General features: G+C 44.5%; 89 protein-coding genes and 4 pseudogenes. 55 read left to right on the forward strand and 38 right to left on the reverse strand.

The window, feature by feature from the left end; all coding sequences use genetic code 11:
- The first annotated feature begins 312 nt into the window (after positions 1–312).
- On the forward strand, positions 313–792 hold the full coding sequence (gene msrA / locus H6F74_RS12575) for a peptide-methionine (S)-S-oxide reductase MsrA (RefSeq protein WP_190441430.1): 480 nt from the start codon (positions 313–315) through the stop codon (positions 790–792).
- Positions 793–1,013: 221 nt separating this feature from the next.
- On the opposite strand, the gene H6F74_RS12580 is transcribed toward msrA, so the two are convergent.
- On the reverse strand, positions 1,014–2,036 hold the full coding sequence (locus H6F74_RS12580; RefSeq protein WP_190441611.1) for a spore photoproduct lyase family protein: 1,023 nt from the start codon (positions 2,034–2,036) through the stop codon (positions 1,014–1,016).
- Positions 2,037–2,269: 233 nt separating this feature from the next.
- Here H6F74_RS12580 and H6F74_RS12585 point away from each other — a divergent pair, with 233 nt between their 5' ends.
- From H6F74_RS12585 to H6F74_RS12595, 3 genes are all read left to right on the forward strand, one after another.
- Entirely contained in the window at positions 2,270–2,425 is a 156-nt protein-coding gene (locus H6F74_RS12585; RefSeq protein WP_190441434.1) for a hypothetical protein, read from the forward strand.
- 34 nt (positions 2,426–2,459) lie between these two features.
- The gene (locus H6F74_RS12590; RefSeq protein ID WP_190441437.1) at positions 2,460–3,512 is read left to right on the forward strand and encodes a J domain-containing protein; all 1,053 of its coding nucleotides are present in this window, start codon (positions 2,460–2,462) and stop codon (positions 3,510–3,512) included.
- A 300-nt stretch (positions 3,513–3,812) separates the two neighbouring features.
- Positions 3,813–4,553: an SIMPL domain-containing protein gene (locus H6F74_RS12595; protein WP_190441439.1), complete on the forward strand. Its 741-nt coding sequence runs from the start codon at positions 3,813–3,815 to the stop codon at positions 4,551–4,553.
- A 68-nt stretch (positions 4,554–4,621) separates the two neighbouring features.
- On the opposite strand, the gene H6F74_RS12600 is transcribed toward H6F74_RS12595, so the two are convergent.
- The 3 genes from H6F74_RS12600 to H6F74_RS12610 form a co-directional block, all read right to left on the reverse strand.
- Complete coding sequence (locus H6F74_RS12600; protein WP_190441442.1) at positions 4,622–5,005, reverse strand: YkvA family protein; 384 nt, start codon at positions 5,003–5,005, stop codon at positions 4,622–4,624.
- A 142-nt stretch (positions 5,006–5,147) separates the two neighbouring features.
- Positions 5,148–6,407: a methionine adenosyltransferase gene (gene metK / locus H6F74_RS12605; protein ID WP_190441444.1), complete on the reverse strand. Its 1,260-nt coding sequence runs from the start codon at positions 6,405–6,407 to the stop codon at positions 5,148–5,150.
- A gap of 239 nt (positions 6,408–6,646) precedes the next feature.
- Positions 6,647–6,997, reverse strand: a complete 351-nt coding sequence (locus tag H6F74_RS12610) for a hypothetical protein (RefSeq protein ID WP_190441449.1) — start codon at positions 6,995–6,997, stop codon at positions 6,647–6,649.
- Positions 6,998–7,539: 542 nt separating this feature from the next.
- On the opposite strand from H6F74_RS12610, the gene H6F74_RS12615 reads away from it, so the two are divergent.
- Positions 7,540–8,244 (forward strand): Uma2 family endonuclease, encoded by a 705-nt coding sequence (locus H6F74_RS12615; RefSeq protein ID WP_190441613.1) that lies wholly within the window; start codon positions 7,540–7,542, stop codon positions 8,242–8,244.
- A 53-nt stretch (positions 8,245–8,297) separates the two neighbouring features.
- On the opposite strand, the gene H6F74_RS12620 is transcribed toward H6F74_RS12615, so the two are convergent.
- The 6 genes and pseudogenes from H6F74_RS12620 to psbB all read right to left on the reverse strand — a co-directional run bounded on the left by H6F74_RS12620 (position 8,298) and on the right by psbB (position 14,206).
- A complete protein-coding gene (locus H6F74_RS12620; RefSeq protein WP_190441451.1) occupies positions 8,298–9,041 on the reverse strand; it encodes an HAD family hydrolase in 744 nt (247 codons plus the stop codon).
- Between the two features lie 126 nt (positions 9,042–9,167).
- Positions 9,168–10,346, reverse strand: coding sequence for a 30S ribosomal protein S1 (locus H6F74_RS12625; RefSeq protein ID WP_190441454.1), 1,179 nt, complete (start codon positions 10,344–10,346; stop codon positions 9,168–9,170).
- A gap of 434 nt (positions 10,347–10,780) precedes the next feature.
- Positions 10,781–11,578: pseudogene (locus tag H6F74_RS12630) on the reverse strand (S1 RNA-binding domain-containing protein); the annotation flags it as partial.
- 118 nt (positions 11,579–11,696) lie between these two features.
- A complete protein-coding gene (gene nrdR, locus H6F74_RS12635) occupies positions 11,697–12,260 on the reverse strand; it encodes a transcriptional regulator NrdR (RefSeq protein ID WP_190441464.1) in 564 nt (187 codons plus the stop codon).
- A 205-nt stretch (positions 12,261–12,465) separates the two neighbouring features.
- A complete protein-coding gene (locus H6F74_RS12640; protein WP_190420256.1) occupies positions 12,466–12,561 on the reverse strand; it encodes a photosystem II reaction center protein T in 96 nt (31 codons plus the stop codon).
- A 115-nt stretch (positions 12,562–12,676) separates the two neighbouring features.
- Positions 12,677–14,206 carry a photosystem II chlorophyll-binding protein CP47 gene (psbB, locus tag H6F74_RS12645; RefSeq protein WP_190441466.1) on the reverse strand — a complete coding sequence of 510 codons (1,530 nt, stop codon included), beginning with the start codon at positions 14,204–14,206 and terminating at the stop codon, positions 12,677–12,679.
- 53 nt (positions 14,207–14,259) lie between these two features.
- On the opposite strand from psbB, the gene H6F74_RS12650 reads away from it, so the two are divergent.
- Positions 14,260–14,514: a hypothetical protein gene (locus tag H6F74_RS12650; protein ID WP_190441467.1), complete on the forward strand. Its 255-nt coding sequence runs from the start codon at positions 14,260–14,262 to the stop codon at positions 14,512–14,514.
- Positions 14,515–14,637: 123 nt separating this feature from the next.
- Here the strand turns inward: H6F74_RS12650 and H6F74_RS12655 are convergent, their stop codons facing one another.
- Both H6F74_RS12655 and H6F74_RS12660 read right to left on the reverse strand, forming a co-directional pair.
- Positions 14,638–14,943, reverse strand: coding sequence for a hypothetical protein (locus tag H6F74_RS12655; protein ID WP_190441469.1), 306 nt, complete (start codon positions 14,941–14,943; stop codon positions 14,638–14,640).
- A gap of 447 nt (positions 14,944–15,390) precedes the next feature.
- Positions 15,391–16,278: a hypothetical protein gene (locus tag H6F74_RS12660; protein WP_190441471.1), complete on the reverse strand. Its 888-nt coding sequence runs from the start codon at positions 16,276–16,278 to the stop codon at positions 15,391–15,393.
- Positions 16,279–16,554: 276 nt separating this feature from the next.
- Between H6F74_RS12660 and mnmG the strand changes: the two genes are divergently transcribed.
- From mnmG to H6F74_RS12690, 6 genes are all read left to right on the forward strand, one after another.
- Positions 16,555–18,471, forward strand: a complete 1,917-nt coding sequence (gene mnmG, locus H6F74_RS12665; RefSeq protein WP_190441474.1) for a tRNA uridine-5-carboxymethylaminomethyl(34) synthesis enzyme MnmG — start codon at positions 16,555–16,557, stop codon at positions 18,469–18,471.
- Positions 18,472–18,806: 335 nt separating this feature from the next.
- Positions 18,807–20,108 carry a hypothetical protein gene (locus H6F74_RS12670; RefSeq protein ID WP_190441476.1) on the forward strand — a complete coding sequence of 434 codons (1,302 nt, stop codon included), beginning with the start codon at positions 18,807–18,809 and terminating at the stop codon, positions 20,106–20,108.
- 118 nt (positions 20,109–20,226) lie between these two features.
- Positions 20,227–20,808, forward strand: coding sequence for a TIGR04376 family protein (locus H6F74_RS12675; RefSeq protein ID WP_190420306.1), 582 nt, complete (start codon positions 20,227–20,229; stop codon positions 20,806–20,808).
- Positions 20,809–20,855: 47 nt separating this feature from the next.
- Positions 20,856–21,611: a prolipoprotein diacylglyceryl transferase family protein gene (locus H6F74_RS12680; protein ID WP_190441478.1), complete on the forward strand. Its 756-nt coding sequence runs from the start codon at positions 20,856–20,858 to the stop codon at positions 21,609–21,611.
- A 75-nt stretch (positions 21,612–21,686) separates the two neighbouring features.
- Complete coding sequence (locus H6F74_RS12685) at positions 21,687–23,105, forward strand: radical SAM protein (protein ID WP_190441479.1); 1,419 nt, start codon at positions 21,687–21,689, stop codon at positions 23,103–23,105.
- Between the two features lie 75 nt (positions 23,106–23,180).
- Positions 23,181–23,498 carry a hypothetical protein gene (locus tag H6F74_RS12690; protein WP_190441481.1) on the forward strand — a complete coding sequence of 106 codons (318 nt, stop codon included), beginning with the start codon at positions 23,181–23,183 and terminating at the stop codon, positions 23,496–23,498.
- Positions 23,499–23,527: 29 nt separating this feature from the next.
- Here the strand turns inward: H6F74_RS12690 and H6F74_RS12695 are convergent, their stop codons facing one another.
- Positions 23,528–23,860, reverse strand: coding sequence for a hypothetical protein (locus tag H6F74_RS12695; protein ID WP_190441483.1), 333 nt, complete (start codon positions 23,858–23,860; stop codon positions 23,528–23,530).
- Positions 23,861–24,105: 245 nt separating this feature from the next.
- Positions 24,106–24,957: a hypothetical protein gene (locus H6F74_RS12700; protein ID WP_190441485.1), complete on the reverse strand. Its 852-nt coding sequence runs from the start codon at positions 24,955–24,957 to the stop codon at positions 24,106–24,108.
- A gap of 338 nt (positions 24,958–25,295) precedes the next feature.
- On the opposite strand from H6F74_RS12700, the gene H6F74_RS12705 reads away from it, so the two are divergent.
- The 9 genes from H6F74_RS12705 (at position 25,296) to H6F74_RS12740 (ending at position 33,020) form a co-directional block, all read left to right on the forward strand.
- A complete protein-coding gene (locus H6F74_RS12705; protein WP_190441487.1) occupies positions 25,296–28,181 on the forward strand; it encodes a zinc-dependent metalloprotease in 2,886 nt (961 codons plus the stop codon).
- Positions 28,182–28,542: 361 nt separating this feature from the next.
- On the forward strand, positions 28,543–29,355 hold the full coding sequence (locus tag H6F74_RS12710) for a hypothetical protein (protein WP_190441489.1): 813 nt from the start codon (positions 28,543–28,545) through the stop codon (positions 29,353–29,355).
- Positions 29,356–29,633: 278 nt separating this feature from the next.
- Complete coding sequence (locus H6F74_RS12715; RefSeq protein ID WP_190441491.1) at positions 29,634–30,503, forward strand: pentapeptide repeat-containing protein; 870 nt, start codon at positions 29,634–29,636, stop codon at positions 30,501–30,503.
- Positions 30,504–30,814: 311 nt separating this feature from the next.
- Positions 30,815–31,279 carry a DUF29 domain-containing protein gene (locus tag H6F74_RS12720; RefSeq protein ID WP_190441494.1) on the forward strand — a complete coding sequence of 155 codons (465 nt, stop codon included), beginning with the start codon at positions 30,815–30,817 and terminating at the stop codon, positions 31,277–31,279.
- Positions 31,280–31,394: 115 nt separating this feature from the next.
- A complete protein-coding gene (locus H6F74_RS12725; RefSeq protein WP_190441495.1) occupies positions 31,395–31,616 on the forward strand; it encodes a hypothetical protein in 222 nt (73 codons plus the stop codon).
- Positions 31,594–31,851, forward strand: coding sequence for a hypothetical protein (locus H6F74_RS12730; RefSeq protein ID WP_190441498.1), 258 nt, complete (start codon positions 31,594–31,596; stop codon positions 31,849–31,851). Before H6F74_RS12725 ends, H6F74_RS12730 begins: the two co-directional genes overlap by 23 nt.
- Before the next feature lie 202 nt (positions 31,852–32,053).
- On the forward strand, positions 32,054–32,236 hold the full coding sequence (locus tag H6F74_RS12735) for a hypothetical protein (RefSeq protein ID WP_190441500.1): 183 nt from the start codon (positions 32,054–32,056) through the stop codon (positions 32,234–32,236).
- 377 nt (positions 32,237–32,613) lie between these two features.
- Positions 32,614–32,805: a hypothetical protein gene (locus tag H6F74_RS31015; protein WP_347269511.1), complete on the forward strand. Its 192-nt coding sequence runs from the start codon at positions 32,614–32,616 to the stop codon at positions 32,803–32,805.
- Entirely contained in the window at positions 32,802–33,020 is a 219-nt protein-coding gene (locus H6F74_RS12740; protein WP_190441502.1) for a hypothetical protein, read from the forward strand. The genes H6F74_RS31015 and H6F74_RS12740 overlap by 4 nt, the downstream gene beginning before the upstream one ends.
- Positions 33,021–33,187: 167 nt before the next feature.
- On the opposite strand, the gene H6F74_RS12745 is transcribed toward H6F74_RS12740, so the two are convergent.
- Both H6F74_RS12745 and H6F74_RS12750 read right to left on the reverse strand, forming a co-directional pair.
- Complete coding sequence (locus H6F74_RS12745) at positions 33,188–34,681, reverse strand: pitrilysin family protein (RefSeq protein ID WP_190441504.1); 1,494 nt, start codon at positions 34,679–34,681, stop codon at positions 33,188–33,190.
- Positions 34,682–34,724: 43 nt separating this feature from the next.
- Positions 34,725–36,293 carry a pitrilysin family protein gene (locus H6F74_RS12750; protein WP_190441506.1) on the reverse strand — a complete coding sequence of 523 codons (1,569 nt, stop codon included), beginning with the start codon at positions 36,291–36,293 and terminating at the stop codon, positions 34,725–34,727.
- 224 nt (positions 36,294–36,517) lie between these two features.
- On the opposite strand from H6F74_RS12750, the gene H6F74_RS12755 reads away from it, so the two are divergent.
- The 8 genes and pseudogenes from H6F74_RS12755 (at position 36,518) to H6F74_RS12790 (ending at position 43,590) form a co-directional block, all read left to right on the forward strand.
- Positions 36,518–37,153 carry a TetR/AcrR family transcriptional regulator gene (locus H6F74_RS12755; RefSeq protein WP_190441615.1) on the forward strand — a complete coding sequence of 212 codons (636 nt, stop codon included), beginning with the start codon at positions 36,518–36,520 and terminating at the stop codon, positions 37,151–37,153.
- A 242-nt stretch (positions 37,154–37,395) separates the two neighbouring features.
- Positions 37,396–38,517 carry a Rid family detoxifying hydrolase gene (locus H6F74_RS31020; protein ID WP_190441507.1) on the forward strand — a complete coding sequence of 374 codons (1,122 nt, stop codon included), beginning with the start codon at positions 37,396–37,398 and terminating at the stop codon, positions 38,515–38,517.
- Positions 38,518–38,981: 464 nt separating this feature from the next.
- Complete coding sequence (locus H6F74_RS12765) at positions 38,982–39,959, forward strand: phosphate/phosphite/phosphonate ABC transporter substrate-binding protein (RefSeq protein ID WP_190441618.1); 978 nt, start codon at positions 38,982–38,984, stop codon at positions 39,957–39,959.
- 80 nt (positions 39,960–40,039) lie between these two features.
- Positions 40,040–40,756, forward strand: a complete 717-nt coding sequence (locus H6F74_RS12770; protein WP_190441509.1) for a phosphonate ABC transporter ATP-binding protein — start codon at positions 40,040–40,042, stop codon at positions 40,754–40,756.
- An 88-nt stretch (positions 40,757–40,844) separates the two neighbouring features.
- On the forward strand, positions 40,845–41,633 hold the full coding sequence (phnE, locus tag H6F74_RS12775; RefSeq protein ID WP_190441511.1) for a phosphonate ABC transporter, permease protein PhnE: 789 nt from the start codon (positions 40,845–40,847) through the stop codon (positions 41,631–41,633).
- A gap of 270 nt (positions 41,634–41,903) precedes the next feature.
- Positions 41,904–42,299: a DUF1636 domain-containing protein gene (locus H6F74_RS12780; protein WP_190441513.1), complete on the forward strand. Its 396-nt coding sequence runs from the start codon at positions 41,904–41,906 to the stop codon at positions 42,297–42,299.
- 33 nt (positions 42,300–42,332) lie between these two features.
- Positions 42,333–42,560, forward strand: a pseudogene (locus tag H6F74_RS31025) (hypothetical protein).
- A 13-nt stretch (positions 42,561–42,573) separates the two neighbouring features.
- Positions 42,574–43,590, forward strand: coding sequence for a GTP-binding protein (locus H6F74_RS12790; protein ID WP_190441515.1), 1,017 nt, complete (start codon positions 42,574–42,576; stop codon positions 43,588–43,590).
- A gap of 66 nt (positions 43,591–43,656) precedes the next feature.
- Here the strand turns inward: H6F74_RS12790 and H6F74_RS12795 are convergent, their stop codons facing one another.
- Positions 43,657–44,661: an Npun_R2479 family HD domain-containing metalloprotein gene (locus H6F74_RS12795; protein ID WP_242022053.1), complete on the reverse strand. Its 1,005-nt coding sequence runs from the start codon at positions 44,659–44,661 to the stop codon at positions 43,657–43,659.
- A gap of 513 nt (positions 44,662–45,174) precedes the next feature.
- On the opposite strand from H6F74_RS12795, the gene H6F74_RS12800 reads away from it, so the two are divergent.
- Together H6F74_RS12800 and H6F74_RS12805 are read left to right on the forward strand one after the other, a co-directional pair.
- Positions 45,175–45,312 (forward strand): hypothetical protein, encoded by a 138-nt coding sequence (locus H6F74_RS12800; protein ID WP_190441517.1) that lies wholly within the window; start codon positions 45,175–45,177, stop codon positions 45,310–45,312.
- On the forward strand, positions 45,309–45,974 hold the full coding sequence (locus H6F74_RS12805) for a type 1 glutamine amidotransferase domain-containing protein (protein ID WP_190441519.1): 666 nt from the start codon (positions 45,309–45,311) through the stop codon (positions 45,972–45,974). The genes H6F74_RS12800 and H6F74_RS12805 overlap by 4 nt, the downstream gene beginning before the upstream one ends.
- 43 nt (positions 45,975–46,017) lie before the next feature.
- Here the strand turns inward: H6F74_RS12805 and H6F74_RS12810 are convergent, their stop codons facing one another.
- The gene (locus H6F74_RS12810; RefSeq protein WP_190441521.1) at positions 46,018–48,141 is read right to left on the reverse strand and encodes a molybdopterin oxidoreductase family protein; all 2,124 of its coding nucleotides are present in this window, start codon (positions 48,139–48,141) and stop codon (positions 46,018–46,020) included.
- 647 nt (positions 48,142–48,788) lie between these two features.
- Positions 48,789–49,499 carry a cytochrome b/b6 domain-containing protein gene (locus H6F74_RS12815; RefSeq protein WP_190441524.1) on the reverse strand — a complete coding sequence of 237 codons (711 nt, stop codon included), beginning with the start codon at positions 49,497–49,499 and terminating at the stop codon, positions 48,789–48,791.
- A 220-nt stretch (positions 49,500–49,719) separates the two neighbouring features.
- On the opposite strand from H6F74_RS12815, the gene H6F74_RS12820 reads away from it, so the two are divergent.
- Positions 49,720–49,914, forward strand: a complete 195-nt coding sequence (locus tag H6F74_RS12820; protein ID WP_190441526.1) for a LuxR C-terminal-related transcriptional regulator — start codon at positions 49,720–49,722, stop codon at positions 49,912–49,914.
- Positions 49,915–49,999: 85 nt separating this feature from the next.
- Here the strand turns inward: H6F74_RS12820 and H6F74_RS12825 are convergent, their stop codons facing one another.
- Positions 50,000–50,851: a hypothetical protein gene (locus tag H6F74_RS12825; RefSeq protein WP_190441528.1), complete on the reverse strand. Its 852-nt coding sequence runs from the start codon at positions 50,849–50,851 to the stop codon at positions 50,000–50,002.
- A gap of 1,447 nt (positions 50,852–52,298) precedes the next feature.
- On the opposite strand from H6F74_RS12825, the gene H6F74_RS12830 reads away from it, so the two are divergent.
- Entirely contained in the window at positions 52,299–53,456 is a 1,158-nt protein-coding gene (locus H6F74_RS12830) for an alpha/beta fold hydrolase (protein WP_190441531.1), read from the forward strand.
- Positions 53,457–53,515: 59 nt separating this feature from the next.
- Here the strand turns inward: H6F74_RS12830 and H6F74_RS12835 are convergent, their stop codons facing one another.
- Positions 53,516–56,083 (reverse strand): right-handed parallel beta-helix repeat-containing protein, encoded by a 2,568-nt coding sequence (locus H6F74_RS12835; protein ID WP_190441533.1) that lies wholly within the window; start codon positions 56,081–56,083, stop codon positions 53,516–53,518.
- 11 nt (positions 56,084–56,094) lie between these two features.
- Positions 56,095–57,102, reverse strand: coding sequence for a sulfotransferase (locus H6F74_RS12840; RefSeq protein ID WP_199301163.1), 1,008 nt, complete (start codon positions 57,100–57,102; stop codon positions 56,095–56,097).
- 88 nt (positions 57,103–57,190) lie between these two features.
- Between H6F74_RS12840 and H6F74_RS12845 the strand changes: the two genes are divergently transcribed.
- The 4 genes from H6F74_RS12845 (at position 57,191) to H6F74_RS12860 (ending at position 61,275) form a co-directional block, all read left to right on the forward strand.
- Positions 57,191–57,931: a hypothetical protein gene (locus H6F74_RS12845; RefSeq protein WP_190441535.1), complete on the forward strand. Its 741-nt coding sequence runs from the start codon at positions 57,191–57,193 to the stop codon at positions 57,929–57,931.
- A gap of 240 nt (positions 57,932–58,171) precedes the next feature.
- Entirely contained in the window at positions 58,172–59,074 is a 903-nt protein-coding gene (locus tag H6F74_RS12850) for a sulfotransferase (protein WP_190441537.1), read from the forward strand.
- A gap of 27 nt (positions 59,075–59,101) precedes the next feature.
- Positions 59,102–60,319, forward strand: a complete 1,218-nt coding sequence (locus H6F74_RS12855; RefSeq protein ID WP_190441539.1) for a hypothetical protein — start codon at positions 59,102–59,104, stop codon at positions 60,317–60,319.
- Positions 60,320–60,363: 44 nt separating this feature from the next.
- A complete protein-coding gene (locus H6F74_RS12860; protein WP_199301164.1) occupies positions 60,364–61,275 on the forward strand; it encodes a TauD/TfdA family dioxygenase in 912 nt (303 codons plus the stop codon).
- Positions 61,276–61,440: 165 nt separating this feature from the next.
- Here the strand turns inward: H6F74_RS12860 and H6F74_RS12865 are convergent, their stop codons facing one another.
- The 9 genes from H6F74_RS12865 to H6F74_RS12905 all read right to left on the reverse strand — a co-directional run bounded on the left by H6F74_RS12865 (position 61,441) and on the right by H6F74_RS12905 (position 80,195).
- Positions 61,441–62,919 carry a hypothetical protein gene (locus tag H6F74_RS12865; RefSeq protein WP_199301165.1) on the reverse strand — a complete coding sequence of 493 codons (1,479 nt, stop codon included), beginning with the start codon at positions 62,917–62,919 and terminating at the stop codon, positions 61,441–61,443.
- Positions 62,909–63,865 (reverse strand): alpha/beta hydrolase, encoded by a 957-nt coding sequence (locus H6F74_RS12870; protein WP_190441541.1) that lies wholly within the window; start codon positions 63,863–63,865, stop codon positions 62,909–62,911. Before H6F74_RS12870 ends, H6F74_RS12865 begins: the two co-directional genes overlap by 11 nt.
- A gap of 3 nt (positions 63,866–63,868) precedes the next feature.
- Positions 63,869–65,473, reverse strand: coding sequence for an alkaline phosphatase family protein (locus H6F74_RS12875; protein WP_190441548.1), 1,605 nt, complete (start codon positions 65,471–65,473; stop codon positions 63,869–63,871).
- A gap of 5 nt (positions 65,474–65,478) precedes the next feature.
- Entirely contained in the window at positions 65,479–65,760 is a 282-nt protein-coding gene (locus tag H6F74_RS12880) for an acyl carrier protein (protein ID WP_190441550.1), read from the reverse strand.
- Between the two features lie 144 nt (positions 65,761–65,904).
- Complete coding sequence (locus tag H6F74_RS12885; RefSeq protein ID WP_206756312.1) at positions 65,905–66,645, reverse strand: 4'-phosphopantetheinyl transferase superfamily protein; 741 nt, start codon at positions 66,643–66,645, stop codon at positions 65,905–65,907.
- A gap of 98 nt (positions 66,646–66,743) precedes the next feature.
- Positions 66,744–70,109, reverse strand: coding sequence for a type I polyketide synthase (locus H6F74_RS12890; protein ID WP_190441560.1), 3,366 nt, complete (start codon positions 70,107–70,109; stop codon positions 66,744–66,746).
- Positions 70,106–72,562, reverse strand: coding sequence for an SDR family NAD(P)-dependent oxidoreductase (locus tag H6F74_RS12895; protein ID WP_190441562.1), 2,457 nt, complete (start codon positions 72,560–72,562; stop codon positions 70,106–70,108). The genes H6F74_RS12890 and H6F74_RS12895 overlap by 4 nt, the downstream gene beginning before the upstream one ends.
- Positions 72,563–72,582: 20 nt before the next feature.
- Complete coding sequence (locus H6F74_RS12900; RefSeq protein WP_190441564.1) at positions 72,583–78,774, reverse strand: type I polyketide synthase; 6,192 nt, start codon at positions 78,772–78,774, stop codon at positions 72,583–72,585.
- A 590-nt stretch (positions 78,775–79,364) separates the two neighbouring features.
- Positions 79,365–80,195 (reverse strand): sulfatase-like hydrolase/transferase, encoded by an 831-nt coding sequence (locus tag H6F74_RS12905; protein ID WP_190441566.1) that lies wholly within the window; start codon positions 80,193–80,195, stop codon positions 79,365–79,367.
- A 704-nt stretch (positions 80,196–80,899) separates the two neighbouring features.
- Between H6F74_RS12905 and H6F74_RS12910 the strand changes: the two genes are divergently transcribed.
- From H6F74_RS12910 to H6F74_RS12925, 4 genes are all read left to right on the forward strand, one after another.
- Positions 80,900–81,871, forward strand: a complete 972-nt coding sequence (locus H6F74_RS12910) for a polyphosphate kinase 2 family protein (protein ID WP_190441642.1) — start codon at positions 80,900–80,902, stop codon at positions 81,869–81,871.
- Between the two features lie 194 nt (positions 81,872–82,065).
- On the forward strand, positions 82,066–82,413 hold the full coding sequence (locus tag H6F74_RS12915; RefSeq protein ID WP_190441567.1) for a DUF4864 domain-containing protein: 348 nt from the start codon (positions 82,066–82,068) through the stop codon (positions 82,411–82,413).
- A 109-nt stretch (positions 82,414–82,522) separates the two neighbouring features.
- Positions 82,523–83,842 carry an IS4 family transposase gene (locus tag H6F74_RS12920; protein ID WP_190441570.1) on the forward strand — a complete coding sequence of 440 codons (1,320 nt, stop codon included), beginning with the start codon at positions 82,523–82,525 and terminating at the stop codon, positions 83,840–83,842.
- A 246-nt stretch (positions 83,843–84,088) separates the two neighbouring features.
- The gene (locus tag H6F74_RS12925; RefSeq protein ID WP_190441572.1) at positions 84,089–84,235 is read left to right on the forward strand and encodes a hypothetical protein; all 147 of its coding nucleotides are present in this window, start codon (positions 84,089–84,091) and stop codon (positions 84,233–84,235) included.
- Here the strand turns inward: H6F74_RS12925 and H6F74_RS12930 are convergent, their stop codons facing one another.
- Positions 84,236–84,505, reverse strand: a complete 270-nt coding sequence (locus H6F74_RS12930) for a GlsB/YeaQ/YmgE family stress response membrane protein (RefSeq protein WP_190441574.1) — start codon at positions 84,503–84,505, stop codon at positions 84,236–84,238. It lies immediately after the preceding gene.
- A gap of 342 nt (positions 84,506–84,847) precedes the next feature.
- Here H6F74_RS12930 and H6F74_RS12935 point away from each other — a divergent pair, with 342 nt between their 5' ends.
- The 3 genes from H6F74_RS12935 to H6F74_RS12945 all read left to right on the forward strand — a co-directional run bounded on the left by H6F74_RS12935 (position 84,848) and on the right by H6F74_RS12945 (position 86,640).
- Positions 84,848–85,705: a M48 family metallopeptidase gene (locus H6F74_RS12935; RefSeq protein WP_347269513.1), complete on the forward strand. Its 858-nt coding sequence runs from the start codon at positions 84,848–84,850 to the stop codon at positions 85,703–85,705.
- Between the two features lie 168 nt (positions 85,706–85,873).
- Positions 85,874–86,236 carry a hypothetical protein gene (locus H6F74_RS12940; protein ID WP_190441577.1) on the forward strand — a complete coding sequence of 121 codons (363 nt, stop codon included), beginning with the start codon at positions 85,874–85,876 and terminating at the stop codon, positions 86,234–86,236.
- A 263-nt stretch (positions 86,237–86,499) separates the two neighbouring features.
- Positions 86,500–86,640, forward strand: coding sequence for a hypothetical protein (locus tag H6F74_RS12945; RefSeq protein WP_206756313.1), 141 nt, complete (start codon positions 86,500–86,502; stop codon positions 86,638–86,640).
- A 92-nt stretch (positions 86,641–86,732) separates the two neighbouring features.
- Here the strand turns inward: H6F74_RS12945 and H6F74_RS12950 are convergent, their stop codons facing one another.
- The 3 genes from H6F74_RS12950 to purT all read right to left on the reverse strand — a co-directional run bounded on the left by H6F74_RS12950 (position 86,733) and on the right by purT (position 90,828).
- The gene (locus H6F74_RS12950) at positions 86,733–88,628 is read right to left on the reverse strand and encodes a WG repeat-containing protein (RefSeq protein ID WP_190441580.1); all 1,896 of its coding nucleotides are present in this window, start codon (positions 88,626–88,628) and stop codon (positions 86,733–86,735) included.
- Positions 88,628–89,407, reverse strand: a complete 780-nt coding sequence (locus tag H6F74_RS12955) for an S-layer homology domain-containing protein (protein ID WP_190441582.1) — start codon at positions 89,405–89,407, stop codon at positions 88,628–88,630. Before H6F74_RS12955 ends, H6F74_RS12950 begins: the two co-directional genes overlap by 1 nt.
- A gap of 230 nt (positions 89,408–89,637) precedes the next feature.
- Entirely contained in the window at positions 89,638–90,828 is a 1,191-nt protein-coding gene (purT, locus tag H6F74_RS12960; protein ID WP_190441584.1) for a formate-dependent phosphoribosylglycinamide formyltransferase, read from the reverse strand.
- Between the two features lie 641 nt (positions 90,829–91,469).
- Between purT and H6F74_RS12965 the strand changes: the two are divergent.
- A pseudogene (locus H6F74_RS12965) lies at positions 91,470–91,553 on the forward strand (winged helix-turn-helix domain-containing protein); the annotation flags it as partial.
- Positions 91,554–91,702: 149 nt separating this feature from the next.
- On the opposite strand, the gene H6F74_RS12970 reads toward H6F74_RS12965, so the two are convergent.
- Complete coding sequence (locus tag H6F74_RS12970) at positions 91,703–92,422, reverse strand: DUF2259 domain-containing protein (RefSeq protein WP_190441586.1); 720 nt, start codon at positions 92,420–92,422, stop codon at positions 91,703–91,705.
- Between the two features lie 284 nt (positions 92,423–92,706).
- Here H6F74_RS12970 and H6F74_RS12975 point away from each other — a divergent pair, with 284 nt between their 5' ends.
- The 9 genes and pseudogenes from H6F74_RS12975 to H6F74_RS13015 all read left to right on the forward strand — a co-directional run bounded on the left by H6F74_RS12975 (position 92,707) and on the right by H6F74_RS13015 (position 102,893).
- The gene (locus H6F74_RS12975; RefSeq protein WP_190441589.1) at positions 92,707–92,880 is read left to right on the forward strand and encodes a hypothetical protein; all 174 of its coding nucleotides are present in this window, start codon (positions 92,707–92,709) and stop codon (positions 92,878–92,880) included.
- Positions 92,881–93,060: 180 nt separating this feature from the next.
- A pseudogene (locus H6F74_RS30010) lies at positions 93,061–93,363 on the forward strand (DM13 domain-containing protein); the annotation flags it as partial.
- A 228-nt stretch (positions 93,364–93,591) separates the two neighbouring features.
- The gene (locus H6F74_RS12985; RefSeq protein WP_190441591.1) at positions 93,592–93,855 is read left to right on the forward strand and encodes a hypothetical protein; all 264 of its coding nucleotides are present in this window, start codon (positions 93,592–93,594) and stop codon (positions 93,853–93,855) included.
- 115 nt (positions 93,856–93,970) lie between these two features.
- The gene (locus H6F74_RS12990) at positions 93,971–94,330 is read left to right on the forward strand and encodes a response regulator (protein ID WP_190441593.1); all 360 of its coding nucleotides are present in this window, start codon (positions 93,971–93,973) and stop codon (positions 94,328–94,330) included.
- Positions 94,331–94,452: 122 nt separating this feature from the next.
- On the forward strand, positions 94,453–95,013 hold the full coding sequence (locus H6F74_RS12995) for a sugar O-acetyltransferase (protein WP_190441595.1): 561 nt from the start codon (positions 94,453–94,455) through the stop codon (positions 95,011–95,013).
- Between the two features lie 108 nt (positions 95,014–95,121).
- Positions 95,122–97,767: a glucosidase gene (locus H6F74_RS13000; protein ID WP_190441597.1), complete on the forward strand. Its 2,646-nt coding sequence runs from the start codon at positions 95,122–95,124 to the stop codon at positions 97,765–97,767.
- 194 nt (positions 97,768–97,961) lie between these two features.
- Positions 97,962–99,449, forward strand: coding sequence for an efflux RND transporter periplasmic adaptor subunit (locus H6F74_RS13005; RefSeq protein ID WP_190441599.1), 1,488 nt, complete (start codon positions 97,962–97,964; stop codon positions 99,447–99,449).
- A 230-nt stretch (positions 99,450–99,679) separates the two neighbouring features.
- Positions 99,680–100,840 (forward strand): ABC transporter permease, encoded by a 1,161-nt coding sequence (locus tag H6F74_RS13010; RefSeq protein WP_190441601.1) that lies wholly within the window; start codon positions 99,680–99,682, stop codon positions 100,838–100,840.
- Positions 100,841–100,976: 136 nt separating this feature from the next.
- Positions 100,977–102,893 (forward strand): TolC family protein, encoded by a 1,917-nt coding sequence (locus H6F74_RS13015; RefSeq protein WP_190441603.1) that lies wholly within the window; start codon positions 100,977–100,979, stop codon positions 102,891–102,893.
- Between the two features lie 154 nt (positions 102,894–103,047).
- Here the strand turns inward: H6F74_RS13015 and H6F74_RS13020 are convergent, their stop codons facing one another.
- Positions 103,048–105,231, reverse strand: a complete 2,184-nt coding sequence (locus H6F74_RS13020; protein WP_190441605.1) for a Tex family protein — start codon at positions 105,229–105,231, stop codon at positions 103,048–103,050.
- A 45-nt stretch (positions 105,232–105,276) separates the two neighbouring features.
- A complete protein-coding gene (locus H6F74_RS13025; protein ID WP_190441607.1) occupies positions 105,277–105,720 on the reverse strand; it encodes a DUF4079 family protein in 444 nt (147 codons plus the stop codon).
- 87 nt (positions 105,721–105,807) lie between these two features.
- Here H6F74_RS13025 and H6F74_RS13030 point away from each other — a divergent pair, with 87 nt between their 5' ends.
- Positions 105,808–106,224, forward strand: coding sequence for a Uma2 family endonuclease (locus tag H6F74_RS13030; protein WP_347269514.1), 417 nt, complete (start codon positions 105,808–105,810; stop codon positions 106,222–106,224).
- Positions 106,225–106,448 lie beyond the last annotated feature (224 nt).

Below are 106,448 nucleotides of genomic sequence, written 5' to 3' on the forward strand. Positions count from 1 at the left end.
CGCTCTGATTTTCCGGATAACTATTAAGTATAAATACTCAATAGTTTAGTTGGGGATTCTCTTCTACGCTTGGAGCCGCTGTCTATGTGCCAGTTGCGGGTGCGGAATGTGGGTTTTATCAAACAAAATTGATAGAAAATTTATTGATAACTAGATGGTTCTAGTTATTTGTAGGCAGCAATGTTGAATCTCGATACAAAGACTCAACCAACATTAGATATTTAGTTTAATTATTTCTGCCTGATTAATATTTCCATGCCTGCGGTAAAGTGAATCAGGCTACAACTATTTTGAACTAGAGAAAAAAGCAGTATGGAAAAAGCCACGTTTGCAGCAGGTTGTTTTTGGAAAATAGAAGACGCTTTTCGCGCCGTTAAAGGTGTTTCCTCTACATCTGTGGGATATACAGGGGGACATTGGGCTAACCCTTGCTATTTAGACGTGTGTGCCAGGGTTACGGGTCATGCTGAAGCTGTGCAGATTGAATATAACCCAATGCAAGTAAGTTATGAAGAACTGTTGGAGGTATTCTGGAATTGTCATGATCCCACTCAGTTCAACCGACAAGGGCCAGACCGAGGTGAACAGTACCGATCTGTGATTTTCTTCCATACGCCAGAGCAAGAGAAAGCTGCCACAGCTTCTAAGGAAAAGTTACAACAATCGGGCAGCTATGGCAAGCAGATTGTGACGTTTATTCAACCAGCTAACGAGTTCTACCTAGCAGAGGAATATCATCAGCAATATTTGTTGAAAAAACGGCAAAATTTGAAAGTTTCAGAAGCCTTTTAGCTGGGAAATTAGAATAGTTAATCCCTTTTTTGACCAACTATGTAGTAAATAGCGATCCTTTTCGCTTCCTAGCTATCCTCAATAGAAGTGAAGCCTCTATTGCAATCCTAATTCATTTATGAACTCTCTTTTTTCTCTTACGCTGAGTCCTCTTTTACCTCAGCGGTTCGTTGAAAAAAGTAGCTTTCACAAATCAAAGAGGATTGCTATACCTTAGCCGCTTATGTCCAGTAGAGAATCTTGGCAACAGGAAAACGCTCAGCAATCTGGCTCTCAAAAAAGCGGCGGAGTTTCTTCATCGTGTCAGCGTCATAAACGTACTTAATCCCACCAAATTTATTACGCTTAACACTGCGGTTTTCTTCATCCATATCCAGCTTGTTATGAGGATACCACTGCATCAGCACCTCCTTCGAGCCGGGAGTGAATCGGTGAGAAATTAGCTCAAACGTCAAGTCGCAGTCGAAATCTAAAGCAGCGCTGATATCATCAAACAAGCGAGTGTAATGTAACTCCCAATCTTCAATTGGCATAATTGGTGCAATCACCAAACCAACCGGATAACCTCCACCTCCTTGAGAGTGAGGCAAAGCTAATCGTCGCAATGCTTGCAACCGGGAAGTAACAGATGCGGTACCGCCCTCAAATTTACCGGAAATCAAAGCTGCATTCACGCTGATTCGACAACGAGTGCGGCCGTTATGAGGCAAAGAAAGTAACTCGGAAACACCGTCAAACTTGGATACCCAACGTAACTGAGCATTTTGGCGAGTACCGAAGTAGCGAATGCACTCAGCTAAACTACCTGTAAGATGTTCAATGCCAAGCGGGTCGGTGTAGCAACTTACCTCAAACGTTGTCACCTCAGAAGGACGTTCGTAACTAACTAAGTTATCTAAAATCTGCGGCAGGTTGGCAAATACTCGAATTACGGGTGGCCCGCTAAGGCTACCTGCTAGATAACAATATTGGCAATGGGCAGGACAACCCTCAGCAATGTGGAACTGCCAATCGGCAGAAGGTGGAATGGGGCTGAGTTTGAAGCTGCTTGGGGGTGCAGTTACAACTGCAAGGGTGCGCTTAGAAATGTCGTAAGTTTCGCGCTCATTTTCCCCCCGCAGTCCGGTGAGGCGGTTGCGAGGAAGTTCTTCTACAGGTAGATTGAGCGATCGCACTCGTGATAAAATTTGCTGTCCCCAAGGTTCATCTAGAGCAGTCGGGGTGAATATAACTCGCTCTGGCATCCACAAACGCGCCTTGTGGGTGCTTGGCTCGGATAAAATAACGTCATTGGAAATCGTGGAATTAGCGATCGCAGTTGGTAAGGACAAAATCGATTCTCCACATTCAATCTATCCTTATTGTCGCTCAGTACAAACGGAACCAACAATCATACACACAGCGGATTCCACGCCATTATAGGTAGAGGTTTCCCGATGGATAAGTGCCTGTCACAAGCTGCTGACGCTGATTGAAATTGGCAAGCGTACAAGCTCGCTACGAACCCATTCCGGAAGCATTAGCCAATCAACCTGAATCTGCTGTCAGCCAAGAATCACAACCATCGATTTTGTCAGCTTTTCTTAGCTTAAAAATTTCTCTGTCACCCTTTCCGACAGGCGTAGGCAGTTAAAATCTACAAAGTTGTGACTACTCCCTAGAGTCTAATGCCACGGAAGAAACAAGCACCGCAAACCCCCAACCCCTCATCAACCGCTATATTGGCGCTCTCGGAACTCCACTTTCGCACTGAGGCTTTGGAGAAAGAGCATCAATGGCTTTTGAAGCAAATTAAGCGAAAACGAACCGAACTGAACAACTTTGTCGAACAGATGCGCTCAGTGGCTACTGAGATTTTTCATCGCGGTACTCCTGCGTTCAAGAAGCTAACCTCTATTGAGCAAGAAATTCACGCCCTGTTCGATGAAATCCTCAGCACCAGGAAGTTTGGGGTGCAAACTCGGCAAGATATCCTGAAAGTTTATCTCAATCTCCAGATGGCGGGCATAATTAGCCCAAAATCTCTCGAATCTGAAGATGACCCTGAATTAGACGAACTATTTGAACCCGACGATTCCGAAGATAACTCCCGCGACGATACAGATAGCCACCACCAACATCAGACCTCTGTTCAACAGGAACCCACTAGAAGTGAGGATTCTAGAAAAATTCGGCAAACCTTTTTGAAATTAGCAGAAATCTTTCACCCCGATAAGGTCGCTGACAGTGAAACTCAGATGCGCCACACGGAAATTATGAAAGAAGTTAACAGAGCCTATCAAGATGGGGATTTGGCGAGATTGCTAGAGATTGAGCAGCAATATAAAGCGGGAGAGAGTCTTGATAATTTAAGTGAAGATGATTTGAGCCGAAAATGCCAAAGTCTGGAACAACATAACTTAATTTTAAAAAATCAATATGAAAACCTCAAAATGGAATTGAGATTAGTGAAAACTACCCCAGAAGGAGCGCTTGTTTCTGAATATCGGCAAGCGACACGGGCAGGAATTGACCCCTTAGCACAAATGTTGGCGCAGGTGGAGCAAGAAATGCAAATTATCGAAGAAATTCGAGATTTTGTCAAAAACTTTCGGGATAAAAAAATTACCATTAAAGACTTTCTGCGGGGGCCAGCTTGTTTTGTTAGTATGAGTCAAAGCATCCAAGAAAAAATTTTAGAGGAGATGTTCGGCATACCAATGACAAACATCCAATTCTAGTAAAAATGTCCGACGACTAAAGTCAGGGCTAAACAAACAAAGCCTGCCAACGCAACAGCTTTATATTAGCCGCTGCGTTGGCAGGCTTCGTTCTTCTAGCCTCTAGGCTTATATATGCACTTGACGGCATACTCTCGTTCCGACATAGTATGGCTACTGTTACTGATATCGTAACCGCTAGAAGGGGATGAACTGAAGCTTTCAACCCCAGCACTATTGAGTTTCCAAAAATGTAACCTAAACTACTGCTCTCCGATTCAATGCCAGATTAGGAACACGCTATCAATTGTGTTCTTAATTATGAAACTTTCTCTCTCCTCTAGTGCCTGGAATCGGTTAAAAATTGTCTTTTTAACTTTGGGTGTGCTTAGTCTAAGCGCGTGTCAAGCTGTTCCGACTGCGGATAAATTACCGAGAACCCTCACCGTCTCTGGAAAAGGAGATGTTAACATCCCCGCAACCATGACGAAAGTAAATCTTGGAGTTCAGGTTCAAGGTAAAACTACCCAGGAGGTGCAACAGCAGGTAGCTGAAAAATCATCTGCGGTGGTGGCGTTGCTGAAGTCGCGCAAAGAAGTGGAAAAGCTGGAAACGACTGGTATCAGCCTCAACCCAGTTTATAGTTATAAAGATGGTCAGCAGAAGATAGAGGGATATTCTGGAACTAATAACGTTAGCTTTCGGATTGAAACTCAGAAAGCTGGGACGCTGTTAGATGACGCTGTTAAAGTGGGTGCAACCCAAATTAATGGTATAAGTTTAGTAGCTTCAGAAAGCGCGATCGCTCAAGCACAAAAAGAAGCCATCAAGGAAGCTGCTGAAGATGCCAGAAAGCAAGCTGATGCCCTTCTCGCTGCCTTAAATCTCAACCAGCGGGAAATTGTGAGCATTCAAATTAATGATGCCAATCCGCCTCTGCCATTGCAACGAGCGATCGCAACTGAGAATGCACAAGCAAGTGCTGGTAAACTAGCAGATACCCCAATTGTAGGTGGCGAACAGGAAGTACAAGCAGCCGTCACTCTGCAAATTCGCTACTAAGCTTCAGCTAAAAAAAACATCTTAGCCCCTCCGCGTTGACCAGTCGGGGGTTGAGGGTGGGATTCTTCTTACCTTTTCAGGGTGCGTGCTACCCAAAGCGCGATCGCAATCCCCAGCAAAAACCAGATTGCCACAATAATAACAGCAACGCTCCAATTTGTGGGTTTATCGGATGCGATCGCAGCTGCTGCTTTTTCCCGACACTCAGCCATCACCGTCGGCGGAATCATTTTCAGTACCAGCCAAATTCCCACTGGCACGATAATAATATCGTCAAGATAGCCGATAATTGGGATAAAATCGGGAATCAAATCTATCGGGCTAAAGGCATAAGCAACAACAAAACCAGCCAACAACCTCGCATACCAAGGCACTCTTGTGTCTTTACAAGCTAAATAGATAGCGTAGGTTTCTTTTTTTAGTTTCTTTAGCTGTTGCTGCCATCCCTGCATTTGAGTAACTATAAATAGAGGAATTAAATAGTAATAAGGTAAAAGGTAAATTTGAATAAAAAATCTACCTTTTACCTTTTCTCAACTTGATAGATTTTAGATTTTGAGGAACCCTTCAAAATCTAAAATCCCAAATTTCCAACTATACAGAAGCCGAAAGCGGCTGACTGATTGCTTCCTTCAGCAGTGCAGCCTTATCGGTGCGCTCCCAAGGCAAGTCTAAATCACTGCGTCCAAAGTGACCGTAAGCAGCGACATCTTGGAAGAAGCGACCGCCGCGTTCACCAGGAAGGTGACACAAACTGAATTTTTGGATAATTCCCGCCGGACGCAGTTCAAAATGCTGTTTCACCAATTCCAGCAACACCTCATCGTCCACCTTCCCAGTGCCGAAGGTTTCCACCAGAATGCTCACGGGCCGAGCGACCCCGATAGCATAACTCAGCTGGACTTCACATTTTTCAGCTAACCCCGCCGCCACAATATTTTTAGCTGCATAGCGACAAGCATAAGCTGCACTACGGTCTACTTTTGTGGGATCTTTGCCGGAGAAAGCACCGCCGCCGTGACGGGAGTACCCACCGTAGGTGTCAACAATGATTTTACGACCAGTCAGACCAGAGTCTCCCTGAGGGCCACCGATGACGAATTTGCCAGTAGGATTGACCAAAAAGCGAGTTTCCTCGTCTGGCTGGATTTCCATATCGGCAAAAACGGGTAGCACCACCGTACTCCAAAGGTCTTCTTTGATTTTGGCTTGGACGGCATCTTGTTCTGTGATGTCGCCAATGGTGGCAGTGTGCTGGGTGGAAACCAGGATAGTATCAATGCCTACAGGTTTGCCATCTTCGTAGGTGACAGTGACTTGAGTTTTGCCATCGGGACGCAGGTAAGGCAACTGTCCGGTTTTTCGCACCGCAGCAAGGCGGCGAGAAATACGGTGAGAGAGACTGATGGGCAATGGCATCAGTTCTGGTGTTTCGTTGCAGGCGAAGCCAAACATTAAGCCTTGGTCACCAGCACCAATGGCATCTAATTCGTCATCACTTGCTTCTTCGCGGGTTTCTTGGGCGGTAGTAACGCCTTGGGCAATGTCTGGAGATTGTTCATCCAGAGCCACTAAAACTGCACAACTGTTGGCAGAGAAGCCGTTATCGGCATCGGTGTAGCCAATGTCGGCAATTTTTTTCCGGGCAATATCAACGTAATTGACTTGCGCTTTGGTGGTGATTTCACCAGTGATTAGCACTAAGCCAGTGTTAACGACGACTTCAGCGGCGACGCGACTCTTGGGGTCTTGGGCGAGTAGCGCATCTAAAATGGTGTCGGAAATCTGATCGCAGATTTTATCAGGATGGCCTTCGGTAACAGATTCAGAGGTAAACAGGTAGCGACGAGACAACGGCAATTCCTCCCTGGGATAGTGGCTGTTGCTGACGGAGTTGGCGAGATAAGTTCAGCTATTTTAACCTGCGATCATAACCTGATTTAGATGCGATCGCTCTAAGGGTGACTATTACTGTTTGAAGATTTGCCTCAATTATGATTTTTTCACAATTGCCAATTTAGCTGGATGTAAGGCTCAGCTTCAGATGGGCTAAGGGCGCGAGTGCTTTCTCTCTCCCAAATATAAAAAAAATCTTAGCTTTGTGAATTTTTGATGAAGACTGGAGTAGGAGATTTTTTTACCTCAACAATGCCTAAAGTTTTCCCGTCAACGGTTGTCACGCTCAATTTCAGCAGCGGGAGATATTCGTCGCCAATCCAAAAGCGAACCAAGGTAGTTAGCTGTTGCTGGAAGTCATCTTTATCAAACAACTGTGGGCTGTAATTGATTTGTCGGTCATTAGTCGCAGCGTTGTCTGACACAGGGATTTTCAGACTGTAATCACTAGAATTAATTAAAGCAGCGATCGCAATATCGCCCATCTGAATTAAAACTGTTGGCACTGCAAGGCTTACACAGATTACAAGATACATCTGTAGGGACATGGCAATGCCATGTCCTTACCAACGTGGGCTGAACGTTAGAACCGCGATTTATTCCACCCAACTGAGAAACGCTATATCTCCTACAGTAAATTAAGTTGTGCCGTCGTAGGTTGGCTATCTGATTTGGTGATAGTCCAAATGGCTGAAAGCTGGGAAATAAATTCGCTCCATCTTTTGAAAATTTGCCCCCAGTGATATCAAGACTGTTTCCATTTGGAGCGACAATTATCCCAGTGCCATCTGAGGCTGAGATTATAGATTGAGCTTGTAATGTATTAAATATTGCTACTAAGAAAAAAACTGTTAGTAACAAGATAATTATCTCACCTAATTTCATGTAGCTGCACTATATTGCAATTGTTCCACGTTTTTAGCACAACATGGAAAATTATTACTTTGGTAAATATTTGGTATTTTTGTTTGGCTTTGGCGAACGCGATCGCGTAATTTTTTCTGGGGCTTCTAGAAAAAATTATAGTATTACGGTAATCGTTTACGCTTTGGTAAATTAAAATAAATAAATCATGCCTCACGGTGCGACCATGACAGCTATCTTACCCAAAACCCAATCGGCAGAAATATTCTACCCTAGTTCAGACGGTGAACCATTGGCAGAAACCTACGATCATCTATACGCAATTTTGACAACGTTGGAAGTTTTGAAACAATATCTAGCTCTTCGTCAAGCGACTGTGCTAGCAGACCAGTTTCTTTACTATTCGCAAGGCTTTCCTAAACTACGAGTAGCTCCTGATGTGATGGTGATTTTCGATGTGGCACCAGGAGGACGAGATAACTATAAAATATGGGAAGAAGGTCAAGTTCCAGTTGTTATTTTCGAGATGACTTCCCCCGGAACAAGACAACAAGATGAAAGTTTGAAAAAAACTTTATACGAGCAGTTGGAAGTCAAAGAATACTGGCAATTTGACCCCAGAGGCGAATGGATAGAAGAAAAGTTGCGCGGCTATCGTTTGCGAGGCGAAATTTATGAGCCAATTACAGATAATCGCAGCGAACCCTTACAATTGCGTTTAGCAGTAGAAGGTAAAATTATCGGTTTTTATCGAGAAGATACTGGGGAAAAGTTGTTGATTCCCGATGAGCTAGCGCAGGCGTTACAGCAGGAAACTCAAAGACGACAAGAGGCGGAGGAACGCGCTGAACAAGCGCAACAACAGCTTGCTGAGATGGAAAACCTACTTGCTCGTTATCGCGATCGCTTTGGGGAATTGTCTGATAACTAATCAAATCATGGCTAATTGCTCACAGCAGTTCTTCCAAATTAGCCATGATTGGATTAGCTATTAGCTAAAATTTGAATTTCATCAAGTTGCGAAATTGCTACATCTGCTGTTTCTAGATGCGCCGCCTCTGGTTTTCCCCAACAAATACCAATACAACCCGCAGCACCCGCTTCTCGCGCCATCTGGATATCACCCGCAGAATCTCCCACCATCAAAGTCGCACCCGGTTCTACTCCCAGTCTCTGGCAAGCTTGCAAAAATAATGCTGGATCTGGTTTACTGTAATCTTCATCGCCTCCCATCTCTAGCTGGATGTAATCGCTCAGCTGATGTCGCTTGACAAATGCTTTAACTCGTGAAGTGGTGGCAGCTGAGAGAATGCCTAATTTTAAGCCAGCTAAGAAGAGAAATTGCAACACTTCGAGAGAACCGACAAATAGAGGGGAAGGCGCAGCATCTTTAAGAAATTGGTCGGATTCTTCAAAGGCGCGACGAGCGATCGCTCTTGACTCCAACCACCCCCGTCCAGTTTCAGCAATATACGCGGCGGCGGCTATTTCATTTTCCAGGGAACTGCCAACAGCCATTAACCCGGTAGGATCGAGTTTATCCCCATTGATACCAAATGCCATTAACAAGGGATCTCCAATACCGGGAATTTGGGCATCAATGATACGCGATCGCTTTTGTCCGAGATTTCTCAAAAATGACTCGGAATCTTCCAGGGTGCCGTCTTTGTCAAAAATCACAGCCTGGATATTCTCAAATGTGACATCCTTACAGCGAATTGTTACCATTTGCCCCTCCAAATTCACAAAAAACTCCCATAAAAAAAGAGGGAATTTCCCTCTTTGGTAATTGGTCATTAGTCAGGCGTCATTAGTCAGTTGTAACAAGCAACAAACTGTTGACTACTAACAAAATTAATCTTCTTGTGTAGCTGGTTGCAGCTCATCTTCAGGAACGGCGTCCTCAATAGCAGCAGGAACGTCGTCGTCAATTGCAGCAGGAGCGTCCTCAATAGCAGCAGGAACGTCGTCGTCAATTGCAGCAGGAACGTCGTCGTCGGTAGCAACAGGAGCGTCGTCTTCAATAGCAGGAGGAACTTCGGCGTCCTCCATAGCAGAAGGAACGTCGTCGTCGTCGATAGCAGCAGGAACGTCATCCTCCGCAGGACCAGCCACGGCAGTTGCACCTTGTTGCTTAGCTCGCATCTGCTCTCGATACTTAGCTGCCATTTCTTCAGCCATATCATAGACGCGATCGCGGTTCTTGATCATGTCCCCAGGCTCTGGCTCTAGCTGCTTGGTGGACAGCGAAATGCGTCCTCGTTCAGCATCCAAGTCAATGATCATCACTTTCACTTCATCATTGACATTGAAGACACTGTGTGGAGTGTCGATGTGGTCGTGGGAAATCTCCGAAATGTGCAATAGACCACTGACACCGCCAATATCGATGAATGCACCGTAAGGCTTGATGCCTCGGACTGCACCGATAACGACTTCGCCAACTTCCAAGCGGTTCATCTTACGCTCAACCAGCGCCCGTCGATGCGATAACACCAGACGGTTGCGGTCTTCGTCTACCTCTAAAAATTTTAGTGGTAGTTCTTCTCCTACCAAATCTTCTTTAGGTTTGCGAGTGCTGATGTGAGAACCAGGGATAAAACCGCGCAAGCCTTCAATCCGCACCAGCGCGCCACCTCTATTTGTCGCAAAGACAAGCGATCGCACTGTAGCATCTTCTGTCTGCAACTGCCTTACCCGCTCCCATGCACGCATATACTCAATGCGTCGGATGGAAAGAGTTAGCTGTCCATCTTCATTCTCGTCAGTCAGAATAAAGAATTCCCGCGTCTCGTTCGACTGCAACACCTCTTCGGGAGCGTCAACACGGTTGATTGACATTTCCTGAATCGGAATATAAGCAGCTGTTTTAGCGCCAATGTCAATCAGAGCGCCCCTTGGCTCCAAACTGAACACGGTTCCGGCGACTATATCACCGGGATTAAAGTGATAGTCATATTTATCGAGTAGGGCCGCAAAATCTTCGTGAGAAAAGCCAATATCTGCTGTAGCGGTTGTTTTCTGATTGACCATGCGAATGTTTCCTGGGGTTATCTCCGTATTAACTGTGCCTCCTGCGGATGTACGCGCACGGAAAGCTTCGTGCTGTTTACACCTACATTGCTCTCTCGCCAACCTTATTGTATGAGATTTTTAGATACGAGTGAGTGTCCAGACAGACCATTATAACCCAAAATGGACTCCCTCTAACGTTATTATTGATTAGTTATCAGCCGAATGACTAATAACCTTGAATCTGCTCCCGTTGGGTTGAGACAGGAAACCCAACACACATGACTAATAGACTTCTTGGATTTATGGCTCTTGAAATAAATTTTAGGGTTAAAGCTTAAACCTGTTAAAACAAGTTGAAACATTTAGCCAGAAATCGTGACGATGACTTTAGCTACGAATTCCTGAACTTTAGTTCGGGGCTTTTGCAAGAAGTTTAATAATTAATGACTAATTTGGTACTTTGCCGCCATTTCCTCAGCTTGTTCATAGACTTTTTGAGGATTTTTCAGCATATCACCTGGTTCGGGTTCTAGTGCTTTAGTTGAAAGTGAGACGCGATCTTTCTCAGCATCCATCGAAATTATCATTGCTTTTATTTCATCATCGACCTTAAAAATACTTTCAGGTTTGTCAAAGTCAGCGTGGGAAATTTCGGAAATGTGCAGCAGGGCATTAACTACTCCGATATTGATAAATGCACCATAAGGCTTAACTCCACATACCCTACCAACGACAACTTGACCAACTTCCAAATGCTTTATCCCGTCTGGGTACAGTGCTAATCGGTGGGAGAGAAACAAGCGATCACGGTATTCATCTACCTCAACGATCTTCAAGTGTAGTTGTTCTCCCACTAACTCTTCTTTTGGTTTACAGGTATCGAGCTGGGAATATAAAATCGAGCCGCGCAACCCCTCAATCCTAACTAATACGCTAGCCAGCCTAGTGTCAAAAACTCTCGCGTACACCGTGACGTTTTCGGCTTGCATTTGACGCACTCATTCCCAAGCCAGCTTTTTCTCTAGCTGTCGAAGGGAGAGGGAAAGCATCAAATTCCCCTCTATATCGTAGTCATTTATAATCAAGAATTCGCGGCTTTCATTTAGCTGCAAGACTTCTTCGGGAGAATCAATCTCATTGATTGACATCTCCCGAATTGGGAGAAAAATAGCTGTTGGAGTGCCAATGTCAATTAAAGCGCCTCCCGGCTCCAAACTGATGACTTTACCAATTACAATGTCGCCCGGACTCAAGCTAGATAAATTTGAGTTCAAAAATGTTTGGCTGTAACTACCGGATATTAAATTCATACCATAGCACTTTTGTCAATGGTCAGTCACGAAGTATTCAAAAGCTATTAGGCAATTACTAATGACCAATCACCAAAGAAGCTTGGTTTTCGGTTTCATCAAACTCAAGTAAGGAAAGTTGATTATTTTCGGCAGTATTTGCGACTTCGGCGGCTTCTGACTGGCGACTGCTGTAACTTTCGAGATGATTCAAAGTATCTACAAAATCGCGGATACCTTGAAATTTCCGATAGACAGATGCAAAGCGGACATAGGCGACTTCGCTGAGAGTTTGCAGACGCTGGAGAACCAATTCACCAATTTCTTGACTGGTGACTTCTCTGATGATGCGCTGTTGTAATTCAGCTTCAATCTCATCGACTAAAACTTCTAGCTGTCCTTGAGGAATACCTGTTTTTTCGCAAGCGCGAACAATTCCCCGCACTAACTTGGAACGGTCAAAAGAGTCCCGTTGACCTCCCCGCTTAATGACGGTAATCGGAACAAATTCAATGCGTTCGTAAGTGGTGAAACGATGATTGCACTTCAAACACTCGCGCCGTCGCCTGATACTTTGTCCGGCTTCTGTGGAACGGGACTCAAGGACGCGGCTATCGGTGTGCTGACATAAAGGACATTGCATTTTTAGGAGTCCTCGCTTGCTGGGTAGATGAGCGTGAGGAAGCAATAAACTTGGATTTGAAAGAGTTCAAATACCTAAAATGGGAGAAACCGAGCCGTTGTTTGTCTTCAACTGTCGTGAAATACGACGGTTGGAACAATTGCGGCTCAGTGGATCTCCCAAATTATATTAAGTTGTGACGATCGCACTCATCAAACGCGATCGCTTACTTTTGAATCCGAGGCGGTTCGCGAAATGCGATCGCAAAGAATAGCGTACCCAATGCCAGGGCTAACACCAAGATATAAGCAGCAGCTTCCATGTCACAATTTCCTGATTATCAGCTTTACTACCAGTCTACCAACTAAGTCAAAAGTAAAAAGGAAAAAGGCAAAAATAAAAAGAATCTTTATTTTTGCCTTTTTCCTTTTACCTTATTAGACTACTTCCTTCTTACGGGTACTCTTGTCACCCAGTTTCTGGAACAGACCCCACTCGACCTGCTCTTCCAAATCTGCCTCGACCCCGGCAAACACGTCGCGGAACAGAGTCCGAGAACCATGCCATAAGTGACCGAAGAAGAACAACAGAGCAAATACAGCGTGTCCGAAGGTGAACCAGCCACGAGGACTGGTGCGGAACACACCGTCAGAATTCAGGGTTTCGCGGTCAAATTCAAACGGCTCACCCAATTGAGCTTTCCGAGCAAACTGCTTAACTTTGGCTGGGTCATCAAAAGTTTTCCCTGCCAAAGCGCCACCGTAGAAGGTAGCAGTTACACCAACTTGCTCAAAGCTATTTTTCGATTCTGCCCGACGGAACGGAATATCGGCGCGAAGCACACCGTCTTTATCGGTCAAAATCACTGGGAATGTTTCAAAGAAGTTGGGCAAACGACGCACTGTCAATTCCCGACCTTCTGAATCTTTGAATAGCGGATGACCTAGCCAAGCTTGAGCGATGCCATCTCCCTTATTCATTTGACCTGTGCGGAACAAGCCACCCTTAGCGGGGCTGTTACCCACATAGTCGTAGAAAGCCAGCTTCTCAGGAATTTCTGACCAAGCTTGAGTAGCACTATTCCCTTCAGCCACAGATTCTTGAACCCGACGGTCAATTTCCTGGTAGAAATAACCGCTGTCCCACTGATAGCGGGTGGGGCCAAATAGTTCAATTGGAGTAGTGGCACTGCCGTACCACATCGTACCCGCCACCACGAAGGCGGCAAAAAATACGGCGGCAATACTGCTCGAAAGTACGGTTTCAATGTTCCCCATCCGCAGCGCTTTGTAAAGTCGCTCTGGTGGTCGAACACTTAGGTGGAACAAACCAGCGATGATGCCAACAACACCCGCCGCGATATGGTGCGCGACCACACCGCCAGCGTTGAACGGGTTAAACCCAGCAGGCCCCCATTCCGGTGCCACAGGTTGGACACTGCCAGTTAAACCGTAGGGGTCAGAAACCCACATACCAGGGCCAAATAGCCCCGAAAGGTGGAATGCACCGAAGCCAAAGCAGAGAAGACCAGACAAGAACAGGTGAATGCCAAACATTTTTGGCAAGTCGAGAGCTGGTTCGCCAGTGCGGGGATCTCTAAAGAGTTCCAAATCCCAGTAAACCCAGTGCCAGCAGGCAGCTAGGAACAGCAGACCGGAAAGAACGATATGAGCGGCAGCAACGCCTTCAAATGACCAGAAACCAGGGTTGTTTGCTGGGCCACCAGTGATGCTCCAACCACCCCAGGATTGTGTTACACCCAGGCGAGCCATGAAGGGCATCACGAACATACCTTGCCGCCACATGGGGTTAAGTATGGGGTCGCTGGGGTCAAAAATCGCTAGTTCGTACAAAGCCATCGAACCAGCCCAACCTGCCACGAGGGCAGTGTGCATTAGGTGTACTGCAATCAATCGTCCTGGATCATTCAGAACAACTGTATGTACTCGGTACCAGGGTAGTCCCATTGACTACGCTCCTCCTCAGATAGATTAAGTGTCTACGACGCTTCTTTTTTAATGTGCTGGATTTCGCCTTTTTTTGCCACAAGCCTTGCAAAGAAACTCTTGAGCAAGATTTTGAGGCGGCAGCGCCAGCTTTTGCTGAAAATGAAAGTTTATCTGGGCTACTCTTGGCGCTCTCGAAGAGCGATGTCGCTTTCCAAAAGAACCTGAGAGTTTTGCGTAATTTATGTTTTACCTCGGCAGATATGATTCAACAGTTTGTATCCTCACATCAGGTTCACGCCATCCCTAGCCCGGAAGACCGAGGTTAATTACCATTTAAAGAAGTGTAACTATTGTTAGAATCCAATGCAAGCAGGTTGGCAGTTAGAATCTCGCTGTTTATTGTACTTTTTCGGGTGCAGTGCTTCTCTGTGAAGGTCTTTTCAACCAAATTACTGCGGAGTCAATGCTGTACTCAATCGCTCAATGGCATCCTCGGCGCTGATGAGGCGTTTTAACACAACTTGACCAATATTCTTAGTGGCTGAGTCAGACGAGGCATCATCTAGGGGTCTGACTTCGACCATGAGAACAGCTTCCTCCACCCGGTACAGCCATAGTTTTTCCCCTTGCTCAAAGATGCAAAGGTTCGTTTGCTGAATTTCGGGTTTTCGTCGCCAGGAATTTTCGTTCCACAAGCCGCCGAACTCCCACACCCTACCTACAGTCCATCCATCAGAAAGGAAAAAATACTTCACAAATTTTCTTTTTTCTTTATATAGGCGTTCTCTTGAAAGAAACTTCTTATTTATCGTTATTTATACCATTTCGCTCTATTTTGGTGTCTGGCATGATATAGTTTCCAGCTTTGACGAAGTGAAAGCTAAGCATTGAAGCGATCGCCTTGAACCCCATCTAGAGATTGAAATTACCATGAAATACCACTTTTGGCACCCAGCAGCGATCGCGATCACCCGGCTAGCCCTAAAGCGCGATAAGTTTTAGTTATAGGTTATTGTCTATGGCTATGCTGGAAGTGAGGGTTTTGAGATAGCGATCGCTTTTCAGCTTGGCTTCCGTTGGGGAAACCATACAACAGCTAACTTAGACCAACTTCTTTAAAAGAATTGTCAAACAAGTTGGCGTTGGGCGACTTGGCAATATATTAAGAGGAGCAACAACTCACTCGGAGTGTTTCCACTCAATTAAATTCCAGATCCTGTAGAAACTCGCCAAGTGAACACCTCAACCAATATAGGAGTAATTCCAGGCACAATATCAATTACGTATGCCTTGTTTTCAGGGTAATCGAATGGACGAACTTTAATAACATATTTATCACCAATAGCCTGAAATTCAAGTTTGCCTCGAAAATCGCTCTTGTGTCGAAAGTTGAATGGGGCGCGGCAAATAAGCAGTTTCAAGGGGCTTCCCATTAAAAAATTCCTTAGTACAGGAAATTCTTCCGGGGAAACGTGAGTAATTAAAATATCTACTCCCCAAAGTTGATTAAGTCTTTTCTCGTATTCGGATTCAGCCATTTCGTAAGGTGAAATTTCAACAACCCCCTTGAAGGGATGAACAGTGTTAGGAACGCCGCCTATTCCACCTATACGAATACCGTCTTTTTCAAAAACGTCATTATCAATTTGATGAAGCCGGGGCGAATTGATTGTCAAATTTCCGCTGAGAGACGGGTAATCCATATTGCCAGGAATGAAGTATAGGTCGCTATTCTCTAGTGATGCCTCTAAGTTCGCAAAAAGTGTTTTGTATCGTTGCCAAGCTATATGTTTTGCTTCGTAAAAACGATTCCCTGTTAATAAAAACATATTTTTTAAGGGTTCAATAAACAGAGAATTATGAATATCACGAAAATGGCTGTTTACCAAGTTATTCATCCCTTCAAATATTAAATCACCGTACAACTGGTAAAAAATAGAGCCTTCTAAATTTTCACCTGGTTCGGGAAAAATATTTAGTAAATCGCCAGCCACCAAAAAATTGATATCAGGATAGGCAGCGATGGACGCACTGATAAAATCTGGGAATCCGGGGTGTTCTAAAATGTTAGAAGCTAAAACAAACTTCATTTGACTGCTCCAGTGAGGGTTCAATTTGTCTGTTAAAACTTACCTCAAATATACTGTCCAGAGGTCATGGCGAACAGTTCATTTTTAAACGCAATTTGCCAAAATGGTATGGTTAAGCTGATAACCCGATATTGTAAATCATCGAGTCTTGCCAGAAAACTTCTACGTTCAGACCTGTTTGGGAATGCGTTGCTGAAATGCCATGCAACCAAGACTATAACTTCGCTAGGATTGAATATAGGATTGAATATAAGTAATTACTGCTTAGGTTGAGGAATGGCCATCAATTCGACCGTTGAATTTCAAGATGCTTTTGATGTAATTGTTGTTGGTGCCGGACACGCTGGATGCGAAGCTGCGCTGGCTACCGCACGCCTCGGCTGTCGGACGCTGTTGCTGACACTCAACCTAGACAAAATTGCTTGGCAACCTTGTAACCCAGCAGTGGGAGGGCCAGCTAAGTCACAGCTAACCCATGAAGTCGATGCGCTGGGCGGGGAAATTGGCAAAATGGCAGACCGCACCTACTTACAAAAGCGGGTGCTGAACAACTCCAGAGGCCCTGCGGTTTGGGCATTGCGGGCGCAGACGGATAAGCGGGAATATGCGGCGGTGATGAAGGGGATTGTCGAGAACCAGGAAAACTTGACAATTCGCGAAAGTATGGTGACGGATTTGGTGCTTGGTGCCAATGATGAAGTTATTGGTGTCGAGACTTACTTTGGCGTTGGATTCCAGTGTAAGGCGGTGGTGCTGACAACTGGCACGTTTTTGGGCGGTAAAATTTGGGTTGGTAATAAGTCGATGTCAGCGGGACGGGCGGGGGAATTTGCCGCCGTTGGGTTGACGGAAACGTTGAATAAATTGGGTTTTGAAACTGGGCGATTGAAGACGGGAACCCCGGCACGAGTTGATAAGCGATCGCTAGATTATACTAATCTGGAACCTCAGCCTGGTGATGAGGAGGTGCGGTGGTTCAGCTTTGACCCGTCAGTTTGGGTGGAACGGGAGCAAATGCCTTGTTATCTGACCCGGACGACACCGGAAACTCATCGGATAATTCGGGAAAATCTGCACTTGTCGCCAGTATACGGCGGTTGGGTGGATGCCAAGGGGCCGCGTTATTGTCCAAGTATTGAAGATAAGATTGTCCGCTTCGCCGATAAGGAAAGCCACCAGATTTTTATTGAACCGGAAGGGCGGGATATTCCAGAACTGTATATCCAAGGGTTTTCTACGGGTTTGCCGGAAAACTTGCAGTTACAAATGTTGCGAAGTCTCCCCGGTTTGGAAAATTGCGTGATGCTGCGTCCAGCCTATGCTGTGGAGTATGATTATTTACCTGCAACTCAGTGTTATCCCACACTAATGACAAAGAAGATTGAGGGGTTGTTCTCGGCTGGGCAAATCAACGGAACAACAGGTTATGAAGAAGCTGCTGCTCAGGGAATTGTGGCGGGAGTTAATGCGGCGCGGTATGTGCAGCATCAGGAAATGATAGTTTTCCCCCGCGAACAAAGTTACATCGGTACGTTGGTTGATGACTTGTGTACGAAAGATTTACGGGAACCTTACCGGGTGCTGACTTCGCGGTCGGAGTATAGATTATTACTGCGCTCGGATAATGCGGATCAGCGTCTCACGCCGTTGGGAAGGGAAATTGGCTTAATTGATGATCGTCGATTCTCGTTGTTCCAAGACAAGCAAGCAAATATTGTGGCGGAGAAGGAACGGTTACACTCGACGCGGGTGAAGGAAAATGAGGAAATTGGGATCGCGATCGCATCCAACGCCGGACAAACCATCAAAGGCTCAATTACCCTAGCTGAGTTGCTGCGCCGTCCAGGTTTCCACTACGTTGACTTGGATCGCTACGGACTCGGAAACCCCAGTCTAGAACAACCCGAAAGAGAAGGCGCAGAAATTGATATCAAATACTCTGGCTATCTCCAGCGTCAGCAGTACCAAATTGACCAAGTAAGCCGTCACGCCAACCGCCAGTTGCCGCCGGATCTAGATTATGCGGCAATTGAAACTCTCTCGAAAGAGTCTCGCGAAAAGCTCTCCCAAGTGAAACCCCTAACTATTGGTCAAGCGGCGCGAATTGGCGGCGTAAACCCCGCTGATATTAACGCTTTGCTGATATATCTGGAACTGCGCTCAAGACAAATGAGTTTGGCCAGGGGCCAGTAGTCCCTTGAAATGTACCCATTTGGGTTCGCCCGTTGTGGTAGGTGAGATTGTTAGAACAGGATATTTGTTCTACCGAGAATCCCTACCCAACCTGGGAACGTTTCCATAACCAGTAACTAATGACTTAATTCGCCAATTTCTAGTCACCAAATCAAAAATTGGTATAAACTTTCTAAGTTAGCCTTGGGCGAAACTGGTGAGTCAGGGAACATCTACAACTGACTGCCTTAGGGTAGGATCTCCCAATTAAAGAAATTTTTCACCAACGTAAGCGCTATTAATTGCTTTAAGGCTTATCGTTAATTCAGTCTAGGCACGAAAGTGAGCAGCAATCCATGTCTCAGGATGTCAGCAATAACCAGAGGGAATCAGAGGCATTAGCCAATTCCAGTTCTATCAAACCCTGGTCGGTTGAAGCTTATGCCGATCATTTAATGGACGATTTGTTTGCAGACATCGACCGGGTGCTGGAGGGCGGAAGCGTAGCGCCTCCAGAACAGCCGTCCACAGAATACGTCTCGTTACAGCCTGTAAAAGTTCCGCAAGCAATGCCCCCAACGTGGGTACCGCCTCACGATCTCCTACCACCACGGCAGCAAGACAATACACCTCGTAGTATTGTGCAAATGCCTTTGGCGATTGATGTCAGGGTGGAGGATGTTGAAGCCGAAGAGAGCGAAAAGAGTGGTAAGAGTCAATCTTTTGATAAATTGCTGTTCGGATTTGCCTTGGCATCGGTCTTGGTGACTGTGCTGCTATGGGCGGCTTCTCAGGACAGACTCAAGTGGCTATTTTCCCGTGAAATACCGGCTGCACAAGTCACCCAAGAGGTTCAGCCAAAGGTAGATGAGCAATTTGTTAACTATATGGAGCGATCGCTCGAATCAATCGATCGCAAGGCAGAAGCTAACAAACAAAATGCGACAAGGGCTAACGTGCCACCGACAAATAATCTGCCGTCGGTTTCTGGTGTCCCTGGCAATGGTGGAGGAGCTAACCGATCCTCAGTTATGGAAAGAGTCTATATCCCCATCTATCCATCGCCCTCAAACCAGCTGGGTACATCAGGGACAGGCTTAGGGTTACAAAGTATTGCGCCCCTATCACGTCCCCAGCTCGCTCCGTCACTGCCAATCCGTCCAATCCGTCCGGTGCCGCAAATCCTTCCTGTACCGTCAGTCCGTCCAGCACCGCCAGCCCGCCCTAAACCTCAAGCCCGTCTGGTGCCGCCAGTCAGTCTGACATCGCCAATGCGTTTGACACCGCCGCCAATGCGTTTGGCAGCGCCAGCCAAGCCTGCACCCCCAATGCGTCCTGCGCCTGCCCCTAAACCTCCGGTGGCTGCCACAATACCTCAACCTCAACTTCCGCCACCACCGCCGCCCTCTGCACTACCGGAACTCTCAGCCGCAACCGCGCCTGCATCAGTGGCAGAGGCTATACACACGCTTGTAGGAGTTCTGGAATTGGGCAATCGCTCGGCTGCCCTCTTTAGTATCAATGGCGTTACCAAGCGTCTCCAAGTGGGGGAAAATATTGGCTCCAGTGGCTGGACTTTGGTATCCGTAGACAATCAGGAAGCCATCATCCGACGCAATGGAGAAGTTCGCTCAATTTATGTAGGGCAGAAGTTTTGAATTAGTATATTGCTAATGGCTAATAGCTAATTGCAAAAGAAAAAGTGCATAATTCTTTTTTGCATGAGAGCCTTGTACATGATTGTCTTTTTAACTGAGAAGCGTGGGGGTTTTTGCAGTGGGTCTATTTGACGATTTCAACCGATTTCTGGAAACCCGATTAGAAGAATTTTTGCGAAATAATCCCCATCTAGAGTTACAGGCGCTAGAGGAACAGCTGCGGGAACAGGAAGAAGATGCCCTACGGCTGATCGCAGACCTGAATCTGCAAGAACAGAAATTACAGGATGAAATTCTCTCAACTGCACAAGAAGTCCAGCGCTGGCATATCCGGATTGAAAAGGCAAAAGCTGCTAACAGGCTTGATTTAGCCGAGCCTGCTCAAGAGCGAGAGGCCGCTTTGCTACGTCAAGGAAATCAACTTTGGGGACAGATGCAAGGGCTGAAACAGCGCAAAGAGCAAGCTAAGCAGCTACAGCGTCAGATCCAGCAGCGCCGACAGGAAGTTCACACTAAGGCAGTCCAAGCTGAGGCGGCGCGTGCGAATACTCAAGCTCAGCAGCGCTCAGCAACGACTGGCTGGAGTCAAAGTTACAAGGGCAATATCAAAAGCGGGCCGGACTTATTAGATGATAAATTTAAGCGTTGGGAAACGGACGATGAGCTAGATCAGCTAAAGCGAAATATTGGAAATAGGTAATGGCTTGTAACAATTAGCCATTAGCAATTAGCCATTAGCCAAAAATTATGACTTTTCCGGTTTATTTGTGGCTGGGGTCGGTGAGGATTCATCCTCATATTTTGTTTGAGTCTTTGGCTTATGCGATCGCTTTCCGTTTATTAATCAAAAATTCTCGAAAAGATTCTATTGCACCCACGCAACGCAGTTCGGTAATTGTCGGTGGCTTGGTGGGGGCGCTAGTTGGTGCGAAGCTGCTGGTTTTGCTACAGCATATTGATTTACTTTTTTCAAATTGGCAACAATTATTTTTAGTTTTACTTCAGGGCAAAACTGTTGTAGGAGCGCTTTTGGGCGGACTTATTGGTGTGGAAATAACCAAAAAAATTATCGGTGTAAATCGCTCAACAGGGGATGTTTTTGTTTATCCGTTGATTGTGGGAACAGCGGTAGGACGCATTGGTTGTTTTTTGACGGGATTAAGCGATCGCACTTACGGCATTGCTACTAATTTACCTTGGGGGGTGGATTTTGGCGATCGCATTCCTCGGCATCCGACTCAAATTTATGAAATTATATTTTTGTTAATTTTAATTATATTTTTTAAAATTCGCAGCCGCTACCATCGGCAAGAAGGCGATTTATTTAAGTTCTATATGGTGGCATATCTAAGCTTTCGCCTACTAATTGATTTCCTTAAGCCAGATTTTCATCCCATCTTCGGGCTAAGTGCCATTCAGATTGCTTGTTTTCTGGGACTGTTATATTATCACCGTAGTATTCCCCAAATGTTTAATTTTAATCGGACTGCGAATACTTGGTAGGTTAAACATTTTCTTCCAGGTTCTCTCGTTCCATCCACCCTGAGAACCAGAAAAAAACTCTTTAAATTATATTATATGCCTACTCGAAACTACCTTTTCTATGCCTTGACTAACAGCGTTTGCTCTAAATGTCTCATCAAAGTCGAAGCAAAGATTATCTTTCGAGACGATTGTGTTTACCTGGTTAAACACTGTCCAACTCACGGACATCAAGCAGTTTTAATTGCCGATGATATTGAATATTACAAACAATCCCTGGAATTTATCAAGCCTGGGGATATGCCGCTCAAATTTAATACCCCAATAAAATATGGTTGTCCTTACGACTGCGGACTTTGCCCAGATCACGAACAGCATAGTTGTTTGACTTTAGTAGAAGTGACGGACAGATGCAATCTTTCCTGTCCAATTTGTTATGCCGATTCAGGTACAGAAGAGGTTTTTAAAAATTCTAATCAATATCGTCGCCACCGCAGTTTAGAGCAAATTGAAATGATGTTAGATGCGGTAGTGGCGAATGAGGGAGAACCTCAAATTGTACAAATTAGCGGAGGTGAACCAACAATTCATCCAGAGTTTTTTAAAATTCTGGATATTGCCAAAAGCAAGCCGATTCGACACTTGATGATTAATACCAATGGTGTCAGAATTGCTAAAGACCGAAATTTTTGCGATCGCTTAAGCCAATATATGCCTGGAATTGAAGTTTATCTGCAATTTGATAGCTTTGAGGCGGCGGCGTTAGAGGAGTTGCGCGGGGCAGATTTGCGAGAAGTTCGCCAGAATGCGATCGCTCACCTCAATGAATTTAACATCTCAACAACGCTGGTCGTTACCCTCAAAAAAGGGCTAAATGACGGCGAAATCGGCAAAATTATTGAATACGCCTTGCAGCAGAAATGTGTCCGGGGTGTCACCTTTCAACCAATCCAAGCAGCAGGACGTTTGGAAGGATTTGAGCATGAACGCGATCGCTACACTCTTACAGAAGTCCGCCGCTCAATTTTACAGCAGAGTCCCTATTTCAAACCAGAAGATATTCTCCCAGTGCCTTGTCATCCAGACTGTTTAGCGATGGCTTATGCGCTAAAAATTAAGGGCAAAGTGATACCCTTAACTGGGCTTTTTGAACCAAATACCTTTGTGAAAATAATGCCTAATTCTGTTCTTTACGAGCAGAATGATGAGCTAAAGCGGAATATTTTTAATTTATTTTCCACTAGCCATTCACCCGTATCTTCGGCAACATCTTTAAAACAATTGCTGTGTTGTTTACCGATGTTACCTGTTCCAGAAGGTATTACCTACGAAAATATATTTCGGGTAATGATTGTACAATTTCTCGATTCCTTTAACTTCGATGTCCGTTCTGTGAAGCGTTCCTGCATTCACATTGTGCATCCTGATGGTAGGATTATTCCATTTGATACTTTTAATATGTTTTACCGCGAGGGTAGCGCTGGGCATCACTTAGTTAATAACCGTTTAGCCTGATATCAACTATCTAACTCTAAAAGTGATTACTAACATTTTTGAAACAGAAACAAACACTATTTTAAATAAAAGCAAATGCGACCAAGAAATGAAGGTTCACAGATAGTTTTAGGTTTCTTACTACTATTGGTAATACATATTGCAGTAATTGCTATATTGGCATTAATTGCATACATAGCAGGAATATTTGGCGATGTGTATGTTTTTCCACCAATTGGGGTTATTGCATTATTTTACCTTGGCTTATTTCAAATTTTGTATGTAATTCCACTTGTTTTTTGGCTGAAACGGCAACAACGATGGGGATTGATGAAAGGGGTGATTATCGGTGCAGTTATCACCGCTTTATTGAATGGCGGCTGCTTTTTATGGTGGTTCTCAGCAACGCTGTAAATTTTAAAACTATACTAATCGAGAAGTTATCACTTTCTTGACTGGCGGGTGCTTTTTATGGCATCTCTGGCTGTCTTCTCAATTTTGAAAGAAACTGATTGACGCGATCGCGTGGTTGGATTTGGCTGAGATTGGCTATTGACAGGAGATACCACTGGCGGTGTTTCGTTTTTAATTGCAGTCAGTGTAGCGTCCTCTGGCTGCTGGAAGGGAAGGAGACCGCGTTTGTCTAAGTTGGATGCGATCGCTAAAAATGCTCCACCTAAAATATACACGGGTAACGGCAGCGTAAACTGTTTTGCCCACTGGTACATTTCTGCCAAGCCAAACAGCACCGCAAAACTAACCAGCCACACTCTCATGCTTGTAACCCAACGCTGTATCGAAATTTCTATCTCTATTTAAACTGATATTTGCATCATTGAAGGGCAATCGGGAGCTTCAAACTCCTAATCTTCCTTACCAGGCTCAATGAACCGCGAAAATGATGTCTTCCTTGCTGTTCTCTCCATAGGCAATGGTTATCATTTTTTTATAAAATGATAATTAAAACCCTAAAAATGAATGATAACCGCTGAAACCTTGACAGGCTGTGAGTTGCGTGAGTTTAATTAGCCTGCGATCGCAAAGCATCTCTTTCGGAAACTTGCTTTCTCCGTTTTGACCTAATTCCCATCATACTTAGCAACCCAACGCAACTTAAAGCTAGAGTGCCTGATGGTTCAGGAGTTTTAACTTCGGCATAATTTAGCTGGTTTCCTATTAACTTTAAACGGGTTTTGTTAGCGAAATTACGCGAATAGTTACCCACAACAAAACCACCAAGAAGTTTTTCTCCTTCTAAAGTATTATCCAGAACCTTATCCTCTAAATCAAAGCTGACGTATTGGCTTTTTTGGATATTAAAAAGCTCACCTGATAAATTTTTTAAACCAGCCAAGATGCTAAAAGAATCTAAGAAGACAGGCTGCTTACGGTTCGTGATATCGAACAAAGAAAAAGATAGTTTTCCATCAGCACGTGCAACCTCACTGCGAGAATTATCAGTTGAGGTTAATAAAATCCAAGAGGCGATAAAATCAAAAGAGAAAGATTGATTCTTTCTTATCAAAAATTCCTCAACAATTTCCGCCTGACTTTTGGCACTACCTCTGTAGATTCTACCTGTTCCAGAAGATTCGCTTACAGATGTATTAAACGAAAAAAGTGGCTCGTCTGAAAAAATTGCTTCAGCATCAGCAAAAGCATCCACTGAACCATGTTTTGCATTTGTCAGAGTATCAGTGTCAGTAGAAGTCTTCGCAACATCAGGATTTTGGCTGTAGTTATTAATGACTAACGTCCCGCTGGAAAAGGCAAGAGTAGCAGCTAAACTAGGCGAGGCGGCGACGCTTAAGCTACTTACTAAAGGTGTAAAGAACAGCAATAATTGTTTGACAATGCTGCGATTTAATAGCATAATTTTCTCCTTTAATTTCAGATATTGAGGTATTACAAGCAGCCTAAGCTTGCAGGCGCAGCCTTGAAAAACAACGGTATAAGCAAAAGACTGCCATCGCTTCAGATGAACAGTTTTAAGAGCAGATGTAAGTTATATTATCGAAATCAAATTGTGTCAATGTAAAAACACTGGTGCAGAAATTGCTAATGCAATATAGCCAGTAACACCAGGGGTAAAATATTTAAGTAATCATACTAATGCCATAGTAAGAGATTTAATGTAAAGCTAAAGTAAGTATGCGGAAAAAGAGTTTGAAGATTGTGTAAATTAATAGCCGTAATTAGATGGCCGAGAAGATGAGAAGATTGCCAGTATTTATATTTGCTCTACAAGGATTATTGTTTGCTGAGCCACAACTAGCCGCGCAGCCGTTACCTATGGAGGTTTCTTTAGGCGATCGCGTCCCCAAGACTCAGCCTTCTGACTTGATTGCCAATTCCTACGTATGGGTAATCAAGGATAGCCAACAACAGCCAGAACAGCAACCCTACTTATGGGTAGTTAAAGATACGAACAAGCAGTTGCGACTTCTTAAAGATATCAACAAGCCAGAGACTCGTCAGATAGCCTCAAAACCCAAAGACCCCAAAAAGCCAGCTTCATCGGGGTTCGATCAAATCGTAAAAGATACCGAGAAGTTAGAGGGGATGTTCACCCTTTACCGCAATAAGGAAAAGGGGAAAGTTTATTTAGAAATTAAGCCGGAACAGCTAAATAAAAACTTCCTTGGAACTGTGACGATGGAATCCGGTATCGGTGAACGAGGGATTTACAGCGGACTACCGCTGAATGATTTTTTATTCTACTTTCGTCACGTAAACAATAATTTACAGTTTGTTATTCGCAATGTGAATTTTCGCACCACTCCCGGCGATCCGCAAGAGCGATCGCTAGATCGAGCATTTAGCGATTCTGTCCTCTACTCCCTAGACATCAAAAGCACCCACCCGCAACGCAAAACTCTACTCATCGATCTGAGTGACTTACTACTTGCAGATTTGCCTGGATTGACCCCAATTTTAAACGAATTTTTGGGCAGTCCCTACCGACTCGACAGCAGCAAGTCGTCTTTTGACACCGTGAAAGCCTTTCCCCTAAATATAGAAGTTTCCTCAATTTACGGCTTCTCGTCTGCGAATGGCCAGGATCTACCGCCCAATTTAGACACCCTACCTGATAGCCGTGCGCTCAGCATCAAAGTACATTACAGTTTGTCCCAGCTACCAGAAAATAACGGCTATATTCCCCGTTTAGCTGACGACAGAATTGGCTACTTTATCACAGCTTACAAAGACTTTTCTAACGACAACTTTAGAGAACCCTTTGTTCGTTATATTCATCGCTGGCATCTGGAAAAGAAAGACCCAAAAGCACCCGTTTCTCCACCCAAGAAACCGATAGTTTTCTGGATTGAGAATACTGTGCCGTTGGAATACCGCGATGCTGTCCGCGACGGCATTCTGATGTGGAACAAAGCTTTTGAGAAAGCTGGATTTAAGGATGCGATTGAAGTGCGGCAGATGCCTGATAATGCCACCTGGAGTCCCGGTGATGTGCGTTACAACACGATTCGCTGGATCAATTCTTTGGATGGATTTTCTGCCAGAGGCCCATCACGGGTTAACCCGCTGACTGGGGAAATCTTAGACGCAGATATTATTGTGGATGCTAATATGCTGCGCTCTATTAAGCAAAGATATCGCAATTTAATAGAGCCTACGCAGTCGCAGGAGATAGGGTTACTGGGACAAGGAAATTTATGTAACCTCACCTCCTCTCCTGTACAGGGAGAGGGGAGTAATTTGGGCAGGCGAGACGCAAGTCGCAATTCCAAATTCTTGCAACTTCTGCAAGACCAGGATATCTGCTATGGGATGGAATCTACAATGCAGACAGCGATGGGAGCGATCGCATTATCCCTTTTCCACAATGTCTCGCCCACAGGCAGCGAGATGAAAGAGTACGTGAATCAATATTTGCGTCACCTCATTGCCCACGAAGTCGGACACACTATAGGGTTGCGGCACAACTTCCACGGCAGCACTTTAAATGGGCCGGAGGAATTAAACAATACAGAAATTACCCGCACTAGAGGAATGGTTAGTTCCGTGATGGACTACGTTCCGGTAAACCTTGCCCCCCAAGGCACCAAGCAAGGCGACTATTACCCGGCTAATATTGGCCCTTACGATGAATGGGCAATTGAGTATGGCTATAAACCCAGTGGGGCAATAAGTTCTATAGCCGAGAGACGGTTTCTAGACCAAATTGCCGGACAATCGTCGAAACCGGAATATGCTTATGCTACCGATGAAGATATCTTGGATCTCGATCCGGGCGCAAATCTTTGGGATTTAAGCGGCAACGTGCTACTTTACTCGCAGTGGCAGATGGACAACGCCCGTACCATGTGGGAGCGTTTGAATAAGCGTTCTCCGTCCAGTGGTGACTATACAGAGATGCGAGTGTTGTTCAACACCGTACTTAACTACTATTTCAACAACGCGAATCTGTTAGCGCAATACGTCGGCGGTCAGTCGTTCAGTCGCGATCGCGCCGGGACTCCTAACGGACGTTTGCCGTTTACACCCGTGCCGTTAGAAAAACAACGTGAAGCATTGACAAATATAGGCAAATATGTTTTTGCCGCAGACGCTTTTAATTTTTCGCCGCAACTGCTGAATCAGTTAGCGCCGTCGCGCTGGAGACACTGGGGAAATCCGATCCCGATTTTGCGGCTGGATTATCCAATTCATGAAAACTTGCTGTCGCAGCAAAGTCGGGTGTTGCAAAGTCTTTTAGGTAGCGATCGCCTAAATCGTCTGCGCGACATTGAACTCAAATCGAAGCCGGGAGAAGCGCTGACGTTACCGGAACTGTTTGAAACTCTGCAAAATAGTATTTGGACAGAGGTACAGGATGGTAAACCAGAGAATATTTCCAGTCTGCGCCGTTCCTTGCAGCGCGAACATTTGGAGATTTTGCTAGAAATGGTGTTGCGGACTTCTCCTGTGCCAGAAGATGCCCGTACCCTAGCATGGTACGAACTGCGACAACTGAGAAAATCGCTAGATGCTTCACTGAGGAAGCAAGACAAACTCGATACCTATACGAAAGCCCATTTAGCAGAAACACGCGATCGCATCGACAAAGCCTTAACCGCGCGATTGGAATCAAAGTAAGCCAGATAAGACGCGATCGCATCAGCTGGGGCGTTTGAAGTCTGCAAGCGATCGCTCTTCAGGAGGGTTTGCCACATCAAATCTATCTAATTGCTCACAATACAAACAAACCCACCCTCAACCCCAACAGAGCAAGCCTACCGGGGAGCCAGAGCCGCAGAGCTTTCTTGGGTTTCTTTTATTATGGGTATCATTTGATATCAGGGGGCTTCGCCCACTTTTTTAACGCCAAGGGCAGGAGCTTTCTCACTCATCTAGTGTTAAAACCAATAATATTGCCCGATTCCTCAAGGACGGGTGTGAAGTTAAGTTTAAGCTACTCAATGACGGATTTCGCAAGCTCTTTAGGAGAAGTTAGGAGATGACCCATCACGTCAATCAGCTTGGCGAAACTATCCCCCAAACGCTCAATGGATATGACCCTAACGTGTTTCCAGCATTTCATGAAACGCTGCAAACTCACTTTCCAGGGGCAGTCCCCATGAGCAAGTACATGAGAAAGACTTTCCAAAGCTTGAGCGCCTACGGTTTTTGTGACGAAAACACGATGGGAATGATAGCAATTTGTCGGGATGAAGTCGCCGAACCCCTATTCATTGAAGTAATTCGATACTGGGGGAAAACTTTTAATTGTTGCAGCTTAGCCGGGTTCGTCATGATGGGGAAAACTGGGTTAGCCGCTGCGACTGACCATACCCCTATCGTTGATGGTATCCGTCGTTTTACCTTCTATGCCATGCCCCATATCGCTATTTCTAGACATGGCGAGATTGGAAAGGTTTATCGAGATGGCGTTCAAAAAGTTTCTCACGCCTGCGGAGCATTAGAAACGGTCGTTAAAGAATTGGCATCTGGTCATCTGAAACTAGAAATGGATATGCAGGATATTGAACAAACAATTATCCGGCAGAAAATTCTTTCATCCCTTACCTATGGCGACAAACCCGATTTGATAGAAGTTACAAAATTGGCATCTAAAATTATTTCCCACGATGTCGAAACTCTCTTAAACACTCTGGATCGCTCTGTCTTTAACTACGCCGTCATGACCGGAATTCAAATTCATGGGCCTCTAGGCACCCACTGGATATATCCACAAGATTTTTATGTCGTCGGCTCTGACCTTCCTGAGGGAAAGGAAAAGATAGAAGCGTTTCAGCAGGCGCAAAATTAAAAAGGTAATGAAAACGCGATCGCTATAACAGAAGGTAATCTGTCACACCCTGAAGCCGTCACTTTCTTCGACAAGATGAAGCCCTAAAACCGCTTGACTTTCTAAAGTTTGGGATTTCAATGCAATTTTTAACTGAAGGAGTCAGGAGGCATAATTCAAAATCTTCTTGGCTCCTATTAGGGTTTGATAGATAGTTGGGCTGTTACATCTCAAAAGATATCAATATTCTTCGTTTTTAGTGGGACAGTTGTGGATAGGTAAGTTAAATTAATGGATTTATGTTGGCTGAAGAAATCCTAAGACGTTACGCTGCTGGGGAGAGAAACTTTGCAGTGATTGGTGCTGATTTTATTGGTGCTAATCTCCAAGAAGTTGACTTATCAGAGATATCTTTGGTTGAACCCATCTTTATAGGTGCTAACTTAAGCAGAGCTAATTTAAAAAATTCTTATTTGAAATATGCTCATATAGATAACTGCAATTTGACCGAGAGTAACCTAGAAGCAGTTAATTTAAGTTGTGCTAAATTCCAAAGTGCTGCTCTCTCAAAAGCAAATCTATACCACGCCAACTTGAGCCAATCAGAACTAATTGATGTTAATTTATCTGGAGCTAATTTGAGCAAGGCAAATCTCAGTAATGCACTTTTAAACTGCGTTGACTTGAGAGGTGCCAATCTCAGTAATGTGGAAATGACGGGTGCTAAATTAAGAGGCTCTAATCTTGTTATAACAACTAAAATTAATAATTTATTAGATGCAGAGCTACTTGTCAAGCTTTGCAGAATATCATGGAATACACACCTATTTTACAGTGATGGAGACTACAATTTAACTCCCTTTGTATGGGAAATTCCTCACCAAGAAGTCATTACTGGCGAGAATATTCTTCGATGGGGCAGTTACTCAAAAAATACAGCTTTAGAAGTAAATAGTATCAGTTGGTTTTCGTACCCATCTACAGGTGCTGTAACAGAAAAATATAACGCTTTGATAGAAACATTTAGAAATGACCTTAAAGACACAAAAATTTACTGGTTAGCAGAAGATAGCAATGATATCTCTGGGACTGTAGATGCTTATGTAGTAGGTAAAACTTCATCAGGTAATTTTGCAGGTGTTGCCGCCCCAAGATTAGCTTGGACTTAGCGCGATCGCAACACCATCAGCACAACGAGAAATCGTTGATTGAGATTACACTATCCAACATTTTTTACCAAACAGGAATGTAGCGAAACACGTCACAGATTAAGCGATCGCGCAACCCCTGCAAGGTTATTCCCTATTGCCTATTGAGTTGTAATTTGGTTGTGTATCGATTTAAAGCCAGCTTCCCCCAATCCGCTAAATTAGAGATAGCTTTGTAACCCTAAGCGATTTTAGTTGGAATCAACACACACGGGTTGCGAAATCTACAGTTGCGACACGTTAAAAGTACGACTTTACTAAAGTATTTTTGTATGACATCATCTTTACCAACAACTGCCAACAATCTCTCTACTCTATATGAACAAGACTATTATCTCTGGTTGGAAACAACAGTTAGACTCTTGCGAGAAGGACAACTCTCTGCGCTTGATGTCGCTAACTTGCTAGAAGAAATTGAAGATATGGGAAGGAGTGAGAAACGCGCAGTTTATAGCAATCTTAAAATTTTATTGATACATCTTCTCAAGTACAACTATCAATCGGAGAAACGCTCAAACAGTTGGCTAGCAAGTATCGTTGAGCATCGCCAGAGACTCAGACAAGCATTTAAAGAAAGCCCAAGTTTGCAACCGTACTTTACTGAGATATTTGACGAGTGCTATCAGGATGCGAGGGAATTAGCGGCTGCTGAAACGGGACTAGAAATTGAGAGTTTTCCGGTTGAAACTCCCTTTACTCCCGAAGAAGCCCTTGATTCTGGCTACTTACCTGATTAGAGCGATCGCATTCTTTCGCTGGATTGGGGTTACGTGCGATCGCTTCTCATAGCTAGTAGAGTATCAGTGAAGCGATCGCATAATAATATAAAGGTATTTCCACAGATTTTTCTCTATGACTACCTTGTTAGAAATCGAAGCAGCAATCAAACAGCTTCCAGAAGGTGATGTTCGTAAATTAGCAACGTGGCTTCAAACCTATTTGGATGAAAAATGGGATCGGCAAATCGAGGAAGATTTGATATCAGGCAAACTAAATAGCCTCATTGCTAAAGCAGAAGCAGATATTGCAGCAAATAATGTGAGGGATCTTGATGAAATCCTCCACAACACCTGAGTTTTGGAAAGCCTATGCAGCGCTGTCTTTAGAAATGAAACAGCAAGCCCAAAAAGCCTATCAACTTTGGCAAGAGAATCCATTGCATCCATCTTTACATTTCAAAAAAGTGGGAAAGAATCTTTGGTCGGCTCGGATTACCGACGGCTACCGAGCATTAGCTTTAAAAAAGGGTGACGATTATTACTGGTTCTGGATTGGCTCTCACCAGGACTATGAGGCTTTGCTGAGTTGAGTAGCGCCGCAGCTAATATCAACACAATCAGAAATCATTAGCGATCGCATTCTTTCGCTGATCTGGGTTTATGTGCGATCGCAAATGAGATGGCGCTCTTTTTAGTTGGAGATACGGTAATCACTGCACTCCCGGCTACCCCACTGCTAAAAAATTTGGACAAAATAGAAGTATATTTACATTTCTCTTAAGGATGAACGCTATGTTTCCGTTTTGGGGTAGTACCTGCTGGGGATCTGAACCTGTTTCCAGTAAAGCCTATCAGGAACGCAAACTTCGATTCCTGAAATCGATGCGAAACGATCTAGAGGCAAGATTGGCAGGACTCAATGCTGCGATTGAAACCATTGAGCGTCAGATCAGTCGGGAAGATTCAACGATTTAGTGCATCAATTGCCGATTGAATATTGTTGTCGCTTGTAAGAAAGCGATCGCGCTGAGTTAAAGATTCCTATGTTTTAGCGTCTACTCATGAAGTAGGCGCTATATTTTTAGGGGTAAAGAATAGTAATAAAATGGACAAAGTTCGCCACAAGTTCTTGAACAAATATTTTTAGTAGAGAATGAGAATGCTACACAATACAGAGCTTATACCATTGAGTGTTGATGATGCAGCGATCGCAACCACCATCAACACAATCAGAAATCATTAGCGATCGCATTCTTTCGCTGACCTGTGTAGGGATGCGATCGCTTATCATTGTGTGAATCGTGCATTACACTTTGTATCATCAGTTGGTAAGTTAAGCTACATAGACATAGATGGAACCAACAAACCAGCAAACACAAGGACTTTATAGACTTTGTTACCGACTTACCAATGTCATTTATCCTAGATGGCAGTATAAAAGCATAGAACTTGTTCGGTTGGATGAGCGTACTGGCCATCTATACGTACTTGCTGGAGAGAATTTGGACTTTGAGATAAAGCCAACTGGAGGATACGAACCATGACAGCAGCTAACTACAATGCTATGAACCTTGATGAGTTACGTCGATATGTTCTGACCCATCGAGAAGATGTCGATGCCTTTCACATATACATTGATCGCTCTAAAGCTGCGGGGCGAATGATTAGCATAAACTTAAATGACACGCTTTGGGAAGAAAATTTAGCCGAGCGAATTAAAGAAATCACACCTGTTGATGGTGAATCAGAGCAGCCGTAATTTTTATCTCAAGTAATAATATATTTATTGTCACCATTAACAAGCTCTGTGTCGCTCCGTATTGCAGTTGAAGGTGAGGTTAACTCAAAAGTATTGCGAGTATTTCTAGAATGCAGAAATCAGAAGAAATATTTTGCCTTCTGAATTCTGCATTTATGCTTTTTAACTCAACGGTTACTGCTCTTTGGCGTTGGAATCGAAATATCTACCGACGTGACATTTGGTGTAAGACTTGTCAGAGGCGGATTAATTTCGGTAGCATTTCCAACTACCAGAGTCACAATGTTCTCTGGCTGGAGGTATTTTTGGGCAACCCGCTGCACATCCTCAATCGTTGTTGCTTCCAAAGCTTTCCGATAGCGGAAGATAAAATCTGGCGGGTAGCCGTAATATTCGTATCGCATCAACCGCGATAGAGTTTGGCTGGGATCTTGGAACTTGAAGACAAAAGAATTGAGTTCTGATTCTTTGGCATAAGCAAGTTCTGCTGGAGTAACTGAAGACGTGCGGATGCGTTCAATTTCAGCTAAAACACCCTTAATGAAAGGCACAGTAGCATCAGATCGAGTTTGTCCGCCAGCCAGAAACGTACCAGGATAGTCAAATTGGGGACTCCAATAACCGTAGACCGAGTATGCTAAACCTTGACGCGATCGCACTTCGTTAAACAGCCGTCCCCCAAAACCATTTAATACCCCATTGAGAACTTCCAGGGCCGCAAAATCAGGACTATTCAGCTGACCGCCCAGATGACCCATGAGAACATTACTCTGAGTCAGCTGCGGCTGATTCACCATAAAAATCCCGCCTTTCTTCGCTTGAGATGCACTTGGTATTGATGGTTCCTGTTTAACTCCCGACGGCTTCCAGTTGCCAAACTTTTCCTCAATCAGCTGGCGCATCGCAGACTTATCAAAATCCCCCACAATACCCAGAATCACATTGCTGGGTAAGAAATATTTCTGGTAGAAACTTACCAAATCCTCGCGGGTGATATTATCCAGTGTCTGATACTCAACAGTCCGAGCATAAGGGCTACTATCGCCGTAGATTAACTTCTGAAATTCACGGGAAGCAATATCACCAGGATCGTCATTGCGACGGGCAATTTCACCACGCCGCTGAGTCTTAGCTAAAGCCAGCTTTTCTTGGGCAAAAACTGGCTCTTTAATCACCTCAGCAAAGAGACTAAACACTTCATTCAAATCTTCACTGAGCGAACTAAAGTTAGCAGAACCAACAGTAGTATCAATGCTAGTTTCGACAGAAGCTGCTCTTTGTTCCAACAGCTCATTTAACTCATTACCAGAGTGCTTCGCAGTCCCCCCAGTTCGCAATACTTCCCCAACCAAACCAGCCAAACCGACCTTCTCACCAGGTTCCAAGCGATCGCCTGTGCGAATCAACGCCGTACCGCTAACCAAAGGAAGCTCCCGATCCTGCATCAAATAAACAATCATTCCATTGTCCATCTGATATCGGGTATATTCCGGCACCTTAACTTCTGGTACAGGCGAAAACTTCAACTCAGTGTAATGCCGCGCCGTGTCCGCCACAGCTGGCAACAAAAAAGAAAACAGTAAAAAAGCAAAAGAAAAAAGAAACACGAAATAATGTTTTCTTCTTCCTTCCTTACCCCTCAAATGCCCAAACCACTGCATACTAATTTTTCCTCTTCCTCTGCACTCTCAGTGTCTCTGCGGTTTATCCCTCTTTAGGCAAAATGCGCCCAACAGTGCGATTTTCCGACTGGAAAGTTTCCCGCGCCACCCGCTGAATATCTCCAGGTGTCACAGAAGCGATCGTATCTAGCTGCTTAAACAGATTTCGCCAAGAACCAGTCTTCACCTCATACTCCACCAGAGAAGTAGCCATGCCCATATTAGAATCGAGCGATCGCAACAACTCAGCTCTAGCCTGAGTCTTCACCCTCTCCAACTCTTTAGCTGAAACAGGTTCCGATTTAAGCCGCTCAATCTCCTTACTCAAAGACTGCTGCACCTCGTCAACCGTATGACCGGGAGCTGTAAGCGCGTAGAACAGCATCAAATTCGGGTACTTATCCCCCGGAAAGCCACTGAAACCCTGAGCCGCCAGAGCTACTTGCTGTTCTTCCACCAAAGACCTATACAGGCGAGATGTGCGCCCATCGCTCAGCAAACGACCGATAATTTCATAAATCGCATTATCAGGATGACTCATTGCTGGACGATGATAACCTTCCAGATACCAAGGCTGAGATGGTAGCCGCAAAGTCACTTCCTGCGCTTGGGTTTGCTTTGGTTCCACCGCTGTTAACTTCGGCGGTGCAGGCGCAGCCTTGTAGCGTCCAAAGTAAGTCTGAGCCAGCCGTTTAACTTCCGCTGGGTCAACATCTCCCACAATCCCGATTGTCAAATTATTGGGGACGTAGTAAGTATCGAAAAACTTCTGCACATCCTCGCGGGTGAGATTGCGGATATCTTCGTTGTAGCCAATCACCGGACGACGATAAGGATGCACTTTGAAAGCTTTGTCAATAAAAGCTTCAATCATTTGACCAATCGGAGAATTATCAGTCCGCAGCCGTCGTTCTTCCAGAATTACCTGCTGCTCTTTATAAAACTCCCGAAAAACTGGATCTAAAAACCGCTCCGACTCCAGCGACATCCAGAGTTCCAGCTTGTTAGCAGGAAAGCTGAAGAAGTACATTGTGGCATCTGTTGAGGTTGCTGCATTCAGCCCCACGCCTCCAGCTTGCTCTACAATTTGACCCAGCTCATTTTGCTTGGCAAATTTAGTAGCCTCAGCCTCAACTTTGGCAAACTCAGCTTCCAAAGATGCTACCTCTGCCTCTTTTTTAGCAGCTTTGGCTACCCGAATTTGTTTAGCCAACTCATCCAAGCGGTCTAAAAGCGGCTTTTCTTGCTGGTAATTCCGCGTTCCGATGCGCGTAGTTCCCTTAAAAGCCAAATGCTCTAGAAAGTGAGCTACACCCGTTTGACCATCAGGTTCGTTAGCACCGCCGACATCAGCGTAGGTGAAAAACGAAACTACAGGCGCTTCGTGCCGTTCCAGCACAATAAACTTCAGACCATTATCCAGCTTAAATTCAGTCACCTTCTCAATGACGCGATCTAGGTAGGGCTGGATAGATTGAGCAGTAGATGGAGGTGTCTGGGTACGAGCCACAGCCGCCTCTGGGAGCATTCCCCACGAGAGGAGAAAAACTAGCAAAAAAGCCAAAAGAGCCGAACAGTGGCGTTTTGTTGACCATTTGGGGACTGGTTTCATAGCCTCCCCTAATAGTTGCTCGGTTTTTGGGATTGGGATAAACAGGAATCGACAAAACTGGCTCATACGGTACAAAAATCAAGCAGCGCTAATTCCAAGATATTGACTTTAACGTGGATTGCGTGCTGTTAACAATGTGTGAAGCTTTGAGCGATCGCGCAACTGTGCATTGCACAATAGCATTAACGTGTAAGTGGCAATCCATTAATCTAATTCTTCTCAATATGGGAATTTTTAACCGGAAATCCGTAGGGGCGACCAAGCAAGTCGCTCGTACAGAGGACGATACGCACACCAAGATTTTGAGCGCAGCCCAGCGGTTGTTTGCCCGTCAGGGATATGAGGGGACAACGACTCGCGATCTCGCCGCCGCGGCTGGGGTTGCCGAAGGTACGCTGTTTCGTCATTTTCCGACTAAAAAAGCCATTTTGATTGAAGTGGCGACCCAAGGCTGGGTGGAAATTCTCACGGATTTGTTGACAGAATTGAGCGAAATGGGCAGCTATAAAGCTGTGGCTCAAGTGATGCACCGCCGGATGATGAATTTGCATGAAAATGCAGATATGCTGCGGGTTTGTTTTACGGAGGCGCAGTTTCATCCAGAGTTACGCGATCGCATCCAAGTTGAAGTTATTGTCAAAATGACCGACGTTGCTGAAGCTTTTTTTCAAACAGCAATGGATAAAGGGATTTATCGTCGCACAAATCCCCGAATTGTCGCCCAAGTTTTCTTAGGAATGTTCACAATTGCAGGTTTTAGCCAAGATACGCTGATGGGAGGTAGTTCTTCTCCTAAAGCAATGCAGGAAATGGCTGAAGGTTTGGCTGATATTTTCCTCAATGGTGTGTTGGCGAAATAAATTCACCCCGCCATTAACTGGGCGGTTGAAACCGCGTCTATACGAGACAAAACCCGCCTGCGCGGGTTTCAAAACCTTTGATTTGTCTTAAGTCCGCGCAGGCGGACTTAGTTTGTGAAGCCGCGATTTCTAATCGCCAGGGCTTATTGTGATTTGGGCTATTAGACTTGGAACAAATTCCAAGGCGGTACTGAAACAAAGCGGTAAACTGATGCAAGGGCGCGATAATTGCTAAACCAACAATGGACGCTGAAGAACTTCTAGAAAGATACGCAGATGGAGAACGAAAATTTCATTCTGTACAACTGAGTGGGGTAAATCTCAAAGAAGCAGACCTGAGTGAGATAGACCTATATCGAGCAAATTTGACTGGAACCGACTTGAGTGGGGCAACTTTAACCAAGGCTAATCTGTGGGAAGCAAATCTTAGTAGGGCATCCTTGACAGGTGCAAAGCTGAATCGGGTGCAGGGTGGTTCACTAAATCTAAGTTGGGCAGACCTTAGCGGTGCTGACTTAAGTGGTGCAAAGTTGAATAATGCAAATCTGAGTGGGACAGACTTAGCTGGAGCAGACTTAACTCAGGCAGACTTAACTAATGTAAACTTTCAAAATGCAAATCTCCAGGGAGCTAAACTCCGGGGAGTAAGCCTGAGTAAACTCGATTTGTCAGGCGTGAATCTCGCTAATGCAGATTTGACTGGAGCATCCCTGGGAGAGGCGAATCTTAGAAAAACCTGTTTACGAGGAGCAAATCTAGAGAGAGCAAGTCTTCGAGGGGCAAATTTGATCGGGGCAAATCTGGACAGGGCAAACTTGAAGAAGGCAGACTTAACTAATGCCAACATTTATGGAGCGAACATCCAAAATGCGGACTTTAGCAATGCAATAATGCCTGATGGAGAACGCTACAAGCCGGAAGCCTCCGATACAGAACCCCGCAAACAGGAAACATCGTTACCAACACAAATAGCAATGACTCGCAAAGTAATTCGTACAGAAAACGCACCAGCACCAGTCGGGCCGTATAATCAAGCGATCGCTGCTTCTGGTCAAATGATCTTCGTCGCTGGTCAAATTGCCATCGACCCCAGAATAGGCGATATTGTCTACACCGACGATGTAGCTAAACAAACAGAACAGGTAATGGCTCATCTTGAAGCTATTCTCACTGCTGGCGGTGCTACCTGGCAAAATGTGGTAAAAACCACCGTTTTTCTCAAAGATATGAATGATTTTGCCGCGATGAATGCAGTTTATGGTAAATATTTTGATGCCGAAACAGCTCCCGCCCGTGCTTGCGTAGAAGTAGCCCGTCTCCCCAAAGATGTGCTGGTAGAAATTGACTGTATTGCCGTGATTTAAATGGTGCGGCCCTAAAGGGTGGCGCTAGATAAATAGGACTTACGCACTTGGAACCAGGAAATAAATTTCCTGGCTAAAAGCCCAAGTCAGTTGAAACTGACTAAAAAACCTCAAACCAACCCATTTCAATGGGTTTGAGCTTTGATCCGGAACTTTAGTTCACGGCAAGTGCGTAAGTCATGATAAACAAAGCCTCCTGACCCAGGCTTTTACTTTTTTAAGTCCGCCAAGGCGGGCTTAGTTTTTGGAGCATCGAGGCTTTAGCCTGCGGGTGATCTGTGGGATACGTATACTGTGGGTATCTTTTAGCGATCGCACCATAATAATATATTTAATCTTATTGACTTTTTTTCCTAAAAGTTATTGACTTTTGCTGTCAAACGTTTAAGACTTTACTAAGTGCTTGTTGCCACTATTTCTCTATAAACAGTGGCATAGTCTTTTTTTTCAACGGAGCGTTCAAAATAATTGTGAAGAAGAACATTTTACTTGGTGCAGGTGCTGTAGCGGTAGCACTGGCAGGTTTGGCTATCAACACGGTTGCAAAAATGCCACAGGCGTTGGCAGACAACTCCGCCAACAACCAAGTGCAAAGTCCCATTGCTCAGGCTCGTGTTAGACGTTTGACAGTTGCTTTCCCTGGACGAGGAGATACCGCAGATTTACAAAACAAGGCAAACGCTGTAGCACAGTTTTTGTCAAGAGAGCTGGGAATGCCAGTTGACGCATTTGTTGCTGATGATACATCTGCTGTGGAAGCCTTGAGAGCCAACAAAGCTGATGTTGCCTTTTTGAGCAGTCGTCCCGCTTTGAAAGCTCAGCAGCTGGCCAATGCTAGATTGTACCTAGCCGAAGTGCGTCCAAATTATTCTGGAAGACACACTTATAGATCCGTTTTTGTAGTACCCGTTAATAGCCCGCTGAAAAGCCAAGCAACAGCTAAGCAGACGCTGGAACAACTGCGCGGCAAAAAAATGGCTTTCACTTCCCCCACCTCTGGATCTGGGTTTATTTTCCCAGTCGGTGAGATGGTAAGACAGAGATTGGTGCCGAATCGCGATCGCTTAAACAATTTCTTCGGACAAATCTCATACGGTAACAACTACAGCGGAGCCTTGCAAGCCGTTCTGAGAGGTCAGGCAGATGTAGCAGCAGTCTCAGAATACGCCCTTTTCCCCCCATATATCACCGCAGAAGAAGCCAAAAAACTGCGGGTTCTTCATGGAATTTCTGGAGTACCTGCTCACGGTGTCGCCATTGATGATGACGTACCAAACCCCATGCGGGAAAGAATCATCAACGCCATGCTGAAGTTGAATCAGCCAGCGAATAATCAACTGCTAAAAAACCTGTATAACTCTACTGAATTAGTTAGAGTTAACGGCAATCAGCATTTACAACCAATGCGCGAAGCTCTAAGTCGTGCTGGATTTGAACCATAGAAATTTGTTAATTGCTAATAGTTAATAGCAATTAGCAATTAGCAACTGGCAATTAGCAATTAGCAATTAGCAATCCTGCAATGACCATTGAATGCCAAGACTTAGAAACGCCCTATGCAGTATCTTTGAATCGTCCGATTCTAAACCGGATCAATTGCAAGATTGGCCAGGGTGAATTTGTCGCTTTGCTAGGACTCAATGGGGCGGGAAAATCCACACTGTTGCGATCGCTAGTTGGGTTAGTTCCAGTGCAGCGGGGAGAGATTCGCATCAACGGTGTAGCAGTGACTCCCCGCACCTTGCCTAGAATTCGGCGAGACGTAGGCATGATTTTTCAAGGCGGAGGGCTGATTCGGCAACTCACCGCCTTGGAAAACGTGCTTGTGGGACGTTTGGGAACGTTGTCAACTTGGCAAAGCTTGTGGGGATTTAAGCCACGCGATCGCCGTCAAGCTTTAGAACTCCTGAGTCAGTTGGGGTTGCAGGATCAGGCTTATCAAAAAACTGGTCAACTCAGCGGCGGACAGCAACAACGGGTAGCGATCGCCCGCGCCCTCATCCAATCGCCACAAATCCTCTTAGCAGACGAACCCATCGCCGGGTTGGATATCATGGCTTCCCGACAAGTGATGCAAACTTTCGCCCAGTTACATCGCGATCGCCAGATGACGATTGTAGTAGTTCTGCACGATTTGAGCATTGCCGCCGCCTACGCCCAACGAGCTATCGTCCTTGATACAGGTCGTATAGTCCATGATGGCGACTGCGAAAACTTACCATCCCAATTTTCAAGATAAAGAAATTAAACGCAAGCGATCGCACAGGTATTCCCGTACCTTTGCGCTTTCCTTTGCTACCTAGAGCGGTTAAAAAACAAATTTATTTATGAAAAACTTTGCGAGTTTCTGGAAACGCTACACCTGGGTTAATCGCCTAATTATACTGATTATTATTGTTTTGGTATATGCTTGGGCGTTGCAAGGCTTAAAAGTAGATTTAGCACTCCTTAAGGATAGCTGGCCCTACGTAACTGATTTTATAACCCGTTTATGGCCTCCCAATTTTGACGTTTTAGATGTGGCGATTGAGAGGCTAATTGAGACAATTCAAATGTCTTTGTGGGGAACCACTATTGGCGCAATTATTTCCTTGCCAGTTGCGATTTTCTCCGCCCGAAATTTGGCACCTGGTTGGTTACGATTCTGGGCTAATTTTCTGCAAAATGCCGTGCGTTCTATTCCCTCAATTGTTCTAGGGCTACTTTTTGTAGCCGCAACCGGACTAGGCGCACCAGCCGGAACTTTAGCATTAGGCATCTACACTGTGGGCTATTTGGGTAAATTTTATCAAGAAGCAATTGAAGCTGTCGATCAACGCTCTATCGAATCTTTGCAAGTTGCTGGTGCTTCTTGGCTGCAAATTGCCCAATACGGAATTTTGCCACAAGTAATGCCTTTGGGATTAGGCTATACCTTGTATATGTTTGAATATAATATTCGCGCCGCCTCGGTGTTGGGTGTCGTTGGTGCGGGTGGCATTGGTTTTGAGTTAGTTAACTACATCCGTGGCTTTGAATACAATAAGGCAACGACGATGATGTTGGTGCTGTTGGTAGTCGTCACCGCAATTGATGCCCTCAGTAGTAAGCTGCGTCAACGGCTAGAGGCAATGTAGCAATCTATTGCACTCGAAACTGTAAAGTACCCTGCCCGAAATCAGTTTGGTGGTACAATGATAATCATTATCAACAAGTATGCGATCGCGTTCCTGCATCGTCTATAGTAATTCGAGGGTTGGGTGCGATACACCTGTGGGGACATTCCCATGTCCCTACCAAAGTGGCGATAACGTCAAAACCGCGATATATTCCACCAAGCTGAGAAAGGCTATACCTTTTTCAAATTCCCATTTCCCCAAGTGTAGTTTTTCAACAATATTATTCCCATGACTGAACACGTTTTATTTGTTTGCAAATCCTGTTCATTTTCGTCAACCGAACGAAAACACATGAACCAAACTGGGGGCGATCATTTGCTGACTCAGCTATCGGATTTGTATGAAAATTGGTCTTTACAATCAGAGTTTGCAATTCAAGAAGTTGAGTGTCTAAGTGGATGCGATCGCTCGTGTACTATTGCCTTTTCTGCTCCTAATAAAGCTACCATCATGTTTGGCGATTTACCACCTTTAGAGAGTGCAGCAGAAATCCTCAAATTCAGCGAACAATACTTTACCAGTGCCACAGGTATTATCCCACGACAAGAACGACCAGAAGCCCTAAAAAAAGGCATTCTTGCTCGAATTCCGCCTTTACCCCAAGCTACCCAGGCTAGTTTTTAAGTAAGATAAGAACCATTATCAGAAGCCTCTGTCATGTCGTCCACCGCTTCCCCATTACCAAATTCCCTAGCACGAATTGTAGAACGCTTTCAACGCCAAGCCGATCCCAAGCGACGCTATGAGCAACTAATTTGGTACGCCAAGCGGCTAGAAGAATTTCCAGCCGACACCTTCTAACGCAATGGATTTTACAACATTTTCCAAACCATGCAGAAAAAGGCTTGGGAATATCAATTACAAATTTCCGATCAGCTCAATTAACAAAGAAAGAGCAATGACAAATATCACAGCAACAACACCAGACGCAATATTGGATATTCCTAAACGGGGAATGCCAGTAACAATTATTACAGGGTTTTTGGGTAGTGGCAAGACAACCCTGCTAAACCATATTTTACAAAATCGCCAAGACTTAAAAGTGGCAGTTTTAGTTAATGAGTTTGGCGATATTAATATTGACAGCCAGTTGTTGATTTCGGTTGATGAAACCATGATGGAATTAACTAATGGCTGTATTTGCTGCACCATTAACGATGGATTACTTGATGCAGTTTACAAGGTGATAGAAAGAAGCGATCGCATCGACTACTTAATTGTTGAAACAACCGGAGTCGCCGATCCATTACCAATTGCTTTAACCTTTATTAGTACAGATTTGCGGGATTTAACCAGGATTGATTCTATCTTAACTTTGGTGGATGTTGAAACATTTACACCAGAGCATTTTGAAAGCGATGCCGCCCTCAATCAAGTTTCTTATGGTGACATCATTCTGCTAAATAAAACAGATTTGGTTCCAGAAGAGAAAGTCAAGGAATTAGAAGAATACATCCGCACAGTGAAAGTAGGGGCGAGAGTTTTACGAACCTCCTACGGACAAGTTCCTCTGCCACTAATTTTAGATGTGGGATTTTCCCAAGCGGAATCTTATGCAGCTAAACAGGAATCCAGTCACGCTCATCATCATCACCATCACGATCATCATCACGATCATTCCCACCACTTAGAAAATGATGGTTTCATGTCATTTTCTTTTCAGAGCGATCGCCCTTTCCTCTTAGAGAAATTTCAATACCTTTTAACTGACCAATTGCCAGATGATGTTTTTCGCGCCAAAGGGTTACTCTGGTTTAAGGAAAGCAGTTTACGTCACATCTTTCAACTGTGCGGCAAACGAATTGAGTTGAAAACTGATAAGTGGTCTTCTCAGAAAAGCAATCAGCTGGTATTTATTGGGCGTAACTTGAACATAGCCCAAATTCAACAGCAGTTAAAAAACTGCCTTGAGTAAATAATAAGGGAATATTCAATCCTATCATCCTCTAACTCAACAACAGCGCCTACTAAAGCGTAAGTTCTACCTAGCATTCACAAACACGCTTTTTGAGAAAACTAATTTGTTAATAGCAACCGACCATTCGTTAGTTGCTAGTTGATTAGCCTCATACCCAATTGTGTCATGAGAGACTTTCTTCAAGTTGGGGAAACTCATATAAGACTTGTCCACTGGTACTTTGAGAGTATTCCCAAGAATTTCATCCTCTACTACAGACACATTCTTCATTAGGTTAGTAATGATTTGTCTACCAGAGGGCGTTACCTCCAAGTAGCGTACCCCTTGTTGTATATAACGATAGACAACATTCCAGAAAAAGTTTGGGAAACCTAAACGCAAGTCCTCTGGATGATGATAGCCCAAATTTTTATTGACACCAGTTTCTTCAAACTCGTAAAACAGTGCTGTAATTTTTTGCAAGTATTGCGGGTCTGAAAGCTGACCGATTAAATCAGCAGCGCGAACTAGACCGGGATAGTTAACAGTATCTTGATGTTCCTCATCAGGGGGGACTGGGAAACGGGTCAACTCAATGTTGTGCTTAATCACTTCCACATTAATCAGTGGATGACCCGAAAAACACTCCTCAACAAACAATTTCCCCCGGTCTACATGATAAGGAGTCAGGCTTGCATCCGTGGAACCGAGTGGTAAAGAAATTGTCTCACCTTTTATTCCCTTAGCATACAACCTCTCATTAAGTTGGTCTTGACGACAGACACGCTTAACATAGCCAATGTCATGACACAGCAAAGAAATTATTGTATGCAACCAATCTTCACAGGAAACACTCCCTTCACTTTGGTGCTTCCCCTGCAAAATTTCTTGTCCTACTAAAGTCACAAGGATAGTGTGTTCAACGTTGTGATACAAAGCGTTGCTAGTAGCAATGTTTTCCAGCACCATATTTGCGACCCAGCTAATCAGGTCAACATAATCGGGTTTAAGATTTCCGTAAGTCTGGCGATAACCAGCTTGGAGGCGTTCAACGCAAGTACCAATCATTGCCTTTGTGAAACTAAACATTGCTCTTCCCCTGATTTCATTAGTAGCTTTTGAAATAAATACACGCTTATGCTGTCAATCTTTTAAATAGGCTATTGGGTAATTCTTTTCATTCAAGTAGTTAAGAGGGAAACCCTTGTTACAATCTTGATGCCTAGTTCATAAGAAAGCAACCAGAAAAACTCATCGATTTTTAGCTGTCCTCAAATTACTTCACAAGAATTAGATTAAATAATTGATGTGAAAAATAGAAATCTCATAAAACCTCAGAAAATATCAGGCTAACCTCACAAAAAGCTATAAATCTACTATTCTCTAATATCGCGCGTTTCTCCCTCTAAATAGTGTGATCGTTTCAATCGGTAAGTTGTGATAATTACTGGCTGATAGTTGTGATGATAAATGCAACTTTATGGTGACAGAATAAGGCGATATTTGTGATATGGGTTACAGACTGATATTAAAAAATGTAGGGTGAGCTATTAAAAATCCCTGTCCACTTGTAGGCAAAGATGAGAACTAGCAGTCAGTAGCTTGCTGGTGGTGGACATCGCACCAGACAGAAAACAGTACCTGGTTTTAATTAACACTCCTCAGGCATACGTCCAGAAGAAGGTCAAGGCTTTAGAATTGACAGCAACTGGATTTCCCTATCAAGAGCAGCTTTTATGAGCGACCAGAAAAACATCCTGATAATTGTGACCAACCACAAACAAATTGATGCCGACCATCCAACAGGATTGTGGTTAGAAGAGTTCGCGATTCCCTTTCAATTGTTTCGTCAACACACATATACAGTCACAGTTGCCAGTCCTCTAGGCGGGATGGCACCAATTGATCCCCGTAGCTTGTCTACATCTGAGCCAGCTGAAGCTCATGGTGATGCACTGCAAGCGCTACAGTATACGGAACCATTGAATAGCGTAAACGTTGAGGACTACGATGCAGTCTTTTTCCCTGGCGGACACGGGACAATGTACGACTTACCCATTCCTGAAGTGGGTCGGGTGGTCAGCCAGTTTTTCGATGCTCAAAAGGTGGTAGCGGCGGTTTGTCATGGGCCTGCTGCATTTGTGCAAGCAACGCAATCAGATGGTACGCCGATTGTAAAAGGGCGAAAAGTCACTGGTTTTACCAACGAAGAAGAAGAGGAAGTTAAGTTAGCTCAATTGATGCCTTTCTTACTCGAATCCCGGTTACAGGAACTCGGAGCTAAGTTTGAAAAGGCATCTATGTGGAGTGACTATGTAGTTGTAGATGGCAAGCTAATTACAGGTCAGAATCCCCAATCGAGTGCTAGTGTAGCTAAGGCAGTGATTGAAGCACTTGGGTGAACTACCTAAGCAGATAGACTAAGACACCATCAAGTCAAACAACTCAGTTAACACTCACAACTTCAACCAAAGAATCTCCCACCGCCGCTACCCGGCCCAAATCAGCAAAAGCAGATGAAGTTGCCGCATTTACAGTATTCGCTGCGTGAGAAAGCTTGCGCCAGTAACCCAGAGGCGCAACTACCACACCCGGTCGCGTAATGTCGCTAACTCTTGCCGGAACCTGAAATGCTCCCCGGTCGTTGAACACTTTCACCAACTGCCCTTCGGCAATACCACGAGCAGCTGCATCGACTGGATGGACAATTACCCTTGGTTCTCTCTGTAGTTTGCGGTGCTTAGGCAAATTGGCGAAGCAGGAATTAATAAACTGATGCGGTTTAGCTGACAACAAACTTAGAGGATAACGCTCTTTTAGCGCCAGATTATTAATCGGTGACTCCCGCTGCGGAGTGTAAGTAGGCAACGGGTCTACTGGCGTTCCTGGTTGAAATTCTTCACAGCCTTGGCGAAATGCTGGTAACACATAGTTACTATCCACAGCCATAGATGACAGGAACTCGCATTTCCCGGAAGGGGTGGGAAAGTTTCCCGCAGAGTGAGGAATCAAGTTGATTTTTAACTTGGCAAACCCTTTAGTTTTTAGCAAATCCATATCAATGCCTTCTAGCGCAGGTGCAGACCAATCCAAGACCTCCATTACCATCTGCTCATCGCTAAGTTTAAAACACTCTTCCTCAAACCCCATACGAGTTGCCAAGCGCCGGAAAAGTTCGATATTTGGGATGGCTTCTCCTAAAGGCGCGATCGCTGGCATATTTAAAGTTACATAAGTGTGTCCCCATGAAAACATCAAATCCAAATTCTCAACTTGAGTAGTCGCAGGCAGCAAAATATCTGCATAATCAGCGGTATCTGTCATAAACTGCTCGCTGACGACAGTAAACAAATCCTCGCGAGACAAACCCGCCACAATTTTGTCCTGTTCAGCTGCTTGGGTAACTGGGTTGCAGTTGTAGACAAACAAAGCCTTGATGGGTGGATTCAGTTCTCCAGTTAAAGTTTGACCAATCTGCCACTGATTAACCACTCGCGTACCCGATTTGATAAACTCAGGGCGATGTACCACTTCCCAGCGAATGGGGAAAGGCCACATGGGAGCCTGTAGCATACCACCCCCCAAGTGTCTCCACGCACCTACTAACGCAGGCAAACAGCAAATTGCCCGTATTCCCTGACCGCCTCCGGCTTGCTTCTCCAGCGCAACTCCCAGACGAATAACTGATGGCTGCGTTGTGGCGTATTCCCTAGCCAGAGTCACGATGTCTTCAGCTGGAATACCCGTAATTTCAGCAACTCGTTCGGGAGGAAATTCGCTAACTCTCTCCTTGAGTTCCGCAAAGCCGACGGTGTAATTTTCTACATAGTCCGCATCAATTAAATTCTCGCTAATGATAACGTGCATCAGCCCTAGCGCAAAGGCACCATCTGTACCCGGACGAATCGGAATATGCCAATCTGCTTGCGTTGCAGTCTTTGTACGAACTGGGTCAATTACAACTAACTTAGCGCCGTTTTGTCTTGCTTCCTTGATAAACGGCCACAAATGCACGTTGGTCGAGAGTACATTGCAACCCCACAGGATAATGTATTTAGAGTGGGAAAAGGTGTCTGGGTCAGTACCGTGCGTTGCACCATAAGTCATCAGCCAAGCGGTGCTAGTTCCAGAAATGCAGAAGGTGCGTTCGCTGATGGAAGCACCTAGCCTGTTGAAGAAGGCATCGCCAACAGTCAAACCGTTGAGAAGTCCTTCGTGACCCAGATAGCTGCATGGGAGTATAGCCTCGGCTCCATACTGGGCAATAATTTCTTGGAAGCGGCTGGTAATCTCGTCTAGGGCAGCGTCCCAACTGATACGCTCGAATTGACCGCTACCTTTGGGGCCGACCCGTCGCATCGGGTAAAGCACTCGGTCTGGGCTATAAACTCGGTCAAGGTAGTCGCTGACTTTGCCACAGAGAGTACCCCGTGTAAAAGGATGGTCTGGGTTGCCACTTACTGATGTGGCTCGACCATCCTCCACTGTTATGAGCATCGCACAGGTATCGGGACAATCGTGAGGACACGCGCCGAGTACAACGGTCTTCTCGCCCACAGTGCTGACCATAACTTTGCCCCGCTGATTACAGTATTGTGGTCTTATATTTAGCGATCGCTGCTCGGAAAAACTGTTAGAAAAGTTACATAAAAATTAATTGTGTTTTAGTTATTACTATGAGCGGTATCTTTTGTTTGCAACCCACAATAAATACCCTCACAACAACTGCCACTCTCCCACAAAGGGAGAGCGAGGGGAAATTGTGGCTATTCAAAGGGACACATTTTATCGGGCCATGAACCAGGTATGGTTCATGAGGTTAATTGTAGGCAATCAAAAAAACAAAATTCCGTAGTTTCAGATACAAAGCTAGGTCTAACTCTACGCCTCAATAGAGTTAATAATATTCCTGGGTTTGCTGGATATCCCTTAGCGATTAAAGATAGAGTAACTGGAGTTATGGCAACTTTTAACCACTACACTATGGTATGGAGCCTGAATTTTTAGAGGCTGTGCAGACGCTTTGTACAATTTATCGCGTTAGATACAGCTTTGCAGTACCAGGAAGAAAAGCAGATTTGGCAGTCTTCAACTCGTAACCATACATTTAATAACATTTCTCTATCGGAGCAGATGTGCAACGTTAAACGCTCAAACTTATTATCAGGCAATCCATCAAGCGATCATAAAGGACTGGATTCAGTAGGCTAACCAGACTACTTAAAATGTGAAACAATCCAAGCAGCAGTTATGCTCGTCAGCACAATAATCTCTAAAACTTTCAGGGGGAAGGACAGTTTTAACCACTCTTTAGCCAAAGTAGGTCGCCAACCATACCACCATTGAAGGATATTTTCTCGCCACAAAGCGGGACTATCTTTAGGGTGAAATTGGTAGCTTAATATTGACAAGAGAAGGGGAATTCCTCCTACCTTGGCACTCATTAACAGATGTAAGGCGATGCAGACAACCATCACCACCCATGAAATGAGGTGAGCATAATACCAATCATGATTAAGCTCTCCCTTAGGTAGCCACTTTTCATCCATCATCTTGCCAGAGAAAACCGCAAAAGTCAGTGCCAATATAGCAAGCGTGTTAATTACTCGATGCAGCGTATACCACCATATAGGTGTACCAAACTTTCCAAGTTTTGCCACAAAATCTTGCTGGATAAGTCTTTTGTGTCCACGATGGAAAGCGTATAGAGCAAATAGAGGGAATACCAGTAAGGCATATAGCCCAAACGTGCCATGAATTCCTTCTATTTCCTTTAATTCAGGCAAGGGAATTCTGCCCCATCGTCCGTCGTAGACGTCGTATGTCCAGAATGCGGTCAAAATCGCGGCAATTACGAAAAGACCAGTAAAGCCATGCAGAATACGAAGAAGAAAAGGTTGGTATGGCCCAGAGAGTTTTGCAGGCATATTCAGAAAGTTATCGAAATCTTCCCTACGTCTTTGACTTTATTCAATTGTCTCACCCTGCGATCGCCCTACTGACAATACCTTAACCTCTAAACCCTTCACTCACAACCTCTTCAAGTCTTCTCAAAGAGTTGGAGGTGGTTTCCTACCTCAACTTGCCCTAAAATAGAATATCGCCCTATCAAAAAATCCACAACCTATCAATTTAGATAGGGGTTTGATGGCTAATTGGCAGAGTTTTAGACAGCGCGATCGCGACATCGCCAATCGTCTCATGATCAGCGAGAGTACCGTCAAATTTCACATCAATAAAATTGTCAAAAAACTCAAAGCTCAAACTTGTTGCCAAGCACTACATCATGCGATTGTCAATGGATTAATTCAGTGTAACCTTTGCCACTTAGCCGAGGCTTGAAGCAGCAGCCTGGTGCCGCGAAGTGTTAGCCTGCCGATAAAGCTCACAAACCTAACCCCTCGCTGCACCTCAAGCAACTGTTTGCTTACGCTCCCAACATAAAAAGCTCAGTGGAGAGGTTATCAGCATCATAGCTAAGTTGCTTACAGCGCTTCATTGCGATTTCAACCAAATCCTTGATGGCAACTTCTTTCACTTTGATGCCATCGTAATCCCGCATTTCACGAGTAAAGCCTCGCGTGATGATCCAAACTTGCCGAGATTTGCCTTGAATCTGAAGCTCTTTCGATCCACGTCCACCGTCAGATCGCCTTGTCTCAATGGTCAATTGAGATTTATTGCTCAACTTGTTGACGTAATTTTCAATTTGATCCTTCTTGTATTCCTCAAAAGAATCTCTCAAGGTACAATCATACATGACAGCTAAATTGTTTAGAATGAAAAAGCCATCGGCACGTCCTGCCTGAGCTTCTCTAGGGTACTGGTATACAGCATGAATCCCAAGCAAACGCAACAGGGCAAAAACAGCATCCTCAAACTCGTCGCTGCCTTTGATTTGCTCCACAAGTGCAAAAGCATCACTAAATTTTTCTAGGAGTAGCTTGAATGAAGGAGAGTTAGAACCTGTTGGAGATGCCGAAACAAAACTCGATTTTTTAATAACAGATGCAGAAACCGGACTGGATACATCAGCTTTTGCTGTATGTATCTGACGTGCAATCCATTCCAACCCACTCTTTTTGTTTTCTCGCTGCTCCAAGAAAAACTCTAATTTCATCCCATTCTTCAATGACTCAAAAGTCATGTCTTCTAAGTCATCCTCAAAAAACACAATGTCTTTGTCGTAGTTGGGAATTGGAGACATAGGAGTGATATATCCAAATCCTTTACGCCCTTCACCCTTGCGAAGATACTTGACAGTTCCTATCTGTTCCATACTGGTTTGAGTGCTATGTCCGTTGAGATCGATAACGGTTATGAATGACCGCTATTCATAGTATTCCCTTAATACGAGGCAGGCTAACCATTCCTTATCCTGACTTTTTCCGGCTAAAACCTCCAAGCAAGGAATTATCCAGAACCTTTCCCCATAGCATCCCTTAAAGGGGGATTGTCCTGAGACTTTCTAGATCATGTACTCCAAGAGTGAATGAGGCCAAAATCTTTCATACGGCTTCTACTCATTGAATTGCCTCATCCTGCGATCGCGCTCTCCCCACAATTCATCATCTATCGATTTAGATAGTGTTCTGATGGCTGCTTAGTAAAGTTTGAGACAGCGCGATCGCCACCCCTAGTCCTATCGTTAGACTTAAACCTTTCGTATTTAGAGATACAAAACATCTCCTTATCTAGCACTTAATCTGGCAATACATTCGAGCAATTAAGCGAGAAGTGAGCCAATGAAAACGCATTATTCCGTTGTTGTTGTTGGAGGTGGTCAAGCTGAGCTTTCCATAAGCGACTGCTTGATGGAGAGAGTCTTTCTTGGGAAAAATCTGCAAGAATGCACCTGCACCACTATCAGCAACTTATAACATCCTATGGCTGAAATCCTCTTTCATCAATGGACTGATGGTTATCCGAAAACTTGCTGTTCCCCTTCTTGAGTCGTCAAAGACTATTTCACACCTAACAGTGACTCTGCTCTAGACGGTTTTGTTGAGCGATCGCGTACAGCCCTGAAAATTGCAAGCGATCGCGTTCAGGCGAAATATGACAGATATTATGGTTTAGCTTTGCCACAACTGCAAAAAATTGAAGTTAAATTTGCTCACTAAAGTCATCTATCTCAACTAAAAGTGGGGTTCATTCAGCTTATTGAATAAATCCAACTGCAACTAAATTCTCTACTCTCACAATTGTCATATTCAAACTATCTATAGCAGTCCTAAAGGAATCGTAAAATTTCATTTCTAGATACGTTCTATATTTCCCGAAAAAGGGACAAAATGTAAATCTGTCAGTCCTGAAATATCTGAAGCCAGAATCAGGGGCAGTAAGAAATCCGTAAAGTGGAAGTTACAGCTAAGATTCACTCAAACGAAGCCGCGTTGGATGAAATCTGGAGTTTTGTTGGGTTTCGCATCCAAGGAGCCAAGCTACATAGAGTTTGGATTTTTAGCTTTAAGTGAACCGTATTGGTTTTTAATCCACAAAAAAACGATACCGCTTCCGTTGGAACATACTTATAATGGCATAAGTCTTGAGGTAAAGATGTATGCCAAGCATCATCTATCTAACTCAGGGTTATCCCGCAGGCATTACAGTGCCTCTTATTACTACTCCGCTGCACCAACTTTAAGAGTTTTTAGTTCCCTTTTAGCTTGGTTTTTGTAATTGGCAAAACTTATTACCATAATTACAGGAGATTCGCTTTTGTGATGGACAGAGTAACTAGGAAAATCGTCGGCTTCTTGCTACTGCGTAAAACTTCCACTTTAGTTATAGCTGCGATGATAGCCTTACCTATAGGCTTTGCCCTACCTGCTTGTTCGCGACCTTTCCCGCGTCAGCGACCTGTTTTTGATGAGCCAACGTTCACTCCAAGCAATCAGAGTATACCTACTCAGTCTCTGTACAAACCTAATCTTGGTTCCTATAGCGTTGGAGTCGCAGACGATCTGTCTCTATTCGACAGTCGGCGCAAGCGGCAACTTCCTGTTAAAGTTTACTATCCTCAAGGGCAAGGACTATTCCCTGTAATTATCTTTTCTCATGGGGGAGGCGGCTCTAAGGAGGGCTTCTCATACTTGGGCGAATTCTGGGCTAGTCAGGGATACATCTCCATCCATCCGTCTCACAATGATTCATCTTTTTTGAGAGATACTCAGAATGATGCCCAATCTTTAGACTATCGCCCTCAGGATGTATCCTTCATCATAGATTCCATGCAAGCATTGGAAAGTAAAGTTCCCCAGTTGCGAGGGAAAATGGATCGCTCTCGCATTGGTGTCGCTGGACACTCCTTTGGTGCCTATACAAGTATGTTGCTTGCAGGAGCATTGGTAGACACGGCTCAGAAACAGGATGTTAGTTTCCGAGATAATCGTGTCCGTGCGTTTTTAGCAATATCTCCGTCGGGAACTGGTAGAGGCGGGTTAGATGAGCGTTCTTGGGATAAAATCAACGTTCCTGTGATGTTAGTTAGTGGTCGTAATGAAAGAGGCGACGATTGGAGAATGGAGCCTTTTTATAATATGCCTCCAGGTAATAAGTATTACCTCTTGTTCGATGGTGCCTCCCACTCATCCTATAACGACTATAAGCCGGGTGGTAGACGTGGGCGCTTTCAAGATCAAGAGACTATTGAAAATATTCACACTTATCTCCAGAGTACGAGTATTGCTTTCTGGGATGCTTACCTAAAACAGGACAATACTGCTAAGCAGTTTCTCCAGTCTGATGTGTTGCCAAGTAGCAATATAGATCAGTCTCCAAGTAGTAGAGATCCTTTCCCTCCTAGCAATAGAGATGTTTTTCCTAGTGGGGGTAGAGTACCAAGTAGCAGTGATAGTCAAGTCACACTTTTTAAGAAGTGATTGACTCTTAGGAGAATGGTACTAAGTTGACAATCCCAAGGCTTTGAGCCACAGGATTGTCACGGGAAGCCACAAGCGCCTTGTGGCACATCAATGAAGGTGCCTTTCGGATTCACAGTTCCAGTATTTGTTCCTAGCAAAGTGTTCTCGACCTGAAACGTCGAAGAATCGGTCTGCGTCAGTTTAAAGTCTGAGTTGCTTGTGTTACTACCAAGTTGCAAGCAGAGCTTGGCGTTATTGCTCACTATTGCCTTAAAATCGTTGCTCGTCAAAGCGTTGAGCCGGACACCAGCAAAAACTTGAGAATTACTCGCATCTTTATTTCTATCCAGAATGCGAATTCCATCTGAACCGACATTAATAACCATATTCGACTCAATTAGGGCTCGCAGCTGGCTACTGTCTTTCGTTTCTATATTAATACCTTTATCGACACTGTTAGAAATCGTGTTTTTGGTGATGGTTGTCGTCGAAACCGTCCTGTCTTTGAATTCAGCGTTGATGCCGATTGCGGTGTTGGAAATTGTGTTGTTGGTGATGGTTGTCGTCGAAACTGAATTTTCATGAGTTTTGAACCTAATACCTTCAGTCCCAGTGGTATCGATCGTGTTTGCTGAAACCGTGATTTGTACCTTCGGAGTCCCCTGAATAGAACTGTCCACACTAGGAATAGTGCCGAGACCTAGCGTTGCTCCCTGTATAACGATACTCACACCATGATCTGCAACTTTACGAAGTACATTATTGGAAACAGTAGCTATTGCTTGGCTATCGCCATTAAAGGCCAAGGTAATGCCACTATCCGAGATGTTATCAAGGGTGTTGCCGCTGATGGTGAGAGGCACTATTTGAGCATTGTTCCCAATGTTAATGTCAATCCCATCAGTACGAACACCACTACTAGAAGTACTAACGCCACCACTACTATCACTAAAGTTGCCCAGGTTGCGAATAGTGTTGTTCAAAATCTGAACTGTTCCCTGAACTGGGCTGGAACACGGCTCAAAATTTAGACAAATGCTGACTTCGATTCCATCAATGGCGGATGGCGACGGATTATCTTCCACTGTGTTGCCTGAAATTGTCAGGTCAACTGGACCAATATTGTTGCGGATAAAGATGCCGCTTTCAACGTTGCCAGTAAATCTAATAGGAACAGTAGTACCGTTTGTTGTCCCTTTGACTGTATTATTAATGATTCTAACTCTGCCGATAGCATTTTCCAGAAAAATGCCTTCACCCAGCGCATTCGTGACCAGATTGTCGCGAATCGTCACATTACTAAGGTTCCTGCCACTAATAGCTTGAGTGCCAGGAGAATCTACATGGAATCCGGAGATAGTGGTGTTATCACCCAGCGTCACTGTTCCCCTGACTTGCGGCAGCACAGAAGCACCGGAAAGAGGAAGCAGGACGCTTGCTTGCTGAATCGTATCGAGTTGCTGCACTGGACCTGTTGACAGCAACTGGACACTATCTGGAACAGTAAAACTGCTAATTCCAAGATTGGTGCCCGGTTGCACATAAACAATATTGTCAGCAGTGGCCACATTCAAAGCATCTTGCAGTGTGCCATAAGGACGCTCAAACGTGCCATCTCCCCCACCAGCACCCAAGTTGACATGCTCGAAAAAATACGGATTGTTAGTTTTGGGATTTGTTGCAATGACTGTAAACCTTTCGGTTAACCACTCAGATTCCGATTGTCGATCAACCAAAATATTGGCTTGGCGTGCTACCGACTGGTTCATCCGTGCCAGTACCCGATGGGAACTGCTATCTTTCAGGCGACGTGCGGGGAAAGAAGCTGCTAGGCTCAAAACTAGATTGGTGCCAAAGGTGGCATCATTTTGAACTGACAAACCCAAGCTTAAAGTATCGCTCGGACGAACAGCTAAGCGAGTACGCCAACCGAGAATTTCGGCACTACCGGGTGCATCGTAATAGTACAGCCCAGCATAGCCCCGGATGTCACCTGTTGCCCCCAACTGGGCAATTTTAGCACCCGCCTCGATATCGAATCCTGCCATTGCGACTTGATATTGGCGCAGTATTTGACGCGATCGCAGGGAATGGAAGTTTAAATAATTTCCGGCGAAGAAGGTGTCTTGTAGTACCACTCCTGTGTCGAAAATCTCTTCTTTTACCTGTTGGCGGGTATCTCCCACTGGGATGTAGACGTTGGCGCGAACATCCCAGTTTTGACCCAAACTTTCAAACCCCGCACCCAGTTGGTTGAAATTAGCTAATCCTGTGTTGCGGTTGTCGTAGGCGATGTAGCCGCCGATGATTCTGTCGTCAGAAGAACTGTAAAATCGATGTCCTAGCAATAGGTTCCCGCCGAGTGTGGAATCATTTATTGACCAGAGTAGCTGTCCTTCTAAAAAGGTGAGGCTATTTCCCGGATTTTGCAACAGGGGAATAAAACCCTCAAAGCTGGCAAACTCATCGAAGCCTGCACCTGATGTGGTGTAGTTAATTCCCAGTCGAGGAGTAAAAAAGGGGGGATTATCTTTTGCGGTTTCTGTTGACGGCTCAGTTTGGGCGTTAACTGTCTTACTTGTTGCTAGAGTGAGTGTTACTAGCAGTAGCCAACTTATGTACACTAATGGTGATAATTTACTCATAGGAATGTTAACTACTCGTAACCCATTTCTTGAGCTAACTCCACCACTTCAGGCATAAATCCTTTGCGGTCTTTACGCCACGGTAACGAACCTTCGAGTTGACTGGGTGCTATAGTTTGATCGCGAAAAGCTGGAGACTTCAAAAAGTTAGGATCGTTGCCCAAGTGCGCTCCATAGGGGCCTAAATAAGCATAGGGAGAATCCTGAGGGCGTAACATAGCTTCAAAGATCGATTCATCCCAGGAAAATTCTAACCACCGACATATTTTTTCCAAATATAATCGAGGTTCGTTTAAAATGCTTTCCCCATGTAAGTGCATTTTCCGATGGTTGGGAATTTCATTCAAAAAATCTAAGATGGTGCATTGCATCTTGTACCAAGCGATTTGAGGATCGACGGTAGGTGGATTAGTTGCATAATCAACAGAATTAGATAGGACAGCCATAAGTTTACCAGCACGAACATCCATCAGCGACTGGCCTTGGGTTCTAGGATGGCGCGTAAGGTGAAGGTAGTAAGCATCTGGAAAAGTTTTGCGGATGCGATTTAGATTTTCCAGTTTTGCGGCGTACACAGGGCTTTTATCGATAATTCGCAGTGGCGAAACTTTGCTACACAGTTCAATGTAAACTTCTCCTACATTACAATCGCGACGTCTTCTTATCCAGCGATGAGCCATGTCTATCGAATTGAGTGTTTGTTCGCCAGCGTAGAGTTGAGCGACAGTTCGCAATAAGCCATGCAGCTGAAATCGACGAAAACCACTCATGCGGTGTACAAACTGTTCTAGAGTTTCAGTAACAAACAAATTTAGTTCCGGCACCCCATAGGCTTCGGGATGCTGTCCTATCATGGCACAGCTAAGAGAGGTGAAGGAACGTGGAGATGCAAGAATAAATACAGGCTGGGGGACTGGCATAATGATGACCTCTGCTGTGAGGGCGAAAACTATTAGCGTAAAGTCTGCTGGTAAGATAAAATATTTATCCTCTAGGAGAAATTGCGGAGCCAAATTCATCGACAATCGGGTTAGAGTTTGAAGGCTGGGTTAAACTCATGTTTGAAGAGCGAACTGGCTAGCTCAGATATGTACAATATTTCATTTTATGAATCAAAATCGCAACACATCAGACGAAAAGCGGCAAGAAGTTTTACAACGTCTACGAACTCGTCGTGGAGAAGCAAGACGCACTGACTTAGGGCAAACAGAAATGAACCTTGAGCCAGACCCTTCGGTCATGCAACCCTTCCAGAGTTCACAAGAACTGCAAGCAGATGTAGTTGAAGGTGCCGATGTAAGTCTACAAAAATCGGAACTGGCGCAAGACGATAAACAAATAGAGGAAATAGAGAATCTTCGGCTTTTACGAGAAGCTAGACGAGCCAGACGGGCGGACAAAAAACAGGCAAAAATACAGCTAGAACAAAACGCTTCACAAACATCAAAACTTGGGCAAGAAGACAAACTGATAGAGAATTTTCTACGTTTACGGCAAGCTAGACGAGCCAAACGGGCGGGTAGGCAGCAGCCCCAACCGGAACCCGAACAAAACGATCTGCCATTACAGGCTTTCCTGAAAGGACGCAGGCGCAATATAGAATCAGAAAACATTTCGTCAGATGATTTTGTTGGCACTATGCGGCAGCTGTTAGGTAGTGCAGAAACCGATCTAAACTTGCTGCCCCTGGAAGAAATAGAACAGCGCCGAAAAGATCTCAAGTATCGCTATGATTGGATGCGAGCGATACTTGAAGAAATGCGAGAAGAATTAGATAAACTTCAGGAGCATCTGATTGGCAGGCTACACGCAAGTACACAAAGTCAGGAAGATTCCAAGCAGGATTGAATTTTTGCGCTCGCATACTTGAGCTACGTGTCAAATTCTATATCTGCGCTTACCAATAAGCGACATTTACTTCAGTCCAATCTAGCTGTTAGTTTATCCTGTGAATCTCCTACTTTCTGTGCGAATACCTTCTGTAGGCGATACTACAAAAATACTGTAACTACTGCACTGCACCACTTTTGTTCATCAGAATACGTTTAAATCAAGCTGTAATAAATCTCAATCTACAAGCTGCAAGCAATGACTGAACCCCTGATTATCCTCTCTCCTCCACGTTCTTTTTCGTCAGTTGTGTCCACTATCATCGGTCAGCATCCAGAACTGTATGGTTTTCCAGAACTTCATCTTACTGTGGGTGATACAGTGGACGAGGTCATCCGTCATCACGAATATAGAAGAAGCCTGGAAAGTCCGCCCGGATTACTCCGAACCTTAGCACAACTAGACTATGGAGTCCAAACGACACAGAATGTTTTTAGAGCACGAGCATGGTTGGATGAACGACGAAATTGGTCTACTAAAAAACTATTCGACTATCTCCTCGATAAAGTCAGCCCTAAAATTGCTGTGGAAAAAAGTCCAATCACAGCAATGAAACCTCAATTTCTTGAGCGTATCTATGCTTTTTTCCCAAAAGCTAATTATCTGCACATAACTCGCCATCCGATTCCCACAAGAGCATCAATGCTCGAATTTTTTGATAAAAAACGAAGAGTAAAAAGAGATCCTACTACAGGGTTGCCAATAGATCCGCTCAAAGATTGGTTTAATATGCATAAAAATATTATGAATTTGACTAATACACTCCCTCTGGGACAGTGTATGCGGATAAAGGGCGAGGATGTATTATCTGACCCTGATTTGTACTTACCACAAATATGTGAATGGCTTGGCATACGGACTGACGTAAAAGCTATTGAAGCGATGAAGCATCCAGAAGATTCACCTTATGCTTGTATTGGCCCATTTCCAGCGCGTGGAGGTAATGATACAAAGTTCATGCGTAGTCCTCGCCTGCGTCAAGGTAAAGTCCGGGAACCATCTCTTAAAGATGAATTGGAGAAGGGTGAATTGAAAGAAAATTTGGATGAAGAATTTGTTGAAAAAATTGTCAAGTTTGCCAAGCAACTAGGCTATCGGTAGCGTGTTATTAACCCAGAAAGGAAAGAAATGTCTAAGGTGTCTTTAATGACCGCCCAGCGGTTGAAAAATATTAGTCCAGTTAATATAAACGGACTAGGCAGCATAGCTACCTGTTCGATGGCTGCGTTCCAAGAGCGCCTGTACTTAGCGACAATATGCGAGGCTGGTAAAAAATCATACAATGGGAAAATATTCCGCTACGATTCAGAAAATGATAGTTGGGAAGAATTATATGCAGCAGCATTAGAAGGAGAAAATAATTATAAAGGTGTTGGGAGTGCTAATAGCGCTTCGGGCATACCGTTGGCGATCGCATTCTTGGAGGAAACACCTTCGCTAATCATTAGCTTCCTTTCTCCCTCTAGTTCGCAACTTCTACGTTCAGAGGATGGCAAGACTTTTCATACCCTCCCTCAACCCCAGCTAGATAACCATATCCTGTCATTTCGTCGCCTCATGCCATTCCAGAATCGTCTGTACGCCCTTCCCGCAGACGATAAGGCAAAAAACGTCATCTGTGCTTGTAATGACCCTGCAACAGGCAAATGGCAAGCAGTCAATCTTCCAGGGTTCGATAATTTAGACAATCAAGCCATTTCTCAAATAATGGCTTTCAACAATTGCCTGTACGCTGGAACTGTAAATCCCGAAACAGGTTGCCAAATCTGGAAAACTCAGGATACCGAGGAAACACCCTATACTTGGAAAAAAATTATTTCTGATGGTGCACGTGGGTATACCTTTAACTCCTGTATATCTTCTATGGTTATTTTCCAAGGCAATTTGTATTTTGCCACTGGAATGCCTGCGAATGGTTACGACAGAGGTAATAATATTCCCATTACTGCGCCGGAAATCATTCGGATTTATCCCGATGATAGCTGGGATTTGATTGTTGGCGCACCTAAGTTTACTCCCGATGGTTTGAAAGTTCCCTTATCAGTTATGGGTGCGGGATTCGATGATTCTCACAATTGTACGCTCCAGTTTATGACTGTTCATAACGACTGTTTGTATGTGGGAACTCAAGGAAAAGGTGGTTTTCAGCTTTGGGCTACAGAAGATGGTGAAATATGGGAACCGATCCGTCTAGAACCATTAAGCGATCGCCGTGATATAGAAATCTATACTGTAGTAACTACTCCGTTGGGATTAGTTACTGTTTTAGGTAAAACAAATCTCCAGAATACCGACAATCCATCGAAGCCTAAAACCCAAGATTTGGAAGTTTGGTTAGGAAAGTAAATACAAAGCGTGTTGTTGGCTGTACTGATAAACCATAAGGGGTTATGGATATGAAAACAGTGGCTATTTCTGAAAGCTTTGGCTCGATGGTATACCATGAAAGCGAGACTAATGTATGTAATTTAGATAAAGAGCAAATTATTAAATTATTCAAATCTTCTGGATTTTTACTGCTCAGAGGATTTGATACAGACACTGAACAATTTAAAAAATTCACCGCCTCACTCAGCACAGAATTCATGCCCTATATCGGTGGCGCTTATAACCAAAGAGAGGCAATTAACGGCGACAAAACTGTTTTATCAGTAACCGGGGCAAATCTAAGATATGCAGTGCCGCTGCATGGGGAAATGTACTATACCAAAAATAAACCAAGCCTGCTGTGGTTTTATTGTGCTACTCCCCCCTTGGCTGGCGGTGAAACAACAGTATGTGATGGAATCCAGGTTTATCAGAAATTAAGTGATTCCACAAAAGAATTATTTCACACAAAACGGTTGAAATATATTCGCAGCTATCAGAAATTCATGTGGCAAGAAATATATAAAACTGATGATTTGAATATAGTTAAAAGAATCTGCCAAGAAAACGATACATACCTAAAGGTAGATGAACAAGACCACTCAATTACTACTGAATTTGTTACTTATGCGATTACTGAAAGCGGGAAACATAAAGCTTTCATCAATAACATCTTGCCAGTAATTGCCCAGGAATACGTCCAGGGTTTGCAATCGAGTATTGTTAGGTTTGAAGACGGTTTAAAAATTCCTGATGACGTGATTTTTGAACTCAAGGAGGTTACTGATAAATTGACTCTCCCGATTGCATGGCAAAAGGGAGATATCTTGATGATAGATAACACAAGATTACTTCATGGCAGAAAGTCGTTTTCTGATAATCAAAGAGAGATTTATGTCAGGATGGGCCATTTAGCTAATCCAGCATCCAACTAATAATTAATGACTAATAATATCAAAATTGGTTGATTGCCCATAATAAAAGAACCCACCCCGCTCTGCGGCTCAGGCTCTCTGGTTGACTTGCTTTCTAGGGGTTGGGGGTGGAATTTCGGTTTCCTCTTAATTGTAGATAATTAATCAGATTTGATATGACTAATTTTATTTTCCTTGCCACACCTCAAGACCACTATTTGGGTTATCTGTGTAAGTCCATTCCCAGTCATCACTTACCTTCGTAGCTACTTTTGGGCCGAAGGGATTAGCTGTGCCGATAAAAACACCATGAGGCGTAGAAACGATGTTGCGAACTCCATAGTTATATGGATTTTGGAATCCTTGGCGGGTGACTGGTAGCCAATTTTCTCCATCGTAAGTTCGCCACAGGTCAAAGCCGCCTTGATGCTGAATAATATTTTCCACTCCTACCCGCTTCAGGAAACTAAATAGCCTCTGAGTTTTACCCTCAAAATTGGTGTAGCGCAGGAAGATAGTCCAATCCATAGTGCCTGCATAAAGCCAACCATCATGGATACTCATCTTCCAGATGTAGCCACCGAAATAATTATTAAATCCCGGATAAAAGCCGCTTAGATGCTGTTTTCCGTCACGGGTATTTCCTACAATTAGTTCCCAGGAGCCATCGTGATGTAGCCTGATAATTTCAGCAGCGGCTGGCCCTATTTTATTCTGCTGATCGTAGCCGCCGCCTTGAATACCAGTGCCTACATATAAAGCATCATTAAAAACTACCATGCTGACTGTGATTTGATTTAAGCTGCCACGACCAGCACCATCTGAGATTACCTTTGTCCATTCATAGGGTGGTTCTCCTTCTGCCAAAGTACGCCATATTTGAAAACCATTGTTATTGGCGGTTCCAGCATATAGATAATCGCCAAATCCGACTAGCTCGAAAATAGCTTGATTACTTGGATCTCCAAATCCGGGTTCATTTACTATTTGCCATTCACCTTTAGCAGGATCGCGACTTTCACAAATAAATGGGACACCAGAAATATTATGTTTACCTCCAGCAGAACCTGTTGGTGCGGTAAATAATTTGCCTTTAAAAGGTACCAGCAATCGCGTACTTGTGAATTTTAAACCTATTAAACCAGGCTGGGATACAGGGAAAAAGTTTTTGCCATCTTCACTGCGTAAAATTAGAGCGCCTTCCCCACGCGATCGCGACCAATTCGCCAGATAAAGTACAGGCTCAGTGTCCGATTCTCCCTGGAACACCACCATCGCCCGATAGCCAAGTTCGCGGCTAATTTCATCTCCCTCACTGCCAATAACCATCGGAGCTTGATGAACGCGCTCCCACTGTTCTAAAACTGGACTATAGCGCCAGATTTCCCCTCGTGCCTGATTTTGTTCAAACTCTGGGGAATAAACTGGATAGGGACACTCAACAGGCCAAACGCCAATTTTTACATGAGGCATTCCGGCTTTGATGAGACAGAGATTGGCGCGGGAAGTCCCAACATAGAGATGGTCTTTGAACCACGCGATCGCATGAGCGTAGCAATTATTTAAGTCTCCAAAACCGTTCTGACAAATCTTGCGAAAGTTGGATTCTTTCAACCCTGGTTTTGGTTCTGGATTAAAAATTCTCATTTCGGTACTAACAGGCATTATCTAAATAACTAAGTTGCTTTAAAAAGCTTTCTACTGATGCTATTAATGCTTGCGGTTGAGATACTGGAAAAAAATGTCCAGCAAGAGGAACAAACTCGAAATGTGCGTGAGTCCATACTTCTCTTAAAGCATTAGCAGTTGGAACTGTGGGCGAAGATTCACCATAAATCGCTAATGTAGGTTTATTTATTTGTTGTAATTGCTCTAAACTAACACCTTCAATATTTTTCAAATCCTGCCGTGCTGAAGTTGTTTCTAATAACTTTAGCCAGCGTGATGCAGTGCGTTGACTATTTTCTGGCACCAATTTTGATAATAATCTGCGGAGGCGGTGTTTCCCTTTTGGTAATCTCAGCTGCAATCGCGCGATCGCTTCGAGTATTTGATACCCAGATTCAGGATCGTCTTCATCCAGTTCAACACCAATCCGGTTTAAAATTCGTTGTGTCCTCTTCCAGCGGGGCCAGTCGCGCAGCCTCTGCCTTGGCTGCAACACTCTCAATCGTACATCTACCAGAATTAAACTTTTTACACGTTCTGGATAGGCACAAGCAAAATCTAGGATGACAGAACCGCCAAAGCTGTGCGCCATTAAATGAGCGGTTTCTATTCCCAAATAATCTAATAATTCCCTTAAATCCTCAGCCATTTGCCGGGGAGTATAGCCATTTTCAGGCATGGAACTTCGTCCGTGTCCGCGCAGATCGAAGAGTGTCACCGGATGGGTAACACTCAGCTCTAGTGCCAGATGATACCAAAAAGCCAAATTTGTCGCCAACCCATGCACCATAACTAGGTTGCTTGGGATGTCGTTTCGACTATCTTGCTCCCCCTCTATCCCCTGCTCCCCTTGATAACGGGGGTTTAAAGGAGAATCGAGGGACAACTTTTGAGGGAGTTGAAGATAGTTTAAATCGACTGTTTTTAGGTGAGCGACAGGCAATTTCTACTCCAGGTAGCCAAGCATTTGTAGTTGAGCGAGGATTTTATCTTTTTCATCCTCGGTAATATTCCCAGACTGATTATCGACTTCTGGAGCGCGATCGCTTGCCGTTGTAGCACCTGTAACTACTGGTTTTGACTCCAAACACTCGTCAGTAAAGAAGCTCTTGGCAACCAATCCCTCCAGATCCGAGGGAATCTCTAAGCCTAAACTATACAACAAAGTGGCAGGAACATCTGCAACATTATGTCGCTCAGCTTCAAACCCACCCTTGATACCTTTCCCTCCCGCCAGGAAAATGCCATCAGGATGATGAGTTCCTTGGGGTGATTTCCGGGGTTCCACGGGAGGCAAGACATTGTTAATAGAAACAAAGCCGTAATCGCGCAAAACTAAAGTTAAATCGGGTGCTTCTAAAAGCGCATCCCCCGAATATACATCTTCGCGCTTATAGATAGCTTGGATAATCCGTTCTCCCGTGTTCTCGTCTTTAAAATTTTCCAAGTCTTGAATTAGTTTTTCCCGGAAAGTTTCATATTCTTCTGGTTTTATTCCAGGTTGTCCCGGCTTTTTAGCAACACGAATTGCAATCCCATTGCTAGAAGGAGTTGGACAGTAAGCTAAGGTTTCTTCCCAATCTAAGTTAGCAAAATTGCTTGCTTCCCGTCTTTTTTCCGCTTCAGAGTTATCCACTTTTCTCCAAGTCAGATAACCTTTTTCATGCAAAAAGGCATTTATCCGAACAACTTCTGTAGTTGCTGTAAAGCCATGATCCGATGCCATAAAAACTTGAGCATCTGGCCCCGCAATTTCTACAAGTCGCTGAATATAACCATCTAAGCGACGGAAATATTCCAAGCAAGACTTCCGCATTTGTTGCTGCCAAGGTGTGTTGTGTGTGGGGTATATTCCAGGGTCGAGAAATTCCCAAACTTGGTGCTGAAGTTTGTCGGTACCATCAAACAAAACTGCCATCAAATCGGGACTATCTTCGGTTAGCAGTTTCTCCGCCACTCGGAACCACTGTTCTTCCCGAATAATATGATATTTAACCCAATTTTCCAGGTCATCTGTACTCATATAGGTTAGGGTTTGATTTTCTTTTTCAAAGTCCCAAGCCAACTCTTTGGGATCGAAATCTGGAATTTCTTTGAGTCGGTCGTACAATTCAGGCGGTGTTGTGTTGCGACGCAGATGTTTCCAAGGGACAAAACCAGGAACGAGAGAACCGGAAATCGGTCGCGGTGGGGCTGTAAATGGAAAGTTTAAAGCTACAGCAGTGCGATTTTGACGACTTGCCATTGACCAGATTGTTTCTGTACGAATATCCCGCGAATCATACAAGGTGAAATAAACATCCTGACCTTTATCTTCGTAGCGCACGAAGTCATAAACTCCATGACTTCCCGGAGTTCTTCCCGTCATAATGGAAACCCAAGCTGGCGGGGTCAAAGGATTGGGAGTTGAGCGCAATTTTGCCCGTACTCCTGTTTCCATAAACTGTTTCAGAAAAGGCATCGTCACGCCAATTTCTGACAAATCAGAGATGATATTATCCAGAACTGTGAAGGTAGCACCGTCGAGTCCAATAAAGAGAGTGCGAGTCATTATTTTTACCCGTTTAATTTTTGTGTTACAAAGGTTACTATTTCGTCTACGCTGAGGTCATCTACATAGCGACCGCCGCGCATTAGTAACTGATCGAATCCTAACTTTTGCTTAAAATGCTCTTCCAAAGTGACAACTAAATGAATGATGTCAACAGAAGCAAAACTCAGGTCTTCTACTAACTTTGTATTACCAGTAATTCCATCTAATTCTAATTCCCATTCTTGGGTCATGTCTTGGAGAATCTCGATAATTGTGGAGTGAATATTTGTTTCGGTGACTTGCATGATTTTTGCCTCTTTAAAACCCGGTTTGTTGCTTTTTTAATGTCGCCCCTCCCCTATGAGAGGGGGAGAATCTGACTTCCTCTCCCCTATGAGGGAAGGGAGTCGAGGGTTAGGTTTTTGTGACGTTTATTTATGTCCATTTACTTAACACTGACAAATAGCTAAAACTTCATTATCGCCATACCATATATTGATAGAAAAACACTCATCTTTGTGACTTACTTTTACTTGTTTACCATCAGGAGAACAGGAAGCGATCGCCCATTTTCCCGGTACTCCTTGCAATCCTGTCCCGACTGCTTTGCTGGCGGCTTCCTTGGCACACCAAAAACCGAGTGCAATCAGGAGATTTCCCGAAGGTAGCAATTCCAATTCTGAGGGGCTGAAGGCAGCATCAATCCAATCTTCAAAGCGAATATTTCCCAGTCTTTCTAAGTCGATACCAAGACGCGATCGCCCTAAAGCTGCAACTACATAACCCCGACTGTGACTAATAGAAATATCCGGTAATGGCATCATCACCTCTAAGCTAGGACAACGCAAAAACGGTTTACCCAATTCTGTAGCTAAAATTTCAATATCTACAGGTGCAATTTCCAAGTTGAAAACTTGTTTTGCCCACTGGCGTACAGCATCTTTAGCAGCGATCCGACCGAATAAGCGATCGCGTCGTCTTGGCCCTTTTTTTGGTAGTTTATCCCAAATCTCCCGCTCTTTGTCATTTAACATTAAATCAGCCAGTTCCTGATGCCAAGGATTTAGAGAAATTTCTAGCTTTGGATCTACATAAATACGCCTACAAACTAGGCCCGTTTCTACTTGCATCCAAGGTTCGGAGAGGAGAGGGGGAGAGGGAGAGAGAGAGAGAGGAGGAGAAGGAAGCATTTTCTTTGTCGGTAAGTACATAAAAACCAGTTTTTACTAAAAACTCGGTGTTAGACACGTAAGAGTAACTTCTAAGAAAACCGAGTTTTTTGGCTTTATTACTCCGAACCGTTGTTGTCAGTAGGGTTAGGAAACAGAGATGTCATCACCCTTCCCTGACTCGCGAGAAACTCTTGCATCAAATCAAAATGCGCCGACACAACAGCTAAGCGGATGTCATCGGAGAAAACAGGAGTTTCGGAAGAAGTAGCAAAGGACTCTTGTGCGTCTATTTTCCTTACTTCCTCCAAACTGACTTCACTGGATACTGCACTATTTTCAAAAGTTTGTAAGGGTTGGTTTAACGCCATTGTTTGAATTTCCGCAGGTTCTCCCTTTCCCCTGCTAGGGAAAGGGAGAATTTCCTTGGCTTCCCTTGGAGAGGAGAGAATTTCTCCCCCTTCCAGGGAGGGTAAAACCGTTAGGGGGCTAGGTTTTTCTGGTGCAAAATGTGAGTCAGCAGGTTGCTGAGAGTGAAACTTCTCCTGTATTGATTGGGCAAACTCTGGACGCAACTGCATTATTGGCAACGTAAGATCCAAAATAGGGCTAGGTTTTTTAATGCCATTTTGTACAGTTGTCACATCCAAATTGACTGGCGTTACTTGGCGATTTTTATACAAAGGAGCCAGATCAATTTCTTTGCCCATTACAAACAGCCTTGCCAGCAAAAGTTGAATTTGTTCTAAACCAGATTTTCGCTGAGTATTACTGGGTATGGCAACATAATCACGATTGCGGAGAATATCATCGACAAAGCCAGTTAAATTGCTGCTGGGGCCAACTTCGATAAAGGTTCTCACGCCCTCCTCATGAAGGTTTTCAATTGTTTCCCGAAAACGTACTCGACTAGACCACTGTTTAATAGCTACATCGCGGATAGTTTCTGGGTCAGATGGAAATTCGGTACAAGTCGCACAACTATAAAGGCTAGTATGACCAGCACTCATGTCCAACTTTTCATAGTAGCTGCGTAAAGCCGATGCCATCTCTTCAAATAAAGGCGTATGAGTGGCGCGGTCGAAGGGCAACTGCATACAAATTCCACCCGCCTCTTTTATTTGATTTGCAGCTTCATCAATATCACCTTTACTGCCAAACAAAACCACCTGATTTGGGCAGTTGTCCATCGCCAAATGCAAGCGTCCTGAGTAAGCATTGAGCAGCGTTTTGATGAAATCAGGCTCAATAGCACCAACGCTTAATAATGCTCCTTTAGGAACGCTATTTGTTGCCTCTAAATCCTTATAACTTTGGTTTAGAAGACGTTTCATTTCTATCAGTTGCTTTTTCCCTTTGATGCGGGAGACACCTGAAGCGAGTAAAGCCGTATGTTCCCCGGTGCTGTGACCAACCATAACATCACATTTGATGCCAAAATCGTGCAGCAGTTCGTCTAAAGCCATGCCACCAGTAAACACAGCTTCGGTAGCAACATCCATCGCATATAACTGATTTTCCCCCAGCTTTTGTTCTTCTTGTGTTAAGCCTGTTGGGGATGGGAAAATAAAGCGGCTGGGTGGATTTTCCCAGATTCCCGCAAAGGTTTCGTCTGACAAGTCGAACCACGCCCGAACTTTAGGGAAGTACAAGCAGAGATCAGCCAACATATTAGGATATTGCGACCCCTCTCCGGGAAACAAAAAGGCTGTTTTACCCGATTTTTTTACACCTGCTGTGTAGTAAATTCCGCTGCGCGTTTGCAGTTTAGTACATTTGGAATCTGCTAATTTTTCTAGGGCTTGTTTTAGCTTTGTTTGTAATTCTGGAACGTTTTTGGCAATGACTGCTAGGCGATGAGAGTGCTGAGTGTTTGCCTCCGATAAAGTATAGGCAAGGTTGGCAAGGGATATACTTTCATCGATTTGCAAAATTTGCTGAATGTTGTTGATGGAAGCAATCAGGTCTTGCTTACTATTACCAGAGAAAATTAGTAGTTCTGTAGACCAATTGGTAATTGTAATTGGTTGTTCGATTTCGGATTGGGAGTTTCCTCCCAGTCCCCAATCCCCAGTCCCCAGTCCCCAGCCTCTATATTCTTCTAAGATTGCATGAGCATTAATTCCACCAAATCCAAAGGCATTGATTCCGGCGCGGCGTGGAGTTTGTTCTCCATGAATCCAAGGTCTAGCTTCGGTATTGATGTAGAATGGCGTTTTCTCAATTTCTAAGGCTGGATTCACCTCGTCGCACAGCATCGGCGGCAAGACTTTGTGGTATAATGCCAGCGCAGTTTTGATTAGACTGGCAACACCCGCTGCTGGGATGCAGTGACCGATCATCGATTTAACAGAACCCAAGGCACAGCGTGGGAAGTTTCCTTGACGCTGACCAAAGACATGATTTAGCGTCTGCATCTCGGTCTGTTCTCCCAAGGGGATACCAGTGCCGTGCGCTTCAATTAGCCCAATAGTGTCTGGATCGATGCCACTATTTTCGTAAGCACGCTGTAACGCCAAAACTTCACCTTCCAGCCGGGGTGCTAGCAACCCTAGTGCTTTGCCGTCGCTGGAGGTGCCGACTCCCTTGAGAACAGCATAGATGCGATCGCCATCTCGTTCTGCATCCTCTAGCCGTTTCAAAATCAAGAAACCCACACCTTCGCCTAGCAGAGTCCCTGCCCCTGACGTGTCAAACGGGCGAATTTTACCGTGAGATAAAGCCCCCAACAGACAGAACAACATATGAATCGGTGCAGGTGTGGCAGCTTGTACGCCTCCGGCCAGCATCATGTCACAACGACCGCTGATTAATTCGTTCATCGCTAGTTCAACCGCAATCAGGGAAGAACTACAAGCAGCATCAGCTACATAATTTGGCCCCATCAAGTCCAGGCGGTTAGCGATGCGTCCTGTAACTACGTTGGGAACCAAAGTGGGGATGATTTCCGCAGCTAGAGGCGGTACGCTACTCTTTAGCTCTTGGCGAATACTATTTAATGTGTCTTGGTCGAGGGTTGGATGCAGTTGACACAGCAAATCCAGCGTTTGGTCTACAATCATACTCTGCTGAAGTGCCGTGACAAAACCCCGGTTAATATAGGTGCCTCGCCCTAGAATAATCCCGGTTTTTTCCCGATTGAAAGGTTTATCTGTGTAGCCAGCATCAGCGATCGCATCCCGTGCTAGTTTCAGGGATAGAAAGTGGTCTGGATCTCCCCCGTCCACTGAATTTGGCATAATCCCAAATTCAACCGGGTTAAATTCAGCTAATTTACCCAAAAAGCCACCTTTACGGGTGTATATGCGACCGCTTTCGGTAGAATTTGGATCAAAATAAGCACCAGCCCATTCATCGGGTGCATCCTCAACCGCATCTACCTTGTTCAGAATATTTTCCCAGTAAGCACACAAATTTTTGGCTCCCGGAAACAAGGCAGACATCCCGATAATCGCAATATTGGTAGATGAACCTATTTTATTCATAATTTGCTTGCCAAACGATTAAGGGCAGTATTGCAGGTACTTTCTATGTCTTTGAGATGGAAGCGGACGTTACCGTTTTCATCAATAAAAATGGCATCGTACACAAGCATATGGTCGTCAGCTTGAGTAACCCGAAAAGCAACTTTTAGCACACTATTGAGCGCTGATTTGCCGTAGCGGATAACTGAGCCAAACCTTGAAGGTAAGGCAGTTGTACCTTGTTGGACACGCGACCAAGCGATCGCTAACTGCGGTGCTGTATCAATTAAAGCCAAGTCAAATAACCAAGATGATTGCTGCGATGGCATCACCTCAGCATCAATTCCTTGCTCATTTAATCGGTCAATAGCTGTCAATAACTGGAAACTAGAGCCGTGGAATAAATAATCACGATAAGCAACAGCAACATCCAAACTATTGCCGGAACTTAAAGCGTCTATTTGCACCTTAGGCGATTCCAGCATCTGCGGACGCAGAATCACAGTAGCTTTGTAGAAAGGAATTTTACTCTCAGGGTCTACAATTTGGGCTGCCACTTCCAAAGATTCAAAATCAGCGTGAGTAGAAGCACGAGCGATAAAAAGAACTTTTCTGGCTTCTTCGAGTACAATTCCCCGCAAAACTCGCAAATCCCGAACCTCTGTTACTGTCCATTCTGACCAAGCAGCTTGGACAAATTGCGCCATCCACTCTAAGGCACCCGCAGCAGGCAAAACTGGTTTACCATCCAGGCAATGATCTTGCAGGTAGGGATGCAACAGAAGCGAGAAAGTATGTTCTAAGGTAACGGTGCTATCCGGTTGGATTTGTAGTTGAGACGTGATTGGATGCCCAGTCCCCAGTCCCCAGTCCCCAGTCCCTTCTTTCCCAGCCCCCAATCCCTCAAAAGTCCCAATAATTAATTCTGTGTCCCCCTTATTTCCATAACGCAGTTCCTCAATAAAGAACTGACGACCTGCATCAGGGGGAATGGGGATAACGCCTCGTTCTCGAAACTGACGATTCACTGACTCAGAAGCCATACCCGTGATGTCCCAAGGCCCCCAGTTCAGGGCGACAATGCGAGTATTTTGCCAACGCTGGTCTAGTTGCCATGCTAGACGGTTGACAACTTCGTTAGCAGCAGCGTAGTCTGACTGTCCGCGATTGCCAAAGCTTCCGGCAACAGAGGTGAAGAAAACGAGTAATTTTAAAGAGTCGGGTCGCAGGTGTCGGCTGAGAATAAAGGCACTATCGACTTTAGTATCAAATACAAAGTCGAAGGATTCTAGGGTTTTATCAACTATCAGCTTGTCTTCGATGACACCAGCACCGTGAACGACGGCATCCAGACGACCGTAGCGAGAATAAATTTCCTCGATGAAACAGCCAAATTCTTCAGCGTTTCTGACATCAACTGCTTGATACTCAACGTTGACACCAGCTTGCCGACAATGGCTGAGGTTGCGACGGATGACGCGATCGCGTAATATTCCCCGTAGTTGATTCTCAATCTGTACGGGCGTTACTGGCTTTTTTTGCGCTGCCAGCAATGTTTTCCGCAGTTGCGAGACATCCTCGATTCCCGTTGTGTCGGGAGATTCCTCCGCAGGTTCCGGAGAACGACCAACCAGTATCAGGGTAATCCCTGGAATCAGGAAGGTACTGGCAATTTCGGCTGTAATACCTCTAGCACCACCAGTAATTAGAACTACCCAATCTTTGGCAGGATGAATCGGCAAGGAAGAAGCAGGAAGGGAAGATAAAGGTGCCAAAACTGGCTCAAATACCATCCGCTTTCCTTGTGGATAGCCGACTTCTGAGTTACCTCCCGATACCAGTAATTCTTGGATGATTGTTCTAGCAATTTCGGCGGCTGATAAACTATCGTCGAAATCAATGGCTTTTGCTTCCACTCCAGACCATTCCTGCGCCATTGTTTTGAGTAGTCCTTTACTTCCGCCACCTGTGGGAAGACCAGAACTACAGCTACCATCGCGCCCAAACTGCCCTCCTAGTAGCGAGGCTGCTAGGACTTGCGTATAGGGGAACCTCTCCCTCTGCCCTCCTAAGAGGAGAGGCGAGCTAGACACCCCGCTTCCCTTATAAGGAAGGGGGGCTGGGGGGATTAGGTCAGATTCACAAATTTGGAGAACTGTCAATAAGCTTTTGCAGTCGATTTGGGTGTACTGTCGCCACTCTGAGAGAGTTTCCGGCATGGGGATGGAAGAAAGTGCGCTCAGATGGATAATTCCTCTAACTGCCCCATTGAGCGATCGCGCTTTGTTAATTTCAGCCGCCAGTTTTTCCGGATCGAGCAGAATAGCAGTGGAGATGATAAATGGGGTGGCTCCCATGCGCCGCAAGCCTTCCGAGACGTAAGGCGCAACGGACATCTGATCTTGGGTAATCAGAAATAGCCCGTTAAGGGAGACTACTTCCGTGTCAGGTAAAAGTTCTGTCCGCGCTTTCATTATGTAGCGCGGCAGGACTTCTACCGGGGCAATGACTTTCCCAGGCTATTATTTTCCTCCGGAACATTACCAGATTTTAGTAATTGTTCAACAACGCTGTTGAGGGTTTTGGCGCGGGTGAAGTTTTCCATGCGCGATCGCACGTTGCTGGCTAAGGGTTCCGATAAGCTTTTTTGCAAAGCACCCAGAATTTCCACCCGTTTAATCGAGTCGATACCGAGTTCGGCTTCCATGTCAGCGTTTAGCCCTAACATTTCTGTTGGATAGCCAGTGCGATCGCTGACTAACTGCAACAATTTTTCCGTCAAAGCAGTTCGATCTAGAAGCTGTTGGTTGTTAGTTGTTGGTTGTTGGCTGTTGGTTGTTAATTGACTATTTAGTAGTTCAACAACACTGTTGAGGGTTTTGGCACGGGTGAAATTTTCCATGCGTGATCGCATCAAGCTGCTGAAAGGTTCTGGCAAGCTTTTTTGCAAAGCACCCAGAATTTCCACCCGTTTAATCGAGTCGATACCGAGTTCGGCTTCCATGTCAGCGTTTAGCCCTAACATTTCTGTTGGGTAGCCAGTGCGATCGCTAACTAACTGCAACAATTTTTCCGTCAAAGCGGCGCGATCTGGAAGCTGTGCGTTGTTTGTTGTGGTTTGGACGACTGAGGGCTGACGAGTGACAACTGGCAATTGAATGTCAGGTTGTGGTGTCGGGACGACAGGAGCGATCGCTGTATCATTGGTATTTTGGATTAACACTTCAGGCGTTTTTGCACCATTGTTGCTACCATTTCCCGAAGGCTGGCTGAAGTTGGTAACGATCCGGGGAGTAGGCGCGATCGCCTTCTTTGATGGTATTTGTTGCGGCTGTTGGGGCGATTGATAATTCACCCCTCCGAGAAACTGCTTCATCACCTGTTCCTGTAACCCCAAGAATTGCCGCATGGTTTCTTGATAAGCTTGGTAAGCTGCTAGGGCAGTCTCGCCAGTAAGAGCTGAGGCGCTGGGTGATGGTGCGGGTTGTGGTTCTGGGTAAGGGGTCATTGTCAATTTGGGAGCAACTCCTGGTGATAGTGCTGAGGGCTGAGGACTTTTAGCGCTGCACGAAGTGGGGACGGGATTAGTAGTGGGTTTCTTGTTTTCTTCTTCCTGATGCTGTCCAGCAAACTTCACTGCTGACCTTGTAGAACTTCCAGAAGTTCCCACCACTGGTAAGGCTGTTTCTTGTTCTGGTTGTTTTGCATTTAGCACTTTGCTTTGGGCGGCGGTGTCCTGATTTATCAGCGGTATTTTGCCCATGTGACCCACCGCGTCCTTGATAGGTCTGGAACTAGCACCAGTTAACAGCCAAGTTGTGGGCGAAATATCTGGTTTTTTCGTCAAAGCTGGCAAGGATAAATCTAGCTGACGCACGTTCCGCCCCTCGAATAGAGTTGGTAACTGGATATTGATGCCCTGCGTACATAGTGTACCCAGAGCGATCAGAAAACCTCGCATCCCCCCGCCTTGTCCGTCCAAGGAGACAACTATATGGTCTTTTCCTTCCAGAATTTGCCCAACTAATTTAGTCAGGATGCTCTTGGGGCCAACTTCCACAAAAATTCGAGCGCCAGCGGCATACATGGCGTTAATTTGGCTGACAAACTCGACGCTGTGGATCAGGTGTTTAGATAACTGAGTGGAAATTGCCTCGGAATCGGCATCATAGGGACAAGCGGTGGAGTTAGCATAAACAGGAATCGTGGGCGATCGCAATGTCACTTTGTCGATAGCTTCGATTAGTGGGTTAAGGGCAGAAGCTACTAAGGGAGAGTGGAAAGCCCCCTTGACTGGCAGCATCCGCGCCATGATTCCTTCGGCGTTCAGCTGGTCTACAATTTGAGCGATCGCGTCTTTGTCACCAGAAATTACTGTTTGCAAAGGAGCGTTATGATTGGCAATTACCACCCCTTCAACACTGGCTAACCGCGCCTGCAATTCTGGGCGTTGCATCTGCACTGCTGCCATTGCGCCATTGGCACCTTTACAAGCAGCTGCCATGATTTTGCCTCTGGTTTGGGAAAGGTGCAGAAAGTCTTGCCGAGACAAAACTCCCGCCGCGTAAAGGGCAGTATATTCTCCATAACTGTGACCGCAAACCATATCCGGCTTTAAACCCAGATTTGCCACCAAGTCGATAAATCCTGTTTCCACAGCACCAATGGCAGGTTGCGCGATCTGCGTATCAGTCAGTTGTTTTTGGTTGAGTGCTTCTTGTTCTTCAGAATAGGCACTGGGTGGATAGATAAATTGACTCAACAATTTGGGGAAGCACTGCTGTAACTCATGGTCGGCAAATTCCAATGCTGCTCGCATTTCCTGGCGATACAGCGCCACGGAACGAGCCATATCTGGATATTGCGATCCTTGTCCGGGGAAGAGGAAGGCAATTTTTTGTCCGTTGTTATTGCCAGACGAGAGTTGAATGTGTGGTGGTAAGGGTTGCTGTGTGTCTTGATTAATGACTAATTCCAAAGCTGCTTGCAACTGTTGCAGGCTTTCGGCAACAATGCTTAGACAAACATTGTGTGAGGTTGTTTGAGCTTTGAGAGAGTAGCTGTAAGCTAAGTCTCTTAGGCGAGGGGTTGCACCAGCGCGTAAAGCTGCTAACAAAGTGCCGATCTCTTTTGTTAAAGCTTCCGAGTTGGCAGCTTTGAAAACAAACAGTTCGCAAGGCCAAGTATCAGCACCAAGTGTGCGATCGCGCAAGTTACCTCGATATTCTTCCAGCACTACATGGAAATTAGTGCCGCCAAAGCCGAATGCACTGACACCAGCGCGGCGGGGATAATTCGGGTGCGTCAGCCAAGGCTTTGCTTCTTTGAGCAAGTACACTGGGCTTTGCGGATCGGCAAGAGTATCTAAGGGATTTTCTACGCCTAAGTGGGGTGGCAAAACTGCGTTGTGCAAAGCTAATGTTGCTTTGGCAAGTCCCGCTACACCAGCAGAACTCTTAGTATGACCGATTACAGTTTTCACGGAACCGATGACGCAGGACTTGGGCGGTGTATCGGCTGCTTTTAAGGTTTCGGTAACTGTCTCGGCTTCTGCTCTATCTCCGGCAACAGTCCCGGTGCCGTGAGCTTCGTATAATCCTAGAGTGTTAGGTGAGAAACCAGCTTGGCTGTAGGCACGGTCTAAAGCTCGCATTTGTCCTGCTGGACGGGGTGCGGTCAATCCCAAGGCTTTGCCATCGCTGGAACCCGCAACAGATTTAATTACAGCATAGATGCGATCGCCATCTCGTTCGGCATCAGCTAGACGTTTCAGCACCAGAATCACAATCCCTTCGCTGATCACAATCCCGTCGGCTGCTTTGTCAAAGGCGCGGGGTTGCTGTTGTGGGGACAGAGCCTGAGTTTTGCTAAATGTCAAGTAGGCAAAGGGGCTTTGTCCGGTGTCTACTCCGCCGGCAATTACCACATTACTGCGACCGCTTTCTAATTCTCGAACGGCTAAGCTAATTGCTGCTAGGGAAGAAGCACAAGCAGCATCAACGGCGAAGTTTACCCCACCAAAATCAAAGCGGTTAGCGGCGCGACCTGCGGCAACATTTAATAGGATGCCTGGGAATGATTCTTCTGTCCATTCTGGTAAACGATCCAAAGTTTGCTCTGAGGGTTCGTCTACATAGAGAGAAAGATGCGATCGCGTGGCGTATTGATGCGCCAAATCCCCCGCACCTGTTGCTGCGCCAAAAATAACCGAAGTATTCTCCCGGTCAAAGTCTCCCGACTCATACCCCGCATCTGCTAATGCCCGTCGCACTCCTTCTAGCGCCAGCAGTTGAATTGGGTCGATCGATTTCACCGACTTGGGGGGAATTCCATACCGTACCGGATCGAATTGCACATCATCGATAAAACCACCCCATTTGGAATAGATTTTGTCTCGTGCGGTACGGTCTGGATTGTAATAAAGTCGCCAGTCCCAACGGTGCGCTGGAATTTCTGTAATGGCGCTTACTTTATGCAGAATATTTTCCCAGAAGGTATCTGGATATTCAGCCTTCGGTAGCAGTGTGCTAAGACCGACAATTGCTACATCTGAGGGAGAGGGTTCATTTTTTACGGTTGATGGTTCATTACTATGAACTAACAACTCCGAACTCTTTTGTGAAACATCCTGATGTAACTCCTCTAAGGTGCAAACCGAGTTACGCAGAGTGGCAACTTGACCAATCATGTACATTCCATCAGTCAGTTGTTTTTGAGTTTCCACAGGAACAATACCTTGCTCATCCCGCACCAATCCTTTAGAAGCAACGCGCAAGCGTCCCAGCGTCAAATCTTCTAAAACATTCTTAATTTCTTCAGGGGAATGACCCGCCGCCAACATTTTCCGTCGAGTTGCGTAAAATTCTTGGGCAAAGGGAGTAATTGCACAGCGGCTGGCATGACCTGGCCCGGTTTCCAAATTGATAGTATGAGTGCAAGTTAGTGCTGTGCGCTGGAATCCGTCCACAATTGCACCGCACTTGACAGCTTCTTCGGTGAATAAATAAGCTGTTCCCATCAGCACGCCAATCTTCATCCCGCGTTCTACCAAAGGCGCAGCGATCGCGCTTATTGTGGCAGCAGAACGAGCATCGTGAATTCCTCCAGCAAAGAAAACGTGGATTTCGGTTTCTGCGCCCGCCGGAACGTCTTTTAAAAGTGTCTCAATGGCGCTTTCCCAAAGCATAAAGCTGCTCAAGGGGCCAACGTGTCCGCCGCATTCCCGCCCTTCAAAGACAAAGCGCCGCGCCCCTTGTTCAAGGAACATTTGCAGCAATCCCGGTGTCGGAACGTGAAGATAGGTGGCGATTCCTTCGGCTTCTAAGTCAGCCGCCTGATCTGGACGACCGCCTGCAATTAAGGCAAATGGGGGCTTAACAGCTTTGACGACTTGGAGTTGTTCTTCCCGTAACGCTTGGGGGACGAAGCCCAGAATCCCGACTCCCCAAGCGCTAGAGCCGATTTTTTGCTTCGTTTCCTGCAATAACTCTTCTACCTGCTTGCCTCGCATTAACGCCAACGCCAGCATCGGCAAAGCGCCCGCTTTATTAACTGCGATCGCAAATTCTGCCTTGTCGCTGACTCTGGTCATTGGCCCCTGCATAATCGGATAGCGGGTGCCATGAGAAGCGGCTAAGGGTGAATTTGGCGCTAGTGGCTGTAGTTCTTCAGCCTTTTTCACATTAGCGAGGCTTTGCTTGAGAATGGCTTGGATTAGTTTGCCTGTGGTCTTGTAGCGAAGTCGAAAATGAGCGGCTAATCCTACAGCCTGTCCCATCGGCCATGCTAAAGTTCCAGGCGAATCCCAACCGATTAAGGATGTAGCCGCCTGTTGCCAACTGGAGATTGAGGGGGTGCTTCCTTGTCCCCAGTCCCCAGTCCCCAGTTCCTGAATTTCTATTTTTTCTGCCAGTTGTTGCAAAGCGGTAATTGCCTGGAAACCGGGACGAGACAAGACGCGACAACTGCGGTTGAGGCGATCTCCAATTGCGATCGCTTCTTGTCCGTTCAGGTTGTTGAGGTAACGTTGCCATGCACCGGGGAGGGGCGATTCTGGCATCAGCCACAATTGATCGTCAAGTACCACACCTGCTGCACCAGCCGCCAAGACTCCCGCTGCTGTATGAATCCCAATCCCACCTTGCACGTAGATTGGAAGAATTTGTTTGTTGTCAGTAGTTCCAATGTCTACTAACTCCTGACTACTGACATTTAAGAGTTTTTGCGTCAGGATAAATGCCGGGTCTTCACCTACCCAACCGCCGCTTTCCTGTCCTTTCGCCACTAACCCAAAGATTTCTGCACTCTGGTAATCGATGGCTTGTGCCTGTTCAACATCTGTGACTTCCAGCAATAGGCGGCGCGATTCACACTGGGGCAAACACGCGATAACTTCCGCTAATGATGGCGCTTCCCATGCAGCTAGAATTATCCAATGGGAGCGATGCAGCAGCCGTTGCAGCAATTTTTGGCTATCAGCAACTTGGTCAACTTTTAACCTTAACCCTATCTGACTGCTAGGATTGACTAGCTCTAAAAGCTTATCCAGATTCCTCGTCGCTTGTTCGGAATCCCGACAAAATTCTAAATCCAGCACACCCACACCGCCTGCTCTAGAGGTTGCGATCGCTAGACCAGGATGTTCTAATCCAATAGGGCTTAGGGAAAAACAGGTGAAGGTATTCATGAGTCTTGCCTTATTATCACGACAGGGATGAGTCAAGTAAAGGAAAAATAAAATTACCAGATGAGTTTGGCAATAACAAAGTTTCTGGTTTTATATCTTTTTTATAGTTAGCATTTTGTAAATTGCTTCGTGGGTTTTCTGTTAACTATAAAACATATTGAATAATTTCAGCCTATTTCTATTTGGGGTTCACTTTCATCCGTGATTTCACTGAATATTTTTTGTTAATGAATTAATGCAATAAATCTACTTATCATAGCTAAAGCTGATTTTCAAAATATATACAAGTACAGGTTACATTCTTTAATAATATTTGACTACTCATCAAATCTCTGTGCCTCCTTTACAAGAGTTTTGCTAATGGGCTTGGCATCCTTGCGAAGCCTGAATTATAGTTTTTCTCAACCGTGTTTGTAGTGTCTACAATGCGATCGCCAAATTTTCCAGAAATTAGCTGGAAAACATCTCTGGTTTGGTGCTTGTCAAGGCAGGGTATAAGCTAAAATTATTTATCTGCAAGATGTTAAGATTCTCCAGCTTTTTGCCATCTATTGATCTATTGGAAGTAGTCACCACAGAAACATATAGCTCTAGATCGTTGGACGCAGACCCTCAACAAAAGGCACTTCAAAACATTTGTGGTGCATTACAGGCCCATGCCCAAAATAACCATCTTCTCCAAACAACTCTCCATGATCTGCTGTCAGGATAATGTGAGTATTCTCAGGACACTTGCGATACAGTTCTCCCAAAAGCCCATCTATATATTCAACACAGGATATTTGCTGCTTGTGTAAACGCTGCATTTCCTCCTGTTCAAAAAACTTGCTTTCTCCAGGTTCATTCTTAGCAAGTGCGAATTGATCCATATTCTTAAACACCCCATGAACTCCAGATATACGGGGCATATCATCGCCTTTAAGCATATATGGATAATGGGTTTCCCCCAGGTTGAGAAAGTAAAAACAAGGTTCTGAACCTGAAAAATCAATTTGATGCACCATTGTGGCAAAGTCGTTATGATTAGACATCAAAACATAGTCATCAAAAAATTGACTTATGCTGGTAAATTGATTCAGCACAGGCATAGAAACTCGTGCAATAGTTTTATATCCAAAGTCTTTTAAAACTTTAGGTAAAGACAATTGAGGGACAAAAGTTTTGAAAGATAAATCAGGAATTCCCAGCCGATCTACCCATTTCAAAAATTCCTGCTTATAGACTTCCGAGGCAAACACACCGCGAGGGCTAGTATGGGGAATCATCCCCATGAGCATTGTGTAGTGGGAAGGGGATGTCCAAGAAGCATAGCTGTAGCGAGGCTCCGCCAAACCTAACCGATCCATATTAGGTGTTGATGCTGCCTCATAGCTGTCATATCGGCAACTGTCCATAATAATGTATACAAGATGGTTTGGCATAAGGATAAACCTCAATCTAAGAGACTTTATTTAGCAAGTTATTTGCCTATTGGCAATGAATACTGTAGTGAAATTACACACGAATTCATTGCCATTATGTAATTCAAGGCAGAATAAGTGAGTATACCTGATACAAGGTAAAACTGTTGTAAATTCAGGATAGATGCAAAATTTTATAATGGCATTGAAGATCCGGTGATGTAAGCACAACAGCATAGGAGTCTTCTCAATCCTACAGAGGAGAGAAAGACCTTTGACATCTTTAGGGTAACGCAGGAAATCCGATTGCTTTGTAAAATACGCTCCTGCTTGTTGAACCCTGTAGGGTTGGGGAAGAATCAATCTTACCCAAACTCGCTCAAAAATCCCAGCGGTTCTGTAGTTGTAGTAGTGTCAATCGTCAAGTTGAGCAATTTCAGTTAACCTCTAGGTGATTCAACTTATTTTAATAGATGCACATCTGGTACAATTCACTCTTCTATTATGCAACGCGGCTAACGGAGTCTAAAGGAGATAGGAAAATTTTCTTATTGTTGAAGAAATCTCCTGTTCACTTCTTCGGATAGGGTTGCCAATTGACGCTGCTGTAGCGTCCGGCACTGCAAGTTATGTCTCTCGTCTGCCTTGCGGCAGGGATGCTTTCCAATGTACCTGAACTAATATCAAAAATAGGTTCCCCGCAGCTGGACAACCAGAAAAGCCCTATGAGCGATCGCAGTAATTCCGCCAAGAATACAGATAGTGCTGCCAACGATATAGCTCAAGCTGAAGCTCCCAAAACCAAAAAGGCAGCGGCTTTGGCGGCGGCACAAATTGCTGATGTCATGTCACCGGAAACAATCGTAGTCGATGAGCCACCACCGAAACCAAATTATCCCCAATATCGGGTTAAACCGGGAGAGCCAATTAGTTTAGCAGATATCGATCCAAACGCCTCAGAACACTATACAAAAAAGCAACACGTCGAAGAGGAACTTGAGCATCTGCGCGATCGCCTGGGAGATTTACAAGAACGCTTGTATGCTGAAAACCAGCGCAGTCTGCTGATTGTACTGCAAGCGATGGACACTGGCGGTAAGGATGGCACGATTAAACACGTCTTCCAAGGCATTAACCCCCAAGGCTGCCGAGTTTGGTCGTTTAAAAAGCCCAGTGATGAGGAAGCCAGTCACGATTTCTTGTGGCGTTATCACCAGCGATCGCCTCAACGCGGCATGATTACGATATTCAACCGTTCACATTACGAAGATGTGCTAGTTGTGCGAGTCAAGCAGTTGGTTCCGGAGGATGTTTGGCGAAAGCGCTATCATGCGATTAATGACTTTGAGCAAATGCTCACTTTTAACAATATTGGGGTAATTAAGTTTTTTCTCCATATTTCCAAAGACGAACAAAAACGGCGGTTGCAGAGTCGGTTGGATAACCCTGATAAGCACTGGAAATTTTCTAGTAATGACATCCAAGAGCGCCTATTTTGGGACGATTACCAAATGGCGTTTGAGGAAGCCATTAATAATTGCTCTACTGCCTATGCTCCGTGGTACGTTGTACCTGCAAATAATAAGTGGTATCGCAACTTGGTAATTGCCCGAACCATTGTGGACACGTTGGAAGCAATGAATCCCCAATATCCAGGGGCGGAAAGTGGCTTGGAAAATATTGTGATTCCAAATTGAAACCTAAAGAACTTGTGTTTTATTGCGCCGCAAGGATTTAGCAAACACAAGCTGACAATTGCCTTTTCAGGTCTAAAGTAGCATTAATAAAGGCGTTTCCCTTGACGTTGCTACTTTAAGATTGCCAAACGCTAAACTTGTCAACTCTGGTTCTCGAATTAGTTCCATATCTGCCACTTTTTTAAGCTCAAAATATGGAAGTAACTGATAATGACCGCACTGCCATCCGCTTTGTAATTTCTCACCAACTAGAAGCGTTTCAAAAGGATGATGCTGTTGGCGCTTTCTCTTTTGCCAGCCAAGAAATTAAAGCTCAATTCGGCACTCCCGAAAACTTTATGAGGATGGTAAAAACTGCCTACGATCCGGTGTATCGTCCTCGTTCGGTGATGTTTCAAAAAATCGCCTATATTGAAGGATTCCCTTCTGCACAGGTGCTGCTACTCGACCGGGAAGGGAGACTGATAAAGGCAATTTATCTGATGCAAAGGCAGCCTAACGGCAATTGGAAAATTGCTGGCTGTCATTTGGTACCAATATAGGGACATGGCAATGCCCACTGGTGTCAACTTAAGCGAGATAAGAAAGAGCGGCATAAAGTAGAAGAAAGCCTCGAATAGCTTCTAGGCTCTTAGTATCCTATTAGTATCAATGAGTAGAAAACGTCCGCGCCTACCCGGCAATCCAGACCTGAGACGACAGACACAAGTACCATGCCCTCCAATCGAGGAAATTGAGCAACAGCTATACTCACTGCTAAGTCCACAAAGTTTTAAGCCCCTGCGCCTTGCCAAAGGAAAAGATAATAAACGATGGCGAGAGCGTATTTTAACACTACCAGTGATGATGGCAGTGGTCTTAAGCTTGGTGTACAGGCGGATACCTAGTTTAAGAGAAGTCTTACGGGTACTGGCGCTAGAAGGATTACTGTGGCTAGAAGCGTTACCAGTGAGCGTCCAAGCGCTGTCAAAGCGTTTAAGAAGCTTACCGACTGAATTATTCGCACAGGTTTTTGAGCAAGTAATCGAGCGCATACAAGCAAGGAAATGTGTGGAAATAATTCCACCAATGTGGCAACCAGTGACTGCGAGTTTCACCGCCCTATGGATTGCCGATGGTTCAACTCTAGAAGAACTTAGAAAAAAACTCCAAGCCTTGCAAGGGGAAGGCACACTCTTAGGGGGAAAAATGATGATGGTGGTGGAGGCATTTACCCATCGCCCTGTGGCCACTTGGTACACAAAACAAGCAACAGCTCACGATTTGAATTTTACACAACAATTGCTAAACAAATTGCCCAGGGGTGGTCTATTGATTTTTGATTTAGGCTTTTTCAAGTTTCCTTGGTTTGATGAGTTCACTGAAAACCAGAAATTCTTTGTCACCCGATTGCGAGAAAAAACCGCTTATCAACTCAACCTCTGTCTGTCGAGCGGGACTTACTACCGAGACGAGATTATTCAAATGGGGCAATATCGCTCTAATCCTTGCCAGCATCCCGTGCGTTTAGTATCAGTGCTATGGGGTCAGACTTGGTATAACTATCTCACCAATGTGCTAGATCCGAGCGTGTTGTCAGCCGAACAAGTTTGTGAACTTTACCGTCGTCGGTGGCGCATTGAGGATGCGTTTTTGTTAACTAAACGTTTATTAGGCTTAGCTTACTTATGGGTAGGTGACACGAATGGTGTACAAATACAAATTTTAGCAACTTGGATATTCTATGCGGTTCTCAATGACTTATGTACGACAGTAGCTATTACTTTGCAGCAGCCTATAGAACGCATATCAGTTGAGATGGTTTTTCGAGGGCTATATCATTTTTCTCGCGCTTTGTTACGAGGTGAAAATAGCGATGTTGTGACTTATTTAGCCACTCATCACAAGTTATTGGGCTTAGTGAAAGCGGTTCGCCCGCGTCATCGAGAGATTGATGCTCTTACTGGTGTCATCTGGGCATCCGCTCCTTAAGTTGACACCAGTGGGCAATGCCATGTCCCTACAGATGTATCACGCCCAAGCATTGAATTGCTATAGTAGGATACGGCTACAGTTGGCAGCTTTTTTTAGCCGTTCATAGATGCTTCGATAAGCATCTATCAAAAATAAATTTTGCACAAATATTTTAAAAGGTTGATCATTTCTGGAATGTATTACTACTGGTTTTAGCAGTTAGTAAACTACGTCAGAAATCATCAACCTTTAGTTGCGGGCAAGGTGAGTATTCTCCGCCAAGGGCGTTGGGAAAGTAAATTGCTTATTGGGTGGCAATTTTACTGGGAGAATGGGATACTCACCTTGGAAGCGCGATCGCATATTCCTCATCTTAGCGCCGCGGAAATGTTAGCAGCTAAGCCAAGCTGATTAAGCTGCTCTCCGGGTAAGCAAGTTCCACAGAAATACTGCAATAAGTGCGCCGATAATAGAAGCAATGATTCCGCCTATACTAAAAGGCGCAGTTCCTAGTGCTAAAGTCCCTGTTGTTAACCAAAGTCCCAAAGTACCGCCAATAAAAGATCCAATAATTCCCAACAGGATTGTTCCTAGAATCCCACCGCCCTGATGACCAGGATAGATGGCTTTAGCGATAGCACCAGCAATCAGTCCTAAAACAATCCAAGCAATAATATTCATAGTCCCGTTTCCTTTAATGTCTTTCTTTTCGAGTTAACTACAGAATATCAGTTTAGAAGGGAGCATCCCATCTGCCAGACGATATAAGTTGATATACCTCAAAGGAATAGCTAACAAGGTTTTTTCTATAAGCCTTTAGATGAATTGCTGTCCAATTGTGTAGAGCAATATATGTTGTTTGAAATTAATTAAAATTAACACTTTGCTCTTATGAAAACATGGTCTAGTGTCCAAGCTTTAGAATCATCATCATTAAGAAGAACGATTAATGTAACCTTGAGACTGATGCTGGATTGGCAGGTATTATGATACCCTTCAGACCAGTAAATTTGGAGACAAGCAGTGAGAGCATTGATAAGGCTGGGGATTGCGCTTTTACTGACGTTATTTGGACTGGTTAGTTACTGTAGTTCCACTTCCCAAAACCCGATAACTGGGGAAAACCAGCGCGTACAGCTGACACCAAAGGAGGAGGTAATATTAGGACTGCAAGCGCGATCGCGTATGGCTGCTCAGCACGGCGGTTTGTACCCGGATCAGGCGCTACAGCGGTATATTGACCAGGTGGGAGCTACCGTGGTACAGCGGTCAGAGGCAAGGAATGCCCCCTATCCCTTTGAATTCCATCTATTGCGCGACCCACAAACTGTCAATGCTTTCGCGCTACCGGGAGGACAGATTTTCATCACTGCTGGTTTGCTGCGTCGTCTCTCATCGGAAGCTCAATTGGCATCTGTGCTGGGACACGAGGTAGGACACGTCATAGGAAGACACGGTGCGGAACGTTTGGCAAAGCAGCAACTCGGTCAAGCACTGGTGAGTGCGGTGGGGGTAGCAGCAAGCGACGACCAAGGCGGGGGTCGGCAAGCAGCAGTGGTTGCCCAAGCGGTTAACCAGATGGTCAGTCTGCGGTACGGGCGTGAGGATGAGTTAGAAAGCGATCGCCTGGGTTTCCGATTTATGACTGAAGCTGGCTATAACCCTAAAGGTATTGTAGAAGTAATGCAGATACTTGCTAATGCCAGACCGGGTGGACAATCGCCGGAGTTTTTCAGCACTCACCCCAACCCCGGCAACCGCATTGAACGCTTACAAAATTTAATTTCTCAAACTTATCCTAATGGCGTTCCGCCGCAGTTGGAGACTGGACGCGAAGATTTTGCTCAGGTTGTGCGTCCGCGTTTGCAGCCAGCTAACTAGAGAAAAGACAAAAAAAATAAAAACGCCTACTCTCGTCACGCTTCCTTTGTGTAGCATCGACCGCAACAGAAGAGGGTTAAGGAATCTTTACCATAATGATTCGTTCGCGTGCGATGCCATACTAATTAATGATGCTTAAGGTATTTAAACAATTTGAGAGCGGGAGTAATGGTCGTGTTCAAGAAACTACGAGGTAGCTTTCTGTTAGGGATTGGCTATATGCTCTCTCCCCTCTCGTGGTGGAACGACTTGTTCTTTAATCTGCCGATTGCTCTACTGTTTGGCTATCTCGTCAGTTGGATGAACCCAGACTGGTTTTTGCCGTTTACGATTGTTGGCTATTGGCTCTCCAATGTATTAGGGATTGTGATGATGCAGATGGGAGCGATGGATATGTTTGTAGCAAAAGAGCAGCAAAACCCAAAACGGGATTTGTTGATTGGGTTGGGTGGCTCAACGCTTTACACTCTGGTAGTTGCAGCTCTTGCTTACTTTCATGTGCTGGAATTGCCTAGTTTCCTGACACCCTGATTTTGAATTTTCAAAGACGTGCTAAGCAAAGCCGGAACCGAATATGTAATTAATTTTGCTTAGTGACTTACAAAAATCCAATGTAGCGATCGCTCACAGTTTCTATAAGAAAAAATTATTATAGCTACAAGTTATTCAAACCCTTGCAGTTGCTCCATTTCCGGAATTGGGCTTCAAAATAAATACATGGAAAGCGATCAGTTTTCCTGAGCCTAATTTTGAAAAAAGCACATAAGAATATGGGTTTAGTTGATTGTTTACTAATGACGCTGGTTTCAAGTGGGATTTGCATCACCTTGCCTTTCGTAGCGGCAAAGATAGGAGCGAACAAAACTGCCTCAAGCATTCAGGTTGAAAGCGATTTGTCTCAAGGCGATAGCTTCGCTTCACGCATGACAGCATAGACATGATTATCTTTTTGACTTGACGCAAAGAAACGCAAAATAAAACTAATATCTCTGCGTACCTTTGCGTTTTAAATTTTTAGCCTCGATTTTTAAGAAATAACATTGCGAATATAACCCCACTTACCGCCGCTGAAAAACGGTTCGCCATTATTCCTGTCCACTTTCCACTCTCCACCAATATTAAACAGCGCCAGCCCCTGCGAAAAGGGCTTAGCATCATCAAATTCTGTGGGAATTACCAGTTTCCCAGTTTTGTCAATATAGCCCCATTTCCCAGAAATCTTTACCGCCGCGAGTCCTTCAGAAAAGGATTCAGCCTCCTCAAATCGTGGTGGTATTATCACCTGAGCAGTTTTATTAATATATTCCCATTTTCCAGCTATTTTTGCTGCCGCTAGCCCTTCGGAAAAAGACTTAGCATCATCAAATTGCGGCGGTGATATAACCCTTCCGGCAGTATCAATATAGCCGTATTTGCCGCCAAAACTTATCAATGCTAACCCCTCAGAAAAGCTATCAGCGGTATCAAATTGCAAAGGGATGACAGTATTCCACAGTTTATTAATGTAGCCCCACTTGTTATTAATCTTAACTGCTGCTAGCCCTTGGGAAAAAGATTCAGCATCATCAACTTGCAGCAGAATTAAAAGTTTCCCTGTATTGTCAATATAGCCATATCTGTTGCCAACTTTTACTAATCCTAGCCCTTCTTCTAAAGGTTCAGCGCGGTCAAATTGTAATCGGCTGACAAGTTTACCTGTTTTGTCAATATAACCCCACTTGTAGCCGATTTTTGCAGGCGCTAACCCGTTATTATAAGAATCAGCCCAATCAAATTGGGGCTGATTTACGATTGTTCCTCTACTATCTATATAGCTATATTTGCCGCTAGTTCTCCGCTCAGTAAAGCCAAGCTTTTTTAAATCTGAGGGCTTAAATGGTGCAGGTTGAGCGTAGGGGCCTGAACGCAAGGCTTTAGCTAAAGCGTCGTTGTCTTCCCGCAGACCTTCGTAGAAGAACAACACCTCGCCTGGAATACCACGAGAACGATTGTAAGCGATCGCTTGTAAAAGGTAGTCGGGACTAATGCGATACGACCCCACCTTTAACAGGATACCAGGCATCAAAAAAGGCAGTTGCCAAGTTGTAAATTGCTGGGCGACGATACTATCAATTAGCTGTTTGTAGCTCAAGAAGTCGCGGCGATAAAGTTGCGGGTGCAGCATATCGATCAGCCCCCGGTCAAGCCAAGCTATAGCATCTTGCAGATATTCTTGAAGCGCCCAACCGGGGAGACTGGGTGCCATCGAAATTATCAAGCCTGGTTTAACATTAATAAGTTCCTGATACAGACGAGTTAAGAAATCAGTGAGAATATCTGCACGCCACTGAAGCCATTGCGGATCTCTGGAGTTTTGCGGCGGGTTTTGATTAAACTGCCGAAAGTAGCGATCGCTTGTTCCCCGGTCATAACCACCTTCGCTAGGAAGTGCAGGAAGTCGGTCATCGCCTTGGATACCATCAATATCATAATTTTTAGCAACTTCTAGTAACAGGTTCAGCAGGAAATCTTGCACCTCAGAATCGAACGCATTCATCCACTCAAAACTGTTCTTTTTCAGAATATTGCCGTTGAAGTCGCGACCAGCCCAATGAGGTTTTTTTGCGAGGATGTGGCCCCCATTTTGATTGTAAGAAGAGGCGAATCCATATTCAAACCAAGGGATAACCCCAATTCCTACCCGACGTGCTTCGATAATAATTTCGGCTAAGGGGTCGCGTCCAGCAAATCGCGAGTCGATTTCTACACCAAAATTTTCCCGCATCACTCTACTGGGGTAGAAAGTATAAGCATTGTTCCAAACAACAGGAAATACGACATTAAATCCCGTTTGCGCGAGAAAATCCATCGCCTCGGCAATGTTTTGCCGGGAATTCAAAACTTTGCTATCTGTGCTGGTAATCCAAACGCCACGAGTTTCCATTACTCTCTCTTTGCCTTATATTGTCTGACCAGTGCCACTCCATCCGAGAAAGCATCAGCCTCATCAAATTGTGGCGCGATTACGAGTTTACCTGTTTTGTCAATATAGCCCCATTTTTCCCCGATTTTGACTCGTGCCATCCCTTCGGAAAAGGCATCAGCTTCTTCAAATTGCGCCCCAATGACAATAAATTCCATCCCTAGAATGTACTGTAACGGCACACCAGAGATTTTTAAGGCACGACAAATCAATGCTGCTACCTCGCCTCTGGTGGCGTTTTGGTTGGGGTTGAAGCGCCTAACATTAGGATAATTAACCACAAGATATCTTTCGGTTGCGGATGCGATCGCATTTATCGCATAACTAGGAATTTCTAACCCATCATCAAAATACTTTTTTATTGTCTCACTAGGTGTTTTCGTAGGGGTATACTTCAATCCCGACACCATAGCAACAAAAGTTTGCACTCGCGGAATTTGTTGGTTTGGTTTAAAAGTTCGATCCGGATAACCAGACAAAAAACCCGCCCGATATACAGCTTGAATCGCTTGATTTGCCCAATGATTTGATGGCACATCGACAAAGGTAATAGCATTACGTATTGGCGCGGCGTTGGGAAATGCTTTCCGCAGCAGTGCCGCAAATTCTGCTCTCGTCACTGGTGCATTAGGGCGAAAACTTCCATCCGGGTAGCCACTAATTAAATTCCGCTGGGAGAGCTGCTGAATACAATCTTGCGCCCAATGATTTTGAATATCAGAAAATATTGGATTATTCAACTTTAATAACTCCCAATTTGTTACATATATTCTGGTTCCCAGTATCAGCCTGGAAACCCTTATTTGGAGGTTCTACCTCCTCTTTCTTTGAAACCTATTTTAATTGAGGCTGAGGCTCAGTAATAAACATTCACAGGCTGAGCCTGGGAACCAGAAAAAGCCTGCTCTTGTGAGGCTTCGCTGGTTCGCCTTGGAGTTTACTCTTTCTGTTTGCTGTATTTTTTCTCTAATTAAGCATCAAAATCCTCTTGATCGACTATTTTGATTTTACTGACGGCGGTAGTTGCTTTGTCCCGCGCTTCTTGAATATTTCTCCCTTTTGCCAAAGTTACGCCCATTCTGCGCCCCGGACGTGAATTAGGCTTGCCAAATAACCTCACGTCTACATCTGGTTCTGATAAGGCATCTTGCACTCCCACAAAAGCTATGGAATTTGAATTTCTGTTTGCCAATATTACTGCACTTGCTGAAGCTCCTAGCTGTTCAATTTTAGGAATTGGCAAGTCTAAAACTGCTCTCAAATGTAGTTCAAATTCATTTAGGTTCTGCGATATTAATGTCACCATTCCAGTATCGTGAGGACGAGGAGAAAGCTCCGAAAAAATTACTGAATCTTTGGTGATAAAGAACTCAACCCCGAAAATGCCTGCGCCTCCCAAAGCATCAGTAATTTTTTGCGCGATCGCTTGCGCTTCCTGAAGCAATTCTTCAGAAACAACTGCTGGTTGCCAAGACTCTCGATAATCTCCCCTTTCTTGGAGATGCCCAATAGGAGGACAAAAAATTGTCGGCCCATTCCACTGTTTAATTGTTAGCAAGGTAATTTCTAACTCAAAGGGAATAAACTCCTCGACAATAAGTTTTTGACTGTCCCCTCTGGAACCTTCAATTGCATATTTCCACGCCATCTGAATCTTCTCTGAAGACTCAACAACCGACTGACCTTTTCCAGATGATGACATAACAGGTTTCACTACATTAGGAAACCCAATTTTTTCCGAAACCTCAATCAGTTCTTCCAGGGTTGTTGCATAACCGTATTTAGCCGTTCTGATTCCTAACTTTTGATGCGCGAGTTCCCTAATTCTGTCTCGATTCATCGTGTAATGGGTAGCAGTTGCGGTGGGAATAACTATCATACCTCGCTGCTCAAATTCAATCAGTTTTTCTGTCCTGATGGCTTCAATTTCAGGAATAATAAAATTAGGTTTGTGTTTCTGCACAATGCTTTCCAATTGGTCTGGACTCAGCATGGAAATAACTTCTGACTCATCAGCTACTTGCATGGCTGGAGCATTATGATATCGATCCACGGCAATCACATAGTTACCCAGACGTTGAGCAGCAATGGTAAATTCTTTACCAAGTTCTCCTGAACCAAGCAGCATTAGTTTTTGAGGAAGTTTAAGAGGTTTTTTCATTGATTACTTTATTTTGGTTCGTCAACTCATTGTAAAACTAAACAGCGCAATTTTTATCTTATACGGTTGCTTTTAAAGCTAAAAATTATAAAGTGAGTGTAGGTTGAGTTACCTTAACTGCGCTAAGAGCAGTTCGTTAGTTTTTACCAATCAAATCAAACTGCTACTATTTTATGATTAATTTATAGTAACATCAGGCTTTTGTCAGAATTTATGGCTAAGCTAGTAATCAGTCGAGGTGGAGTGGCAATAAATGTTTTAATAAATGAGTTTGATAAATGCCTATCAAAAGGGAATTAGCTACATAAGGGAACGCATTGATCCGTTTTCACTTCGGTTTCGTCTAACAGTAGGTATCTCGGCTGTTTCAATTTTTGGAGTCAGTAGCGTTGCTGTTTGGACGACTTGGAAAATGCAGCAGATTCTCATTAATGCTCCCCAGCAGGAATATTCAGCATATTGCCGAACACTTTGAGCGAGATATTGAATTGTACAGTGAAATGATGTCTGTACAAACTGGGATGCAAAAAGCAATTGATAACCGCACAACTCCCAATTTACTAATATGGGTGAGCAATCCGAATGGTAGAATTGTTGCTCAGTCTCAATCTTTATTTACTCCACATTGGCAGGAGAACAGCTACCTGCGCCTGAAGCTCGAAGAAAACAACGAAAAGCGCCTAGTTCAAACCGTGCGCGGCGTTGGTTATGTGCTGCGAAATTGACTTTTTGAGTAGCGCAACTTGGGACGAAGGCGCGATCGCTACTTTTTCTCACTCAGTTCATTCTTTACTAACGCTCAACTAACCTATACGAAAGAGGACTGGGTTACTGTCGTTCCCAGACTGGAGCCTGGGAACGAGAACCGGGTGACTTAAAGTGGAGAACTCTGCACCAAAGTAGTCTGTAACGCTCCCTGTTCATTTGGTTGCATCATATTCATAATAATCGCTACGCTGCGTCCATTGGGAGCTAGACGCACTTCCCTAAGCGTATATTTCATAGCATTTTGGCGGTAATTATTCAGTGTACTAAGAGTACGTTTGCGATAATTAGCAGTTACCTCAAGACGCAAAGCAGCACGATCTACTTCAGCATTACCTCCATATGCCACTGAAGGGATATACTTTTGCTGCATCAAAACCTCTAATTTCTCCTTTTTATCATTCAAAATAAAAGTATAAGTTTCGCTGCCATCGGAGTTAGTTTTGCGAGAAAGGACTGGCAATTTTCTTCCAGGTGCCGGACGATTTAGCTTCAAGTTGTAGCGAATAACGGATGTTTTCTTAAGTAATTGATTTTCCGCCGATTTAGTAGTTAAACTTGGGGCTGTTTCCCTAGCTTCGTCAGTATATTCAGTTTCTAAACAGCCATTCTCAATGCAGGTGTTTCTCGGCAAATTTATAATTTGTAGTTTGGCTTTAGGAACGTCTGTCGCCGCGTTTCGATAACTTTCCAGATATATATAGTAACGGCTATCCGTTGAAAAACCAGACATCTGATGACTTGTTTTGTAGATAGCTGCTAATACTTGGGAGGAAATGAGTGCGGCGCTAGCTGCCAGAGTTAGGGAAATTACGGAAAAACGTCTCATATTAATTTTGAATGTTCACTAATTCAATTTTATATCGCGGACAGCTTAACGCATCAAAGGAGTGCTGTGGTGATGAACTGAATACCGCTTCTGTGCCATATGCTCAAAGATATTTGTTGCCATTGACTGTGCTTGGACTCGCCTGCTACGTTCCACTTGTAACACATTTGCTACAAGAACGATGTAAGCGATGGCTTCGCCTCGGACGGAGTCCTACGCATTCCGAACTATTCCGAAAAAACGAATAAATTTGAAAAGCCTTCAGGATACGCCCACTAAGGGTTATGGCTTTTACATTCCAACTGGGGTGGTTAATTCTGCTACGCAAGCTGTTTATGACACTTTCCCTAGCATTATTCCTAGAAGGCGATCGCCCATTTTCCTCTTGTGCGATCGCATCTGGGTGTCACTTCTCCCCAGAAGGCGATCGCATCCTTGTGAGGATATGCAATTACTAATAGACTTATCTGCTACTTGGTAATACTAGGCATAATTCTTGTAGGTTCTGAAGTAGGCACAGGAGTTGTAGGAAATACACTATTAAATGCAGTTAATCTCTCAACAAATTTAAATGGAATTGCTGTAGCCCAAACTCGTCCGGCAACTCACCCTGGAATCTTTGTTGCAGAGGAACTGCTCGAATTATCAACGTCAATGGGCAACGATATATAGAGTTTGATTTGTCTTTTAAGACTAGCGAGCAAGGGCCTGATTTTCATGTGATTTTAGACGCATCACAGAAGCCGCCGCAGTCTTATCAAAACTCAAACGGCTACGTGAACCTGGGTAAATTACATAAATTCAACGGCACTCAACGCTACCCAATTCCTGCCGCTATTAATCTGGCAAACTTCAAATCTGTTGTTATTTGGTGCCGTATGGCTAACGCCACCTTTGGCTATGCCACGCTTGGCGGTACTAGCAACGCCAGCGCTCAGTAGTATTTTATCCACTTATGCCCACCGACTTCGGAGTTTGTGGGTATTGCTTCCATCAGCGAAAAAACGAAAATATTAGCACAGGCGTTACACAGCAAGGCAAAGCAGCCCTGCTGTGTATTGCTTTTTGTAAAAATTATCTCTTAGGGTAGGGAACTTTTGGTTAAGCTTAGGTTAAGGTGGCATGATTAGAGATTTTCTCAATAAACTCAATTTGATAAGAAGGTAGCCATGACAAATCCTGAGCGGGCGAGCAAAAACAGCTTTCTCTACCCTCAAAGCCGCTACTACGGCTCTTTTTCCCCGGAATTTCTAGCTTTTAATGCTAATCTGCAAGAATTTGCTCAGAAAGTTTCTTACATCTCGGCGCTAGAGACTGGAGGCAAACTTTCTCCAGAGGAAGCTTATGACCAGATAAAGGGTCTCTGGAAGCAGCTGAAGCAGAGCAAGAAATCAATGGGCATTGGCTCAGATTTGTCCTCAGAAACAAGATAAGGTTTCTTGCATATTGGCATCTTAAATAAAACAACCGCTCTAAGTAGTTTTGGCAAGGGAATTGCTAAGCATAGCTTTTGTCGTCTATGGGAATAAAAAATAGAAATAGCAACTGATGACAAAAGTGTTGGTAATTGAGGACGAAGAACTAATTCGCGAGAGTATTTTGAACCTTCTTGATGAAAGCGGGTTTACGGCGATTGGCGCTGAAAATGGCGAAAAGGGAGTGCAATTGGCAAAAGAGTTCGTCCCCGATTTGATTTTGTGTGATGTAAGAATGCCAAAACTTGATGGTTACGAAGTTTTGAGGGTGTTGCGTTCTGACCCGATTACAGGCACAATTACCTTCATTTTTCTCACTGCTGATAATCACCAAAATGTCCGTCAGCAAGGAGAAATTTTGGGGGCAAACGGTTATCTAGCAAAACCGTTTACAAGTGCTGAACTTCTAGAAGCGATCGCTACCTATTTGTAAATAAAATAAAAATCAAAAGAAGGATGAAGAAGGAAACAGATTGTTGTATTCCTTCTTCATCCTTCTTTTGACTTTTGCCTTCTTACTTCTTACTCTTGAAATATAGTGCAGGGAGTGACACCGTGGAAAAAACGGAAAAACAGAAGATGCTAGCAGGGGAGTTATATCTGCCTTCTGACCCGGAACTGGCTGCTGATAGCAAGCGGGCGCGTCGTCTGTTAAGAATGTACAGTGCGACGACTGAGGAACAGCCAGAATTGCGATCGCAAATCCTTAACGACTTATTCGGTAAGGTGGGAGCAAAAGTGGAAATTGTTCCTCCCTTTCATTGCGACTATGGTAGCAATATTTACGCTGGCGACGGCTTGTACATGAATTATGGATGTGTAATTTTAGACGGCAATACTGTTCATATCGGTGAAGATGTTTTATGCGCCCCTTATGTGCAAATTTACACCGCATATCACCCAACAGACCGAGAAATTCGTCAAAGTGGTTTGGAACTCGCTGCACCGATTAAAATTGGTAATAATGTTTGGATTGGAGGCGGTGCTATTATTTGTCCTGGGGTGACTATTGGCGATAATACTACTATCGGTGCTGGTAGTGTGGTTGTAAAAGATATTCCGCCGAATGTCGTTGCTGTGGGAAATCCTTGTCGGATTATTCGGCATCTAACTTGAAAAATTAGTAAAAATATAAGTGGCGAATCTTATTCGCGGCTATACATACTAAACCCGCCTGCGCGGGTTTCAAATTTAAAGTCTTAGTTTTCATTGCTAGTAAACAATATGACTGAAGAAGAAAAGAGGTTAGAAGAAGATCGCGATCGCCAGGCTTATTGGCGGCGTTGGGGGCCTTATTTAAGCGAACGTCAATGGGGAACTGTGCGCGAAGATTACAGTCCCGATGGCGCTGCTTGGCAGTATTTCCCTCACGATCATGCGCGTTCCCGTGCTTATCGGTGGGGGGAAGATGGTATTGCGGGGATTTCGGATAATCATCAGCGACTTTGTTTTGCGATCGCGCTGTGGAATGGTGAAGATCCCATTCTTAAAGAAAGGATTTTTGGGTTAACAGGAAAGGAAGGCAATCATGGAGAAGATGTCAAGGAATATTATTTTTATCTTGACAACACTCCTACCCATTCTTACATGAAATGTCTTTACAAATATCCGCATCAAGCATTTCCTTATTCCCAACTGGTTGAAGAAAATAAATGTAGAGGTTATCAAGATCGAGAATTTGAATTACTTGATACAGGGGTGTTTGCCGAAAACCGCTATTTTGATATTTTTGTCGAATATGCTAAAGCTGACTCAGAAGATATTTTAATTCAAATTAGTGTAGTTAACCGGGGAAAAGAAGCCAAGAGTCTGCATCTTTTGCCTACTCTATGGTTTCGTAATACGTGGTCTTGGAATCAGGCTGATGAAAAGCCCCGGATAAAAAAGCTCAAAAACGATCAAGGTTTAAGTATTGTAGAAGCCTCGGAAGCAACGCTGGGACGTTGGCTATATTCTGAGGGAGAACCGGAACTGCTGTTTACAGAAAACGAAACTAATAAGGAGAGATTGTTTGGCGTTAATAATTCCTCGCCCTACGTGAAAGATGGGATTAACAATTATATTGTTGAAGGTAAGAAAGATGCTGTTAATCCTAATCAAATAGGAACTAAGGTAGCAGCACACTATTTATTAAATGTTGGTGCGGGGGAAACTAAAGTTGTCAAATCGCGGTTGAGCGATCGCGCAGATTTAGCCGCACCATTTGACGCCCAGTTTGAGAGTATTTTTCAAACTCGAAAACGGGAAGCTGATGAATTTTACCAGCGTGTTGCTTCTTCCTGTTCGCTGACAGAAGATAGGCGCAACGTGCAACGCCAAGCTTTCGCGGGAATGTTGTGGAACAAGCAATTTTATTACTATGTTGTCGAGGAATGGCTAAAAGGAGATCCTGGTGAATTACCGCCACCAGAACCGCGACAAGGTATCAGAAACCATGATTGGATTCATTTTTTCAGCGATGATATTATTTCCATGCCTGATAAATGGGAATATCCTTGGTTTGCAATTTGGGATTTAGCATTTCACGTTATACCACTGGCGATAATTGATCCAGACTTTGCCAAGCGACAACTACAGCGATTGACGCGAGAATGGTATATGCACCCCAACGGTCAATTACCAGCTTATGAATGGGATTTTAGCGATGGAAATCCACCTGTTCATGCTTGGGCGGCGTTGCGGGTTTATAACATTGAGAAAAAAATGTATGGTCGCGCTGATAAAAAGTTTTTAGAGCGCGTTTTTCAAAAGTTACTACTTAATTTTACCTGGTGGGTGAACCGCAAAGATATTGAAGGAAAGAATGTTTTTCAGGGCGGATTTCTAGGGATGGACAATATTGGTGTCTTCGATAGAAATATGAAACTGCCCACGGGGGGACATTTGTCGCAGTCGGATGGTACTAGCTGGATGGGAATGTACTGTCTAAATATGTTAGCGATCGCGCTAGAATTAGCAATAGAAAATCCCTCCTATGAAGACATCGCCAGCAAGTTTTTTGAACATTTTCTCTATATTGCCGATGCGATGAACCAGATGGGCGAAAAAGAGGAATCGCTGTGGGATGAAACTGATGGTTTTTACTACGATATGCTGCATTCTCCCAATGGCAGTTATATACCCTTGAAAGTGCGTTCGATGGTGGGATTAATACCACTTTTGGCAGTGGAAGTCATAGAAGAAGAAACTTTAGAGCAGTTGCCTGGTTTTAAACAGCGAATGGAGTGGTTTATTCACAATCGCCCCAATCTGAAAAAAAATGTGGCTTGTATGGAAACGCCGGGAGTGGGTGCTAGAAGATTACTTGCGATCGCTTATAGTGGTAAACTCCGCCGCATCTTAGAAAGAATGCTTGATGAAAAAGAATTTTTTAGCGATTACGGCATTCGTTCGGTTTCCAAATTTCATGCTGAACATCCTTACATTTTCAATGTAAATGGAGATTCTTACTGTGTGAATTACGAACCAGCAGAATCTAGCAGCGGCTTATTTGGGGGTAATTCCAACTGGCGTGGCCCTATTTGGTTTCCCATCAATTATCTGCTTATTGAAGCCCTGCAAAAATTCCATCATTACCTTGGCGATGATTTCAAAATCGAGTGTCCGACTGGTTCGGGGCAAATGATGAACCTCTGGGAAGTTGCCACCGAATTATCCCAAAGGATGATCCAAATTTTTCTGGAAAATGAATCTGGTCAGCGCCCTGTTTATGGGGATTTGGAAATATTGCAAACAGATCCGCATTGGCGCGATTTAATTCTTTTCTATGAATATTTTCATGGCGATAACGGTGCAGGACTCGGCGCAAGTCATCAAACCGGATGGACTGGTCTAGTCGCCAAACTAATTCAGCAGTGCGGCGAAAAGTAAGTTTTACGGGGCTGTTACAGTGAAATATAGTAGCGGTAGATAAATCATCAGTGACATTGAAATTCGGGTGCATCCAAATTTTTAAACTCCTTATCCCTTACTTAACCCCTTCTCCCTAACTAGAGAAGGGGTTATGCGGCTTTGTAACTTCTGTGGGTGAGACATATGCAAGCTGACCAGGCAAAAGATTGAGCATGGAACAACAAGGTAAAAAAGAATTTAAGAAGGGTGTTCAATGGCTTGTCTGGTCAAGTGTTGGAGTTTTGGCGATCTTGAGCGCTGGAAGATGGGTAGATTATGCAAAGCTGCTGAATCGCTCACCAGATCCGGTTGAGGTGCGCCTACTTACCGTCAAGCGAGGCAACGTTGAGAATAAAATCAATGAGAGCGGTACAGTGAAGCTAGGCGGTCAACAAACCCTGAAGTCTCCAGCAGAAAGCGCCGTGGAGCAAGTGTTAGTGGAGCTTGGCGATCGCGTGAAATCTGGCCAAAAACTGATTGTTCTGCGTAACCGAGATCAACAAACTAGCCTCGCCGCCCAGCAGCTGGAGATTCAGAAACAGGAACTCACCCTAGAGAGAAACCGCCAGAAAGTTCTGGAAGCGACGGAAAAGCTAAATGCTGCCCAACGGGAACTCCAGAATCGTCCCAACAAGCAAGCAGAGATGCGGACACAGGAACTGATAATAGTCCGCAACCGCGAAAAAATTGCTGAAGAACAGGAAAAGCTAATAGCAGCAGCTGGGGAACTCCAGCAGTTGCAAGCTTTGGCTGAAAAAGGTTTTATTCCGGGAAAAGAACTTCAGGATCAAAAACAACAAGTCCGCGCCGCTGAATCAGCCCTGCGCGATGCTCAATTAGCGCTGAATACGAGTACCCTGGAACTTCAGCGCTTGAAGCAGGAGGGTCAAACTTCCCAGCAGGAATTTTTAGACAAGGTTGCAGCTGCTCAATCTGAACTGCGTCAGGCTCAGTCAGATGTTAACACCACTACCAGCGAAATTCAGCGCCTGAAGCTGGATCTAGAACGTCTGGTGCAGCAACTGCAAAACAACATTGTGAGTGCGCCAATTGCGGGTAAAGTTCTCAACATCATGGTCAAAAATGGGAACGGGGTAAATTTGGGTGATAACTTGGTGACTCTGGGCGACCCTTCGCAAGAACTGGTGGAACTGAATCTTTCCACCCTGAATGCTGCCAAGGTGAAGGTAAACCAAGTTGCTCGGATTAGCGTGATTGGCCCCGATTCGCAGATATTTAAAGGACGAGTGTTGAGCTTGTATCCGCAGGCGATCGCTTCTAACGCTAACAGCGATGAGCAGCAAGAAAGCCAATCTGGGCAAGTCACCGTACCTGCAATAGTCAAGATGGATCAGCCGACCCGCAAGCTGATCCCAGGCTCTCAGGTCAGTGTCGAAATCATTTTGGATCAGCGGAAAAACGTGGTGGTGTTAGATACGGAAGCCATTCAGCGTTCTAAAGGTAAACCGTTTGTCTGGGTACGCGATCGCCTTGGCAAAGCGCAAAAACGAAACGTAACTTTGGGGCTAGAGGATGTAACTAAGGTGGAAGTGACTTCTGGCTTGCGCCCAGGTGACAAAATTGTGCTTCCAAGCCCTGATTCTGAGCTAGAGCCAGGAATGCCTGTCACTGCCGAACAAGAATCAAAAGAGGGAGATTGAGAAATTATTTCATTAATAAATAAAGCCTGAAAATGCCTAGGCTCTTGGCTTTGCCCCATTGCTCGTCTCTGAACGACTCTGCCGGGTGTGAGAGCGATCACTGGATGCGATCGCTAGTGTGCCTCACTATCTGAATAAAGTAAAGAGGCGATCGCCTCCCTTTTCTGGTTCCCAGTCTCTGGAACCAGGAAAAAATCCGACATCAAGAGCATCCAAAATCCACAATTGGCATGAGCCTCGCCCCCTTCGACCTACTCGCTCTCACCCTTAACTCCCTACGCAGCAACCCCTTACGTTCTGTCCTCACTAGCGTGGGCGTTTTCATGGGTGTAGCGGCGGTTAGTGCCACGCTTGAAGTTGGCAATATCAGTAGAGCTGTAATTGCCCAGCAACTGGCAGAGGGAGACGCGCCTCAAGTCAGAATCTTTGTGGAAGGGGAGCTGAAGTTGGAAGACATGGAATTTTTGCGCCAGCGTCTAGTCGGCGTGCGGGCAATCAGTGCCTCCAGTTGGGTCTATCCTCCTTCGTCAACCATATTTCAGGATCAAGAAGCTGAACCTTCCATGACACCTGTTTCGGAAGACTTTTTTCTCACCTCTGGGAAGAAATTGCTAGCGGGACGCTTCTTCACCCCTGCCGACTTTGAAAACTATCGCCCTGTGGCGGTGATCGATCAATTTTTACTAGACAAACTTTTTCAGGGTCAGGAGGCGGTGGGAGAGACTATTTATGTCGGCGGAAGACCTTATGTAGTTGTGGGGGTGGTGCCGACTAATCCCCGCGATGAGGAACCGGAAGGGCAGCTACTGGTGCCAATGTCGTTTTACCACGCTCTCTCTGGTAGCCGCGATCTTGGCTCTCTCCAACTGCGCCCTTATAAGCTGGAAAAATTGAAAGATTTGCAAGAGCAAGCAAAGCTGCTGTTAGAGCAGCGCTTCCCGGACAAACGATTTTATGCTTATAACAATGTGGAGAAGATCCTTGAGCAAAAGCAAACTCTGGAACTTGCTTCACGCGGACTGACAGCAGTCGGGATAATTTCGCTGCTAATTGGTGGTGTTGGGATTGCTAATATTACGATCGCTGCCGTAATGGAGCGTACCCCAGAAATTGGTTTAAGGCGGGCAATTGGCGCAACTAGACGAGATATCATGCTGCAATTCATTTTAGAAGCAGCAATCTTGAGTTTATTCGGGGGAAGTGCTGCCATTGTCTCGGTGCATGGGTTGACAACTGTTGTCGCTGAGACTTTTAAGTTGCCTTACCAATTTGAGAAACGCATAGCAATTTTATCTTTAGGATCTGCTCTGCTGGTGGGAGTGGGTGCTGGGTTTGGGCCTGCTTTAAGAGCAAGCAAACTCGATCCAGTGAAAGCGTTGCGTAACTCGTAGGGTGAACCACACGTTATCGCCTAGATTCTCTTAGTAGATTTATTTGGGCTACAAGCTGGATAAAAGGATTTTGAATTAAACATCCAATTGTTCCATCTAAAATCTAAAATCAACTGGCTAAAAGCTATCAGTTATTATGTACAAGCGCGATCGCCAAATTTCTCAACATCCAGATTCTCTCGACAATTTTTTGCCGCCAGTTAGTTCCTGGCTCGGCAGTGCTTGTCTGCTTCTGGTGACAATTTTTGGCACGGCTATGACGCTGGCTGCGGCTTTTAAACCGGATGGGACAACAGTACAACCTACTGCTAAGGTTAAGGCTGCGTCTAGCGTTGCGATCGCCTCTAGGCGCGCGCCCCTATGGATTGGGGCTAAAACTCACAATAGCGTCAATCCCCAATCACCACAGCAAAGAGGAAAGCCAGATGCGATCGCTTTGCGTATGTCCCAAACGCTGTTCCCTATTCCGCCTGATCCCCAACTCCAAACCAAAAATAGCCTAACGCCTCTTGATATCCAGTTACAGCATCCCTCTAGCCCACTTCCCGCTCTTTCGAGGCAATTTGTTGACTTCCCATCGGCAACCAATATTAACCCCCAATCCTCAGATTTACTTGCATCTAAAACAACAAAACTAGCAAATTTATTCGCTCAAACTACACAAAAACCGAACCAGCCAGAACCAATAACACCTCAGCCAGGAATTCAATTAAACCTCGCTGATGTTGTCATTTTAGCCGTGCAGAACAACACAGATATCAAAAACGCCTATCTTGAAAGAATAGCCCAAAGACAAAACTTGGCAGTAGCTGAAGATAAATTTATCCCTAACCTTAGACCTAATGTATCTTTTAACATTGAGCGTTTCGGTTCTGGGGCAAATACATCAACCAGTGCTGATCTCGGTCTTGGGGCAATTGTTTCTGTAAATATTCCTACCGGAGCTAGGCTGAGTTTTGGCTGGGACACTCACACCCAGACCTCAAATGGAAATAATTTTATTGATAATATAAATAACGACATCCTTGGACAAAATCTCCAACTCCGTTTTACCCAACCCCTACTAAGAGGTGCTGGAACTGCTGTTAATAGAGCTTCGATTGAAATTGCTCGACTCGATGAACGAGCCAATATTCAAGCTTTAAAATCTACCCTAATCAATACAATTACCTCAGCTATTCTAGGCTATCGAGATTTGCTCCAGGCGCAAGAACAACTTGAAATCGAGCGGCTTTCCTTGGAAAGCGCCCGCCAAATCTTACAGATTAACCAAGCCTTAATTGATGCTGGTAGAATAGCGCCAGTTGAAATTGTTCAAAGTCAAACAGAAGTTGCTAACCGAGAACTTAGTTTATTAGCTGCTCAAAATACTCTTGCCTCTACCAAGTTAGCTTTGCTTGATATCTTAGACATCGGACAGAATCTGGATATTGTGGCAGTAGAAAGAATTGTATTATCATCAGTATCTCCAGAATTAAATAAACTAAAAACAGTAGCTTTTCAAAATAGACCTGATTATTTGCAAGCACAACTCCGCTTAGAAATAGCTAAATTAGACCAGTTGGTAGCAGATAATAACAGGCGCTTAAACTTAGATTTTGATGCAAGGTACAACAACTCTGTAAGTAGCACCTCACAATTGGCTGCTGGCTTAGTCTTTTCTCATACTTTTGGCGACCGCACAGCAGAACGAGATTTTCAGCGAAGCCGGGTAAACTTCCTCCAAGCAAATAATTCATTAGAAAATCTGCGTCAAAGTATAGAAATTCAAGTAACCGACCGGGTTAGAGATGTGAATCTCAGACTTTCGGAGGTGAGGCTTGCCCAACAAGCAAGGGAGTTGTCGGAAAGACAATTACAGATAGAACAAGAAAGGTTGAAATTGGGAAGAGGGGAAATTTTCCAAGTGGTGACTTTTCAAAATAACTTAGTAGAAGCAAGAAACAGAGAGCTTACTGCAATTATTGCCTATCTCAATGCTTTGACAGGTCTGGATCAAACTGTTGGTACGACTTTAGATACATGGAATGTGACGATAGAAACAAATAGGTAATTAAGCAGAAGCAAGTAGTAGCGCGGCAAGCTTAAAATATTGGGTAACAAGACTAAGGACTAGCGCCGTATGAGTAACCCCAATTAAATACACCGTTAATGTCTACCGACTTAATAGCATTCCCAGGCTAAGCCTGGGAACAAGAAATAAACTGCTATCTCCCACCACGTCCGCTATTTACGGAACCTGTTGATTTCATTGACAAGCTAATTCGCTTCAATTTCTCATTGACTTCTAGCACTCGCACTTTCACAACTTGTCCAACTTTGACAATTTTCTTAGGATCGTCAACAAATCGATCTGCTAATTGCGAAATATGCACTAAACCGTCTTGATGAACGCCAATATCAACAAATGCACCGAAATTAGCTACATTCGTCACAATTCCTTCTAATTCCATACCTACGGTGAGATCCTTGATTTCTTTGACACCTTCTTTGAAAGTTGCATACTTAAATTGTTCTCTCGGATCTCTTCCGGGCTTTTCCAATTCGCTAATAATATCGCGTAGAGTTGGTTCGCCTACTGTTTCGGTGACGTATTTTTTCAAGTTCATCGACTTGAGCTTTGCTGCAATCTGCGTTATCTGATCTAAAGGAGTATTTAAATCTTTAGCGATCGCTTCCACCACTTTATAGCTTTCCGGATGCACTGCTGTATTGTCTAACGGGTTGTCGCCAGCCCGAATTCGCAAAAAGCCAGCCGCTTGTTCAAATGCTTTTGGCCCCAATTTTGGCACTTTCAAAAGTTGTCGCCGATTTTTAAATGCACCATTTTCATTACGATAGTTGACGATATTTTTCGCCACTGCTGGTGTCATCCCAGAAACAAAAGTTAGAAGTTCCTTTGAGGCAGTATTCAAATCTACGCCGACGTAGTTAACGCAACTTTCTACCGTTTCATCTAACTTTTTCTTCAGCAATTTTTGGTCTACATCGTGCTGATACTGTCCCACACCAATCGATTTAGGATCGATTTTAACAAGTTCAGCTAAAGGGTCTTGCAAGCGACGACCGATACTGATGGCACCGCGCACGGTAAGATCAAGTTCGGGAAACTCTGCGATCGCTACCTCAGAAGCCGAGTAAATCGACGCTCCCGACTCATTCACCATCACTTTAACTGGTTTGCGATCCATCGTTTTGAGAACTTCCGAAACAAATTCGTCTGTCTCCCTTCCAGCTGTACCGTTGCCAATAGCTATCAACTGAATATTGTGCTTTTCAATCATTCTTTTGATAGCTTGTGCCGCTTGAGTGCGCTGTGCGGAGGCTTGGTGTGGAAAAATAGTTTGATACTCCAAAAATTTTCCCGTTTCTGAAAGTACAGAAACTTTACATCCAGTTCGGAAACCTGGATCTATGGCTAATGTCGGTTTCATTCCTGCTGGAGGAGATAGCAGCAACTCGCGCAGATTGCTTTCAAATGTTGTGATAGATTCAACATCAGCGTAAGTTTTAATTTCGGAACGCACTTCGCTAATTAAAGAAGTTTTCATCAAGCGATTGAACGCATCTTTGAGCATGGCTCGATAAAAGTCTCGAATTGCAGGAATTTTCGTTTTAATTTCCTGCGATTCTAGATAGGACATCACAACTGTTTCATCGAAGGAAAGTTCTAAATTTAACACTCCTTCAGTTTCTCCGCGCAGCAGTGCCAACATATTATGTGGCGCGATATTTGTCACCCGCATTTGATAGTTTCGGTACATCTCAAATTTGGTGGAACCTTCGGGATGTTCATCTTTGATGCGCGAGACAAAAACGCCTTCCTCCAGCAAATATTCTCGCAGATGCGATCGCAAGTTTGCCCGTTCTGACACTTCTTCTGCCAAAATGTCAGCAGCACCCTTAAGAGCATCTTCAGGAGTTTTTACTCCTTTTTCTTCAGAAACATACTGTGCTGCCGTTTCCACCAGGGACACAGGCTTTGCATTGGGAAGGTTCAACGACTTGATAAACTCGGCAAATGGCTCTAAACCTTTTTCCCTAGCAATTGTGGCGCGTGTTCGTCGCTTCGCTCGGTAAGGTAGGTAAAGGTCTTCAAGTTCGGTTTTCTGCAAACAAGATTCGATTTCGGTTTTCAGCTCATCGGTAAGTTTGCCTTGGGATGCGATCGCTTCCAAAATTGCCGCTTTCCGTTCCTCCAGTTCAGTCAAATAAGCATATCTATCAAATAAATCGCGCAGCTGAACTTCATTCATCTCGCCAGTGCGCTCTTTACGGTAACGTGCAATAAAAGGAATTGTTGACCCCTCAGCCAAGAGTTCCAGAGCGTTTTGCACCTGAGAAGGCTTGAGGGAAAGTTCTTGAGCCAGTAGTTGAGGAATATTCAGCATTGGGGTGTCAGCCGTTACGAATCAAACACTTCTGTAGCGATCATTCTACGGTAACAACTGATTTACAAGTCCTAATCCGGATAGCAGTTGCACCGTTAGCAACAATAGCACTAAACCATTGAGAGTCAAATGCACAGAGCTAGCCCAAGAACTGCGGCGAAAGCGCAATATTACCGTTGCGCTAGTAATTACTAAAATAACAACTGCCAATCCAACCAAATTGTGAGGAGAACCAGCAAGCAAGTCATCAAGTGTGAATTCCGCCGTCGTCACCCAACCCAAAAGCCACACACCTATACTTATCGCCAAAAACCCAATCCCTACTTTTTTGTGAATTTTTTGGAGATTGAACGTTTCCATCACATCTAAACCGCTTTTACCCAGCCGTGCATTGCGGTAGCGCCAACCATAAGTTGCAGCAGTAGCCGCTAGCGCGATCGCAGCCACTCCACCCACAGGATGCACCAAGGAAAGCCAATTGAAAGTCACGATATTTGATACAAACGTTTACACTTCTAATTCCACTATAAGCCGTGGTTACGGAAGCCATTCTCCTCAGCTCAACTAGCGAATAAGATACTATCGAATGGAACTCTTGAGCTTATGACTATCCGTGAACCCTATGAAGTTGTCAGCACTATCTTAGGAGTGCTGTTAGCTCTCTACTTTGCTGAAATCGGAATAAACGTTTATGGCACTGGTAGTGTCACCCTTGAAGCTGAGGAAAGAGGCGCTTCAGTGGAACCGGATCTTTCCTATTACGTAGGAGGAACTGAAGGCAAAGACTACTCGGATTTAGCCATTGAAGTAGCCTATACCAGCGGGAATATTAAAAAATTAGAGAAATATAAGCGGTTTGGGGTCACAGAAGTTTGGTTTTGGGAAAATAAACAGCTTTTTCTCTATCGCTTACACGAACACGAATATGAGCAAATCCCCCAAAGTGACTTTTTCCCGGATTTAAATCTAGCTTTGTTGTGCGGTGTATCCTGATTCATTTGCGGAAGAAGAATATGACACAAGCAATGATAGAATTTATTAATAAAATTCACCTTTAACACTATTTATAAATAATCAACAGCAGCAAACTGATTGTGAAACATCTAAGCTGTTAAGCATTTAAATAGGGTATAATCTGAAAATAAATTTAGTCTAACAAGTGAAAGATGCCAGCGAAAAATTATCTCAATCGAGAGCAAGTAGAGAAACTACAAAAA

It is taken from the genome of Trichocoleus sp. FACHB-90 (genome assembly GCF_014695505.1).
Classification (GTDB): domain Bacteria; phylum Cyanobacteriota; class Cyanobacteriia; order Cyanobacteriales; family FACHB-T130; genus Funiculus; species Funiculus sociatus.

Bases quoted from the DNA above. Each gene is read 5' to 3' on its own strand.
- H6F74_RS12820 (WP_190441526.1), top strand. From the start codon at position 49,720: ATGGCTAATTGGCAGAGTTTTAGACAGCGCGATCGCGACATCGCCAAT.
- H6F74_RS12750 (WP_190441506.1), bottom strand. From the start codon at position 36,293: ATGAAACCAGTCCCCAAATGGTCAACAAAACGCCACTGTTCGGCTCTT.
- H6F74_RS12745 (WP_190441504.1), bottom strand. From the start codon at position 34,681: ATGCAGTGGTTTGGGCATTTGAGGGGTAAGGAAGGAAGAAGAAAACAT.
- H6F74_RS12780 (WP_190441513.1), top strand. From the start codon at position 41,904: ATGACTGAACACGTTTTATTTGTTTGCAAATCCTGTTCATTTTCGTCA.
- H6F74_RS12670 (WP_190441476.1), top strand. From the start codon at position 18,807: ATGTCTCAGGATGTCAGCAATAACCAGAGGGAATCAGAGGCATTAGCC.
- H6F74_RS12720 (WP_190441494.1), top strand. From the start codon at position 30,815: ATGACATCATCTTTACCAACAACTGCCAACAATCTCTCTACTCTATAT.
- H6F74_RS12610 (WP_190441449.1), bottom strand. From the start codon at position 6,997: ATGTCCCTACAGATGTATCTTGTAATCTGTGTAAGCCTTGCAGTGCCA.
- H6F74_RS12915 (WP_190441567.1), top strand. From the start codon at position 82,066: ATGGAAGTAACTGATAATGACCGCACTGCCATCCGCTTTGTAATTTCT.
- H6F74_RS12875 (WP_190441548.1), bottom strand. From the start codon at position 65,473: ATGACTCGCACTCTCTTTATTGGACTCGACGGTGCTACCTTCACAGTT.
- H6F74_RS12600 (WP_190441442.1), bottom strand. From the start codon at position 5,005: ATGCAGGGATGGCAGCAACAGCTAAAGAAACTAAAAAAAGAAACCTAC.
- H6F74_RS12940 (WP_190441577.1), top strand. From the start codon at position 85,874: ATGGTCGTGTTCAAGAAACTACGAGGTAGCTTTCTGTTAGGGATTGGC.
- H6F74_RS13000 (WP_190441597.1), top strand. From the start codon at position 95,122: ATGACTGAAGAAGAAAAGAGGTTAGAAGAAGATCGCGATCGCCAGGCT.
- H6F74_RS12990 (WP_190441593.1), top strand. From the start codon at position 93,971: ATGACAAAAGTGTTGGTAATTGAGGACGAAGAACTAATTCGCGAGAGT.
- H6F74_RS12790 (WP_190441515.1), top strand. From the start codon at position 42,574: ATGACAAATATCACAGCAACAACACCAGACGCAATATTGGATATTCCT.
- H6F74_RS12755 (WP_190441615.1), top strand. From the start codon at position 36,518: ATGGGAATTTTTAACCGGAAATCCGTAGGGGCGACCAAGCAAGTCGCT.
- H6F74_RS12865 (WP_199301165.1), bottom strand. From the start codon at position 62,919: ATGCCTGTTAGTACCGAAATGAGAATTTTTAATCCAGAACCAAAACCA.
- H6F74_RS12885 (WP_206756312.1), bottom strand. From the start codon at position 66,645: ATGCTTCCTTCTCCTCCTCTCTCTCTCTCTCCCTCTCCCCCTCTCCTC.
- H6F74_RS12910 (WP_190441642.1), top strand. From the start codon at position 80,900: ATGAGCGATCGCAGTAATTCCGCCAAGAATACAGATAGTGCTGCCAAC.
- H6F74_RS13015 (WP_190441603.1), top strand. From the start codon at position 100,977: ATGTACAAGCGCGATCGCCAAATTTCTCAACATCCAGATTCTCTCGAC.
- H6F74_RS12685 (WP_190441479.1), top strand. From the start codon at position 21,687: ATGCCTACTCGAAACTACCTTTTCTATGCCTTGACTAACAGCGTTTGC.
- H6F74_RS12890 (WP_190441560.1), bottom strand. From the start codon at position 70,109: ATGAATAAAATAGGTTCATCTACCAATATTGCGATTATCGGGATGTCT.
- H6F74_RS12920 (WP_190441570.1), top strand. From the start codon at position 82,523: ATGAGTAGAAAACGTCCGCGCCTACCCGGCAATCCAGACCTGAGACGA.
- H6F74_RS12860 (WP_199301164.1), top strand. From the start codon at position 60,364: ATGGATATGAAAACAGTGGCTATTTCTGAAAGCTTTGGCTCGATGGTA.
- H6F74_RS12710 (WP_190441489.1), top strand. From the start codon at position 28,543: ATGACCCATCACGTCAATCAGCTTGGCGAAACTATCCCCCAAACGCTC.
- H6F74_RS12590 (WP_190441437.1), top strand. From the start codon at position 2,460: ATGCCACGGAAGAAACAAGCACCGCAAACCCCCAACCCCTCATCAACC.
- nrdR (WP_190441464.1), bottom strand. From the start codon at position 12,260: ATGCAATGTCCTTTATGTCAGCACACCGATAGCCGCGTCCTTGAGTCC.
- H6F74_RS12985 (WP_190441591.1), top strand. From the start codon at position 93,592: ATGACAAATCCTGAGCGGGCGAGCAAAAACAGCTTTCTCTACCCTCAA.
- H6F74_RS12730 (WP_190441498.1), top strand. From the start codon at position 31,594: ATGAAATCCTCCACAACACCTGAGTTTTGGAAAGCCTATGCAGCGCTG.
- H6F74_RS12740 (WP_190441502.1), top strand. From the start codon at position 32,802: ATGACAGCAGCTAACTACAATGCTATGAACCTTGATGAGTTACGTCGA.
- H6F74_RS12905 (WP_190441566.1), bottom strand. From the start codon at position 80,195: ATGCCAAACCATCTTGTATACATTATTATGGACAGTTGCCGATATGAC.
- H6F74_RS12850 (WP_190441537.1), top strand. From the start codon at position 58,172: ATGACTGAACCCCTGATTATCCTCTCTCCTCCACGTTCTTTTTCGTCA.
- H6F74_RS12795 (WP_242022053.1), bottom strand. From the start codon at position 44,661: ATGTTTAGTTTCACAAAGGCAATGATTGGTACTTGCGTTGAACGCCTC.
- H6F74_RS12845 (WP_190441535.1), top strand. From the start codon at position 57,191: ATGAATCAAAATCGCAACACATCAGACGAAAAGCGGCAAGAAGTTTTA.
- H6F74_RS12725 (WP_190441495.1), top strand. From the start codon at position 31,395: ATGACTACCTTGTTAGAAATCGAAGCAGCAATCAAACAGCTTCCAGAA.
- H6F74_RS12945 (WP_206756313.1), top strand. From the start codon at position 86,500: ATGACGCTGGTTTCAAGTGGGATTTGCATCACCTTGCCTTTCGTAGCG.
- H6F74_RS12975 (WP_190441589.1), top strand. From the start codon at position 92,707: ATGGCTTTTACATTCCAACTGGGGTGGTTAATTCTGCTACGCAAGCTG.
- H6F74_RS12855 (WP_190441539.1), top strand. From the start codon at position 59,102: ATGTCTAAGGTGTCTTTAATGACCGCCCAGCGGTTGAAAAATATTAGT.
- H6F74_RS13005 (WP_190441599.1), top strand. From the start codon at position 97,962: ATGGAACAACAAGGTAAAAAAGAATTTAAGAAGGGTGTTCAATGGCTT.
- H6F74_RS12930 (WP_190441574.1), bottom strand. From the start codon at position 84,505: ATGAATATTATTGCTTGGATTGTTTTAGGACTGATTGCTGGTGCTATC.
- H6F74_RS12895 (WP_190441562.1), bottom strand. From the start codon at position 72,562: ATGAAAGCGCGGACAGAACTTTTACCTGACACGGAAGTAGTCTCCCTT.
- H6F74_RS12660 (WP_190441471.1), bottom strand. From the start codon at position 16,278: ATGAAGTTTGTTTTAGCTTCTAACATTTTAGAACACCCCGGATTCCCA.
- H6F74_RS12825 (WP_190441528.1), bottom strand. From the start codon at position 50,851: ATGGAACAGATAGGAACTGTCAAGTATCTTCGCAAGGGTGAAGGGCGT.
- H6F74_RS12810 (WP_190441521.1), bottom strand. From the start codon at position 48,141: ATGGTCAGCACTGTGGGCGAGAAGACCGTTGTACTCGGCGCGTGTCCT.
- msrA (WP_190441430.1), top strand. From the start codon at position 313: ATGGAAAAAGCCACGTTTGCAGCAGGTTGTTTTTGGAAAATAGAAGAC.
- H6F74_RS12700 (WP_190441485.1), bottom strand. From the start codon at position 24,957: ATGCTATTAAATCGCAGCATTGTCAAACAATTATTGCTGTTCTTTACA.
- H6F74_RS12715 (WP_190441491.1), top strand. From the start codon at position 29,634: ATGTTGGCTGAAGAAATCCTAAGACGTTACGCTGCTGGGGAGAGAAAC.
- H6F74_RS31015 (WP_347269511.1), top strand. From the start codon at position 32,614: ATGGAACCAACAAACCAGCAAACACAAGGACTTTATAGACTTTGTTAC.
- H6F74_RS12640 (WP_190420256.1), bottom strand. From the start codon at position 12,561: ATGGAAGCTGCTGCTTATATCTTGGTGTTAGCCCTGGCATTGGGTACG.
- H6F74_RS12620 (WP_190441451.1), bottom strand. From the start codon at position 9,041: ATGGTAACAATTCGCTGTAAGGATGTCACATTTGAGAATATCCAGGCT.
- H6F74_RS12705 (WP_190441487.1), top strand. From the start codon at position 25,296: ATGAGAAGATTGCCAGTATTTATATTTGCTCTACAAGGATTATTGTTT.
- H6F74_RS12840 (WP_199301163.1), bottom strand. From the start codon at position 57,102: ATGAATTTGGCTCCGCAATTTCTCCTAGAGGATAAATATTTTATCTTA.
- psbB (WP_190441466.1), bottom strand. From the start codon at position 14,206: ATGGGACTACCCTGGTACCGAGTACATACAGTTGTTCTGAATGATCCA.
- purT (WP_190441584.1), bottom strand. From the start codon at position 90,828: ATGAAAAAACCTCTTAAACTTCCTCAAAAACTAATGCTGCTTGGTTCA.
- H6F74_RS31020 (WP_190441507.1), top strand. From the start codon at position 37,396: ATGGACGCTGAAGAACTTCTAGAAAGATACGCAGATGGAGAACGAAAA.
- H6F74_RS12580 (WP_190441611.1), bottom strand. From the start codon at position 2,036: ATGCCAGAGCGAGTTATATTCACCCCGACTGCTCTAGATGAACCTTGG.
- H6F74_RS13020 (WP_190441605.1), bottom strand. From the start codon at position 105,231: ATGCTGAATATTCCTCAACTACTGGCTCAAGAACTTTCCCTCAAGCCT.
- H6F74_RS12735 (WP_190441500.1), top strand. From the start codon at position 32,054: ATGTTTCCGTTTTGGGGTAGTACCTGCTGGGGATCTGAACCTGTTTCC.
- H6F74_RS12970 (WP_190441586.1), bottom strand. From the start codon at position 92,422: ATGAGACGTTTTTCCGTAATTTCCCTAACTCTGGCAGCTAGCGCCGCA.
- H6F74_RS12900 (WP_190441564.1), bottom strand. From the start codon at position 78,774: ATGAATACCTTCACCTGTTTTTCCCTAAGCCCTATTGGATTAGAACAT.
- H6F74_RS13010 (WP_190441601.1), top strand. From the start codon at position 99,680: ATGAGCCTCGCCCCCTTCGACCTACTCGCTCTCACCCTTAACTCCCTA.
- H6F74_RS12815 (WP_190441524.1), bottom strand. From the start codon at position 49,499: ATGCCTGCAAAACTCTCTGGGCCATACCAACCTTTTCTTCTTCGTATT.
- H6F74_RS12805 (WP_190441519.1), top strand. From the start codon at position 45,309: ATGAGCGACCAGAAAAACATCCTGATAATTGTGACCAACCACAAACAA.
- H6F74_RS12835 (WP_190441533.1), bottom strand. From the start codon at position 56,083: ATGAGTAAATTATCACCATTAGTGTACATAAGTTGGCTACTGCTAGTA.
- H6F74_RS12595 (WP_190441439.1), top strand. From the start codon at position 3,813: ATGAAACTTTCTCTCTCCTCTAGTGCCTGGAATCGGTTAAAAATTGTC.
- H6F74_RS12690 (WP_190441481.1), top strand. From the start codon at position 23,181: ATGCGACCAAGAAATGAAGGTTCACAGATAGTTTTAGGTTTCTTACTA.
- H6F74_RS12625 (WP_190441454.1), bottom strand. From the start codon at position 10,346: ATGGTCAATCAGAAAACAACCGCTACAGCAGATATTGGCTTTTCTCAC.
- H6F74_RS12695 (WP_190441483.1), bottom strand. From the start codon at position 23,860: ATGAGAGTGTGGCTGGTTAGTTTTGCGGTGCTGTTTGGCTTGGCAGAA.
- H6F74_RS12950 (WP_190441580.1), bottom strand. From the start codon at position 88,628: ATGGAAACTCGTGGCGTTTGGATTACCAGCACAGATAGCAAAGTTTTG.
- mnmG (WP_190441474.1), top strand. From the start codon at position 16,555: ATGGCCATCAATTCGACCGTTGAATTTCAAGATGCTTTTGATGTAATT.
- H6F74_RS12880 (WP_190441550.1), bottom strand. From the start codon at position 65,760: ATGCAAGTCACCGAAACAAATATTCACTCCACAATTATCGAGATTCTC.
- H6F74_RS12680 (WP_190441478.1), top strand. From the start codon at position 20,856: ATGACTTTTCCGGTTTATTTGTGGCTGGGGTCGGTGAGGATTCATCCT.
- H6F74_RS12770 (WP_190441509.1), top strand. From the start codon at position 40,040: ATGACCATTGAATGCCAAGACTTAGAAACGCCCTATGCAGTATCTTTG.
- phnE (WP_190441511.1), top strand. From the start codon at position 40,845: ATGAAAAACTTTGCGAGTTTCTGGAAACGCTACACCTGGGTTAATCGC.
- H6F74_RS12830 (WP_190441531.1), top strand. From the start codon at position 52,299: ATGGACAGAGTAACTAGGAAAATCGTCGGCTTCTTGCTACTGCGTAAA.
- H6F74_RS12615 (WP_190441613.1), top strand. From the start codon at position 7,540: ATGACAGCTATCTTACCCAAAACCCAATCGGCAGAAATATTCTACCCT.